This is a genomic window from Erwinia phyllosphaerae (genome assembly GCF_019132875.1).
GTDB lineage: Bacteria > Pseudomonadota > Gammaproteobacteria > Enterobacterales > Enterobacteriaceae > Erwinia > Erwinia phyllosphaerae.
In genome coordinates this window covers 1-115,343 of record NZ_JAHSPF010000011.1, presented here as the reverse complement: position 1 = coordinate 115,343, position 115,343 = coordinate 1, and the positions used below count along the sequence as shown (strand labels likewise).

100 protein-coding genes and 1 pseudogene are annotated in these 115,343 nt (G+C 52.6%); 44 read left to right on the top strand and 57 right to left on the bottom strand.

Going from position 1 to position 115,343, the window contains the following annotated elements; genetic code table 11:
• Positions 1 to 229: 229 nt before the first annotated feature.
• Positions 230 to 1,588: an MFS transporter gene (locus KUE00_RS17995; RefSeq protein ID WP_246761403.1), complete on the top strand. Its 1,359-nt coding sequence runs from the start codon at positions 230 to 232 to the stop codon at positions 1,586 to 1,588.
• A 137-nt stretch (positions 1,589 to 1,725) separates the two neighbouring features.
• On the opposite strand, the gene KUE00_RS17990 is transcribed toward KUE00_RS17995, so the two are convergent.
• On the bottom strand, positions 1,726 to 1,947 hold the full coding sequence (locus KUE00_RS17990) for a helix-turn-helix domain-containing protein (protein WP_414149002.1): 222 nt from the start codon (positions 1,945 to 1,947) through the stop codon (positions 1,726 to 1,728).
• Between the two features lie 109 nt (positions 1,948 to 2,056).
• Between KUE00_RS17990 and KUE00_RS17985 the strand changes: the two genes are divergently transcribed.
• From KUE00_RS17985 to queF, 4 genes are all read left to right on the top strand, one after another.
• On the top strand, positions 2,057 to 2,317 hold the full coding sequence (locus tag KUE00_RS17985) for a helix-turn-helix domain-containing protein (protein WP_246761368.1): 261 nt from the start codon (positions 2,057 to 2,059) through the stop codon (positions 2,315 to 2,317).
• A gap of 450 nt (positions 2,318 to 2,767) precedes the next feature.
• On the top strand, positions 2,768 to 3,379 hold the full coding sequence (locus tag KUE00_RS17980; RefSeq protein ID WP_246761367.1) for a helix-turn-helix domain-containing protein: 612 nt from the start codon (positions 2,768 to 2,770) through the stop codon (positions 3,377 to 3,379).
• Between the two features lie 24 nt (positions 3,380 to 3,403).
• Positions 3,404 to 4,291 carry a queuosine precursor transporter gene (locus tag KUE00_RS17975; RefSeq protein ID WP_246761366.1) on the top strand — a complete coding sequence of 296 codons (888 nt, stop codon included), beginning with the start codon at positions 3,404 to 3,406 and terminating at the stop codon, positions 4,289 to 4,291.
• The gene (gene queF / locus KUE00_RS17970; RefSeq protein WP_246761365.1) at positions 4,288 to 5,115 is read left to right on the top strand and encodes an NADPH-dependent 7-cyano-7-deazaguanine reductase QueF; all 828 of its coding nucleotides are present in this window, start codon (positions 4,288 to 4,290) and stop codon (positions 5,113 to 5,115) included. Before KUE00_RS17975 ends, queF begins: the two co-directional genes overlap by 4 nt.
• A gap of 35 nt (positions 5,116 to 5,150) precedes the next feature.
• On the opposite strand, the gene KUE00_RS17965 is transcribed toward queF, so the two are convergent.
• The 3 genes from KUE00_RS17965 to puuD all read right to left on the bottom strand — a co-directional run bounded on the left by KUE00_RS17965 (position 5,151) and on the right by puuD (position 7,843).
• Positions 5,151 to 6,431 (bottom strand): NAD(P)/FAD-dependent oxidoreductase, encoded by a 1,281-nt coding sequence (locus KUE00_RS17965; RefSeq protein WP_246761364.1) that lies wholly within the window; start codon positions 6,429 to 6,431, stop codon positions 5,151 to 5,153.
• Positions 6,432 to 6,497: 66 nt separating this feature from the next.
• The gene (gene puuR, locus KUE00_RS17960; RefSeq protein WP_246761363.1) at positions 6,498 to 7,055 is read right to left on the bottom strand and encodes an HTH-type transcriptional regulator PuuR; all 558 of its coding nucleotides are present in this window, start codon (positions 7,053 to 7,055) and stop codon (positions 6,498 to 6,500) included.
• Between the two features lie 23 nt (positions 7,056 to 7,078).
• Positions 7,079 to 7,843 (bottom strand): gamma-glutamyl-gamma-aminobutyrate hydrolase, encoded by a 765-nt coding sequence (gene puuD / locus KUE00_RS17955; RefSeq protein ID WP_246761362.1) that lies wholly within the window; start codon positions 7,841 to 7,843, stop codon positions 7,079 to 7,081.
• A gap of 218 nt (positions 7,844 to 8,061) precedes the next feature.
• On the opposite strand from puuD, the gene KUE00_RS17950 reads away from it, so the two are divergent.
• Both KUE00_RS17950 and KUE00_RS17945 read left to right on the top strand, forming a co-directional pair.
• Positions 8,062 to 9,480 (top strand): glutamine synthetase family protein, encoded by a 1,419-nt coding sequence (locus KUE00_RS17950; RefSeq protein WP_246761361.1) that lies wholly within the window; start codon positions 8,062 to 8,064, stop codon positions 9,478 to 9,480.
• 174 nt (positions 9,481 to 9,654) lie between these two features.
• A complete protein-coding gene (locus tag KUE00_RS17945; RefSeq protein ID WP_246761360.1) occupies positions 9,655 to 11,022 on the top strand; it encodes an APC family permease in 1,368 nt (455 codons plus the stop codon).
• Positions 11,023 to 11,078: 56 nt separating this feature from the next.
• On the opposite strand, the gene KUE00_RS17940 is transcribed toward KUE00_RS17945, so the two are convergent.
• Positions 11,079 to 12,338 (bottom strand): 4-aminobutyrate--2-oxoglutarate transaminase, encoded by a 1,260-nt coding sequence (locus KUE00_RS17940; protein ID WP_246761359.1) that lies wholly within the window; start codon positions 12,336 to 12,338, stop codon positions 11,079 to 11,081.
• Between the two features lie 103 nt (positions 12,339 to 12,441).
• Here KUE00_RS17940 and pdxR point away from each other — a divergent pair, with 103 nt between their 5' ends.
• The 11 genes from pdxR (at position 12,442) to KUE00_RS17885 (ending at position 25,094) form a co-directional block, all read left to right on the top strand.
• Positions 12,442 to 13,917 (top strand): MocR-like pyridoxine biosynthesis transcription factor PdxR, encoded by a 1,476-nt coding sequence (gene pdxR / locus KUE00_RS17935; protein ID WP_246761358.1) that lies wholly within the window; start codon positions 12,442 to 12,444, stop codon positions 13,915 to 13,917.
• Positions 13,918 to 14,252: 335 nt separating this feature from the next.
• The gene (gene umuD / locus KUE00_RS17930) at positions 14,253 to 14,672 is read left to right on the top strand and encodes a translesion error-prone DNA polymerase V autoproteolytic subunit (protein ID WP_246761357.1); all 420 of its coding nucleotides are present in this window, start codon (positions 14,253 to 14,255) and stop codon (positions 14,670 to 14,672) included.
• A gap of 4 nt (positions 14,673 to 14,676) precedes the next feature.
• The gene (locus tag KUE00_RS17925) at positions 14,677 to 15,051 is read left to right on the top strand and encodes a hypothetical protein (RefSeq protein ID WP_246761356.1); all 375 of its coding nucleotides are present in this window, start codon (positions 14,677 to 14,679) and stop codon (positions 15,049 to 15,051) included.
• 302 nt (positions 15,052 to 15,353) lie between these two features.
• Complete coding sequence (locus KUE00_RS17920; RefSeq protein WP_246761355.1) at positions 15,354 to 16,040, top strand: winged helix-turn-helix domain-containing protein; 687 nt, start codon at positions 15,354 to 15,356, stop codon at positions 16,038 to 16,040.
• A gap of 171 nt (positions 16,041 to 16,211) precedes the next feature.
• Positions 16,212 to 16,751 (top strand): fimbrial protein, encoded by a 540-nt coding sequence (locus KUE00_RS17915; RefSeq protein WP_246761354.1) that lies wholly within the window; start codon positions 16,212 to 16,214, stop codon positions 16,749 to 16,751.
• Between the two features lie 61 nt (positions 16,752 to 16,812).
• Positions 16,813 to 17,496 carry a fimbrial biogenesis chaperone gene (locus KUE00_RS17910; RefSeq protein WP_246761353.1) on the top strand — a complete coding sequence of 228 codons (684 nt, stop codon included), beginning with the start codon at positions 16,813 to 16,815 and terminating at the stop codon, positions 17,494 to 17,496.
• Positions 17,497 to 17,574: 78 nt separating this feature from the next.
• The gene (locus tag KUE00_RS17905; RefSeq protein ID WP_246761352.1) at positions 17,575 to 20,109 is read left to right on the top strand and encodes a fimbria/pilus outer membrane usher protein; all 2,535 of its coding nucleotides are present in this window, start codon (positions 17,575 to 17,577) and stop codon (positions 20,107 to 20,109) included.
• A 123-nt stretch (positions 20,110 to 20,232) separates the two neighbouring features.
• Positions 20,233 to 21,090, top strand: a complete 858-nt coding sequence (locus KUE00_RS17900) for a fimbrial protein (RefSeq protein WP_246761351.1) — start codon at positions 20,233 to 20,235, stop codon at positions 21,088 to 21,090.
• A 218-nt stretch (positions 21,091 to 21,308) separates the two neighbouring features.
• Positions 21,309 to 21,665, top strand: a complete 357-nt coding sequence (locus tag KUE00_RS17895) for a hypothetical protein (RefSeq protein WP_246761350.1) — start codon at positions 21,309 to 21,311, stop codon at positions 21,663 to 21,665.
• Between the two features lie 50 nt (positions 21,666 to 21,715).
• Complete coding sequence (locus KUE00_RS17890; protein WP_246761349.1) at positions 21,716 to 23,005, top strand: HlyD family secretion protein; 1,290 nt, start codon at positions 21,716 to 21,718, stop codon at positions 23,003 to 23,005.
• Entirely contained in the window at positions 22,995 to 25,094 is a 2,100-nt protein-coding gene (locus KUE00_RS17885; protein WP_246761348.1) for a peptidase domain-containing ABC transporter, read from the top strand. Before KUE00_RS17890 ends, KUE00_RS17885 begins: the two co-directional genes overlap by 11 nt.
• 84 nt (positions 25,095 to 25,178) lie before the next feature.
• Here the strand turns inward: KUE00_RS17885 and KUE00_RS17880 are convergent, their stop codons facing one another.
• A complete protein-coding gene (locus tag KUE00_RS17880) occupies positions 25,179 to 25,763 on the bottom strand; it encodes a YceI family protein (protein WP_246761347.1) in 585 nt (194 codons plus the stop codon).
• 246 nt (positions 25,764 to 26,009) lie between these two features.
• Here KUE00_RS17880 and KUE00_RS17875 point away from each other — a divergent pair, with 246 nt between their 5' ends.
• On the top strand, positions 26,010 to 27,155 hold the full coding sequence (locus KUE00_RS17875; RefSeq protein ID WP_246761346.1) for an MFS transporter: 1,146 nt from the start codon (positions 26,010 to 26,012) through the stop codon (positions 27,153 to 27,155).
• A gap of 54 nt (positions 27,156 to 27,209) precedes the next feature.
• On the opposite strand, the gene KUE00_RS17870 is transcribed toward KUE00_RS17875, so the two are convergent.
• Complete coding sequence (locus KUE00_RS17870) at positions 27,210 to 28,067, bottom strand: SDR family oxidoreductase (protein ID WP_246761345.1); 858 nt, start codon at positions 28,065 to 28,067, stop codon at positions 27,210 to 27,212.
• Between the two features lie 105 nt (positions 28,068 to 28,172).
• Between KUE00_RS17870 and KUE00_RS17865 the strand changes: the two genes are divergently transcribed.
• Positions 28,173 to 28,571 (top strand): winged helix-turn-helix transcriptional regulator, encoded by a 399-nt coding sequence (locus KUE00_RS17865; RefSeq protein ID WP_246761344.1) that lies wholly within the window; start codon positions 28,173 to 28,175, stop codon positions 28,569 to 28,571.
• On the opposite strand, the gene KUE00_RS17860 is transcribed toward KUE00_RS17865, so the two are convergent.
• The 3 genes from KUE00_RS17860 to KUE00_RS17850 form a co-directional block, all read right to left on the bottom strand.
• Positions 28,568 to 29,593 carry a Gfo/Idh/MocA family protein gene (locus tag KUE00_RS17860; protein WP_246761343.1) on the bottom strand — a complete coding sequence of 342 codons (1,026 nt, stop codon included), beginning with the start codon at positions 29,591 to 29,593 and terminating at the stop codon, positions 28,568 to 28,570. The genes KUE00_RS17865 and KUE00_RS17860 overlap by 4 nt on opposite strands.
• Positions 29,594 to 29,737: 144 nt before the next feature.
• On the bottom strand, positions 29,738 to 31,381 hold the full coding sequence (gene treF / locus KUE00_RS17855) for an alpha,alpha-trehalase TreF (protein ID WP_246761402.1): 1,644 nt from the start codon (positions 31,379 to 31,381) through the stop codon (positions 29,738 to 29,740).
• Between the two features lie 188 nt (positions 31,382 to 31,569).
• On the bottom strand, positions 31,570 to 31,833 hold the full coding sequence (locus tag KUE00_RS17850) for a hypothetical protein (RefSeq protein WP_246761342.1): 264 nt from the start codon (positions 31,831 to 31,833) through the stop codon (positions 31,570 to 31,572).
• Positions 31,834 to 31,896: 63 nt separating this feature from the next.
• On the opposite strand from KUE00_RS17850, the gene KUE00_RS17845 reads away from it, so the two are divergent.
• The 3 genes from KUE00_RS17845 to KUE00_RS17835 all read left to right on the top strand — a co-directional run bounded on the left by KUE00_RS17845 (position 31,897) and on the right by KUE00_RS17835 (position 34,845).
• Positions 31,897 to 33,192 carry an MFS transporter gene (locus KUE00_RS17845; protein WP_246761341.1) on the top strand — a complete coding sequence of 432 codons (1,296 nt, stop codon included), beginning with the start codon at positions 31,897 to 31,899 and terminating at the stop codon, positions 33,190 to 33,192.
• A 131-nt stretch (positions 33,193 to 33,323) separates the two neighbouring features.
• On the top strand, positions 33,324 to 33,953 hold the full coding sequence (locus KUE00_RS17840; protein ID WP_246761340.1) for a LysE family transporter: 630 nt from the start codon (positions 33,324 to 33,326) through the stop codon (positions 33,951 to 33,953).
• A 1-nt stretch (position 33,954) separates the two neighbouring features.
• On the top strand, positions 33,955 to 34,845 hold the full coding sequence (locus tag KUE00_RS17835) for a LysR family transcriptional regulator (protein ID WP_246761339.1): 891 nt from the start codon (positions 33,955 to 33,957) through the stop codon (positions 34,843 to 34,845).
• A gap of 31 nt (positions 34,846 to 34,876) precedes the next feature.
• Here the strand turns inward: KUE00_RS17835 and KUE00_RS17830 are convergent, their stop codons facing one another.
• Positions 34,877 to 35,656 carry an L-threonylcarbamoyladenylate synthase gene (locus KUE00_RS17830; protein ID WP_246761338.1) on the bottom strand — a complete coding sequence of 260 codons (780 nt, stop codon included), beginning with the start codon at positions 35,654 to 35,656 and terminating at the stop codon, positions 34,877 to 34,879.
• Between the two features lie 362 nt (positions 35,657 to 36,018).
• On the opposite strand from KUE00_RS17830, the gene KUE00_RS17825 reads away from it, so the two are divergent.
• Complete coding sequence (locus KUE00_RS17825; RefSeq protein WP_246761337.1) at positions 36,019 to 36,561, top strand: GNAT family N-acetyltransferase; 543 nt, start codon at positions 36,019 to 36,021, stop codon at positions 36,559 to 36,561.
• A gap of 82 nt (positions 36,562 to 36,643) precedes the next feature.
• Here KUE00_RS17825 and KUE00_RS17820 read toward each other — a convergent pair whose 3' ends face one another.
• Positions 36,644 to 37,711: an SDR family oxidoreductase gene (locus KUE00_RS17820; protein ID WP_246761336.1), complete on the bottom strand. Its 1,068-nt coding sequence runs from the start codon at positions 37,709 to 37,711 to the stop codon at positions 36,644 to 36,646.
• 98 nt (positions 37,712 to 37,809) lie between these two features.
• On the opposite strand from KUE00_RS17820, the gene KUE00_RS17815 reads away from it, so the two are divergent.
• The gene (locus KUE00_RS17815) at positions 37,810 to 38,718 is read left to right on the top strand and encodes a LysR family transcriptional regulator (protein WP_281434665.1); all 909 of its coding nucleotides are present in this window, start codon (positions 37,810 to 37,812) and stop codon (positions 38,716 to 38,718) included.
• Here KUE00_RS17815 and yjdN read toward each other — a convergent pair.
• The 8 genes from yjdN to KUE00_RS17775 form a co-directional block, all read right to left on the bottom strand.
• Positions 38,708 to 39,148 (bottom strand): VOC family metalloprotein YjdN, encoded by a 441-nt coding sequence (gene yjdN / locus KUE00_RS17810; protein WP_246761335.1) that lies wholly within the window; start codon positions 39,146 to 39,148, stop codon positions 38,708 to 38,710. The two genes, KUE00_RS17815 and yjdN, sit on opposite strands and share 11 nt — an antisense overlap.
• A gap of 211 nt (positions 39,149 to 39,359) precedes the next feature.
• Positions 39,360 to 40,652, bottom strand: coding sequence for a cytosine permease (locus KUE00_RS17805; protein ID WP_246761334.1), 1,293 nt, complete (start codon positions 40,650 to 40,652; stop codon positions 39,360 to 39,362).
• 16 nt (positions 40,653 to 40,668) lie between these two features.
• A complete protein-coding gene (locus tag KUE00_RS17800) occupies positions 40,669 to 41,355 on the bottom strand; it encodes a helix-turn-helix transcriptional regulator (RefSeq protein ID WP_246761333.1) in 687 nt (228 codons plus the stop codon).
• Between the two features lie 12 nt (positions 41,356 to 41,367).
• Complete coding sequence (locus KUE00_RS17795; protein ID WP_246761332.1) at positions 41,368 to 41,781, bottom strand: GNAT family N-acetyltransferase; 414 nt, start codon at positions 41,779 to 41,781, stop codon at positions 41,368 to 41,370.
• 360 nt (positions 41,782 to 42,141) lie between these two features.
• Positions 42,142 to 43,458, bottom strand: coding sequence for a c-type cytochrome (locus KUE00_RS17790; protein ID WP_425523591.1), 1,317 nt, complete (start codon positions 43,456 to 43,458; stop codon positions 42,142 to 42,144).
• 11 nt (positions 43,459 to 43,469) lie between these two features.
• Positions 43,470 to 45,251 (bottom strand): GMC family oxidoreductase, encoded by a 1,782-nt coding sequence (locus tag KUE00_RS17785; protein WP_246761330.1) that lies wholly within the window; start codon positions 45,249 to 45,251, stop codon positions 43,470 to 43,472.
• Positions 45,251 to 45,985: a gluconate 2-dehydrogenase subunit 3 family protein gene (locus KUE00_RS17780; protein WP_246761329.1), complete on the bottom strand. Its 735-nt coding sequence runs from the start codon at positions 45,983 to 45,985 to the stop codon at positions 45,251 to 45,253. The genes KUE00_RS17785 and KUE00_RS17780 overlap by 1 nt, the downstream gene beginning before the upstream one ends.
• A 504-nt stretch (positions 45,986 to 46,489) precedes the next feature.
• On the bottom strand, positions 46,490 to 49,384 hold the full coding sequence (locus KUE00_RS17775; protein WP_246761328.1) for a bifunctional diguanylate cyclase/phosphodiesterase: 2,895 nt from the start codon (positions 49,382 to 49,384) through the stop codon (positions 46,490 to 46,492).
• 380 nt (positions 49,385 to 49,764) lie between these two features.
• Here KUE00_RS17775 and sbmA point away from each other — a divergent pair, with 380 nt between their 5' ends.
• A complete protein-coding gene (sbmA, locus tag KUE00_RS17770; RefSeq protein ID WP_246761327.1) occupies positions 49,765 to 50,982 on the top strand; it encodes a peptide antibiotic transporter SbmA in 1,218 nt (405 codons plus the stop codon).
• A gap of 270 nt (positions 50,983 to 51,252) precedes the next feature.
• On the opposite strand, the gene KUE00_RS17765 is transcribed toward sbmA, so the two are convergent.
• Positions 51,253 to 52,899, bottom strand: a complete 1,647-nt coding sequence (locus KUE00_RS17765) for a dihydroxyacetone kinase subunit DhaK (RefSeq protein ID WP_246761326.1) — start codon at positions 52,897 to 52,899, stop codon at positions 51,253 to 51,255.
• 623 nt (positions 52,900 to 53,522) lie between these two features.
• On the opposite strand from KUE00_RS17765, the gene leuA reads away from it, so the two are divergent.
• On the top strand, positions 53,523 to 55,196 hold the full coding sequence (gene leuA / locus KUE00_RS17760) for a 2-isopropylmalate synthase (protein WP_246761325.1): 1,674 nt from the start codon (positions 53,523 to 53,525) through the stop codon (positions 55,194 to 55,196).
• On the opposite strand, the gene KUE00_RS17755 is transcribed toward leuA, so the two are convergent.
• The 6 genes from KUE00_RS17755 to gltP form a co-directional block, all read right to left on the bottom strand.
• Positions 55,169 to 55,942 carry an AraC family transcriptional regulator gene (locus tag KUE00_RS17755; protein ID WP_246761324.1) on the bottom strand — a complete coding sequence of 258 codons (774 nt, stop codon included), beginning with the start codon at positions 55,940 to 55,942 and terminating at the stop codon, positions 55,169 to 55,171. The genes leuA and KUE00_RS17755 overlap by 28 nt on opposite strands.
• 57 nt (positions 55,943 to 55,999) lie before the next feature.
• Complete coding sequence (locus KUE00_RS17750) at positions 56,000 to 56,338, bottom strand: helix-turn-helix domain-containing protein (protein ID WP_246761323.1); 339 nt, start codon at positions 56,336 to 56,338, stop codon at positions 56,000 to 56,002.
• Positions 56,319 to 56,699: a type II toxin-antitoxin system RelE/ParE family toxin gene (locus KUE00_RS17745; RefSeq protein WP_246761322.1), complete on the bottom strand. Its 381-nt coding sequence runs from the start codon at positions 56,697 to 56,699 to the stop codon at positions 56,319 to 56,321. The genes KUE00_RS17750 and KUE00_RS17745 overlap by 20 nt, the downstream gene beginning before the upstream one ends.
• 190 nt (positions 56,700 to 56,889) lie before the next feature.
• The gene (locus KUE00_RS17740) at positions 56,890 to 58,434 is read right to left on the bottom strand and encodes a methyl-accepting chemotaxis protein (RefSeq protein ID WP_246761321.1); all 1,545 of its coding nucleotides are present in this window, start codon (positions 58,432 to 58,434) and stop codon (positions 56,890 to 56,892) included.
• A 288-nt stretch (positions 58,435 to 58,722) separates the two neighbouring features.
• Positions 58,723 to 64,692 carry an autotransporter outer membrane beta-barrel domain-containing protein gene (locus KUE00_RS17735; RefSeq protein ID WP_246761320.1) on the bottom strand — a complete coding sequence of 1,990 codons (5,970 nt, stop codon included), beginning with the start codon at positions 64,690 to 64,692 and terminating at the stop codon, positions 58,723 to 58,725.
• Between the two features lie 512 nt (positions 64,693 to 65,204).
• On the bottom strand, positions 65,205 to 66,509 hold the full coding sequence (gltP, locus tag KUE00_RS17730) for a glutamate/aspartate:proton symporter GltP (protein WP_246761319.1): 1,305 nt from the start codon (positions 66,507 to 66,509) through the stop codon (positions 65,205 to 65,207).
• Between the two features lie 522 nt (positions 66,510 to 67,031).
• On the opposite strand from gltP, the gene acs reads away from it, so the two are divergent.
• The 3 genes from acs (at position 67,032) to KUE00_RS17715 (ending at position 71,101) form a co-directional block, all read left to right on the top strand.
• Positions 67,032 to 68,984 (top strand): acetate--CoA ligase, encoded by a 1,953-nt coding sequence (gene acs, locus KUE00_RS17725; RefSeq protein ID WP_246761318.1) that lies wholly within the window; start codon positions 67,032 to 67,034, stop codon positions 68,982 to 68,984.
• Between the two features lie 165 nt (positions 68,985 to 69,149).
• Positions 69,150 to 69,458, top strand: coding sequence for a DUF485 domain-containing protein (locus KUE00_RS17720; protein ID WP_246761317.1), 309 nt, complete (start codon positions 69,150 to 69,152; stop codon positions 69,456 to 69,458).
• Positions 69,455 to 71,101 (top strand): cation acetate symporter, encoded by a 1,647-nt coding sequence (locus tag KUE00_RS17715; RefSeq protein WP_246761316.1) that lies wholly within the window; start codon positions 69,455 to 69,457, stop codon positions 71,099 to 71,101. The genes KUE00_RS17720 and KUE00_RS17715 overlap by 4 nt, the downstream gene beginning before the upstream one ends.
• An 82-nt stretch (positions 71,102 to 71,183) precedes the next feature.
• Here the strand turns inward: KUE00_RS17715 and KUE00_RS17710 are convergent, their stop codons facing one another.
• The 3 genes from KUE00_RS17710 to KUE00_RS17700 all read right to left on the bottom strand — a co-directional run bounded on the left by KUE00_RS17710 (position 71,184) and on the right by KUE00_RS17700 (position 72,993).
• A complete protein-coding gene (locus KUE00_RS17710; protein ID WP_246761315.1) occupies positions 71,184 to 71,729 on the bottom strand; it encodes a YfaZ family outer membrane protein in 546 nt (181 codons plus the stop codon).
• A gap of 144 nt (positions 71,730 to 71,873) precedes the next feature.
• On the bottom strand, positions 71,874 to 72,572 hold the full coding sequence (locus KUE00_RS17705) for an LrgB family protein (protein ID WP_246761314.1): 699 nt from the start codon (positions 72,570 to 72,572) through the stop codon (positions 71,874 to 71,876).
• Complete coding sequence (locus KUE00_RS17700; protein ID WP_246761313.1) at positions 72,565 to 72,993, bottom strand: CidA/LrgA family protein; 429 nt, start codon at positions 72,991 to 72,993, stop codon at positions 72,565 to 72,567. Before KUE00_RS17700 ends, KUE00_RS17705 begins: the two co-directional genes overlap by 8 nt.
• A 102-nt stretch (positions 72,994 to 73,095) precedes the next feature.
• On the opposite strand from KUE00_RS17700, the gene KUE00_RS17695 reads away from it, so the two are divergent.
• Entirely contained in the window at positions 73,096 to 73,998 is a 903-nt protein-coding gene (locus KUE00_RS17695; RefSeq protein WP_246761312.1) for a LysR family transcriptional regulator, read from the top strand.
• Between the two features lie 39 nt (positions 73,999 to 74,037).
• On the opposite strand, the gene KUE00_RS17690 is transcribed toward KUE00_RS17695, so the two are convergent.
• On the bottom strand, positions 74,038 to 74,898 hold the full coding sequence (locus tag KUE00_RS17690) for a LysR family transcriptional regulator (RefSeq protein ID WP_343215894.1): 861 nt from the start codon (positions 74,896 to 74,898) through the stop codon (positions 74,038 to 74,040).
• A gap of 409 nt (positions 74,899 to 75,307) precedes the next feature.
• On the opposite strand from KUE00_RS17690, the pseudogene KUE00_RS17685 reads away from it, so the two are divergent.
• Positions 75,308 to 75,628, top strand: a pseudogene (locus KUE00_RS17685) (MFS transporter); the annotation flags it as partial.
• 223 nt (positions 75,629 to 75,851) lie between these two features.
• Here KUE00_RS17685 and KUE00_RS17680 read toward each other — a convergent pair.
• Positions 75,852 to 76,850 carry an aldo/keto reductase gene (locus tag KUE00_RS17680; RefSeq protein ID WP_246761310.1) on the bottom strand — a complete coding sequence of 333 codons (999 nt, stop codon included), beginning with the start codon at positions 76,848 to 76,850 and terminating at the stop codon, positions 75,852 to 75,854.
• Positions 76,851 to 77,052: 202 nt separating this feature from the next.
• On the opposite strand from KUE00_RS17680, the gene KUE00_RS17675 reads away from it, so the two are divergent.
• The gene (locus KUE00_RS17675) at positions 77,053 to 77,244 is read left to right on the top strand and encodes a DUF943 family protein (RefSeq protein WP_246761309.1); all 192 of its coding nucleotides are present in this window, start codon (positions 77,053 to 77,055) and stop codon (positions 77,242 to 77,244) included.
• Between the two features lie 59 nt (positions 77,245 to 77,303).
• Here KUE00_RS17675 and KUE00_RS17670 read toward each other — a convergent pair whose 3' ends face one another.
• The 4 genes from KUE00_RS17670 to soxR form a co-directional block, all read right to left on the bottom strand.
• Positions 77,304 to 78,953 (bottom strand): Na+/H+ antiporter, encoded by a 1,650-nt coding sequence (locus KUE00_RS17670; RefSeq protein WP_246761308.1) that lies wholly within the window; start codon positions 78,951 to 78,953, stop codon positions 77,304 to 77,306.
• A gap of 171 nt (positions 78,954 to 79,124) precedes the next feature.
• The gene (locus tag KUE00_RS17665) at positions 79,125 to 80,474 is read right to left on the bottom strand and encodes an NCS2 family permease (RefSeq protein WP_246761307.1); all 1,350 of its coding nucleotides are present in this window, start codon (positions 80,472 to 80,474) and stop codon (positions 79,125 to 79,127) included.
• 394 nt (positions 80,475 to 80,868) lie between these two features.
• Positions 80,869 to 81,531, bottom strand: a complete 663-nt coding sequence (locus KUE00_RS17660; RefSeq protein WP_246761306.1) for a glutathione S-transferase family protein — start codon at positions 81,529 to 81,531, stop codon at positions 80,869 to 80,871.
• A 42-nt stretch (positions 81,532 to 81,573) separates the two neighbouring features.
• Positions 81,574 to 82,041, bottom strand: coding sequence for a redox-sensitive transcriptional activator SoxR (gene soxR, locus KUE00_RS17655; RefSeq protein WP_246761305.1), 468 nt, complete (start codon positions 82,039 to 82,041; stop codon positions 81,574 to 81,576).
• Between the two features lie 113 nt (positions 82,042 to 82,154).
• Between soxR and soxS the strand changes: the two genes are divergently transcribed.
• Positions 82,155 to 82,565, top strand: coding sequence for a superoxide response transcriptional regulator SoxS (soxS, locus tag KUE00_RS17650; protein WP_246761304.1), 411 nt, complete (start codon positions 82,155 to 82,157; stop codon positions 82,563 to 82,565).
• On the opposite strand, the gene dgcN is transcribed toward soxS, so the two are convergent.
• On the bottom strand, positions 82,562 to 83,866 hold the full coding sequence (gene dgcN, locus KUE00_RS17645; RefSeq protein ID WP_246761303.1) for a diguanylate cyclase DgcN/YfiN: 1,305 nt from the start codon (positions 83,864 to 83,866) through the stop codon (positions 82,562 to 82,564). The two genes, soxS and dgcN, sit on opposite strands and share 4 nt — an antisense overlap.
• Before the next feature lie 713 nt (positions 83,867 to 84,579).
• Here dgcN and KUE00_RS17640 point away from each other — a divergent pair.
• Positions 84,580 to 84,861 (top strand): YjcB family protein, encoded by a 282-nt coding sequence (locus tag KUE00_RS17640; RefSeq protein ID WP_246761302.1) that lies wholly within the window; start codon positions 84,580 to 84,582, stop codon positions 84,859 to 84,861.
• A gap of 41 nt (positions 84,862 to 84,902) precedes the next feature.
• On the opposite strand, the gene KUE00_RS17635 is transcribed toward KUE00_RS17640, so the two are convergent.
• The 3 genes from KUE00_RS17635 to KUE00_RS17625 form a co-directional block, all read right to left on the bottom strand.
• On the bottom strand, positions 84,903 to 85,856 hold the full coding sequence (locus tag KUE00_RS17635) for an ATP-grasp fold amidoligase family protein (protein WP_246761301.1): 954 nt from the start codon (positions 85,854 to 85,856) through the stop codon (positions 84,903 to 84,905).
• A 375-nt stretch (positions 85,857 to 86,231) separates the two neighbouring features.
• Positions 86,232 to 87,179, bottom strand: coding sequence for an ATP-grasp fold amidoligase family protein (locus KUE00_RS17630; RefSeq protein ID WP_246761300.1), 948 nt, complete (start codon positions 87,177 to 87,179; stop codon positions 86,232 to 86,234).
• An 8-nt stretch (positions 87,180 to 87,187) separates the two neighbouring features.
• The gene (locus tag KUE00_RS17625; protein WP_246761299.1) at positions 87,188 to 88,444 is read right to left on the bottom strand and encodes an MATE family efflux transporter; all 1,257 of its coding nucleotides are present in this window, start codon (positions 88,442 to 88,444) and stop codon (positions 87,188 to 87,190) included.
• Between the two features lie 540 nt (positions 88,445 to 88,984).
• On the opposite strand from KUE00_RS17625, the gene KUE00_RS17620 reads away from it, so the two are divergent.
• Positions 88,985 to 89,380, top strand: a complete 396-nt coding sequence (locus KUE00_RS17620; protein ID WP_246761298.1) for a transposase — start codon at positions 88,985 to 88,987, stop codon at positions 89,378 to 89,380.
• An 849-nt stretch (positions 89,381 to 90,229) separates the two neighbouring features.
• On the opposite strand, the gene KUE00_RS17615 is transcribed toward KUE00_RS17620, so the two are convergent.
• Positions 90,230 to 91,189 carry a DMT family transporter gene (locus tag KUE00_RS17615; RefSeq protein WP_246761297.1) on the bottom strand — a complete coding sequence of 320 codons (960 nt, stop codon included), beginning with the start codon at positions 91,187 to 91,189 and terminating at the stop codon, positions 90,230 to 90,232.
• Positions 91,190 to 91,451: 262 nt separating this feature from the next.
• Between KUE00_RS17615 and KUE00_RS17610 the strand changes: the two genes are divergently transcribed.
• Positions 91,452 to 92,387: a VirK/YbjX family protein gene (locus KUE00_RS17610; protein ID WP_246761296.1), complete on the top strand. Its 936-nt coding sequence runs from the start codon at positions 91,452 to 91,454 to the stop codon at positions 92,385 to 92,387.
• Positions 92,388 to 92,422: 35 nt separating this feature from the next.
• Here the strand turns inward: KUE00_RS17610 and KUE00_RS17605 are convergent, their stop codons facing one another.
• Both KUE00_RS17605 and KUE00_RS17600 read right to left on the bottom strand, forming a co-directional pair.
• A complete protein-coding gene (locus tag KUE00_RS17605; RefSeq protein WP_246761295.1) occupies positions 92,423 to 92,854 on the bottom strand; it encodes a DUF3828 domain-containing protein in 432 nt (143 codons plus the stop codon).
• Between the two features lie 634 nt (positions 92,855 to 93,488).
• Positions 93,489 to 94,727 (bottom strand): phospholipase D-like domain-containing protein, encoded by a 1,239-nt coding sequence (locus tag KUE00_RS17600; protein ID WP_246761294.1) that lies wholly within the window; start codon positions 94,725 to 94,727, stop codon positions 93,489 to 93,491.
• Positions 94,728 to 94,816: 89 nt separating this feature from the next.
• Between KUE00_RS17600 and KUE00_RS17595 the strand changes: the two genes are divergently transcribed.
• The gene (locus tag KUE00_RS17595) at positions 94,817 to 95,734 is read left to right on the top strand and encodes a pyridoxal-phosphate dependent enzyme (protein WP_246761293.1); all 918 of its coding nucleotides are present in this window, start codon (positions 94,817 to 94,819) and stop codon (positions 95,732 to 95,734) included.
• An 80-nt stretch (positions 95,735 to 95,814) separates the two neighbouring features.
• Entirely contained in the window at positions 95,815 to 96,282 is a 468-nt protein-coding gene (locus KUE00_RS17590) for an OsmC family protein (protein ID WP_246761292.1), read from the top strand.
• 28 nt (positions 96,283 to 96,310) lie between these two features.
• On the opposite strand, the gene KUE00_RS17585 is transcribed toward KUE00_RS17590, so the two are convergent.
• Entirely contained in the window at positions 96,311 to 97,108 is a 798-nt protein-coding gene (locus KUE00_RS17585; RefSeq protein WP_246761291.1) for a helix-turn-helix transcriptional regulator, read from the bottom strand.
• A gap of 96 nt (positions 97,109 to 97,204) precedes the next feature.
• Here KUE00_RS17585 and KUE00_RS17580 point away from each other — a divergent pair, with 96 nt between their 5' ends.
• Positions 97,205 to 97,963, top strand: coding sequence for a class I SAM-dependent methyltransferase (locus tag KUE00_RS17580; RefSeq protein WP_246761290.1), 759 nt, complete (start codon positions 97,205 to 97,207; stop codon positions 97,961 to 97,963).
• A gap of 141 nt (positions 97,964 to 98,104) precedes the next feature.
• Positions 98,105 to 98,638, top strand: a complete 534-nt coding sequence (locus KUE00_RS17575; protein WP_246761289.1) for a hypothetical protein — start codon at positions 98,105 to 98,107, stop codon at positions 98,636 to 98,638.
• Between the two features lie 136 nt (positions 98,639 to 98,774).
• Here KUE00_RS17575 and cspE read toward each other — a convergent pair whose 3' ends face one another.
• The 4 genes from cspE to ssb1 all read right to left on the bottom strand — a co-directional run bounded on the left by cspE (position 98,775) and on the right by ssb1 (position 102,414).
• The gene (gene cspE / locus KUE00_RS17570; RefSeq protein ID WP_125290184.1) at positions 98,775 to 98,987 is read right to left on the bottom strand and encodes a transcription antiterminator/RNA stability regulator CspE; all 213 of its coding nucleotides are present in this window, start codon (positions 98,985 to 98,987) and stop codon (positions 98,775 to 98,777) included.
• Positions 98,988 to 99,575: 588 nt separating this feature from the next.
• On the bottom strand, positions 99,576 to 100,490 hold the full coding sequence (locus tag KUE00_RS17565; RefSeq protein WP_246761288.1) for an alpha/beta fold hydrolase: 915 nt from the start codon (positions 100,488 to 100,490) through the stop codon (positions 99,576 to 99,578).
• Between the two features lie 341 nt (positions 100,491 to 100,831).
• Positions 100,832 to 101,422 (bottom strand): hypothetical protein, encoded by a 591-nt coding sequence (locus tag KUE00_RS17560; RefSeq protein WP_246761287.1) that lies wholly within the window; start codon positions 101,420 to 101,422, stop codon positions 100,832 to 100,834.
• Positions 101,423 to 101,871: 449 nt separating this feature from the next.
• The gene (gene ssb1 / locus KUE00_RS17555; protein ID WP_246761286.1) at positions 101,872 to 102,414 is read right to left on the bottom strand and encodes a single-stranded DNA-binding protein SSB1; all 543 of its coding nucleotides are present in this window, start codon (positions 102,412 to 102,414) and stop codon (positions 101,872 to 101,874) included.
• A 309-nt stretch (positions 102,415 to 102,723) separates the two neighbouring features.
• On the opposite strand from ssb1, the gene uvrA reads away from it, so the two are divergent.
• Positions 102,724 to 105,552 (top strand): excinuclease ABC subunit UvrA, encoded by a 2,829-nt coding sequence (gene uvrA, locus KUE00_RS17550; RefSeq protein ID WP_246761285.1) that lies wholly within the window; start codon positions 102,724 to 102,726, stop codon positions 105,550 to 105,552.
• A gap of 437 nt (positions 105,553 to 105,989) precedes the next feature.
• On the top strand, positions 105,990 to 107,042 hold the full coding sequence (locus KUE00_RS17545; RefSeq protein WP_246761284.1) for an NAD(P)-dependent alcohol dehydrogenase: 1,053 nt from the start codon (positions 105,990 to 105,992) through the stop codon (positions 107,040 to 107,042).
• Between the two features lie 203 nt (positions 107,043 to 107,245).
• Here KUE00_RS17545 and KUE00_RS17540 read toward each other — a convergent pair whose 3' ends face one another.
• From KUE00_RS17540 to dnaB, 8 genes are all read right to left on the bottom strand, one after another.
• Positions 107,246 to 107,575 (bottom strand): MmcQ/YjbR family DNA-binding protein, encoded by a 330-nt coding sequence (locus KUE00_RS17540; RefSeq protein WP_246761283.1) that lies wholly within the window; start codon positions 107,573 to 107,575, stop codon positions 107,246 to 107,248.
• A gap of 1 nt (position 107,576) precedes the next feature.
• Positions 107,577 to 107,993 carry a secondary thiamine-phosphate synthase enzyme YjbQ gene (locus tag KUE00_RS17535; protein WP_246761282.1) on the bottom strand — a complete coding sequence of 139 codons (417 nt, stop codon included), beginning with the start codon at positions 107,991 to 107,993 and terminating at the stop codon, positions 107,577 to 107,579.
• 99 nt (positions 107,994 to 108,092) lie between these two features.
• On the bottom strand, positions 108,093 to 108,383 hold the full coding sequence (locus tag KUE00_RS17530) for an AzlD family protein (protein WP_246761281.1): 291 nt from the start codon (positions 108,381 to 108,383) through the stop codon (positions 108,093 to 108,095).
• Complete coding sequence (locus KUE00_RS17525) at positions 108,380 to 109,117, bottom strand: AzlC family ABC transporter permease (protein WP_246761280.1); 738 nt, start codon at positions 109,115 to 109,117, stop codon at positions 108,380 to 108,382. The genes KUE00_RS17530 and KUE00_RS17525 overlap by 4 nt, the downstream gene beginning before the upstream one ends.
• A 139-nt stretch (positions 109,118 to 109,256) precedes the next feature.
• Positions 109,257 to 110,450, bottom strand: coding sequence for an amino acid aminotransferase (locus KUE00_RS17520; RefSeq protein ID WP_246761279.1), 1,194 nt, complete (start codon positions 110,448 to 110,450; stop codon positions 109,257 to 109,259).
• Positions 110,451 to 110,518: 68 nt separating this feature from the next.
• Positions 110,519 to 111,133: a YitT family protein gene (locus tag KUE00_RS17515; protein ID WP_246761278.1), complete on the bottom strand. Its 615-nt coding sequence runs from the start codon at positions 111,131 to 111,133 to the stop codon at positions 110,519 to 110,521.
• Between the two features lie 245 nt (positions 111,134 to 111,378).
• Complete coding sequence (locus KUE00_RS17510) at positions 111,379 to 111,849, bottom strand: Lrp/AsnC family transcriptional regulator (RefSeq protein ID WP_246761277.1); 471 nt, start codon at positions 111,847 to 111,849, stop codon at positions 111,379 to 111,381.
• Between the two features lie 72 nt (positions 111,850 to 111,921).
• Positions 111,922 to 113,337 (bottom strand): replicative DNA helicase, encoded by a 1,416-nt coding sequence (dnaB, locus tag KUE00_RS17505; protein WP_246761276.1) that lies wholly within the window; start codon positions 113,335 to 113,337, stop codon positions 111,922 to 111,924.
• 92 nt (positions 113,338 to 113,429) lie between these two features.
• Between dnaB and KUE00_RS17500 the strand changes: the two genes are divergently transcribed.
• Positions 113,430 to 114,410: a quinone oxidoreductase gene (locus KUE00_RS17500; protein WP_246761275.1), complete on the top strand. Its 981-nt coding sequence runs from the start codon at positions 113,430 to 113,432 to the stop codon at positions 114,408 to 114,410.
• A gap of 242 nt (positions 114,411 to 114,652) precedes the next feature.
• On the opposite strand, the gene pspG is transcribed toward KUE00_RS17500, so the two are convergent.
• Positions 114,653 to 114,883, bottom strand: a complete 231-nt coding sequence (pspG, locus tag KUE00_RS17495; RefSeq protein WP_246761274.1) for an envelope stress response protein PspG — start codon at positions 114,881 to 114,883, stop codon at positions 114,653 to 114,655.
• Positions 114,884 to 115,343: the final 460 nt, after the last annotated feature.

Here is a 115,343-nt window from a genome sequence, read left to right as displayed (position 1 = left end):
CGTTTCCCGTCCTCTTAAGTATTAAAACGACTTCAAATAACGGTTGTATGCGCAAACCACTATTTGCTTGCACTCAGGGTTTGGCGGCGGCAGAAACAACGAGAACCTGATGGAATGCAGGAAGCTCGCCGTCCTCAAAAGACATAAAATCGCGGCGTTAAGCAACATAAAAAGAGTGCGGCATCCCTTTTTATGTTCTGACAAATCAGAGGTTAGAACGATGACAACAATGAAGCCTACGCGCTCAAGACTCTTAATTCTGGCAATGCTCTTTATCGTTACGGCGATTAACTATATGGACCGCGCTAACTTATCCGTTGCCGGTTCTCATATTCAGGGGCAGTTTGCCCTCTCCCCTACGCAACTGGGGCTGCTGTTTTCTATGTTTACCTGGGCATACGCTTTGAGCCAGATCCCTGTCGGCTACATCCTGGACCGGGTAGGTTCGAGGGTGCTTTACGGCAGTGCGATCGTGCTCTGGAGCCTGTTCACCTTTATTATGGGACTGGCCTCTCACCAGCTTTTCACCACCGTCACTGCTTCATTTGCGATGCTGCTGGTTTGCCGCGCGCTGATTGGTATAGCGGAAGCTCCCTCTTTCCCGTCAAACACTAAAATCATTGCTACCTGGTTCCCGGATCACGAACGTGCCCGCGCGACGGCATTCTACGCCAGCGCCCAGTATATCGGGCTGGCGTTATTGACCCCTGCCCTCTCATTTATTGTCGCCACCTGGGGCTGGGAAATGTCATTTTATATTTCCGGGACGGCGGGTATTTTATTTGGGATTTACTGGCTCCTTGTTTACCGCGATCCTCAACATAGCCGTAGAACGAACGAAGCCGAACTGCGCTATATACGGGAAGGCGGCGGCTATGGCTCAACAGCTCAGCAGGGAAACAGCACGACGGTCAACTGGGCCGATATACGCTACATCCTTAAACAACGTACCGTCTGGGGCTTGTTTATTGCTCAATTTGCGGCGTCTTCTACCCTCTATTTTTTCCTGACATGGTTCATTGTTTACCTGGAAAAAGGGCTGGGTCTGTCGATTGCCAAAGCCGGTATCGGGGCAATGTTTCCGTATCTGATGGCGATGGCGGGCGTTATCTGCGGCGGTACTTTGAGCGATATGTTGCTGAAGAAAGGACGCTCAAAAACCTTCGCCCGTAAGCTACCGGTAATGTCGGGTTTACTGGTTACGGCGTCGATTGCGCTGGTGAATTTTTTCCAGAATAGCCCGACTATTGCCATTACTATTCTTTCTGTCGCTTTCTTTGCCAACGCCTTTTCTAATCTGGGCTGGGTGGTGTGCAGCGATATTATCCCTCGCCACCTGATCGGCACCGTTGGCGGCATGCTCAATATCTTTGGCAACCTTTCGGGCATTATTAGCCCCATCGTCATCGGCATCATTTTGCAGAAAACCGATAATTTTCAGTACGCAATGTGGTATATCGCCGCCGTCGCGCTGGTTGGTTTTCTGGCCTATCTGCTGCTGGTGGACAAAATAGAGGTTATCGCCCTTCCTCATTCCACATCAAATCAGCAACAGGGGCAAAAAGAGGTTTCCAGGTCTTTTCGTTAACAGCCTTTTACGCAATCGTGGGGTACGGCAGAACGTTCAGGCCCCACGCATGCGGGCCCTTTCGATACATCAAAAAGACGAGACGAAAAAAGCCGTGGCTTTTCCGGCTCTCTGTTAAGTGAAGGCAACCGCTAAGGCTATTCCTCGGGCCGATATCGCGAAGGCCAGATTTGTTCTGGCTGCACGCCTAACGCTTCGGCAATTAATCTTTCGCCTTTCGGCCAGCGGCGATTTAACGCGTTCGCCAACGTAGACGACGCCAGCCCTGCCTCGCGAGAGACAGCGGAAAGTGAAGTTCCCTTCTTTCTTAGCCCCGCAATGATGTCCGCCGGGTGCCAGTCCTTGTCAATGTTCTCCATCATCCTCTTATGCTTCAGCTGAAAAATTCATGTTAAGGATCTCTAAACAACTACCATGTTAAGTAATGCTAAACAGTAAGTCAATGTACGATCGTTGATGGTGTTACTGATGATTCCAGCTCGTCTTAAAGCGGCCCGAACACGTGCTGGTCTGACTCAGGAAAAACTGGGGGTTCTGGCTGGTATTGAGGAAGAAACGGCGCGCTCGCGCGTTTCTCAATATGAAGGTGGTGTACATCGCCCCACGTTTGAAATGATGTGCGCCTTTGCCAGAATACTGAACGTTCCGGAAGGCTATTTTTATACCGTCGATGAGCGTTTCGCAGAGGCTATTCTGGCGCTTTATTTAAAGCAGCAAAACCAGCCCTGATGTCTGTTTTGCAAAACGATCCGCTTTTGTGCTCCCTCTTTTTTATCTTTTCACTATCGCCCGGATGCTCAGGCCAGGCAGCGCGAATACAAGCTTTTCTTATTGTGTAACGCATAGCTATTACCCGCTATTGTAGCGGGTTTAGCTTCTGGTTAATTCCCCGATGCCAGCCATCAAAAATAGTCCTGCAATATTCTCTTTTTGTGCAATTAACTTAATATTATCTTGCTTATCAGGTCAACAAAAAAAGAGACAAAATGATGATAAAAATGGATACTGACTTCTGAGCATCTTATCAAGCTACTGATTTTAATCATAATTAAAGGAAAACCCCCTGTGCAGAAAACAAGGGATATTCTTAAATCTATCTGTTTATATAAATAATACCGTTGAGTTACATTAAGAATTCTTATACCATGCCACCCAAAACGGCGTCCGGGCTATTTTGCTATGAAGATTTCGGCATCAAGAAGAAAAGACAATATAATCAACAACATTGATTATATTATAAAAAGCCGGGGCGAGACGAAAGTCTCTTTTTCTCATCGTACTGGCGTTACCCGCGCAACGCTGTATAAAATTCTGGAAGGCAAAGTAAATAACGTGCAGCGCTCCACCATAACCCGCATTGCGGATTTTTTTGGCGTTAGCTGCGAAGTTATTGAAAATTATGATTTAGCGCATATCGAAACCGTTGAAAGAACCTTATCCCCTGACGGCGATAAAAATCCTGCCGCTATCCCGGTTATTCCACAATCCGCATTTTTAGCCAGCTCGGAAAGCAGGATTGGACAACTTGTCACACAATACCCCGTCACCTGGTATTTTGGTGACACGTCCAATACCGTGGCTTTGCAGGTTGAGAACAATATTAATAATATGTTCTTTCCAGAAGATATCTTAATTATTAAACGCAACGCGCTCCCTTCAAAAAAACAGCTTGCTCTGGTTTACTCACCGCAAAAAGAGATTTTTTTAACATCACATGGCGATCCAGCCACTTTTGACGCTGAACAGGATAGTATATTACTGGGCGCCGTTATAGAAGAAAGAATAAGATAAATAAAGCTTAAGGGCATAATTAAAATGGGACAAAACAAAAAGTATAAGCTGCTGGGATTTAATCGTTCCGATGTTATCACGGCGAATGTCATGGTGCTGGCAACCGGAAAACATATCAGCATAGGATTACAGGAACTTGAGAGCAGTGAAATAACCGATGACTTTAACAGGCATGAGTTAAAATCTCTTTATCGTCGGCTTTATGGCAGTAGTGATACAAAAACCTCTTACGACCTTGGCGACAGGCACGAGCGCTCCTGGTACGCGTATCTGATTATTACCGTTGCGCTTACCGTCATCTACATCGTCAGTACCGTGAGCGGCGTCAAGCCGGTGCACATTCCGGTCGTTAACTTTGTAGTACCGCCAGCCATCTTTTTCTATCCGCTGTCGTTTATCCTGGTGGATATCGTCAATGAGTTTTACGGCCTGAAAATGGCGAGACGCACTATTTTTATCTCTTTTTTCTCTAATATGCTTTTTGTCATGGGACTGTGGCTGACCAGCCTGTTACCTGGACTGGCGGAGTGGGAGCTGAATATCTCCTATACCACTTTCGTTAATAATATTATCGCCGTGCTGTTCGCTTCTTCTGTTGCCTATCTCATTTCTGAGAATGTCAATTCGCTGATCCTCTGTAAAATAAAGAAGCTGACCAACTCTCGCTACCTTTTTATCCGCGTACTGACCAGCAATATTATTGCTTCAGCTATCGATAGCGCGATATTTTGTACGCTGGCGTTTTATAAAGTTCTTGACATGAATACGATCAAAACAATGATTATCTCGCAGTTTATTATCAAGCTGGGCTATGCGCTGGTTGGCGTCGGTCCTATTTATGCCACGCGCGAGCTGTTCAGAAGATATATCAATAAAGAAACCCAGGTTAATCGCACAGAGGAACTGGCATGAAAACAGAAGAAATTACGCTGCTGGGCAAAAACACGGGTTACGTCCAGCATTATGCTCCGGAGCTACTGGAAGGCCTGCCGCGCTCGCGCGGCCGTGACGAAATCAATCTTCGTGCAGCAACGCTGCCGTTTGCCGGATTTGATTTGTGGACGGGATTTGAGCTTTCCTGGCTGAACGCAAAGGGCAAGCCAGTCGTGGCCGTCGCCGAGTTTTTTATTCCGGCCACCAGCCACAATTTAATTGAGTCGAAATCTTTTAAGCTCTATCTCAACAGCTTTAATCAGACGAAGTTTGCCTCACCGGGTTTAGTAGCACAAACGCTGCAAAAAGATCTGTCGCTCGCCGCTGTGGGTGAAGTGAAGGTAAAAATCTATCCCGACCTGGATGACTATCCGGCTTTTGCATCTACGTTGCCTGGCGAATGTATCGATCATATCGATATCGAAGTGGCTGATTACGATTTTAATCCAGCACATCTGCAAGGGGCCGCCGTTGGTGAAACCGTGACGGAAACGCTGTCATCCAACCTGTTAAAATCAAACTGTCTGGTAACCAATCAGCCGGACTGGGGAAGCGTTATTATTACCTATGAAGGGAAAAAAATTAGCCGGGAAAAACTGCTGCGCTATCTGATCTCTTTCAGAATGCACAATGAGTTTCATGAGCAGTGTATTGAACGTATCTTCAGCGATATTAAGCAGTACTGCCAGCCGGAGAAGCTTAGCGTCTTTGGCCGCTATACGCGCAGGGGCGGCCTGGATATCAACCCGTTCCGTAGCGATTTTGAAGATGCGCCGGTAACTGGACGTTTGGTGCGCCAGTAAAGTAACAGCGTCCCGCAAGGGACGCTTGTTCCCGCCTAAACGCCCAACCGATCGCGAATGCTGTAATACGCCGCGCCCATTGCCGTAAGCGGAATACGCATATTACGTCCGCCAGGGAAGGGATAGTGCGGCAGTTTAGCAAAGGCATCAAAACGCTCGGCATCGCCGCGCAGCACTTCGGAAATTAATCTTCCCGCCAGATGGGTACAGGTCACGCCGTGACCGCTGTCGCCCTGCATGTAATAGATGTTATTTTCCAGACGACCAAACTGCGGCATCCGCGACAGCGTCAGCAGGAAATTGCCCGTCCAGCGGTAGTCGATTTTTATCCCGGCCAGCTGCGGGAAGGTTTTCAGCAGCTTCGGCATAATCAGCCGGTCGATATCATCCGGATCGCGCGCGCCGTAAACCACGCCACCACCGTACAGCAAACGATGGTCTGCGGTCAGCCGGAAATAGTCCAACAGATAGTTACAGTCTTCTACGCAATAGTCGGAAGGAATAAGAGAAGCCGCCAGCTCCGCACTAAGCGGTTCCGTGGTCAAAATCTGCGTGCCGCACGGCATGCTGCGCTTTGATAACGCCGGTTCCAGCTTGTTGCCGAGGTAGGCATTGCCCGCCACTATCACATAGCGTGCCGTTACCTCCCCCTTCTCTGTTTTGACGATAGCCGGACTGCCGTGCTGAATGTGCACTACCGCAGATTGCTCGAAGATTTGACCGCCGTTCAGCTCTATTGCTTTTGCTTCGCCAATTGCCAGATTCAGCGGATGAAGATGGCCGCCGCGTTTATCCAGCAGCGCGCCAACGTAGCGTTCGCTGTCTACCTGCTGGCGAATTTGCTCCGCATCCAGCAGCTCCAGCTGGTCATTACCATAACGCTCCCAGTTTTGCTTTTGCTCTTCCAGTGTCGCAAGCTGCCTGGTATTCAGCGCCACAAACAGCCCGCCGGGACGATAATCGCACTCAATGCCATAGCGCTTAATACGCTCGCGAATAATGTCGCCGCCCTCAAACATCATGCTGCCCAGCATGCGTGCCGCATCTCTGCCATAGCTTTTTTCAATAACGTCTACGTCACGGCTATAGGAGTTAACGACCTGGCCGCCGTTGCGTCCGCTGGCACCGAAGCCAACCCGCGCCGCTTCCAGCACCACTACCTTATAGCCGTTTTCCGCCAGATGCAGCGCCGAAGAAAGGCCGGTGTAGCCAGCACCGATAATACAGACGTCACAAGAGAGTGCCCCTTCCAGCGCCGGATAGGGTTGATAGTGGTTGGCACTGGCGGCATAGTAACTTTGCGTATGTTCAGTCATGGTTACGACTCCAGGTAAATCCCGATAGTTGTCAGTTTAATGACGTTTTCCAAAGCCTGAAAAACGTCAGAACGTCGTTGGCGTATGGGCGCTGATAATGCGGCAAACCGAGGCTGACGTGTTGCTGAAGCTGTGTGGGATGCCGGTATTTATGGCGTAGCTCTGTCTGGCGACCAGATGATAGTTCTGGCCGTTAAACTTCAGCACCACTTCGCCTTCCAGTAACGTGCCTATCTCTTCCCCATGATGCTTAATTCGCTCTCCCGTCGTCGCACCTGGCTGATAGGTTTCGATCATCATAGCCAGGGTACGATCGGGCGCGCCGTTGTGGATCAGCTTCATGGAGACGCCCTGGCTGTCGATTTCAATCAGATCTTCCGGATTGATCACGACTTTCGGCTCGGCCGGGTTAGCCGGCTCGGCAAAAAATTCCGACAGCGACAGACCATAAACCTTAAGAAGCTTTTGCAACGTACTGATGGCAGGGCTGACTTTATCCTGCTCAATAGTGCTGATAGCGCTGTGGGTTAATCCAGACAATTCAGCTACCCGGCGCTGTGACAGACCCCGCTGCTGGCGGATTGCAGCCAAACGCTTGCCGGGGGCCAGGCCGTCGTTGTTCATAGGCGAGTTTCCTTTCATGAAGGTCAGATCTGTTGCTTAGCCGCATGATGACTCTCACATGCCGCAATAAAACTTTCGAGCAGGATGCGCGATAAAGCATATTCACTGCTTTTCCATTCGGGATGCCACTGTACGCCCAGCGCATAGGGATGACCCGGCACGCTGACCGCCTCTACCAGTCCATCCTGCGAACAGGCTTCCACGCGCAGCGTCGGCCCCAGAGTTTTTGCGCCTTGTCCGTGCAGCGAGTTAACCCAGAACGTTTTACTTTCGGGGATTAACTGCGCAATCAAACCGCCCGGCTGAATTTTAATTTCGTGCGACGGCGCGTACTGCTGCTCAATCGGCAGATCGGGATCTTCACGGTGTTCCAGAAACTGCGGATGGTCATACAGGCGACGATAGAGCGAGCCGCCCGTCGCCACCACCAGCTCCTGCAAACCGCGGCAAATGGCAAAAAGGGGGATGCGCCTTTCGAGCGCCTGCGTAATCAACGCAATGCTCAGAAGATCTCGCCCGGGATCGGCATCAGGCTCATCGCCGTTTTCACCATAGTGGTGCGGCTGCATATTGCTGGGGCTGCCCGGCAGCAGTATGCCGTCTAACAAGGGCAGCACGCTTGCCAGTAATTCCGGCTGCGAAAGCGCGTGCGGCAAGGCTATTGGCACACCACCCGCCTCCAGCACGGCATTCAGGTACTTATTTTGCAAGGTATGACTTTGTTGGCCTTTTACCGGGTTACTACACATCACCACACCGACTACTGGCCTGTAAAATATATCGACCATGATTACCCCTTCATTCCGGACTAAATTTTTTACAAAGGCGCCCAAAAGCGCCTGAATCGTACAATATTTTTATCCTTGGCTATTTTGATAACCCTTTTTTAATTGTAATGCAACATTTGAAAAACAAATTATTCCGGTATAGATTCTTTTAATGTGCATTATATTTAACATCTCAGGGGCAATCCCGTTACCCAACCAAAGGCCAGCAGTGGTGAATCATGGAAACTAATATCGTAACAGTTGAAAATTTTGTGCAGCAGGTTGAAGAGAGACGAAGTAGCGCGTTCGCCCGGGAGGTAGAAGAGTACCTTCAGCACTACCCGGAAACCCAGTACGTTGACGTTATGCTTACTGACCTCAACGGGTGTTTCCGCGGCAAACGGGTCCCAATTAACGCGCTACGTAAGCTGGAAAGGGGCTGCTACTTTCCGGCTTCCGTCTTTGCCATGGATATCCTTGGCAACGTGGTGGAAGAAGCCGGGCTGGGTCAGCAATTAGGCGAGCCGGATCGTACCTGTATCCCTGTTCCCGGCACGCTGACGCCTTCCGCCAGCGATCCCCAGGCGATTGGCCAGCTTCTGCTGACAATGCAGGATGAAAACGGCGCGCCCTTTGATGTCGAACCCCGCAACGTGCTCAATCGCTTGTGGCAACAGCTGCGCCAGCGCGGCCTGCATCCGGTCGTCGCCGTCGAGCTGGAATTCTATTTACTGGACCGCCAGCGCGACGCCGAAGGCTATCTACAGCCGCCTTGCGCGCCCGGTACGTCAGACAGAAATATGCAGAGCCAGGTCTACTCGGTAGATAACCTGAATCACTTTGCCGACGTGCTGAGCGATATCGATGAGCTGGCGCGTTTGCAAAAAATCCCGGCCGACGGCGCGGTAGCAGAAGCCTCGCCGGGCCAGTTTGAAGTCAATCTGCATCATACCAGCGATGTTTTACAGGCTTGCGACCACGCTCTGGCGCTCAAACGCCTGGTACGTCTGGTGGCAGAGAAACATGATATGCATGCGACTTTCATGGCCAAACCCTATGAAGAATATGCCGGAAGCGGCATGCACATCCATATCAGCATGCTCAACGAGCAAGGCGAAAACGTGCTGGTTAACCATGCAGGCGACAACTCCACTATTCTGCAGCGCTCGCTCGCCGGGATGATCGATTTAATGCCGGCTTCCGTTGCGCTGCTCGCGCCCAATATCAACTCTTACCGCCGCTTTCAGCCGGGTATGTATGTGCCGACGCAGGCCTCCTGGGGACACAATAACCGCACCGTTGCGCTGCGCATCCCCTGTGGCGATCGCGATAACCATCGCGTGGAATATCGCGTTGCTGGCGCAGATGCCAACCCGTATCTGGTGATGGCCACTATCCTTGCCGGCATTTTGCACGGCCTGGATAACGAACTGCCTCTGCCACCCAAAGTCGAAGGCAACGGGCTGGAGCAGGACGGTTTGCCGTTCCCGATCCGCCAGAGCGACGCGCTGTGGGAATTCGCCCAGCACGAAAAGCTCTGCCAGCTGCTGGGCGAACGGTTTAGCCACGTCTGGCACGCCTGCAAAAACAATGAGCTGATTCAATTTGAACGGCTGATTACCGATACGGAGATTGACTGGATGTTAAAAAACGCCTGACCAGCAATGCGGCAGCGGACGCCTTACAACAACATCATAAAGAGGTCCGGAAATGTGCATGTTACCTGCCCTGTATAAAAAAGGCGGCCTGAACCCGCCTGCTCTTCTGTCTCCGGTTGCCGTTTCTGCGGTGCAAGGGTTGCCGAACGTCGTGCATCGGCAAGGAGGTTATCAATGACGCCCACCACTCTGGAAAAACCCGGGCTGAAAAAATCCCTTAAGCTTTGGCAAGTCGTGATGATGGGGCTGGCGTACCTGACGCCAATGACGGTTTTCGATACTTTCGGTATCGTTTCCGGTATCAGCCAGGGCCACGTCCCGGCCTCTTATCTGCTGGCGCTGGCTGGCGTGCTGTTTACCGCTATCAGCTACGGCAAGCTGGTACGCCAGTTTCCGCAGGCGGGTTCCGCCTACACCTATGCGCAGAAAGCCATTAATCCGCACGTTGGTTTTATGGTCGGCTGGTCATCGCTGCTGGATTACCTTTTCCTGCCGATGATTAACGTTCTGCTGGCGAAGATTTACCTCTCCGTTCTGTTTCCGTCCGTTCCCCCCTGGGTTTGGGTAGTGGGATTTGTGGCGATAATGACCGCCGCCAATCTGAAAAGCGTTAACCTGGTCGCAAATTTCAACACGCTGTTTGTGCTGGTACAGGTCGCGATCATCACGGTATTTATTTTCCTGGTGGTTCACGGCTTATATAAAGGAGAGGGGCTGGGAACGGTCTGGTCCGTGCAGCCTTTTGTCAGTCAAAATGCTCACCTGCTGCCGATTATTACCGGCGCAACCATCGTCTGCTTTTCGTTTCTTGGTTTTGATGCGGTGACCACGCTTTCGGAAGAGACGTTTAACGCGGCAAAAACCATTCCGCGCGCCATTTTCCTGACGGCGCTCTATGGCGGGCTAATATTTATTGCGGCTTCCTTCTTTATGCAGTTGTTTTTTCCGGACGTCAGCCGGTTTAAGCATCCTGACGCCGCGCTGCCTGAAATCGCGCTTTACGTAGGCGGTAAGCTGTTCCAGTCGGTATTTCTCTGCACCACTTTTATCAACACGCTGGCTTCCGGACTGGCTTCACACGCCAGCGTTTCCCGCCTGCTGTATGTGATGGGCCGGGATAACGTATTTCCGGAAAAGATTTTTGGCTACGTGCATCCCAGATGGCGAACGCCAGCGCTAAACGTCATTATGGTCGGGGTTGTAGCGCTTTCCGCCCTCTACTTTGATCTGGTTACGGCCACCGCGCTGATTAATTTTGGCGCTCTGGTTGCCTTTACCTTTGTTAATCTCTCCGTGTTTAACCACTTCTATCGGCGCGAAGGCCGTAATAAAAGCTGGAAAGAGAAGCTGCATTATCTGGTCTTGCCGATGGTAGGTGCCGCAACGGTCGCTATCCTATGGGTAAATCTGGAGGCCTCTTCCCTGACGATGGGGTTAACCTGGGCCATTCTGGGCGTGATCTACTTAACGTATTTAACTCGCCGTTTCCGTCAGCCGCCGCCGCAGTTTGATAAATTACATGCCGAGCTGCCCGGAAAATAAAAAAATCCCCGAAGGCAGGTTTCCTTCGGGGATCGTTTGTTCCTTTGCCGATCTTTTTATGCTTTAAAGATCGTCGTCAGAATGGTTAATGATTCTTTGAACTGCGCATCCGGGATCGTCAGCGGATACAGAAAACGGATCACGTTGCCATGCACGCCACAGGTCAGCAGAATCAGACCTTTTTCCATCGCGCGTTTTTGTATGGCGCGAGCAATCTCACCGCTCGGTGCGCCGCTGGCCGGGTCGTTAAACTCAACGGCGATCATTGAGCCACGTCCGCGAATCTGCGCGACAGCCGGATTGCCGGTGCTTTCCAGCGCTTCACACAGCTGTGCGCCCAGCCTGTTGGCTCTTGCGCACAGCTGCTCTTCAGCAATGACGTCAAGCACGGCATGCGCCGCCGCAATCGCCACGGGATTGCCCGCATAGGTGCCGCCCAGCCCGCCTGGCGCTGGCGCATCCATCAGATCGGCACGACCCGCCACGCCGGAAATTGGAAAACCGCCGCCAAGGCTTTTTGCCATAGTAATCAGGTCGGGTTTCGCATCCGGATAGTATTCGCTGGCGAACATTTTGCCGGTACGCGCAAAGCCGGACTGAATTTCATCGGCGACCAGCACAATGCCGTGTTGGTCACACAGGCGGCGCAGCGCGCTAACAAATTCCGGCGGTGCAACGTTAAATCCGCCTTCGCCCTGGATGGGTTCGAAGATGATGGCGGCAACTTCCTGCGGCGCAATATCACAGTGGAAGAGATCGTCCAGGCTTTTCAGTGCATCTTCCACGCTGATGCCATGCAGCGCATTAGGATAGCGGGCATGAAACACCGAGCCGGGAAACGGCCCAAACCCTGTTTTATAAGGCGCTACCTTGCCGGTCAGCGCCATGGTCATCATGGTGCGGCCATGAAACGCGCCGGTAAAAGTAATGACGCCCGCACGGCCCGTCGCGGCACGCGCTATTTTCACGGCGTTCTCTACGGCTTCTGCCCCCGTAGTAAAAAAGGTGGTTTTCACTTTACCTTCGACAGGCACCAGCGCGTTCAGCCGCTCGGCCAGCGAAATGTAGTTTTCATAAGGAATCACCTGGAATGCAGTATGGGTAAAGCATTCCAGCTGCTGCCTGACGGCATCAATCACGGCAGGGTGACGATGCCCGGTGTTCAACACGGCAATACCGGCAGCAAAGTCGATATACTCGCGCCCTTCGCTATCGGTAAGCGTCGCGTTTTCGGCCTGTTTGACCAGAAAATCACACATTACCCCGACGCCGCGCGGCGTGGCATCAAGACGGCGCTGCTGGACACTGTTGCTCATGTTTGGCTCCTCGTTACGGATAGAAGATAGTGATTACCCTGATTTTTAGCGCCTTTAGGGTGCTATTATCCAGAGCCAGTTTTGACTATTTTAAGGAGCCACTTTGCGCACACTCGTCGGCGATCTGGTTGCATACCGCATTGAGCAGGCCATGCCCGGCACGTTGGGCAAGCGTCTGTACGATGCGCTACAGCAAGCCATTCAGGAAGGAATGATCTCACCGGGAACCCGCCTGCCTGCGTCCAGGGACCTGGCTGCGGAGCTGGCCGTGTCGCGTAATACGGTGCTGGCCGCTTACGAACAGCTTCAGTCCGAAGGTTATCTGAAAACCCGGGCGGGCAGCGGCACCTTTGTTAATAACGTACTGCCAGAACGCGATATGTCTGGCGCCAGTGAGACCTGCAATGACCACCCCTGCCCGGCGCAGATAACGCTATCGCAAAGAGGCGAACAGCTGCTGAGCCGTGCCGGAGCCAGCCAGCGCCAGTGGGGCGCTTTTATGCCTGGCGTGCCGGACGTGCGTCATTTTCCCCATCATACGTGGAGCAAAATTGCGCGACGTATTAACGTGCGGCTTCCGGTGGAAATACTGAGCTATTCGCAGCACGGAGGTTATGCGCCGCTACAAACTGCGCTGGCAGAATATTTGCGCGTCTCGCGTTCCGTCAAATGCCGTGCGGAGCAGATCCTCATCACTTCCGGCACGCATCAGTCGCTGGATCTGCTGGCTAAAATGCTGTGCGATCATGGCGATCGGGTCTGGGTAGAAGAGCCCGGTTACTGGGGGCATCGCAGCGTGCTGGAAGTCAACGGCCTGCGGATTGTCCCGGTTCCGGTGGATGACGAAGGGCTGACGCTACCGCCAGAGGCCACGCCGCCGCGCCTGATTTGTATTACGCCTTCTCACCAGTATCCGACAGGAGCCGTGATGAGCCTCAACCGGCGTAAGGCATTACTCGATTGGGCGAAAAAATGGGGTAGCCTGGTCATTGAAGATGACTACGACAGCGAGTTTCGCTATGGCGAAAACCCGATTCCGGCTTTACAGGGGTTGTCGCCGGATGAAAGCGTTATCTATCTGGGGACATTCAGCAAAACCCTTTATCCGGGGCTGCGCATCAGCTATATGGTTCTGCCGCCTTCGCTGACGGAGCGGCTTAAAATTGCCCACTCTGAACTTTATCGCGGCGGCTACGGCCTTACCCAGTTAACGTTGGCCGAGTTTATCCGTGAAGGCCATTATGCGGCGCATATCCGCCGCATGCGTCAGCTCTATAGCCAGCGGCGCGCGGCTCTGGTCAACGTTATCTGCCATGAGCTGGGCGCTGAATTTATTGGTCAGGACAGCCATGCCGGCCTGCACCTGATTTTAGCGCTGCCGCAGGCGGTCGATGATATTGCCCTCAGCGCCGAGCTTGAGCAGCAAGGCGTATGGACTCGCCCGCTTTCAGTCTATTACGCAGGCGAAGCAAAAAGGCACGGTCTGATTCTGGGCTACGCCTGCGTCAGCGCCGAGGCGATGGCAGAGACGTTTATGCCTGTTGCCCGCTGCGTTAAAAGTCGCCTTGCAGGCCACTAAGCCCGTTGCTCGCTGCGTTAAAAGTCGCCTCGCAGGCCACTAAGCCCATTGCTCGCTGCGTTAAAAGTCGCCTTGCAGGCCACCAGGCCCCTTACCCGCTGCGTTAAAAGTCGCCTTCCAGCCCGCGAGCCGCAAAACGCTACGCTGATTTTGCGGTCCGTCGTTTTTCAGAATACTCCCTTTTTTCATCCCGCTTTCCCGTGCTGGCAGGCCCGGCCGCCCGTTTTCTCCCCTTCCTCCCTTTTAGCGATCCTGAAAAAAAGCGTCGGCAAGCTTGATTGATTATCGGAAAAGGTAATACTGTATTTATATACAGCACTTTTCAGGATAACCCTATGAATCTCCTTCGCCCTGCTGAGGTACGCGCGCTGGTGCAGCGACCGCTATTTCTGTACCGAGTGCCCTGCGGATCGCCCGGCGGCGCACACGATCATGTCGAACAGCGTCTGGATTTAAACGATCTGCTGGTGCAGCGGCCAGAGCACACTTATTACATTCGGGTCAGCGGTGACTCTATGAAAGACGCCGGTATTGATGACGGCGATTTGCTGGTCGTCGATAACGGCCTCACTGCCGATCATGGTGATATCGTGGTGGCAGCCGTTAACGGCGAGTTTACGGTAAAAAAATTACAGCTGCGCCCGGATGTGCGGCTGCTGGCAATGAATCAGGCATGGCCGCCGATTATTCTGGCCGAAGAAGAGCAGCTGGAAATATTTGGCGTTGTTACCTTTACCATCAAGGCAATGGAGTAATGACATGAGCGGATTAAAAAATCGGGTGTATCGCTCGTGCGTTGCTGCCAGCGCCGCAGAACAGAAACTGGCTTCTACCCACCAGATAAAGTTTTTGTTTAGCAAACTTCAGGATCTTATTCCTACCAACGATGATTGCTACCTTAGCGCCTGCAACGGCAGTTTCTGTATTATTGACCGCTATCGCCCTGCCGTCGCCGGTAGCCGGGTATTGATTGAGGTGGCGGGCGACTGCAACTGGGCGTACGTCAGACGCCATCCGGAGCAGATCATAACGGATGAGGGGGTAATCATTGAGGGTAAAGCCTTAAGCGAGGTCACCATTATCGGCGTGGCCATCCGTGAAATCATCCCAACCAGCCAGCGTTCTTCGCTATGAAATAGCCTTAATTAACCGGCGAGAGCATTTTACCGTCAGCTTTATTGCACCAGTAACAGGGTAATCTTTGCCGCATTTTTATTGGTAATGATTCAGAAAACCGATAAGAAATTAGCCTTTGAAAAATTTAGCTTCATACAGATAGACTTTATAACACAAATCATATAAATATATCTTCAGGACTGAACTTTTAGGAAGAAGCTGAATAATAAACTCTCCTTTCATAATTTTTCCTGAAAAGAAGGATAAAAACCACCTTTCTGACTGCCAGGATGGCATCAGAGTTCATCATGGAAAGAACAATGTATAACAGAGATAAATGCGACGCCTGTTTTTATATGATCGACAATAAGGTGTTATTTACACCTTATAAAAAGAAGCTGATGGTCGTGAAGGATAACAGCGTCAGTAAAACCATTTTTATTAATGCTCCCGCAAGCCGCTGCTTACTCCTTTTGCTACAAAACCCGCAAAAAATCATCTCCAGAAAAGATTTTATCGAAGAGGTCTGGAGCCGACAGGGTATCGTCGTCGCCCAGAACACCTATTACCAGAATATATCCTTACTGAGAAAAGCGCTCAGACAAGCAGGCCTCTCTGAAGATTTTATTGTTACCGTACCGCATAAGGGGCTAACGATAACCAGAAAAATCGAGGTAAAAGAAGTTGAGAAAGAGGATGAGCTGATCAGGAATATCGATGCTTTAGAGCTGACCGATCCCGATCGGAATTTAGCCCACTTTCCTCCTGAAAAAATCCTGTTAACCAAACAAAGCAGCGACAGAGCCAGCAAAGTCAAAAATACTCATCCCTGTTTGCTTATATTTATTGCCGTTCTCGTTTCATTTATCATCACCCTTACCACCCATTATCTATTTTCCGCAAACGCCTCCTGCTCCATCTTTGGGATAGAAAAAAATCACATCATCCCACCCTCTGCATTGACAGAATATAAAAATCACAGACCCTATGATCTTCATGAAGCGTAAAAATTTATACTTTCATATCTGGATTAATAAAACAGGTAAGGTTTAGATTACCGACGCTGTAATTATCCAGATTGCAGAAAGATGGGCACCCGCCTGTAAAGGAAAGCCACAAATTTTAGCCTGCATGCCCGATAGACAGCATCCAGGATAAAATTAAAAAGGAATAACTTCATGAAAAAACTTTGCACCGCACTGACTACCGTAGCCTTAATGACTATGGGTTTATCTGCCGCCGCCGCCGATGGCGTCATCAATTTTAAAGGCAGTATTATAGATGCAGCCTGTACCGTCGATCTGGACGGCTCCGGGGCATCAACAATGAATGTAACGCTGGGAAACGTCAATAAAACGGCTTTTAGCGGCGTGGGCTCTACCGCAGGCGGTACTGCCAGCACCACGCAGTTTAACGTTTTGCTGAAAAACTGCCCGGAATCGGTCACTACGGCTAAGGTGAAATTCGATGGTATCGCTTATGCAGGTGACAATACCGTGCTGGCGCTGACCCAGGAGAAAGGCGTCGCGACCGGCATTGGTATCCAGCTCTCCGACAGTAATGGCATAAGACCTCTCTTCACCGAGTCTACTCCCTATGTCCTGACCTCCGGCTCAACGACCAATAAGCTGGACTTCTACGCACGCTACATCCAGAAAGCGGCCACCGTCACCGCAGGCCCTGCCAATGCTGTTGCCACCTTCACCGTGAATTATTAAAAGATAGATTGCAACACCATCCCTTAGCGGATGGTGTTGTTGATATTTATTGAGAAACATCATGCAAAAACTCTGTATTGCTCTTATCTCATTGCTCTTTTTATTGGCAAATAACGTTAATGCCGGAATAATTATTGGCAGCAGCCGCCTGATTTACCACGGCGATAAAAAAGAAAGCGCCATTAATATAGAAAATCCCGACCCGGTGCCTTTTCTGATTCAGTCATGGACGGAAGACAGTGACGGCAAGCCGATAAAAGCCGATAACGCTTTTATTGTGACCCCGCCACTGTTTCGTCTTGACGGCAATCAAAAAAACTTATTAAGGATAATCAGGACGGCCAGCGCACTGCCACAGGACAGAGAAAGCCTGTTCTGGCTGAATATAAAGTCGATTCCGTCCTCTTCCAGAGAAGACAGCAACACGCTACAGATAGCGGTACGCTCCCGTTTAAAGCTTATTTATCGCCCCTCGCCGCTTAAAAATGACATGCCGGAAAGCGTTACTCATCGTCTGAGCTGGAAAAAAGTCGGCGACCGCCTTGAGGTTACCAATCCCACCGGTTATTACATGAACTTTTTATATATAAAAGCGGGCAATAGCAAACTAGCGGATGGCGGCCTGGTAGCGCCTTACTCCTCTGCCTCGTTCGCAGGTGCAGAAAAAATTCATAGCGGAGAAATCAGCTGGAAAATTATTAACGACTATGGCGGATTCGGTGAAGTTCATCGTGCAACGCTATAAAACCTACAGAGGCCCCCTCAAGGATAAACGCGCTTAAAAACGATCTTTATCATTTCACCCACGCAAAGGAATGCGAAAATGAGTTCAATTCCTGAAAGAAACAACCCCAGAAAGCTATGGCCTATCGCCATCCCTCTGTTCTCTGCGTTTTTTCTGAACTGTGAAGCGCTCGCGCATGAGATGTTTAATCCGCAGTTTTTGCACTCCAGCGGGGATAACGCTGATAAAACCGATCTCTCTGTCTTTGCAAATAGCCAGTCACAGGCACCTGGTGATTACGTTGTTGACGTATGGCTAAATAATCGTTTTATAGAAACCCGCACGATAAATTTCAGGCTCGACGGCGGCAGTAGCAAAATACTTCCCTGCCTGACTCTGCCGTTACTGACATCATGGAACGTTCGCACCGGCGCTTTTCCCGATTTGCAGGAGGATAGCCAGGGATGCGTTAATATCAGTGCTATCCCCCAGGCAACAACCTCGTTCATTTTTAACACCCAGCGGCTGATGATAAGCATTCCACAGGCTGCCCTGCATGCCAGCGCGCGCGGGTATATTTCGCCTGATCGCTATGACGAAGGCATCACTGCATTCTTACTAAACTACCGTTTTTCTGGCGCTAACAGTTCTACGACCAGTCGTCGTCTGGTCAGTCAGGATAGCCAGTATCTGAGCTTACAGCCGGGCTTAAACGTTGGCGCATGGCGACTGCGTAATTATACGACCTGGAATCGTAGCAGCAGCGCTGCCGAACAGGGAAGGTGGGCATCGATATATACGCTTCTGCAACGTAATATTGTTCCCCTTAAGGCCCAGCTGACCCTGGGCGAAAGCCATTCGCTGGCCGATATTTTTGAAAGCGTACCTTTTTTGGGGGGGCAACTGGTATCGGATGATGAGATGCAGCCGGAAAGCTTACGCGGTTATGCGCCAGTAGTACGCGGCATAGCCAAAACTAACGCCCAGGTTATCATCAGGCAGAACGGTTATATTATTTATCAAAGCTACGTTGCGCCGGGCGCTTTCGCCATAACCGATCTGTATGCAACAGGTGGCAGCGGCGATCTCTACGTGACGATAAAGGAAACGGACGGAAGTGAACAAAATCTGACCGTGCCGTTTGCTTTCCTGCCGGTTCTGGTAAGAGAAGGATATTTTAAATACAGCGTTACTACCGGACGATACCGCCCCTATAATAGCGCGGTTGATAAAAAGCATTTCGCCCAGGCTACGGCTATTTATGGCCTGCCGTGGAATATGACGCTGTTTGGCGGAATGCAGACGGCGGCCAACTACCGCTCTTTTGCGCTTGGCATGGGTAAAAACTTTGGTCGTGCCGGGGCTATTTCCGCCGATATCATCCATGCACAATCAAGCCTTGCCGATAAAAGTAAGGCCAGCGGCCAGTCTCTGCGCGTTCGCTACAGCAAAAACTTTTATCAGACCGGTACCAACTTCGCTATCGCCGGTTATCGTTACTCAACGCGTGACTATTACTCTTTGCCTGAGCTAATGGCCAGCTGGCGCGCAGATTACCGTCGCTACCCGCGCGAGCAGGCGAGAAACAGAACCGAGCTGACGCTTAACCAGAATCTGGGCGATCGGGCCGGTTCACTTAGCCTCAGTTTGCTCAGAGAAGACTACTGGCGCACCGAGCGCCGAACGGAGTCTTTTTCAACCAGCTACAACAATAGCTACAACGGTATTACCTGTAGTTTTGCCTGGGGCTTTAACCGCAATTCGTTAAATCGCGCCAGCCCTCGCCGCTATGAAAAAAACCAGACCTTCTCTTTTACCGTTTCCGTTCCCCTGGATCGCTGGCTGTCCGGCAGCTGGGCAAACTATATGATAGCCAGCGGCAAGCCGGGTAACACCAGCCATAGCCTGGGTATCAGCGGCGTGGCGCTGGAAGACAGTAATCTGAACTGGAGCGTCCGGGAAGGTTATACCAGCCAGGAAGCGGGAAACAGCGGCAACCTTGACGCTGTTTATCGTGGAACCTATGGCGAACTGGCCGGCGGCTATGGCTATAACAAGCAAACGAGGAGAATCAATTACGGTATAGAAGGCGGCGTGCTCTTACATAAAAATGGCCTCACGCTGAGCCAGCCGTTCCGTAATACGGCAGCGTTAGTCATTGCACCAGATGTCACCGGCGTCAGAGTAAATAATCAAACAGGCGTGAAAACAGATTTTCGTGGTTATACGCTGGTGCCGGATTTACCCCCGTATCGTCTTTCCGATGTGGTGCTTGATAGCACCACGCTACCTGACAATGTCGATCTGGATCTCACAAGCCAAAGCGTGGTGCCAACCAGAGGCGCTATTGTCGCCGCGCATTTTTCAGCCCAGACCGGTGCCAGAGTAATCATGACTCTTACCTACCATCATCAGCCGGTTCCCTTTGGCGCGACCGTAGTCGACCTGGCGGCAAGCAAGCAGGCAAGTATCGTTGGTGATGAAGGCCAGGTTTATCTGAACGGCCTTAAATCTTCCGGCACGCTGCTGGTGCAGTGGGGCAAGGCTGCGGATAAACAGTGCCGGGTGAGCTATGTACTGCCAGAAGAAAAGAATAAAACCGGTATTCACATGCTGAACGGCCTCTGTCAGTAAATATTGCGATAATGCTAAAGCCGCTGGAGCTATAAAATGGATTTATTAAAGATCGGCCTCAAAATAAAACTACTGTTGCTATTGTTATCTTTTTCCACGCTGACTCACGCCGGCTCATGTCTTATGGGGGCTTACATTAAAGGCACTACCGGCATCATAAAACTCTCTATAGATCCTCGTGTAGCCGTAGGTGAAGTACTGGCCTATCGCTACAGTAAAAGTTTTGCCGGTAAGACGCTGGCTATAGCCTGTACCGGTTCTTCGCCCTACCGTTCGTCTTCGGTTTTAACGGCCAGTACTACGGTTGCTGACGCATACGAAACAGGAATTCCGGGCGTGGGCGTCATTATTGGCGACCTCTATAAAAACGGAATGGGCCTCCCCTACAGTACTTCACTGTCGGCCAGCTTCTTAACGCCGTGGACAAATCAGAATGAAGTCAGGCTAACCTTTGTAAAAACAGGGGCTATTACACCCGGCACCGTAGGCAGCAAGCTGTACGCTAATTTTTATCTTAACTCGAAGGTCTTTGCTAACCTGACGGTAAATAGCCTCACCGTCGTACAAAAAAGCTGTCTTGCTGATGTGAATTCACAACTGCAAACGATAAATTTAGGCAGCCCAAACCGTAATGAATTTACCGGGATTGGCAGTACGAGCGCGTCATCAGAGCGTAACTTTTCTGTCATTCTGCAATGTGAAGCTAACGACACTCCCGTACAGGTAACTTTCGATGCCGTTGGTAGCACAGCCGGTACCGGCATGCTGGCAATTAATAATGATACCGGTGCCGCAACCGGCATTGCGGTAGAAGTGCTGGATGAAAACAGAACGCCCATACGCTTTGGTACGGCCACAACCAAACACGCTCACGCCGAACAGCGCATCGAAATACCCTTAACTGCACGTTATAAGCAAACCGGTACGATTAAACCCGGTACGGCAGACGCGGCAATGACGTTTACCATTACGCAAAATTAATGCTAACCCTTTTGCCGAAAGTCCTCTCCGGACTGACAGATTACTTTAATATCCGCAAAATAAGATTAAGAGGAAAATAATTCTTTCACCATTGTGAAGTAGTAATACTTCACTTGAAAAAAAGGGCAATAAAAATCAGAATCCTCCCGCCTGATTAATCAGAGCAGCTAAAGGAATACCCTTAATAATGAGGGGATAAAATAAAAAGGAGTAGTAACATGAAAGAAATTTCCGTAATGGAAATGGCTGAAGTTTCTGGGGCGTACAGCTGGGATTTTACAGATGTACAATCATTTATGAGCAGCCTGGCCAGTAATACTTTAGAGCTATTTGGTGCTGCCACCGTTGGCGCGACGATGGGTGGCGCAACCGGCGCACTGATTGGTGGCAAGCACGGTGGTGACGGCGGTGGTATTTTCGGTTTAGGCATAGTGGGCCAGGGCATAGGTATGATTGGTGCCGGTATCATTGGTTCTATCTGTTTTGGTCTTTATGGTGCCGTGGTTGGCTGGGAGACCATCAATAAGGCAGCAAACACGGCTATAGAAGGCATGATTAACGGCACTATCGGATAATAAACGCTTGAAAAGAGCCACTTCGGTGGCTCTTTTTTTATGGATACGTTATGGAAAACAATAAAAAGAGTATTTTCCGCACGGATGCAATAGATTATCAGCGTCAGAAATGGGTTGGCAAAGCACTCTTATTGTCAAAAATTCCGGCGGTGGTGATTACCGGCCTCTGTTTTCTTTTTGTCATAACCCTTGCTCTGGCGATGATTTTCTTTGACTACAGCAGAAGGATCGACGTTGAGGGGGAAATTATTACGCTTCCCCACTCTGTTAATATTTACTCGCCGCAACAGGGTTATATTATTAACCGTTTCGTGCAGGTTGGCGACAAAGTTAAAAAAGGCGAAGCGTTATATGAACTGGATGTCTCCAGAACCACCTCTTCAGGCAACGTAAGCAATGCCGCTATTGGCGCCGTGCAGGCGCAGATAGAAAATCTACAGCAGGTCATCACCCGCTTAAAAGCCAATAAAGCCTCCACCTTGCAGAACCTTCAGGCGCAAATCGATGAGTATGCCGCTGCCCATAAAGAAACGCAGAAACTGGTCACCAGCGTGCGTGAAGGCGTGCGGAAAATGAATCAAAGCCTGAACGACTATGAACAGCATCTTAAGAAAGGCTTAATCACCCAGGATCAGCTTAACTATCAGCGCGCGCAGGCGCTTTCTCAACAAAGCGCCTGGCAGGGACTGAATAATCAAAGCATTCAGGAAAGCGTTCAGCTTTCGCAGCTGCGCAGCGATAAGCTTACGCGCGCCGCCGACTTTGATAATCAAATCACGCAAAGTGAATCACAGGTAAACGATCTGGAGCGCCAGCTTGCCGAATATAAAGCCAGCAGCAGCATCATTATCAGCTCAAGGACGGACGGCATTGTTGAGTCGCTTAGCGTCACGCCGGGCCAGATGGTGGAAGCCAGCGCCAGCCTGGCGCAGATAAAACCTACGGAGAACGTACGCTATTATTTGCAGCTCTGGCTGCCTGACAATAGCGTGCCCTACGTCAAAAAAGGCGACGGTATCAATATCCGCTATAACGCTTTCCCCTCAGATAAATTTGGGCAATTTCCCGGAAAGATTGATTCCATTTCACTGATTCCCGCGACGCCACAAGAGATAACCAGCTACAGCAGCGGAACACAGCTCGCCAAAGGCTCCTACTACAAAGCGCTGGTTTCTATCAGCGCCACCGAATTTAGTGATAAAGGGAAGAAGCTGCAAATCTCCAGTGGACTTCAGGCGAAAGCAATCGTCTTCCTGGAGAAAAAGCCGCTGTATCAATGGGCCGTAGCACCCATAAATAAAATCAAAAATAGCGTAAGTGGGTACGTCGATGAAAACTAAAGAGCTGTTTGATAAAATAAACAATAAAATTAATTTTTCATTATATCGCAAGGTGCCAAAGATATTACAATCTGAATCCTCAGAATGCGGGCTGGCCTGCCTGGCCATGGTTTCAGCTTATTATGGTTTAAACGTTGACTTATTTAATCTTCGCAACAAGTTTGGCGTATCAACTAAAGGGGCAACCTTAAATCTGGTAGTCAATATCGCCAGTCAGATGCAGTTAAAGACCCGTGCGCTTTCGCTGGACATGAATGAAATAAAGCAGCTTAAAACGCCCTGCATTCTCCACTGGGATATGAACCATTTTGTGGTGCTGGTGAAAGTCCGCCATAACTCATTTGTTATACACGATCCCGCATTCGGGCGGCGCGTGGTGGGCATGAAGGATATGTCTAACCACTTTACCGGCGTCGCGCTGGAACTGTGGCCGGATAAAGAGTTCCATAAGGAAACGGTTAAAACCCGCCTGCGCCTGCTCGACCTGATGAAAAATATTGATGGCCTGCCGGGCGCGCTGCTGAAAATATTCGCCCTTTCGGTGGTCATTGAATCCATCAATTTATTATTACCGGTGGGTACTCAGCTGGTTACTGACCATGTGATTCAGGCACACGATCACGATCTGCTGACGGTCATCTGTCTCGGACTCATTATCTTTACCCTGTTTAAAGCTTTTGTCAGCGTCGTCAGGGCCTGGACCTCCATTGCGCTGGCTACGCTAACGGATATCCAGTGGAAAACCACGCTGTTTGATCACCTGATAAAATTGCCTTTATCCTTTTTTGAAAAAAGGCATCTGGGCGATATTCAGTCCCGCTTCTCTTCTCTGGATGCGATACGCACAACCTTTACCAACAGCATCGTCTCCGGGATCATTGATACCATTATGACTCTCGGCCTTTTTGCCATGATGATGGTGTACGGCGGCTGGCTGGTATGGGTCGTGATGGGCTTTACGCTGTGCTATGCGCTGATGCGCCTGTTTACCTACCGCATTTATCGTCAGCTCTCTGAAGAGCAGATAGTGAAAGGCGCTAAATCCAGCTCACATTTTATGGAAACGCTGTATGGCATCTCTACCGTTAAAGCGCTGGGCATTAACAATGTACGGTCAAATTTCTGGCTGAACCTGAATATTGATGCCACCAATACGGGCATTAAAATTACGCGTTTTAATATGATGTTTGGCGGTATCAATACGCTTATCGCTACGCTGGATCAGGTGGCTATTCTCTGGCTGGGCGCCATGATGGTTATTGATAATAATATGACGCTTGGGATGTTTATGGCGTTTAACTCCTATCGCGGCCAGTTTTCGCAGCGCGCTTCCAGCCTGATAGATTTGCTGCTAAGCCTGCGGATGCTCTCCCTGCATAACGAAAGGATCTCCGACATTATCTTCACCGAAGCGGAAGAAGAAACCTCTGCGCAAACCGTTTTTCAGCCCGGCGTCGGCATCGCGCTGGAAGTAAAAAATCTTACTTACCAGTATGATGCTTTGTCTAAACCGATCTTTGTCGATCTTGATATCGCCGTCCAGCCAGGCGAAAGCGTGGCTATCGTTGGCCCATCCGGGGCGGGTAAAACTACGCTGCTTAAGGTTATGAGCGGTCTGCTGACGCCGACCAGGGGACAGGTGCTGGCGGGAAGCCTGGATATTCACAAAATCGGGCTGAACAATTACCGGCAGGGTATTGCCTGCGTACTGCAGGACGATCGCCTGTTTTCAGGCTCGATTGCCGATAATATCAGTGGTTTTGCAGCGGATGCCAACAGGGAAATGGTGATGGCCTGTGCCGTTTACAGCAACATTCATCATGAGATTATGGCCATGCCGATGGGCTATGAAACGCTGATCGGCGAGTTGGGCAGCGGTATTTCCGGCGGCCAGAAACAGCGCCTGTTTATCGCCCGCGCGCTTTACCGTCGCCCCAGCATTCTGTTTATGGACGAAGCGACCAGCCATCTGGATATCGATAACGAAACGGCAATTAATAACGCGATTTCGTCGTTAAAAATTACCCGCATTATCGTTGCCCACCGCCCTTCTACTATTGCTTCAGCCGACAGGGTCATTACGCTTTAAATCCGTGCGGTCGCGCCTGCCGGTTTCACCTACGCCTTAAACGCGTAAAGCCTGCCCACATCGGGCAGGCTTTGGGCGCAAAGATTACTTCGCGTAAGCTTCGGTGGTGATCGTCAGCTTCACATCGTCGCTGACAGCCGGTACATATTTATCCAGCTTAAAGTCAGAACGCTTAAAGGTAGTGGTGGCATCAAAGCCCACTGCCTCTTTTTTCACCATTGGGTGCATACCTTGCTTATTCAGCACCGCGTGCAGAACCACAGGTTTGGTAATGCCTTTAATGGTCAAGTCGCCGTGCACGTCCATTTTGTTTTTACCGGTGCTGACCACTTTGGTACTTTTGAAGGTCGCATTCGGGTATTTGGTCACGTCAAAATAGTCCGCGCCTTTAAACTCTTCGGTCAGCTTGTCTACGTGCGTATCGATGCTGTTAACCGGGATCGTTACGTCAACTTTAGAGTCGCTAACTTTGCTGGCATCAAAATCAATGTTACCGGTGATACCGGAAAGATCGGCCGTTGGATGAGAGAAACCAAAATGGGTCCAGGAAACCACGACGGAAGTGTGGCCCGTGTCCATGGCATAGTTTACAGGAGCCGCAGCAGAGAACTGTGACCATAATGCCGTGCCGATTAATAACGGTAGGGTAACTTTTTTGATTAATGACATGCCGATTATCCTTATTTCCACAAAGAGTGTTTAAGGATAGTGCAAGATTATGCGCTCGCCCGATAGTGAAGATATTTGACCGCCTTTGTCAAAAAGATTAAGCAATTAGCACAAGGGGATCCTGGCGATCGCGCCAATCCGTCAAAGATCGCCGATTGACAATGCCTTCTACTCGCCTGACACTTCAACCACTATGTGGACAATCAAACCACTATACGGATATCTGTTGAAGAGGTGAAGAAACCAATGAAAAAGCTTTCTGCTGTGGGATCCTTTACGCTGCTGGCCATTGCCTGCCTGACGATTATGGTCGGCTGCGTGATCGTTCCGGGCCTGCCTTCCATTGCCGCACGGCTGGGCGTACCTGATGCCGCCAGCTGGCTGGTCACGCTTCCTTCGCTTGGCGTTGTGCTGCTGGGGCCGCTGGCAGCACGGCTTATCGCGCGGGCCGGACTTTATCGGGCGCTGCTAGTGGGCTTATTCAGCTATGGCCTGCTTGGCCTGGCCGGCTCCTTTCTGCACGGGCCAGGGCTGGTCTTTACCGATCGCTTCTTGCTTGGCGGCGCGACGGCGCTGGTCATGGCTGCCGGAACCGGCCTGCTTTCCAGCTTTTTCAGCGGCGGGCAACGGCTGAAAATGATCGCGCTGCAAGGCATGTCGATCGAGCTGGGTGGCGTCCTGTTTCTGTTTGTTGGTGGACTACTGGCAACGCTGGGCTGGCGCTGGCCGTTTGCACTGTATCTTTTTGCCTGGCTGTTTATCGCGATGCTGCTGCTGTTTGTTCCCCAGCCGCCGCAGGAAGAGACGATAAACGAAGCTGGCAAAAATAGCGTGCCGGCCCGTTCGCTCCGCCCCGTTTTTGTAGCCGCGCTCTCTTCTATGGTCTGCTTTTTTACTGCGGTGATCGTGCTGCCGCTGCATCTGCACGCGCAGGGGTTCAGCGAGGCCGAAACCGGTTATTTTCTCTCTTTTGTTTCGCTGGTTGCCGTGGGTGCCGCCTGGATAATGCCGCGCGGCGTGAAGAGGCTGGGAGAGTACGGCACGCTCTATAGCGCTTTTGCTGCTTATGCTATTGCGCATCTGCTGTTTGCCACGGCAAACAGCACGCTACAGCTGATTGCTGGCGCAATCCTGATGGGCTGCGGCTTTGGCCTGTCGGTGCCGTTGGTTAACCATATGGTCGTAGAGCACAGCCCGGTTAACGTACGAGGGAAAAACCTGGCCGGTTTATCCATGGCCATTTTTTCCGGACAGTTTCTTTCCTCATTTCTGGCCCTGATCCCGGGCAGCTTTTCGCGCATCTTTACAGGCGCGGCTCTTATCGCCGTTACGGCTATTTTTTTGCTGTGGGTATGGCAGAAACGGCAAAAGAAAATCCGCGTGTTTTCTTAAGCCGTTCTGTGTCGTTTTATAGCCCTGGCGGCCTTACGCCAGGCTTGCAGCCATTCAAATCTTAGCAACAAAATTCCGGACTACATCCTGCCAGCGCGTGGTCGGACGGCCAATCAGCTTGCTCAGCGTATGGCTCTCGTCATACAGCGCGCCTTTGGCCGCACCGGCATCTGAATCGGCCAGCATCTCGGCCAGCGCCTCCGGCAATCCCGCTGTTTTTAAGGCGGCGGCAAAATCCGCCTGCGGCAGATTCACATAGCTCACCTCTTTGCCGCTCGCGCTGGCGATTTCAGCAGTAAACTGCGCCAGCGTATAGGCGCTGTCGCCTGCCAGCTCATAAATTTTTCCTGCGCTGTCATCAGCCGTCAGCACCGCTGCTGCCGCTTCGGCATAATCTTCACGACTGGCCGAAGCGATTTTCCCCTCTCCCGCCGCGCCAATAAAAGCGCCGTGCGTCAGCGCGGGAGCAATACTGGCCGCATAATTTTCGCTGTACCAGCCGTTACGTAAAATGGCATAGGGCACGCCGGAGGTTATTAACGCCTGCTCGGTGCCGCGATGCTCTCCGCCCAGCCCCATTACCGAACTGTCAGCGTGCAGCAGGCTGGTATAAGCCAACAACTTAACGCCCGCTTTTTTGGCCGCATCAATTGCTGCCTTGTGCTGCGCTTCGCGCTGGCCTATTTCGTTAGAAGAGATCAGCAGCACTTTATCTACGCCGCTGAAAGCGCTAAGCAGCGTCTGGGGCTGCGTATAGTCGGCCTGGCGAACCTGCACGCCCAGCGCGGCCAAATCGGCGGCTTTTTCTGGCGAACGCACGGCGGCAACGATTTCACTGGCGGACACTTTTTTTAATAAGGCGTGAATAACCAGGCGGCCAAGCTGGCCGGTAGCACCGGTGACTGCAATCATGATTTTTTCCTCTTGAAAGTTAACTACGGCGACATGCCGTAGAATTGCGTCAGATCAGCCTATGCTATACACTTACCGAAAGTAAGTACTTACAGGTTTGTTAGTATGGAAAAAGATCTTTTACCTGGCGCCAGATTTCGCCGGGGCGAATTGTTAAACCGTGATTGCCCTTCCCGTGAGGTGCTGAAGCGCCTGACCAGCCGCTGGAGCCTGCTGATATTGATTGCGCTGGATGGCAACACGCTGCGCTTTGGTGAACTGCGGCGCAAAATCGGCGGTGTTAGCGAAAGAATGCTGGCGCAGACGCTGCGCCTGATGGAAGAGGATGGCTTCGTAAAGCGCATCCCATATGAAGTCATCCCGCCGCACGTCGAGTACCAGCTTTCACCGTTGGGCCAGGAAGCGCGCGAGAGGATTATTGGCCTTGCCGACTGGCTCGAAGAGAATCTACATCAGATTATCGATAACCGAGGCGACGTTTCTGCCGACGCTGAGCAAAGCTAAGCCAGCGTTACCAGCCGCCCCTCTCTGGCGCTCAGTAAGGCGGCATCCAGCACTTCCAGCGTAAGGATCCCCTGCTCCGCCGTGACCGGTGGCTCGCTACCGTTTTTAACGGCTTCGGCAAAGGCTTCGTAGTAAGCGTGATAACAGCCCTGCTCGGAAGGAATTTTTTCTTCGCCCTCGGCAGTATACAGCGTGCCCCAGTGCGAAGGTTGTTCAAACCCCCAGCCAGCCGCATCCTCTGCCGGACGCTTACCGGCAAAAAGCGCCTGCGCCTGCACGTCCGTACTGTTGGCTTGATAGCTGCCTTTATCGCCATAAATACGTAATTCGCGTCCGGCAAGGTAATTGATCTTGCTGGAAGAGATATGTGAATGCACGCCGCTGGTGTGCACAAGGGTAATCACAAAGCTGGCATCAGTCTCGCCTTCCGGACGCTCCACGCGGTCCAGCTGAGCAAAAACCGACTTTACCGGTCCCAGCAGCCAGATATTTTGATCTATCAGGTGACTACCCAGATCGCGCAATAGTCCGCCCGTTTCGCCGCCTTCCAGCGTATGCGGTTCGTTCATATCCATACGGTTATGCAAACGCCACAGCTGACCTACGCGCTGCTGCTCCAGCAGGGTACGCAGCGTGCGGATATCGGCATCGAAGCGGCGATTGTGATAAACCCCCAGCACCACCCCTTTGGCTTTCGCTGCCGCCGCCAGTTCTCGCCCGGTTTTGGCATCCGGCGCAAAAGGTTTATCGGCGATAACCGCCACGCCTGCGGCTATGGCTTCCAGCACCAGCTCACGGCGGGTTTGCGGCGGCGTAGTGATAGTGACGATATCCACCCCGGCGGCCAGCAGGTCAGTCAGGCTCTTATAAATGGGCACGTCCGGGAAATCGGCTCTTACGCGCTCAATGGTGGCCGGTGCGCGGGCTACAATGCCGGCCAGCTCAACACCTTTGGCCGCTTCGATAAACGGCGCGTGAAAATGGCGTCCGCCCGTTCCGTAACCTACTAATCCAATTCGCATTGTTTTCTCCTTGTTATTAATGGTCAATAAAGTTCAATATTTATAGTTATGGCATATTTTTTCCATTTAATCAGTGTGGCGCACAGAAAAAAAGCCTTCGTTATGAAGGCTTTCAGGTAGCAAGAAATAACATTACAGGCAGGACTAGCGTTGTGGCGCGGCATCCGGATACATAGCTAACAGACGACGAGTAACGCCGTTAGTCCAGCCAAAACCATCCTGTAACGGATATTCACCGCCGCCCGCCAGCACCGGTGCCCGTCCGGCGACGTTATATTTCTCTACCATTTTGTGATGACGATGATAGGTCGCCCCCGTCACCTGTAGCCAACGTGCAGCAATTTCTTTCGCCAGTAACTCTTCGCCATAATTATTAAGCCCTTTAATCGCCATCCACTGAATCGGCGCCCAGCCGTTAGGCTTGTCCCACTGTTCACCCGTCTCTTCTACCGTGGTCAGCACGCCGCCGGGCGCTAACAGGTGTGAACGAATAGCCGCAGCCGTAGAGACTGCCTGCTCCAGGCTGGCCATGCCCACGTAAAGGGGCGTTACCGCCGCTGCCGAAAACGCACCTTTCTCACGCTGACGCCAGTTATAGTCGCGGTAAAGCGCCGCCTGCGCGTCCCATAGCCAGCTATCTACCGCTTTGCGACGGCGTATCGCTTTCTGCTGGAACAGCTCGGCGGTGGCGTTATCGTTCTTGCTGGCCGACAGCCGGGCAATCGTTGTTTCCAGTTTATAAAGAAACGCGTTCAGATCGATTGGAACAATGCTGGTGGTCTGAATGCTTTCCAGTCGTCCGGCTTCGCTTAGCCAGCGCGATGAGAAGTCCCAGCCGGAAGCCGCGCCAGCGCGCAGGTCACGATAAACCTCGCTGGAAGGCCGCGCCGAATTTTTTGCAGTTTCGACGTCTTCAATCCAGGATTCGTCACGCGGCGTATCACGATCGTCCCAGTAACGGTTCAGGACAGACCCATCGGGCAGCATCACTACATGGCGACAGGCTTCATTTGGCATTAGCGAATCCATGCCGTCCATCCAGAAAGCGTATTCGCGTTTCAGCTGCTTGAGATAGCGGTGCGCGGGCTTAACGCCATCTTTTTCAAACAGTTCAACCATCAGGGCGAAGACTGGCGGCTGCGATCGGCTCAAATAATAAGTTCGGTTGCCGTTAGGGATGTGCCCATAGGTATCAATCATCCAGGCAAAATTGTCCGCCATCTGTCGCAGCAGTTCGCTTTGACCACCAGCGGCAAAACCCAGCATGCTGAAGTAAGAGTCCCAATAATAGGTCTCGCCAAACCTTCCACCAGGCACCACATAAGGTTCCGGTAACGGCAGCAGCGAAGAGAATTCAGAATGTTTTTCTGGCTTACGCGTCAGTACCGGCCACAGCGAGTCGATATGTTCGCCCATACTTTTCTGCGGATCGGCCACATAACGGCTGTCGTTAATTTTTGGCAGATCGAAGTTTTCCAGCACGAAGGCAAGCAGGTTAAAGTCTTCCCGCTCGCGCTGGATAAAGTAGCGATAAAGGATCCGTTCTGGCTCAATTTTGGGCGCGCAGTCCGCAAAGGTTTTACTGTCGGTAAATATCCTGGCGCTCTGCACCGCTTCGAAAAGCTCCTGATAGCGATCGGCAGGCGTCAGGATATCTGGCGCGGGCAGCCCGTGGATCGGTTCGGGCTGAGGCTCAATCGTCGTATCCGGCGTTTCGTAGTCGTAATAATAAGCTTCATAATCCGCCAGGTTATTGTCAACTGTCAGGTCGTTCTGATTAAAAGCGATAAAAACCTCCTGATGCCGATGATTGACAACGCTATGTTCGGTTTATTTTGCGTAAAGGATAAGTGTAGTACTCCGGTCTCATAATGCAAATTTGAAATAATATGACAGGCTATAAAATGATATTTCAAAAGATAAACAGAAAAGGCTATAAAGATATTCCCTCACCTTATAAAAAATATTCCCGGCGCTTAAAACCAAATTTGCATTTCAGATAAAAATGAAACAAGCCAGCTGATTTGTGTGATTATTAACCATAATAAAAAAAGTAAAAAAACCTGAATCACCGCCGATAAACTGCGGCCAGGCCTGGCTTTTGCCATTACAGCGCCTGGCGATACCTGCCTGCCAGCATGCCCGATTTTTTCTACCGCCCGTTTGTAAAAATAATTCACTTTCTCATTTACATTATATTTAAACAGCAGAATACTATTGCGCGTCAGCGCGCTGAACATTGCCGCTCGTAATAACTTTATCTAATAGCCAGCCAATCTTTTAAATACAACTAAGGAATTCTCGTGGCACCGGTAGTAAATAAGTCCGTGGCGTTGCACCCGGAAAGTCTCACAGATGATGACAGTCTCGTCTCTCCCGTCGATAGTTCTGATATAAATAAAACCTATATTATGCGAGGCACCCGCAGATTTATGCATGCCACGCTGGCGCTTTTTTGCGCCGGGCTGTCCACCTTTGCCGTTCTCTACTGTGTGCAACCGATTTTGCCCGTATTTTCACAAAGCTTTCATCTGACGCCAGCGCAAAGCAGCCTGTCGCTGTCGGTGACTACCGCGATGATGGCGCTGGGGTTGCTGGTAACCGGCCCGCTGTCGGACGCGATTGGCCGGAAGTCGGTTATGTCGGTTTCTCTGCTGCTGGCCGCCTTCTTTACGCTAATCTGCGCCACGATGAGCAGCTGGGAAGGCGTGCTGACCATGCGCGCGTTGACTGGCCTGGCGCTGAGCGGCGTCGCGGCCGTCGCCATGACCTGGCTTAGCGAAGAGCTGCATCCGGGATTTCTCTCTTTTTCAATGGGGCTCTATATCAGCGGTAACTCAATCGGTGGGCTGGTTGGCCGACTGTCGACCGGGATGCTGGCAGACCATTTCTCCTGGAACGTTTCACTGTTTGTGGTGGGGCTGTTTGCGCTGACCGCCGCCATCCTCTTTTTCCGCCTGCTGCCGCCTTCGCAACATTTCCGCGCCAGCTCGCTGCATCCGCGTAAGCTTTTAATCAATTTTATGTTTCAGTGGCGAGATATGGGATTACCGATGCTGTTTATAGTCGGCTTTATCCTGATGGGCAGTTTTGTCACGCTGTTTAACTATGTCAGCTATCGCTTTCTTTCCGCGCCTTTCTCGCTGAGCCAGACGGTAGTAGGGTTGCTTTCCGTGGTTTACCTGACCGGCACTTACAGTTCGCCAAAGGCAGGCGTGATGACGGCTCGCTACGGACGCGGCGTAGTGCTGATGGCATCATTACTGCTGATGCTAACCGGCCTGATCGCCACGCAGTTCACTACGCTGTGGCTGGTGCTGCCGGGCCTGATGCTGTTTGCCGCAGGCTTCTTTGCCGCGCATTCGGTTGCCAGCAGCTGGGTTGGCCATCGCGCCCGCCGCGCACGCGGTCAGGCTTCGTCGCTCTACCTTTTCTTCTACTATCTGGGGTCGAGCGTTGCCGGGACGCTGGGCGGCGTTTTCTGGCACGGTTATGGCTGGGCCGGCGTCTCCGCTTTTATTGCGGTCATGCTGCTGGGTGGTCTGGTGTTAGCCAATAAACTGCGCCAGATCCCCGTGCTGGTCAAAAAAGTACGCTAATTTTACGGGGCGGCTCGCATTCTCCGCCCCTGTCCGCTTTTGCTCAATTTACTTCCCTCTGTTCAACCATTAAGCTACGGCCACTCGTAAGGATCCTGCCACGTCAGGATGACCGTTCAAGGAATATTGTCATGTCGCTTCATCTCTGGCTGGCCTACGCCGGCATTATCACGGTGCTGATCGCCGTGCCCGGCCCTTCTGCCCTTATCAGCATGACGCACGGCCTGCGCTATGGACGCCGACGCGCGCTGGCGACGGTAACCGGCGGCGTGATGGCGGCGATGACGTTAATGACGGCTTCCGCGCTGGGATTAGGAGCCATTCTGGCCGCCTCCACGACCGCGTTTATCGTGCTGAAAGTGGTTGGCGCCGCCTATTTGATCTGGCTGGGGATCTGCGCCTGGCGCAACAAGACGCCCACGGAAGCGGTGGTGCTTTCCGGCCAGCCGCAGGAAATGCCCGGCATGCTGAAGCTGTTCCGTAAAGGCTATATGGTTGGCATCAGCAATCCCAAAGACCTGCTGTTCTTTGCCGCGCTGTTTCCTAATTTTGTTGATGCCAGCCAGCCTCATGCGGTGCAGTTCGCCACGCTGGCCGTGACCTGGGCGGTCACCGACTGCGGACTGATGTTCGCCTATGCCTGCGCCGGTCGACGCCTTTCCGCCGTTTTCGCCAGCCCGTCGCGCCTGCGTTTATTGAATCGCGCCGTGGGTAGCCTGTTTGTTTTTGCGGGCAGCGCGCTGGCCCTCTCTGCCCGCTAGCATGAGCGACGTCGAAAATCTGCACGCCATGATTATCTTTGCCCGCGTGGTAGAGACGCTGAGCTATACCGAAGCGGCAAAACGGCTGGGGATTTCCAAGTCGGCGGTAAGCAAAGAGATTTCCGCGCTGGAAGTTCGTCTTGGCACAAAGCTATTGCAGCGCACCACGCGCAAAATTGCCGTCACCGAAGTCGGCATGACCTGGTACCACTACTGCGCCCGCATCCTTAGCGAAGTGAAAAGCGCGGATCTGTTTATTCGCCAGTTCCATGAAGAGCCAACGGGAAGCCTGCGCGTCGTCGCGCCAGTGACTTTTGGCTGCCAGTGTATCGTGCCGGTGCTGAACCAGTTTGTGGCAAATAACCTGCACGTCAGCGTCGATCTCGATCTGACCGACAGGCCAGTCAATCTGGTGGATGATAATATCGATCTGGCGGTAGTGATCCGACGCGACAGGCCGGAACACCCACACTGCCTGCCGCTGATGGATATCAGCTGGGGACTGTACGCCGCGCCGGAGTACCTGGCGCGTTTTAACCCCATCGGCAAGCCGGAAGATCTCTCGCGACACGATTTTATTCTGTTTCGCGGCCCCGCCCACACCATCTCGCTGCCTTTCCGTAAGGAGAAGCAAAAGCGGGATATCGAAGTTCGCAGCCGCTTTCGGGCCAATAACAGTACCGCACTGGTCAATTCCGCCGTAGCGCAAACGGGTATCGCCTATTTGCCGGACTATATTGCTTTGCAGGCGGTAGAAGAGGGAAAGCTAAGTAGGGTACTGCCGGAATGGGAAATGGATCTTTATAAATCCTGGATTTTGACAAAGGATAACGGATTAATTTCGCCGCGCGTCAGGCTGTTTATCGCCGCGCTACAGAAGGCGCTACGGTAAAAAGGCGGAACCAGAGTTCCGCCCTGTCAATTTAGTAGTAGTTACCGTGACGGTAATCCCACGTAGTAAAGATATCTGACAGCATGGACATAATCTTATCCACGTCCAGACCTTTGCGAATCAGCACCGGGCAAGGGGTAATATTGCGCTCGCCTTTCTGCTCCGGTACCAGCTTGCCGTTCTCATCTACCATCGCCACCATAACGCCCTGCTCGTAGCGCGTTTTTTCGGACTCGTTCGGCTGGATAGATTTTACATAATCGTTGGCCGCGATAATCAGATCCGCCTGGGATTCGATACGCTCGCCGATACCTTCAACCAGGCCACGGTTGCCTTTACCCGACGGGTTAGCGGAGCTGGCAAAAGAGAACTTACCGTGGTTTTCCCACAGCTCTTTCGCCAGGTTTTCGCCGGGTACGCCAAATTTAATTACGAAGCAGCTGGTCTGACGGCGATCCATCATCAACTCTTTCGATCCGTCTTCCGGAATACGCGCCACGGCTTCTTCTTTCCACGGCAGGATACAGCCCAGCAGGACATCTTTGTCCCAGTGCTGCTGATACAGCGCTTCAATTTCCGGATTCAGCTGCGCCAGCTCTTTCAGCTGCTCCAGTGAGCCGCACAGCACTACGCCTGGCTTGTTGCGGTTACGCTGTTTGGCATCGAACTTGCGTTCTAAGCCTTTGGCGTCAGAAGTCATAATGATATAGCCCACTTTAGTCGGGCAAACGATCATGCCGCCTTCGGCAGACAGGATTTTAACCGCTTCTGGCTGTAAGCCACCGTTCCACTGAATCGTCTTGTTGCTCATGGTTGCACCTGCGTATCAAAAAGTGAATTTGTGGGTCAGCTCACTAAGGGTAGCCCGTAAATAACAGCGCCCGCTGACCGGATAAATTCATCCTAACGCCGCAGGTATTTTTCGCAACAGTAAAGGGGTGATTGCGCTCATTGTTTCCATCAGGAAACAATTGTTGCCGACGCCGAAAATTGTGGTCATCAAGCACATTGCTCTTTGTAAACTAAGCCGCCTGCGGTAATCGACAGTTCAAACAGAAAAAACCATGCCCGATGCGGAATAACAATGCTTCGCCAGCAACGGTGCCAGCCGCTGACGAATGAACTAATCTCATTTCTCTGCCACCCACTTTTTTACCGCAAGCGGAGAGTTTTATGCAGATCGCCTTTTTCACCGCCGAAGACCGCTTTACCTTAAGCGGCTGGTTTTCCTCACAGGCAGACGTTACGCAGTGGGCCGGTCCTGGCGTTGCCTGGCCGCTGGACGACACTTTTCTTGCCACGCTGCTGGATTCCGGTCAGCAGCAGCCCGCTCGCCTGCTGACTTTCTCCGGTCGGATTAACGAAGAGTTGGCGGTTGTGGCACAGCTGGGGTTTGACTGGGATAACCATCTGGCATGCGTGTGCCGCGTGGTGGTGAATCCGGCGATGCGAGGAAAAGGACTGGCAGAAAAAATGCTGCAACAGCTTATCGCTACCGCCTTCAGACAGGAAGCCATTGAGCGTATTGAACTGCGCGTTTACACCTTCAACGCTGCGGCGATAAGAACTTATGAGAAGCTGGGTTTTATGCGGGAAGGCGTGCAAAGACGATGCGTGGCGGTTGGCGACGAACGCTGGGACTGCGCGATTTATGGCATGTTGCGGGAAGAAAGCCCGGCAATCAAACAAGGCGTAAAGCAGCCTTTGACGGCCTGATAAGGTAAATTATGCCGCGCGTTTTGCGCGGCATCTTCTGCAAACAGCCGTGACCGCCTGGTCAGCAGTTCGAGCCGCTTAATCAGGCCGGAATCAGGCGTTCCGCCTTCAGCTTATCAAACAGCGCGATAAAAGCATCGCGGGTGCATTGATAGCCGGTAAAGCCCCCCTTGCGGCTTTTGCTGATGTCGGTGATAACCTCCATCGGGCGGCCAAGGTCGGCGTCGGTATGCCACCAGGACGCCAGCTTGCTGACATCGGCTTCTTTAAGGTTGAACTGCTGCGCTATAGCCTGCCACTGCTCCGCCGCCGCATCCATTCGCCCTTCCAGCGGCTGCATTTCGCCAGGGAAAGGTGCCGCTTCGATACCGAAGTAGTTGGCGATTTCGCCCCACATCCACTTCCAGCGGAACACATCGCCGTTCACGACGTTATAGTCTTCGTTTTGCGCCGCGGGCGTAGTGGCTGCCCACTCCAGCTGCTGCGCCAGCACGCTTGCGCTGGTCATATCCGTAACGCCTTCCCACTGGGTTTTGGAACCAGGGAAGATAAACGGCTGGCCGGTCTGTTTGCACAGGCTGGCGTAAACGGCCAGCGTCTGGCCCATATTCATCGCGTTGCCGGTCGCAAAGCCGATAATGGTATGCGGACGGTGTACGCTCCAACTGAAACCATATTTTTCGGCCCCGGCGAAGACTTCGTCTTCCTGGGCATAGTAGAAATTATCGACCGGCTGACGGCCCTGCTCTTCACGGAACGGCGTCATCGGCACCGCGCCTTTACCATAGGCGTCAAACGGGCCAAGGTAGTGCTTCAGACCGGTGACCAGCGCTACATGGCCGCCTTTTAGCGTATCGCCCAGCGCTTCAATCACGTTACGCACCATCGCACCGTTGACGCGAATATTCTCTTTCTCATTTGCCTGGCGCGCCCAGACGCTGAAAAAAACTTTATCGACCTTAATATCCGCCAGCGCTTTTTTAGCAGATTCGCTGTCGGTCAAATCGGCCGTCAGCGACGTGCAGCCTGCCGGTACGGCAGTCCGTCCACGAGAAAGACCATAAACTTCCCAGCCATCGCCAAGCAGCTTTTCTGCCAGCGCGCTACCAATGACGCCGCTGACGCCAACAATCAATGCACGTTGTTGCATAATTCTCTCCTGATAAGACCTGACACTAAGCTTAATAGAGAATTAAAATCTCATCTCAGGTATAAATTCATACTATTTAAGAAAATGAGTCATCAATCATGGCTAACCGCGATCGCCTGAAAGACATTGCCCCTTTTGTTGCCAGCGTGGAGCACGGGAGCTTTACCGCCGCTGCCGAGTATCTTCATCTAACCAGTTCAGCCATCAGTAAGAGCGTGGCGAGGCTTGAAGAACGATTGGGGTCACGGCTGTTCGAGCGTACTACGCGCCGCCTGGCGCTGACCGATGCCGGACAGGCGTTTTATGAAACCTGCACCCGCGTGCTTGGCGAGCTGGCGGAAGCGGAATCGGTACTGGCCGCACAGCGCTCGATCCCCGTTGGCCGGCTGCGTATTGCCGTACCCAATACGTTTGGCCGCCTGCAGGTGATGCCTTTAATCAACCAGTTTTGCCTGCAAAATCCGGAGATGCAAATCAGCCTGGCGTTTTCCGATCGCTTTGTCGATCTGTTCGAGGAAGGGGTTGATATCGCTATACGCATTGGCGGATCTACAAACTTTCCGCCCTCGCTGGGCTTTCGCTTTTTGGGCAATGAGCGGCTAATCTTCTGCGCGTCGCCTGACTACCTACGGCAGCACGGGACGCCAGCCTCCTTACAGGAGCTGACCGAAAGACGCGCTATTGTTTATGATCGCGTGGACGGCAGTACCGGTCCGTGGCATATCGTTTCGCCGGACGGGCGCACCGTAACCAGAACAATGTCCTACCGTATGGCGCTGGGGGAAGGTGAAGCCCAGGTTTCCGCCGTGGTGGCCGGGCTGGGCGTGGCGCAGATGGCAACCTGGCTGTTAGACAAAGCGCTGGCCAGCGGCGCGCTGGTACCGATTCTGCCAGAACTGGCGGTAGATGGCCTGCCGCTGTATGTGGTCTGGCCGCGCAGAAAGCAGCTGATGCCAAAAGTTGACGCGCTGCTGACTGCGCTGGCAGAACTAAAAATCAGTCCGTAGACGGTTTATTGACGTTGATGCGCCACGGCACGCCAAATTTATCGATTAACGTACCAAAACCGGCTGCCCAGAAGGTTTCTTCCCACGCCAGCGTCACCTTGCCACCGGCGGCCAGGTTATCGAACCAGCGCTTGCCTTCAGCAGGATCGTCACTGGAAAGGCTGACGGCAAAGCCGCTGTAGTTAACCGCTTCGACGCTGTCGCTCATCTGCAGTTCGCCATCGCCGATATGCAACAGCGCGTGCATAATCTTATCGTCGGCAGGCTGTTCTGCGCTCGGGCTGTTCTGCTTCTGCGGCTGCTGTTTTTTCTCAGCAGACACGTCGCCCCAGGTCATTTTAACGCTCAGCCGTCCACCCGTTGCCTGCAGGTAAAAAGCGATAGCCTCTTCACAGTTTCCTGAAAAGTACAAATAAGGCGAAAGTTGCATAACATCTCCCTGATTTGAGGTTGAAGTTGAAAAACAAACATCGAGGAAAGTGTAGCAGGCGAATGATACTTGTTGATTTTTTTGGAAAGATTAAGGCAGATAGTGCAATAAAATACGCCCTGAGGATGCAGTAACATCGTCAGGGCGTTTAAGCTTTCTGCTGGCGAGATGACGTTATAACCAGGTCAGATTTTGCAGCCTGCGCGCCGCCTCAGGCCTTTTTTGGCCGACGAAAAATAACCTTTTCCGCCAGCGTTTCCAGCACCACATAACCGACGCAGGCCACGATAAAAGAGTTGATAGTAGAAACGCCCCACAACACATTCAGCCCGACATAGCCGCCCAGTAGCGTGGCGATAATAGCTGGCCAGCCGGTAAAAATAGTTTCTTCCGGCAGGCGGCCATCGTGTCGGTCAAGCCGTAACGGCAGGCTGTACTTCTTCAGCCAAAAGTACTCCGTCAGCATCACGCCCAGCGCTGGCGGCACGATTACCCCCAGCAGGTTCAGGAAATCCACAAAGTGATCCAGAATGCCCAGCACCGACAGCGTGGTGCCGAGCACGCCGAGCAGCAGCGTTACGTGACGATACTTTAGCTTTATGCCGCTCAGGCTTTCCACCGCGTTGATAATGCCCAGCGCCGACGAGTAGAGGTTAAGATCGTTAACCCTGAGCGTAGAGAAAATCACCGCAAACAGGCCTGCCGTGCCGGAGGCCAGCGTGATAATCGACATCACATCGCCGGTATTCAGTTTACGGGCGATAAAAATGGCCAGCCCGTTGATAATAAATTCGCCCAGGATAATCGTTGCCAGCGTCACGCCAAAAACATGGCTACCCTTTCTGGAATAGCGCGTGAGATCCGGCGTCATCAGGCTGGCAAGGATAGCGCCGCCCACCACCAGGGTAATACCTGCATTGACCGACAGCATTTCTTTACCCGGCGTGACAACCGCCAGCGCGTGTACGTGATCGGTGGCGAGCGTCTGCCAGGATATCCAGGCGATCAGCGCAACAAATACCGGCACCGCTATCCGTGCCGTAAAGCGCAGCGCTTTAAAACCAAAAGCCACCAGCGTCGTCAGAAACAAGCCGGAAATCGTTGCTGCCGTTTGAAAGCTCAGAACGCTGGAAAACGCCGTACTTAAAGATTTGGCAAAGATGGCGTTCTGAATGCCGAACCAGCCCAGCAGGCTAATTGCCACCACGACGCCAATCAGCGCTGACCCCGTACGGCCAAACCCGCACCAGCGTGCCAGCAGGCTGCCTGACAGCCCCTCTTTCATGCCGATATAGCCAAACCCAAAGGTAATCAGGCCAAACAATAAGCTGCCCACCAGAATAGCGGTTAGCGCCGCCGACAAGGTCATGCTGTCGCCCAGTACGGCACCCAGCATAAACTGGTCGAGCGCGGTCAGCATGCCCATATGCACAATAGCGACGCTAAAAAAAGAGACTCGACTGCTTTCCGGCACGCGCTCAAGCGGAAAATCGTTGATTTGCATGGTTGGCTATTCCGTATTAAATAAAGTGAATCCCTTTCTTAATAAGACGGACAGGGATATAGTTTTCCAGGTTATGAGCGATACAATATTCTTCAAACTGCTTCAGGGAATGCACATCGGCTTTTTGATATATCGTATAAACCCGGTTTTCAATGGTTTTGACGCTGGCGTTATAAATATTAGCGATCTCTTTCGCCGTATAGCGTTGCAGCATCAGAAAGATAATATCCAGCTCGGATTTAGTAAATGATTTATTATCCGTAACGGTTGTCAGCACCCCAGGCTTTTTCTGATTAATAAACTTTAATGGCGTCAGCGTGTCCAGCGGTTTGGCGCTCCAGACCGTGCCAATACAGTTTCCTCGTTCGTCAAATACCGGCAGTTTTTCACTGATAAAAGGCGAAAGGGTTTCTCTGCCGTACCAGTAATGCGTTTCAATGACCGCTACCCTTTGCTGGCTCTCTTCCGTCCGGCGATCGTGTTCCTGTAGATCTTCCGCGCACTCTGCCCAGCTGGCCGGAAACTCATGGTCGAACGCGCCTTCAACAGCAAAAGAAGAAGGCGTATTGGTATATAAAAAGGCGGCCTTGTTCATATAAATATGTCTTGAATCAAGGTCTTTGATGCCCCACGGCTCATTCAGATGCTCCATCGTGGCGATGAAGCTATTAAAATGTCTGTATTTCTCGCTGGCCTGCGGCATACCTTTTCCCTTTTATGAGAACGACTTGTGCAAATAAAACCGCGTGTGCTTGCCCAGATATCCCCCAAGGCTGCCGTAGACGCTGTAGCCCAGCTTCTCGTAAAAGCCTCTGGCCTGGAAATCGAACGTATCTACATAGGCCATCTGACAGCCGCGCTCTTTTGCTACTTCTTCTGCTTTGAGCATGAGTTCCCGCCCTTTCCCCAGGCCGCGCGCGGCTTCACCCACCCACAGATACTGTACTTCTAAACCTTGCCACCAGGTTCTGGCGACCAGGCCGCCGAGAATATGGTTTTGCTCATCGCGCAGCGTAAGAAAAAGCGGCTTAATATCGACTTCATCGAACTGGCTGTTGTGTTTCCATAAACCAGCAATAACAAACTCTTCATCCTGAACCGATGGCTTATCCGTGACAACAATTTTCATTCTTACTCCAGATATTAATTAATAGTCAGCCGTGTCAGATAACACTTTGCAAAGAATAATTCAAGAGGGGTTTATACGGTATTATAAATAGCGAGTTATTGCTTACTATAATGTCATAACTACTACGATACTGCCTTTGCTTTACTTTTAGCTTAATGCCAACACCCGGGAACTATTCCCTTGCGTAATTAAAAATTGATACTGTAAAAATAACCGATGTTTATAGGCTATACACAAACAAACTTTCACTGCGTCACTTTCTCATAAGGAAAGCATTTTAAAAATTAGTTTTAATCACATAAAAAAACGGCCGGGAAACCGGCCGTTTAACATTTTAGCGTGCTTAGCTGCCTGTAAAGGTTATTTCACCTCGGTCAGCTTCTCAATATCCACGCTACCCTGCTGCTCAGCATCGTTTTTACGCACTTTCGCCACGTCGCTGGCGCTGACCTGGTTTTTCGCCGTATTGCCCCAGCTGGTACGAATAAAGTTCACCACATCGGCAACCTGCTGGTCGTTCAACCGCCAGCCGAAAGCGGGCATGGTAATAGCAGAAGGTGCGCCCTTCACGCCTGGCAGCGTTGCTCCACTCAGAACAATGTGGATAAGCGAGGTCGGATCCTCAGCCAGCACGACGGCATTACCGCTGAGCTGTGGGAAGGCGCGCTTATAGCCCTTGCCGTCCGTTCGGTGGCAGGCTCCGCAGCTGTCGACATAGAGCGCCGCGCCAGCCTTGCTGTCATCGCCTTTCCACAGCGCTTTCGCCACCGTATCGTCCGGCGTGAAGCCAATCTGGTTTGGATCTTTTGCCCCCAGCGATTTCAGATAGTGCGCAATAGCAGTGATATCTTCATCGCTTAAATGTTGCAGGCTATGCTGCACCACTTCAGTCATGCCGCCAAACACAGCGGTATGGTCATTGCGGCCGTAGCGCAGAAACTGCGTCAGCTCATCTTCGCTCCAGCGACCCAGCCCATCCCGGTTATCGCCGCGCAGATTGTTAGCGGTAAAGCCGTCAATGGGAGTAGCGCTGCCGGAAAGATAGCTGCTGCCTTCACTGTCGTTAAGCGCTTTTTCCTGCATGGTAAAGCTGCGTGGCGTGTGGCATGCGCCGCAGTGCCCCAGTCCTTCCACCAGATACTGACCCCGAGCCAGCACCGCATCCTGGCCTTTCATCGGCTGGAAAGCTTTTACATCCGGTGCAAACAGGCCGCGCCAGATCGATAACGGCCAGCGCATCGACAGCGGCCACGGAATATCGCTTTTATGGTTAGCGGCCTCAACCGGTTTTACGCCGTGCATAAAGTAGGCGTACAGCGCGTGCATATCTTCATCGCTGACGACGGCGTAAGAAGGATAAGGCATCGCCGGATAGAGCGTATCGCCATTCTTCGCTATGCCGTGACGTACCGCTTTCTGAAAGTCGTCATAGGTGTAGTCGCCGATGCCGGTTTTCTTGTCCGGCGTAATATTGGTCGAATAGATATTGCCAATCGGCGTCGCCATCGACAGGCCGCCAGCAAAAGTTTCTCCGCCCATTTTCGTGTGGCAGGCTACGCAGTCACCGGCGCGCGCCAGATATTCGCCGCGCTTAATCAGATCGGCACTATTGTCTTCTGCCGCCGCAGCGGCAAAAGTTGTCATACCCAGCAGCAAAGCCGGGATCAGCATTTTCATCATGGTTATCCTTAAGCCTGCACCAACGGACCCGGGTTCTTCAGGTACTGTTCACGAATCGCTTTGGCTGACCAATAGGTCAGCGCCGCCACCATGCCGGTTGGGTTGTAGCCCAGCCCCTGCGGGAAGGCGGAAGCGCCCGGAACAAACACGTTAGGCACATCCCAGCTTTGCAGATAGCGGTTAATCGCGCTGGTTTTCGGATCTTCGCCCATGATCGCGCCGCCGTTCATATGCGTCGTCTGATAAACGGTGGTGTCGAAATGCGTGCCCGGCATTTTCGGCGCGCCGCTGATCAGCTTCGGATTCATTGCCTCAGCGATTTTGTGCATCTGTCCATGCATAAACTGCGACATCTTGATGTCGTTTTCCTGCCAGTCAAAAGTCATACGCAGCAGCGGCTGGCCGAAAGCATCCTTGTAGTTCGGATCCAGATCCAGATAGTTATTGCGATAGGACTGGTGCGCGCCGTGCGCATCCATAGAGACGTGATGCGTATAGTGATCAGCCACCGATGCTTTCCATTGGCTGCCCCAGGTCGGCGTGCCCGGAGGCGTGGGCAGGCCTGAAATCGGCTTAACGCCCGCCTGGTTTACCCACATTGGTGAGCCACCGACAAAACCGTATTTCCCGTGGTCAAAGTTGTCGGCGTTAAAGTCATCGACGCCCACGCCCGCGCCGCCCGCGCCGATAAAGTTATTGGTAAACACGTCTTTATCAAAGAAGGCTTTGATCGTAGAGATGTTCTGGTAGGCGAAGTTACGGCCTACGGTACCTTCGTTAGTCACCGGGTCGTAAGGCTTACCGATACCGGAAAGCAGCATCAGGTGCACGTTATGGAACTGGAAGGCGGACAGGATCACCAGGTCGGCTGGCTGCTCAATCTGACGGCCCAGCGCATCAACATAGGTCACGCCGGTCGCGCGCTTCTTGTCATCGGTCAGATTAACGCGCAGCACGTTAGCGTTTTCGCGCAGTTCAAACTTAGCTTCCTGACGCAGCGACGGCAGCACGTTGACGTTCGGTGACGCTTTGGAATACATGTAGCAGGCGTAGCCGCTGCAATAGCCGCAGAAATTACACGGCCCCATTTGCGCACCATAGGTGTTGGTGTATGGGCCGGAGGTGTTAGCAGACGGCAGATCGTAAGGATGCAAACCGATAGATTGCGCCGCCTGTGCAAACAGCTGCGCAGAGAAAGTCCGCTTCTGTGCTGGTAGCGGGAACTTATCGGAACGATCGGGCGCAAAAGGGTTGCCTTTGCCCTGACCGATAACTTTGCCTTTGACGCTCCATTCGGAACCGGAGGTGCCGAACACTTTTTCCGCCTTATCAAAGAACGGTTCCAGCTCGTCATAGGTGACGCCGAAATCCTGGATGGTCATACCTTCCGGAATAAACTTTTTACCGTAGCGCTCTTCATAATGGCTGCGCATGCGTAGCTCAATCGGGTCGACGCGGAAATGCACGCCAGACCAGTGCAGACCTGCGCCACCGGTACCGGTGCCGGGTAAAAACGCGGCAAGCTGGCGGTAAGGCTGCGCGGTTTGCGCCGAATTATGGCGAATGGTTACGGTGCTTTTGGACAGATCCTGGAACAGCTTTTTACGGATGTTATAGGTAAGCTCGTCAATTACCTGCGGATAGGCACCGTCAGGATAGGTATCACGATGCGGGCCGCGCTCCAGCGCTACCACGTTTAAACCCGCTTCGGTCAGCTCTTTCGCCATAATCGATCCCGCCCAGCCGAAGCCGACGATCACCGCATCTACTTTTTTCATCTGGTTTGCCATTACGCTCTTTCCCCACGAATTGATACCGGAGGAAACGGATAGCGCTCGCCACGTTCAACCCAGTCCATAAAATCGGCGCGTGCGCCAGGGAAGCCAATCAGCTTCCAGCCGACCATGCCCTGATTGCCGCCGTGAATCGGATCGCTGAAGAAACCTTCGCGAGTATTTTGTAACAGGAAAGAGAAGAAAACCTTCGCCGGCACCTGTTTAAACTCCGCTTTCCCGGCTTCAAACGCCTGTAGCAGCGCATCCTGCTGGTCGTGGTTTAGCTCAGCAAACACTTTGCCATGCTGCGCTTTCGCAAAGGCATCCGCGTCGGCCAGGCCCAGGCGATAGATATCGCGCGGGATTAGCGGATACTGGTACCCCAGCTCTTTATCCGCATCCGGGTGAAAAGGACCCTGCATATACCAGTTTGCGCCCGTGGCGTACGGCGTATTCATCTGGCGATCGATATATTCCGGCACGCCAGCTTCCAGTGCGCCAGGGCCGCGATCGTCAGCGGGGATCAGGCGCGCCACGGCCGCTTTTACCAAAGCGTATTCTTCCGGCGTGAACCAGGTGGGCTGATAGTCCCGTGCCTTTTGCGGGCCTGCGGGTTCAGGCGCGGCGGCGGCGGGTGTAGGTGCAGTTAAAGCGCCAAGGCCGGTACTGCCGATGGCGACAGCGGGCGCGAGCGTAATAGTTTTTAGCAGAAAATCCCGGCGGGAGTTTCTGATGGTTTCTTCCGACATGTCATTGCCTTTATCAAAAATTGCCTGGTACAACAGCTAATAAGAATTTGCGATTTATGCCCCGTTAACCTGTTTTTTTATAAAAATCGAGGGCTGGCGTGATTTGTATCAATGTTACCGGTAACAAAACGTGCATTTTAACAGGTATAGCTGCAAAAATTTAGATCAAATAAACAAAATCGCACAATTTTATTAACATTCAGGACGCACTGAGAATCGCTTATCCATAGCTGAAAAACAATTTATGCAGCCCGCAGGCGGCGCAAGGCCTGGCTTCTGGCGTGGCGTGCTTCTGGCTTTGCTTGCCTCTGACCTGACGTGCTTCTGACCTGATCTGACCTGATCTGATCTGACCTGGCGTGACATGGCGTGGCGTGGCGTGGCGTGGCGTGGCGATTTTAATCATGTACGGAAAGGAAGGGTGTATACGGCTGAATGGGGTAAACACCAGCAGGCGGCAGTCTTTCCCCGCCCGTTGGTGTTGATAATTTGCTTAATTATCGTTTACTTACGTGGGGAAGATGAGTGGTTTTCTCCTGCCAGCTTCTCCGTTGAGTTGAACAGCTTCAGGCGCGTTTCCGACGGCTGTGGGCGGCCAAAATAGTAGCCCTGGAACAGCGTACAGCCCTCTATTTTCAGCTGTTCAAACTGCTCACTGTTTTCTACGCCTTCCGCCGTAATTTGAATATCCAGGCTGCGGCTCATGCCGGTAATGGCGCGAATTATTGCCAGCGCCTCGCGGCTATCTTTCATATCGTTAATAAACGACTTATCGATTTTGATTTTATCAAACGGAAAAGAGCGTAAATAGCTGAGTGAAGAGTAGCCGGTGCCGAAATCATCCAGCGCGATACGCACACCCAGCTTCTTCAGCTTTTGCAGAATGCGTATATTGACCAGCGTGTTATCCAGCAAGACCGATTCGGTTATTTCCACTTCCAGCCGGTAAGGTGCCAGCCCGGAATCTGTTAACGCCGCTTCGACCACCGACACCAGCGAGCTGTTTTTAAACTGGAGCGGCGACAGGTTGACCGCCACGCTCTGATCTTCCGGCCATTTCACCGCTTCGCGACAGGCTTCGTGCAGTGCAAACGCGCCGAGTGAATGGATCAGCCCGGTCTCTTCCGCCACGGGAATAAAGTCCAGCGGCATAATCAAACCCTGGCGGGGGTGATGCCAGCGCATCAGCGCCTCATAGCTGATAATTTTCTGGCCTTCGCCATCGGTAATCGGCTGATAATAAAGCTTAAGATGCCGATGGGTCATCGCTTCACGCAGGTCGTTTTCAATCATGCGCCGTTTGCTGGCGGCCTCGCCCATTTCGCTGGAGAAGTGTTCAAAACGATTGCGCCCGTTGCGCTTGGCTTCATACAGCGCCATATCGGCGCAGCGCAGCAGCTCGTCTGGCGTGGTCAGGCCAGCCGACGCCAGAGAGATACCAATGCTCAGCCCTACGGTCAGATTATGTCCGTCCACGTTGAAAATGGGACGGATCGCGTCAATCAGCCGGCTCGCTACCGCCTCGGCCTCTTCCACCTGCGTCAGGCCCGGCAGCACGATGGAAAACTCATCGCCGCCGTTACGCGCCAGCGTATCCTGCTCGCGCAGTACGCTACGCAGACGGCTGGCAACGGCGCGCAGCAGATCGTCGCCAACCTGATGGCCCAGCGCGTCATTCACATTTTTAAAATTATCCAGATCCAGGCAGAGCGCCGCCGTCTGTTTGCCGGCGTCAAAATCCTTACGCAGCGCTTCATTTAGCCGCTGGCTAAACAGCACGCGGTTTGGCAGGCTGGTGAGATTGTCGTGATGCGCCATATGATGAATACGCGCATCCGCCGCACGCTGATCGGTCACGTCGTCAGCAATCAGCAGCACGTAGCTGTTACGCGCGTCGTTACCGTTAATGATGGAGGCCGAAGCGTTAATAATTCGCTCGCCGCCACGGGTTCGCAGCAGCTGCTCGTTTTTATGCAGGCCTTCGTTACGCTGCGCGGCGGTTGCCAGCTGAGAAAAATAGCTGCTCAGTTCCGAAGGCATAAAGCTGTCCAGCTTTTTGCCGGTAATCTCTTTGGTCTTGACGCCCAGCAGCTGTTCCGCTTTGCTGTTCAGCAGCAGGACTTCACGCGACACCACGTCTTCTACTATCACGCACGAAGGAATATTAGCGATGATGGTGTCCAGAAATTTCGACAGCGAAGCCATGCGCGCGCTGTTCTGCTCGGCCAGATCTTTCGCCCGCAAAATTTGCTGCTCATATTCGCGCAGTTCGGTGCAGTCACGGGTAATTTTGGCGAAGCCCAGCAGATTGCCTTCGTCATTATAAATTGCCTCAATCACCACATGTCCCCAAAAAGCGCTGCCGTCTTTACGATAGCGCCAGCCCTGGTCTTCGAAGCGCCCAACGGTTTTGGCAATAGAGAGGTTGTTATCCGGTAAGCAGGCCAGCCGATCCTGGGCGCTATAGAAACAGGAGAAGTGTTTGCCGACGATTTCATCAGCGGTATAGCCTTTGGCGCGATGCGCTCCGGCGTTCCAGTTAACAACATGCCCTTTAGGATCGAGCATGTAGATAGCGTAATCGGTTACGCCTTCTACCAGTAGCCGGAAAACCTGTTCTCTTTCACGCTGTTCGCGCAGCGTGCGCTGTTGTTCGGTACAGTCGCGGGTAATTTTGGCATAGCCAATCAGCTTGCCGTCATCGTCATAAACAGCATCAATCACCACGTGCGCCCAGAAGGAAGTGCCGTCTTTGCGATAGCGCCAGCCCTGCTCTTCAAAGCGACCGGTGCGATAGGCGGTTTTCAGATTGGTTTCCGGCAGTTTCGCCAGCCTGTCCTGCGTGCTGTAGAAACAGGAGAAGTGTTTGCCGACAATTTCCTCGGCCGTGTAGCCTTTGGAGCGCCGCGCGCCTTCGTTCCAGTTCACTACGTAGCCATCCTGGTCGAGCATGTAGATGGCGTAATCGGTCACGCCTTCGACCAGCAGCCGGAATTTCTGTTCCTGCGCGCGCTGTTCGGCAAGCTGGGCCTGCTGTTCGGTACAGTCGCGGGTAATTTTAGCGAAGCCAATCAGTTCGCCGTTATCGACAATAGCGTCGATAACCACGTGTGCCCAAAACGCGCTGCCGTCTTTACGATAGCGCCAGCCTTCCGTTTCATAACGGCCGATTTTGCGGGCACTGGCAAGGTTGCGCTGTGGCACACCTTTGTCTTGCTCTTCCTCGCTGTAAAAGCAGCTAAAATTTCTGCCGACAATCTCTTGCGCCACGTAGCCTTTTGCCCGTTCGGCACCGGTATTCCAGTTAGCCACGGTTCCGTCAGGTGTCAGCATATAAATGGCGTAACCCGCTACGCTTTGCACCAGCAGCCGGTACATTACATCATCATTGTTATTCATTATTTTTCCGCCTGGGGAACAGTGTCCCAAAGAAGGCTCCGGCCTGTCGATAAGCCTGTACAGACAGCCCTGCCGGTAGAAGCGCGCCTTCTTATCCCGTGCCGCTGTTGCCTGTCACCGGATCGGGAAAACCAAAGCTCCTGAAGGCGCTTATCCGATTATCGGCCTCGTTTAAATAATATTCAGAGTTTATTTTGCCGAACCGATAAACAGAACTTAAGTGGGTATTGTGCCGGGACGGCTGGCGGATGTCATACATAACCAACCTTAGCCGCTGTTTTATTACTAAATCAGACAAACCGACACCTGCGGATACAATCTCAGCAAGACCATTAACATCCAGTCGGGCTATAAGAGGACGTAACCGTTCTGGAGTCGCTATGTTTAAATCCTTTTTTCCCCGGCCCGCACTGTTTTTTAGCAGCGCCGCCATCTGGTGTCTTTTTGCTGTTTTGCTGTGGTTTGAAGGCGGCAAAAGCTGGTTTTCTCATTTTTCGTTCTTTGCGCACGCCGCACCTTTACCCAATAACGCGCTGCGTTTTATCGCCCCCTCGGAAATCGCTTTTTATCTTTATTATCTGGCGGCCTTTGCGCTGTTTGCCGGATTCTGGCGCTGGTTCAGTCCACATCCGTGGCAGCGCTGGTCGGTAGCCGGAACCGCGCTGATTATCTTTGTGACCTGGTTTTCCGTGCAGATGAACGTGGCTATCAACGCCTGGTATGAACCATTTTACGATCTGATTCAGCGTGCATTAACCCATCCCAATACGGTGCAAATCGCCACGCTTTACCAGCAGCTTGGCGGTTTCCTCAGTATTGCGCTGATTGCCGTACTGCTCGATGTGCTGAATATGTTTTTTATCAGCCACTACGTTTTCCGCTGGCGCACGGCCATGAACCAGTACTATATGGCGCACTGGTCGCGGCTACGAGGGATTGAAGGAGCCGCGCAGCGCGTGCAGGAAGACACTATGCGCTTTGCCTCTACGCTGGAAGACATGGGGGTTAGCCTGATTAATGCCGTAATGACGCTTATCGCCTTTTTGCCGGTGCTGGTTGGGCTATCCGTTCACGTAAAGGATGTTCCGCTATTGGGCAACCTGCCTTATGCGCTGGTTATTGCGGTGGTGGTCTGGTCGCTGCTCGGCACCGGCTTGCTGGCTGTGGTGGGCATTAAATTGCCGGGCCTGTCGTTTCGCAATCAGCGCGTGGAAGCAGCCTATCGTAAGGAGCTGGTCTATGGCGAGGACGACGCCGCGCGCGCTACGCCGCCGACGGTGCAGAATCTGTTTGGTCTGATCCGCAAAAATTATTTTCGGCTCTATTTCCACTATCTCTATTTTAATATTGCCCGTTCCCTCTATTTGCAGCTTGATGTGGTGTTTGGCCTGGTGATCCTGTTCCCCTCTATCGTTAGCGCGGCGATTACCTTTGGCCTGCTTCAGCAGATCAATAACGTTTTTGAGCAGGTACGTGGCGCTTTCCAGTATCTGGTTTACTCCTGGACGACGCTGGTAGATTTGCTTTCCATTTATAAACGCCTGCGGTTGTTTGAACAGGTGCTGGACAGCGAGTCGACAACGGAAGAGGCGGTCTGAATCGACGGATAATGCGGCTGGCGTTTTGAAAAGCCAGCCGTAAACGGCTGGACATAGCATTTTGAATAGCCTGCCGTTAGCGGCTGGAAATAGCGTTCTGAAAAGCCTGCCGTTAACGGCTGGAAATAGCGTTCTGAATAGCCTGCCGTTAACGGCTGGAAATAGCGTTCCGAATAGCCAGCCGTTAGCGGCTGGAAATAGCGTTTTGAATAGCCAGCCGTTAGCGGCTGGCAGAATGCCTTCTCTGCCAGCTTTCACAACAACAGGCTTTTAACGCTGTGCGGCCAGCCGGGCAAAAACCTGTTCAACCGCGTAAGCGCCCGGATCTTTCACGCCGTTCAGGCTCTCCTGATTCAGATAGGAAGAGCGCCCCGCATTTGCTTTACCCATCTGCGCCGTTTTTTCCGCGCCCTCTTTGGCCGCTGCGGCTGCGTCATTGAGGCTTTTTCCGGCCGCCAGCTCGCTGAAAGCGGGGTCGAGCGCATCAATCATAGTGCGATCGCCAGGCCGCGCGCCGCCGTAATGCTGCATGCGCTCCAGGCCATAGCTCAGCGCTGCGGCCAACTTCTCGCCCTCTTCCAGCTTCTGCCCGGCAGAGGTGAACATAATCGACATCAGCACGCCGCTGGAGCCGCCCATCACTATTGCCAGCTCTTCGCCGATTAGCGTTAACAGGCTTTCCGTTTCGTTTAGCGGCAGCTTTTTCGCCTCCAGCTCCTGCAGAATTTTTTTCGCCCCGGCGGCAAAAGTTGACCCGGTATCGCCGTCGCCGACTTTGGCATCCAGCTGGTTAAGCTCGTTTTCCAGCTCAATCAGCGTGCCGCAGATGCAGGCCACCACGGCGGCCGCCTGGGCATTTTCCGACGGTTTAAATGTTTGTTGGCGCTCGGCCCTCTTGCCCTTAACTGATTTGCTCGCCTGTACCTTCAGCGCTGGCTGCCAGCCGCTCGCCTCTACCGGCGACAAGAGGGCCTGTGTCAGCTCGTCGGTCAGCCGCAGCGTGGAAAGCGAAAAGCCCTTCATATCCAGCGCGCTTACCAGCGTGGCTGGCCCAATCAGCAACTCAACGTTTTCCTTCAGCGAAGAGTGTAAAACCTCACGCGTCAGCACGGCCATCTCCAGCGCGGAGAAGCCGCCAAGGTTGTTGATTAACAGCGCAACCTTTTGCTTTTGCGGGTTATGCTCAGCCAGTTTTTCCACCATCAGAGAAACGATTTCACGACTGTCCTGCGTTTTTAGCGTGGTGACGCCAGGCTCGCCGTGAATGCCCATGCCCAGCTCGCTTTGCCCTTCTTTAACGCGCTCGTCCCGTTTTTCTCCCGGTACGTGGCAGCTGCTGAAGGCCAGACCGATGCTGGCCGTGGCGGCTATCGCTTCACTGGCGATGGCGGCGACCTCTTCCAGCGATTTACCGCTGGCGGCGGCGTGTCCGGCAACTTTATGCACCAGCGCCGTTCCCGCTATGCCACGCGGCTGAGGGTTGTCCGGCAGCGCGATATCGTCCGTGACCATTACCAGCTCGACCTTAAAGCCAAGCTTTTTGGCTTTTTCTGCCGCCAGGCCGAAGTTTAATCGGTCGCCGGTATAGTTTTTAACGATCAGCAGGCAGCCTTTTTCACCCGTAACGTTAATAATGGCGCTGAGCACCGCCTCCACGCTCGGCGAAGCAAAAATATCGCCGCAGACGGCGGCGGTAAGCATTCCTTTGCCGACGAAGCCCACGTGCGCCGGTTCATGGCCGGAGCCGCCGCCGGAAATCAGCGCGACTTCCTTTTTATCCCAGTCGTTACGTACCACCACCCGAATATCCGGCCCGGCATCAAGCAGGCTGAGGGTGTGATAAGGGTTAGCGATCAGCGTACCTTCAATGGCTTCGCTGACCACATCGCTTTTCTGATGCATAAAAAACTGTCTCATAAAACTTCGCTCTCCCGGATGAAAAAGACGTGCCTGAGCCACTAACTGTAGCCGAATTATTCAGCTGGCCGCGCAGGAAAAAGATTTGATAGTGGGCAGAAATTTAAATGAAACAGGCGCTTTGGCTCTGTCATATTTTTTTACTTTTCCAGACGCAAAAACAACAGGATTTTTTATCTTTTGGCCAAAAGAAACCCACCCATGTATTTACCTCTTACTGATCTGACCAGTAGCAATAAACCATCGGATAAATCTGAATAGGGCAAATTAGTACCGTGATATATAAGGGGTTATAATTGTCACGGCCCGGCATTAATCCTAATTAGCCCGTCATTTTGTTTTTGAGATTGCAGTACAACTGCAAATTAATATACAGTTTTGGTTATCGTTCTGCGGCAATGTGTAATAAAGCGTTTGCTGTTATCCTTGCCCGACAGACGATGTTTGACCCTCTGAGCAGAATAAGCTTCATCTCGCCACCACCAGGGCGTTACACGGGGCAGGTCGCAAGACCTGCTCTTTTTTTTTCAGGCGTCACTTTTACGCTACAGGCTGTCAGTTTTGCGCCAGCCAGCGGCAACCCGGCCTGACAAAATGGCAATTCCCCCTTCAGGAGAACTGCCATGTTATTGCAACCTAATGAAAAATATATTGCCTTTCCCCCTCAGCCATTAACGAACCGCCAGTGGCCGGATAACGTGCTGCACCGGGCACCGCGCTGGCTTTCAACCGATCTGCGCGATGGCAATCAGGCACTGGCCGAGCCGATGGATATTGGCCGTAAAAAAGCGTTCTGGCAGCTTTTGTTACAGTGCGGCTTTAAGGAAATTGAGGTGGCATTTCCTGCCGCTTCACAAACCGATTTTAATTTTGTCCGCGAACTAATCGAAAAGAATCTGATCCCTGACGATGTCACCATTCAGGTGCTGACGCAGGCCAGAACAGAGCTCATTGAAAGAACCTTCAGCGCATTGCAAGGTGCAAAGCGTGCCACGCTGCATTTATATAACGCCACCGCGCCGCTGTTTCGCAAGCTGGTATTTTGCCAGAGTCGCGAAGAGATTGTTGCGCTGGCGGTCAAGGCAGCGCGGCAAATCAGAACGCTTTGTGAAGCGCATCCCGAAACGGAATGGACGTTCGAATATTCTCCGGAAACCTTCTGTTTTACCGAAATGGAGTTTGCACTGGAAATTTGCGAAGCCGTTGCCGCTGTCTGGCAACCTGACGCCTCCAGGCCAATGATTATCAATTTGCCCGCGACCGTGGAAGTTAATACGCCAAACGTGTATGCCGACCAGATTGAGTATTTCTGCCGTCATTTTTCCGTGCGCGATAAGGTCTGTATTAGCGTGCATCCGCATAACGATCGCGGAACCGGCATCGCCTGTGCCGAACTGGCGATGCTGGCCGGAGCGGATCGTATTGAAGGCTGCCTGTTTGGCAACGGCGAACGTACCGGCAACGCCGACCTGGTGACGCTGGCGCTGAATCTTTATAGCCAGGGCATTGCGCCTGGCCTGGATTTCAGCCAGATAAAACAGGTGGTCGACGTGGTGGAACAGTGCAATCAACTGCCGGTACATCCGCGCCATCCCTATGCTGGTGAACTGGTCTTTACCGCCTTTTCCGGCTCGCATCAGGACGCGATTAAAAAAGGCTTCGCCGCACGCCAGCAAAATGCCACGGCGCTGTGGGAAATGCCCTATCTGACCATCGATCCGGCCGATATCGGCTGTAGCTACGAAGCGGTTATCCGCGTTAACAGCCAGTCAGGGAAAAGCGGCGCGGCGTGGATGATTGAGCAAAATCATGGTCTGCAACTGCCGCGAACGCTGCAACAACATTTTAGCCTGCACGTGCAGGAGCAGGCTGACAGCGAAGGTGGCGAAATGACCCAGGCGGCTATCTGGCAGCTGTTCCGCCAGCTGTACGGCCTGGCTTCACCCGCTTTACAGTTGAGCGACTACGCTACGCGCAGCGAAGGCGGCGAGCTACTGTTTCAGGGCGACATTGTGCATCATGGCAAACGGCAAAAGCTTGAGGGGAAAGGCAACGGTCTGTTATCCGCAGCGACTACGGCGCTAAGCCGACATTTTCACCTGTCGCTGTCGATTCAGGACTATCACGAGCACAGCCTGGGCCAGCGCAGCGACAGCCGTAGCGCCACCTGCCTGCGCTGCATATTGCCTGACGGCAGCAGCAGCTGGGGCGTTGGCATCGACAGCGACGTCGCGCGAGCTTCACTACAGGCTTTGCTCAACGCGGTTGCTTACTGGCTGCCTCTTTCCGGAAAATAGTCGCTGGGCGACACGCCTAAAATGCGGCGGAACATAGCGCTAAAGGCGCTGTGGCTTTCGTAGCCCATATCCAGCGCTACGCGCAGGACCGAATCTCCGGCTGCCAGCCGCGTCAGCGCCGCCATCAGCCGGGCGCGCCTGACCCAGTCACTGAACTGCAGCCCGGTTTCCTGATAAAAACGCCGCGCCAGCGTCCGACTACTGATATTCAGCTGCGCGGCGCTGTTTTCCAGCAGCCAGCGCCCGGCGGGTTCCGCCTGAATGCGCTGGCACAAAGCCAGCAAAGGGGCGCTATTGGGCTCGGGCAGGTTAAACGGCAGCACGTTCATCACCCGGATTTCGTCCAGAATCAGTTCATAAATCCGCTCGGTGCGCGTGGCGGGCCGATAGCTTTCCGGCAGCGCCAGCGAAGCCACAATCAGCTCACGCAGCAGCGGCGAGACCTGTACCACCTGACAACTGGCGGGAAGATCGGCACGGGCCAGCGGATCGATGAATAGCGTTCGCGCCGCCACTTTTCCTGTTATCTGCAACGCATGCCGGACACCGGCGGGCAGCCAGACGCCACGGCCCGGCGGCACTATCCAGCTACCCGCATCGGTGGTCACCTTAATAACACCGCTCAGGCTATGCAGCAGCTGAGCACAGTCGTGATGGTGCAGCGGTTCGCTTTCGCCATGCTGGTAGTCGTGCGCCAGCGGCACCAGCGGACGAGTAGTGAAACAGGGAACAAAAGTGGTCGACATACGCTTTTCCGATTAACAGAGGCCGGAAAAAGTTAGCATATTTTACGGGAACTTACGTTATTCAGCGGCGGCCAGTTTTAGCTGTCCCGTTTCAGAACCGGAAGGCTTAATGACTATCTCAATATCGCACCCCAGGCGATTAAGGCAATCCATCAGCTTACGTTCTGACAGATTGGTAAAATCTCCCCGAAGTAAATTAGACACTTTTGCCTGGCTTATTCCCATCCGTTTTCCAGCCGCTACCTGAGACAAATCAAGCAAACGCATGGTCTTAATAATTTCAATCGCCAGGCCGGATTTAATTTTAAGTTTGTCCGCATCTCGCAGGCCAAGATCGGCAAATACATTGCCAGAACTGTGCTCAACGGCAATACCGTTAATGGTTTTGTTTTTCATTTTTTATCTCCTGTGCGACTACAGCAGCTACTTTGAGACGGTTTCGGATAATTTCCATATCTTCCTTTGGCGTAGCGATGCCCTGCTTACTTTTCTTCTGAAAAGCATGTAGCACAAAGACAGCCTCAGCAAACTTAACGGTATAGACCGCACGATAAGTTCCTCCTGTATCATCTTCAACCACTTCCAATACGCCAGCGCCGCCAAACCCCTTCAAAACTTTAGCACCAGGATGTTTTTCACCGCGTTGGGCAAAATCCAGCGCAAAACCAAAAAAGTGCTGCACATTCTTTGGCAGTGATAGCAGATCCTTCTTACTACTGCCGATCCAAATCAGCGGTTTCTCTCCCTGAATAATCATTTCCTGTACCTTTCCTGGTATTCACACACGCCCCATACCTGAAAAGGTATAGCACAGAAGTAAGGGCAAAGGAACGATCTTTAACGACTATATGCTAATGACAGGACAGAAAATTTTTATCTGAAAGGGCGATCAAAAGCGCGGGCTATGGTGGAAGACACAGAGTGGCCAACCATAACCCGCCGTACTGTTAGCGAAACACGCTAATCGCTTCGACCAGACGCGTCGCCTGCCAGGTCATACGATCGGACGCCTGCGCGCCTTCTTCTACCTTTTCGGCATTCTGGTGTGTGATGTTATCCAGATCCTCTACCGCCAGGCTGACTTCGCTTAGCGCCGTCGCCTGTTCGGAAGTGGCCGCGCTAATCTGCGCAATCAGCGAGGTGACGTTCTGCACCTGAGAAACAATGTTCTCCATCGTTTTACCCGCGTCATTCACATGTTCGCTGCCCGACTCTACCTTCAGCGCGCTGTTTTCAACCAGCGTTTTGATTTCGCTGGCGGCTTTTGCGCTGCGCTGCGCCAGGCTACGTACTTCGCCCGCTACCACGGCAAAGCCTTTGCCCTGCTCTCCGGCACGTGCAGCTTCTACGGCGGCGTTTAACGCCAGAATATTGGTCTGGAAAGCGATCCCGTCGATCACGCTGGTAATGTTAGCGATCTTCTTCGAGCTGTCGGCGATCTCCGCCATCATGCTGACCATATCCTTCATGACGATGCCGCCTTTAGTCGCCGCATCGCGCGTGCTGGCAGACAGCGTGTTCACCTGCTGCGCCGTCTCGGTATTACTTTTTACCGTGGCGGTCATTTCGTTCATGGTGGCTGCGGTTTGCTGCACGTTAGCCGCAGCCTGCTCGGTGCGGCGGCTAAGCTCGTTGTTACCCTGCGCGATAGAATCGCTGGCGCTCAGCACGTTAATCGCCTGGCCGCTGACGTCATCCACCAGCCAGCGGAACATCAGGCCCAGCTGGCCGACGGCCCGCAGCGTGGTGCCAATTTCATCTACGCGATCCATTTGATCAACCTGATGGCAGGCCCCTGTCGCCACGCTCAGCGCCTGTTTGCACAACCGCTCCAGGGGACGGGAAATCTGCTGTTCCAGCCAGCCAGACGCCAGCAGCAGCAGTACGGCCAGCAGCGCGCTGAATATCGCCAGCGACGAATCAGGCAGCCCCAGCGCCCAGACGCCACCAACGGCCAAAGGCCACAGCGCCATCAGCGTGGAACGGATACGCCAGCGCAGCGGCATGGTTTTAAATATCGACGCCCAGCGCAGCACGCCGGTACGCACCAGCAGCCCTTTGTGAAAACGCCAGCCTGTACGTTTACCTTCATTGAATTCTTTATAAAGCTTTTCGGTTTGTTTAACTTCCTGCGCCGCAGGTTTAGTACGCACGGACATATAGCCCTGCACCTGACCCTGCCGCACGACGGGAATGGCGTTAGCGCGCACCCAGTAGTGATCGCCGTTTTTACGCCGGTTTTTTACCAGCGCGCTCCACGGTTCGCCCTGCCTGAGCGTTGTCCACATATCGGCAAAGGCTTCTGGCGGCATATCCGGATGGCGCACCAGGTTATGAGGCTGCCCATTAATCTCTTCCGGCGTAAAGCCGCTGACTTTAATAAAAGCATCGTTTGCGTAGGTGATATGGCTGCTGGTGTCGGTGGTCGACATGAGCGTGGCATGATCGTCAAACACAAATTCCTGCTGTGTTACGGGTTGGTTCGTGCGCATTGGGTAAATCCTTGAAGCGATGACCAGGATTGGGCTTTGAGTAAATGAATTATCTTTTTTATATTTTCGGCGCGGCAGGCATGAACTTTAGCTTTTTAAGCCAATTTTTGTCCAAACGGTAAAAAGTGAGAGGTGCGTCAACGCATTGACTATAAAGAAAAGTCTTGATTTTCCAGGCCAGGAAGACCTTAGAAAGGGTAAGCTATTATTATGCAGGAAAATTTTAGTTTCCCCGCCATGCCGACGGATAAAAAAGCGGGCCAGCAAATGCTGGCCCGCCGTGTTAACTCAGAACGTCCACCTTACGCCCGCGTTGTAGCCCCAGCCTTTAGCGCCGTTGCCGTTAATCTCTTTGCGGTAGTCAGCTTCTGCATAGAACGAAACATTGTTACGGAAGGTCGTGGTGCCGCCAACGCCCACTTCCCACATCTGGCCGAACTCCCCGCTGTTGAAGGTACTTTCAAGCCCATCAACGTTTTTCGCGCCAACGGTGGTTTTGGCTTTGCCGCCCCAGCCTTTGTAGTAGTTGGTGCGCAGGTAAGGCGTGTACTGACGTCCGCTGTCATCGCTCCAGCGGCGATCCAGCTTCGCGCCGACGCGGCCAATGGTCTGGTTGTAGTCGTCGTAGCTCACCGCCAGGTTATCTTTATCGCTGAAGTTATCCATCCCCAAATGCAGGTAAGTTAGCTGGGCCTGCGGCTCCAGACGAACGCCGCTACCCAGTTCAAACGGATAGCCGCTCTCCAATGAGGCGCTCCAGCCCTTGCCTTTGATCTTCGCCACTTTTTGCTGACGAGCGATATCCGTTTCGCCGCGATGCCAGCTATAAGAAAGCGTGCCGTCCAGGTAGAAGCCGCTCTCCTGAAGCCAGGTGGAATAGAGCGCCAGCGTGTCGCTGTCAAAGGTCGTGCTGCTGTAACCATCTGCCGCATCCGGACGGATCCGGCTATTGCCGCGCGTATAGGCTACGCCGCCGCGCAGGCTGCTGCTTTCGCCATCCAGACGCAGGACGTTGCCGCCAACCTGTAGCGCGCTGTAATCCATATCAAAGTTATAGCCAAAGTCCTTAAAGCTCTGGCTGGTGCTGTAGCGCATGTTAGAACCGGTATAGCGCAGGAACATCTCGCCGCCGATATCGCCCTGCTGCTGGCCCTGACGCAGTTCGCCAAGACGATTATGCAGATCGTTAAGCGTTGCCGCCGAGTAATAAGCCAGACCAACCGGGGCGGACACGTAGGAAGGAACCTGCGGCACAACGGCCGCGCGTGCAGAATCGCCGTGGCTGACAAAGCCGTTAGCCAGACGATAGTCCCAGAACTGATTGCCGCTGCCGTCGACCAGCCGCTGGCTGGCGTCGCTGCTGCCCGGCGCAAAACTGTAAAGGTCATAGCGCCACGGGCCGGCCGCCAGATAGCCACCTTTTAGCGCAAAGCTGCTGGCGCTGGCGCTGCCCGCTACCTGCGCCAGCGAGGTACCTTCGTTCGCTTCGGTCATGCCGTTCTGGTTAACGTCGCTTATTGCCCCGGTGCTGCCCACCGCTGGCGTAACGTCTATCAGCGTAACGCCGTTAGCGTCGCCCGTTACGCGTAAGGTGTCGCTGCTCTGGCTGCTTAACGCTCCGCCGCCGTTCAGCGCGCTGGCCAGCTTCAGCGTGCCGTACAGCGAGTTCAGCGTGCCGTCGATGGTGAGCGTATTGCCCGGCGATCCTGACCCGTTGGTCAGGTCCAGCGTACCGGCGTTGTTAACCACCAGCGAATCGTCCGTCCTGCCCGCCAGCACCGGGTTAACGTTGTTACCGGCATACAGCGTTGAGCTGGCGTCGATATTGATGGTGCTGTGCGCCAGCTTCAGGTTATTGGTCAGCGTCCAGTCGGTGTCATAGAAGTTGATGGTGCTCCAGCCCGCGCCCAGGTTGACGCCGCGGCTTGCATCATCGCTGGCCAGCGAGGCACCGCTGGCCGAGATGTTACTGAAGTTCAGCGTACTGCCTTCGCCACCATCCGTGGTGATGTGGCTGACGTTGGCCAGGCTGACGTTTTCCACATAGGCCTTATTGTCCACGCCGCTGCCCATGGTCACGCTGCCGTCAATGGTGCCGCCGGTTAACGCCACCACGTCGCTACCATCGCCGGTGGTGACGTTACCCACTACCGAGCCATCCAGCAGCAGGATCCTGTTGCCGGAGGTGCCGCCAGCAACCAGTACCGTATCCGGATACTGCGCGTTGAGCGTGCCTTCGTTGATAAATAGCGTGGTGCCGCCGCGCAGATCGATGACCGGCGCTTCGGTACTCCAGGAGAAGATATCTCCCCGGTTAATGACTTCGCTGGCGGTGCTGGTCACTATCGCCGAGCCGCCGGTTTCGGTGGTCACATAGATATTGCCGTTGGAAGTGACTGTACCGGTCGTATTCGCCCGGATCCCCGTACCGCCGCTGCCGACCAGAATGGTGCCGCCCGAGACCAGATCGTTGCTGGTGGTAGAGCCATCGGCATTAGCGAAGGTGTAGCCCGTCGCGCCGTCTGAAGGTTCAATTACCGGAGAACTTTGTGGATTGAGCGAGGTGGCGGAGCGGATACCGCTGCTGCCTGCGCCCCTGGCGTAGATATAGATGTTAGCCAGAGTAATATTGCTGATTTCACCCAGGTTATTAACCGCGCTGCCACCGCCTTCCGCCGTCAGGGTCGTGCCATCGACATAGAGTCCTGCGGCCCCTTTATCGACCCGAATAGCATCCGCGCCGTTTTGCCCGGTAATCTGGTTTTGGAAGACGCCATCGCCAGAGACTAAAACGTTGCCGTTATCGCCTACGCGAATGGCTGCGGTGCCGCCCGCGACAAGCGTTGCGCTCGTCGGGAAGTACTGCACGGTGCCGTCAGTCACGTCCATGCCGATACCGGAGGCCACGTTGACATTGCCAGCGTTGAAGATAGTGCCGCCGTTAGCCACGCGAAAAGCGGTATCGTCGCTGCCGGTCAGATTGACGGCGGAACCAAAGGCCAGCGATGCGCTTGCGCCATTGCTGAGGTCGTAAGCAACAGACTGGGTGCCTCCGCCCGAGATCGTAGAAATGTTATAGACCGACGTGTATTCACCATCGGCAGAAACCGCCGTGGAATTGACAGTATTGCTGCCGTCGCTGGCATATCCCACCGTAATGGGGTTGGTAATGGTTGCCGATGACCCGCTACGCAACTTAATAGCCGTTGCACCGTAACCGCCGACACGGAAGACATCCGTTTCGCCAATATAAGAGTTATCAGAAGCATCAAGACCGACGCTGTGAGGAGCGGACAAGGTAATATCCGCTGGCGTCATAGACTCAAACCAGGCACCGTTGGTCAGGCGGTATAACGTTGACGCACTCATATCAATAGTGGTCTGCCCGCCGTTGCTGGTGATGTTAGAAAAAGCGCCGTCTGCCCAGTACCCCGTCATCCCGTCATTTTTATAACTAAAATTAATGCTGCTGCTGTCGCCAACAAAGATCTTGCCGCCATTTATCGCTTTACCGCCTACGGCCCCCTTGTCCTCCAGATAAATGTGGCCGTTCTGATAAACCTGGGCCAGCGGCCCGTCGGCTACCACGCCGTAGGAAGGCTTATTAATAATGGAAAGATCTATCGCTCCCGTATTGGTGATAACGGTTGGCGTCGCGCCATCGCCTTCAGAATAGTCGCCTCTGGCGTAGAGCCCGGTGCTGCCGTCCCAGATAGAAATCTGGCCGCTGTTGTTTACCGTTGCCCCGCTCTCGGCGCGAATGCCTGTGGCCTGACCGTACAGATTAATTCTTCCCGTATTGGTCAGGCTTGCCTTGTTTATCGCCCTCAGCCCGGTTTCGCCAGTCAGGCCGACGCTGGTGAATTCATCGGTGATGTTGGCGCTGCTGGTTAGCGTTGATCCCTCACCATCCACTACCGCGCCTGTGGCATTACTCCCGCTTAGATGAAGAGTAGTTGCCTTAGGCTGCCCGCTCGACGTGCCGTTATTTAAAGAGGCATGAGCCCCATTGGTCATGCTAAGGCCGGTGGCGTTCTCACCGATATCAAACGTTGTACCGTTGGTATTGACCACCGTACCGCTACCGCTGGCGGCAATGCCGGTAGAGAATGCGGTCTGCGGTTCAATATAAAGATCACTGCCGCCCTCAAAATCAGCGCCGTTTTCAAAGCGAAAAATCGTCGCGTAGCTGGCTTTATCGTATGTTCTGTAGGTACCGTAATTCAGATCGTTAATTTTCGCGTTGGCCCCGCTAACCAGATAGCCAATCTGGTAGCCAGCGTTATGCAGCTCTATCTGCTTGTCGAGATCGACAGTTGCATTCCCTTCGGCGCGAACGCCTACCGCACCAGTGCCGTTAAGATTAATTGTCCCGCTAACATGCGCGTAAGCGTTTCCACCGTCTTCGCCTTGTACCCAAACCGCCGTATTCCAGTTGTCGCTTTCCGGGCTGGCATTGCCGTTGACGTTAATAGTGCCGTCCGACCAGGCGCTGGCGCTGTTGCCGCTGGAGGCCACCACTTTCAGGCCGGTGCCGTTGTCACCGTTCAGATTGATGGTTCCCGAATTACCGACCTGCCCACCGCTGCCGGAATCGGTTACCAGCATGGCGATATTTTCGTCCGCGCTGGTGCCCGTATAGCCGTTAATATCAATAACGCCTTTGTTTTGCACGCGCGCGTTCGGGCCGTTGATCACTTCCATCGCGGTGCTGCCCTGGGTCAGCGAACCGAGTACGATATGACCATTATTGATGGCGGTGCCGTCCCCAATAATATAAATCCCTTTGGAACCGTTCAGGTGGGTATCGCTTGTTTTACCCTTTACGCTGTTTTGCGGCGTGTGCCCAAGATAGAGCGTGCCGTCAGCGGCATTGGTGAAGCTGGCGCCTTCGCCGTTAACAAAAACGCCCTGCGTTGAACTGTAATCCGCCACGCCAACGTTAATGTTGCCGTGGTTGGTGACACGGCCCTCAAATATCCCCAGCGCGCTGCCGTTGCCTGCGGCATTGAGCACGCCCATATTATAAAAAATGCTGTCACGCCCCGTTAACCTGACCGCGTTGCTGAAACTGTTGTAGCCGATGGTTGAGGTATCCACGCCGGTGCCGTTGGCATTATTGAAAAAACCGCCGTTAATCACGCCGTTGTTATAGCCTGTACTGCCGCTCAGCAGATCGAGCGCGTCACCGTCTGTCGTGCTTTGGCTGGTGCTGGAGAGTTTGCCATTAACGATAGCCCTGGCGCCGTTTTCGGCCAGCATCGCGCTGCTGGCGTTCGCCACTTCCAGCTTGCCGTTAATCCGCGCGGTAGCGTTTTTGCCGTCGGCGCTAATCACCACCAGTTCCCCGATCGGCTGGGCGGCCTCGTCATCCAAATCCTGCGCAACAATGCCATAAACAAGCTGCCCGCTGGTAATGGTCACCGCTTTATCCAGTTCAGTGGTATAGCTGTCCGGATCGAGCCTGCTCAGGCTTAGCTGTTTGATGAGCCAGTTATTGTAACTTTTAAAGCCTTCGAAGCTGGTGATATTGAAATTGGTGGTGACGTTATCGGTAGTAGTAACGCTGAACTTCCCTTTGTAGTAGGCGACATTATCAACCGGCAAGGTTAGATAAGGCCCGCCGTAAGGCGGAAGCTGCGCGGTAAAGCTGATGCGGTTGCTGGCGTTCCAGTTCATCGTGCCGCTGCCGGTGGCAGTGAAAAGCCGGCTCTGTTTGGCCGCCATGCTCCAGGCGTTGGTCTCTGCCGTGCTTGCCGCGCCCGCCTTGCCGATATCAACGTTGATAGTGCCTTTGCTGACCTGCGCTACGCGGGTATTGATATATTGCCCGCCTTTGACGTCAACATAGTTTGGCACTTCAGTATCCAGCCCAATCGGCGGGGTTTCCACCATACCGGCAGAATTGTAAGCGTAGAACTCCTTATAGCCGCCGTTCTCCCAGTCCGGAATTTCAACGACGTAATCCGGCATGCCGGGATCAAGTCCTGGCCTGGTTGCCAGCGACAGGTCCGGATTGCTGACCATGCTTTGCAGCTCTCGCAGCGTAAAGCTCTGCGCGCTGCTCAGGCCAGGGGCAAACTGCTGGATACCGCTAAGCGTTTGCGTCGATCCGTTGCATACGCAAAAGACGCCGACTTTATTATCGTTAACGTAAGGCGAAAACGGTTTAAGCGTCGCCGCCAGGGTGTCAGAAACAGGGATAACCACTCCCTGCGCCGCAATAAGGCTTATGACAAGGGGATGTAATTTGAACAAGGATATTTCCTCCAGAGAAGAAGAAAAAAAACCGTAAAATATCTCGCCGTAATTAATGTCCTGATGTAAGAACATTACGCAGCGTGGCGAAAGATTAAGAAATGTTAATGCCAATAACATCACCGCGGACAGGAAAGATCCATACAAAGTTGCGGCTATTATCCGCAAACGCAGTAATTTAAGAATAATACCGTTAGCCTTTATATTTATGGCTGGCCCGTTAAATACTGGCTATTCTCTTTATTAACAGGATAATTACCTCCTGATTCAGTCGCGATAAAAGGCAGAGAAAAAAAGGGGAAAAATAGCGTGAGAGAAAAGGATTACCGACTACAAAAAATTTATAGCAATTTTAAAAATAATACGCCAGCCGGTTTATTAACAATTTAAAACAGGTAATTGTGTATGCATAAAAAAGAACAGCGCCATGTTAAATAATCCAGAAGCACGGCGGGTATTTGCTGAGCCAAAAAAAAATGGCCCGCAGGCCATTTCTTAAAGCGGGTCATTAATCAGGAAGCCGCGCCCAGGCGCTTAAACTTCGCTTCATAGGCCACCGCCTGCTCGGCATCAAACTGGTTTTCCCACTTGGCAATCACCAGCACCGCCAGCGCGTTACCTACCACGTTGAGCGCGGTACGAGCCATATCCATAATGCGGTCAACGCCAGCGATAAACGCCAGGCCTTCCAGCGGAATACCCACGCTACCCAGCGTCGCCAGCAGCACCACGAAAGAAACGCCCGGTACGCCGGCAATCCCTTTAGAGGTTACCATCAGCGTCAGTACCAGTACGATTTCCTGACCGATAGAGAGGTCGATACCGTACAGCTGCGCGATAAAGATCGCGGCGATACTCTGATAAAGCGTGGAACCATCCAGGTTAAACGAGTAGCCGGTCGGCACTACAAAGCTGGTAATCGACTTCGGCGCGCCGTAAGCCTCCATCTTTTCCATGATCTTCGGCAGCACCGTTTCAGAGCTGGAAGTGGAGTAAGAAAGAATCAGCTCATCTTTCAGAATGCGCATCAGCGTGGTGATGCGCAGCTTGCAGATACGCGCCACCGAACCCAGCACCACAAAGGCAAAGAACAGAATGGCGACGTAAACCAGGATCACCAGCTTGGCCAGCGGCCACAGCGAAGCAAAACCAAAGTTAGCAATGGTCACCGAGATCAAAGCAAACACGCCAATCGGCGCATAGCGCATGATCATGTTGGTGACTTTAAACATGGTTTCCGAAGTGGAACGGAACACGTTCAACAGCGGCTCACGCTGCTCTTTAGGCAGTGATGACAGCCCCAGACCAAACAGAACCGAGAAGAAGATAATCGGCAGCATGTCGCCTTTGGCTATCGCCGCAAAAATATTCTGCGGGATCAGCGAAAGGAGCGTGGTGACCAGGCTATGCGCGCCGCCCTGCACCTGCGCCGTGGTGGCTTCATACTTAGAGATGTCCACCGTTGCCAGCGTCGACATATCAATGCCGTAGCCAGGTTGAAACACATTCGCCAGGGTAATCCCTACCACAATGGCAATGGTGGTTATCACTTCAAAATAGAGGATGGTTTTGACGCCAATCCGCCCCAGTTTTTTCGCATCGCCCACGCCGGCGATCCCGACAATAAGCGTGGAAATCACGATAGGCACAACAATCATCTTGATCAGGTGAATAAAGATATCGCCAGCAGGACTAAGAATATTAGCGATTAACCATTCACGATCTGACGGTTGATTATGCAGTATCGCGCCAACGATGATCCCCAGTACCAACGCCGTCAATATTTGCCAGGCAAGGCTGAATTTTGCAGCTTTCATAATAGTTTTTTCCTTAACAAAACCCGCTCTCCGCGTCTTTAATGCGGAGTACTCACTCTCAAGGGAAGCAGGCCGATGTCGGCGAATTCGCGGATAATGGATAGTTGATACCTGATTTGCAGGCGCGTAATCAGTACCATTTTCACGGGTATAAATGCAACCCTAAGTGATATATGGCTAAACTATCATCACTGTGCAGGATAAAGCTCTGGAATTTCAGCGTATTATTAAGCCGTTGTTATAATTAGTAATATTTGGCTGATATCGCGCATAGCTATGCAGACGTCAGAAAAGTTATCGCCAGTCCTTCCCGGTTCGGTTGTACTTTTTTTAGCCATAAAATTTAGCTTAAGTGCAAGCCAGCCCGGCCAGAACGGCGGAAAATTTCATCATAACGCGCTAACTTTTTCACCGTTTCCGCCCTCCCTTGTGATCCGTGGCGCAAAAAGCGAACAAAGCCCGGCGGCTCGCTCCATCCAACCTTTGATTGACATATTATTAACAACTTCAAGGAGAGTAGCCATGAGCCAACAACACCGACATCCCGTTCCCGCAAATATTGCGGAAAATACGCTGATTACTGCCCAACAGTACCAGTCGATGTACCAGCAATCCGTGCAGGACCCTGATGCATTCTGGGGCGAACAGGGCAAAATCCTCGACTGGATTAAGCCCTATACCCGCGTAAAAAATACCTCGTTCGCACCGGGCAACGTTAACGTTCGCTGGTATGAGGACGGCACCCTGAACCTGGCGGCCAACTGTCTGGATCGCCATTTGCACAACCGTGGCGACCATCCGGCCATTATCTGGGAAGGCGATGACGCCAGCGAAAGCAAAACTCTGACCTTTCGGGAACTGCACCGCGAAGTCTGCCGCTTTGCCAATGCGCTAAAAGAGCTGGGCATCAACAAAGGCGACGTGGTGGCTATTTATATGCCGATGGTGCCGGAAGCCGCGGTCGCCATGCTGGCCTGCGCACGCATCGGCGCGGTGCACTCGGTAATTTTTGGCGGCTTTTCGCCAGAGGCCGTGGCGGGCCGCATTATCGACTCCGCCGCTAAGCTGGTGGTGACCGCCGACGAGGGCGTGCGCGCCGGACGTACTATTCCACTAAAGAAAAACGTCGACGAGGCGCTGGCTAATCCAGGCGTTACCACCATTACCAACGTAGTGGTGTTCCGCCGTACCAGCGCGGATATCAGCTGGAACAGCCGCGATCTCTGGTGGCACGAGCTGGTTAACAAAGCCAGCGCCCACCACCAGCCGGAAGAGATTGGTGCGGAAGATCCGCTGTTTATCCTCTATACCTCTGGTTCCACCGGCAAGCCGAAAGGCGTGCTGCATACCACCGGCGGCTACCTGGTTTATGCCGCGACAACCTTTAAATACGTTTTTGACTATCACAACGACGACGTTTACTGGTGCACCGCCGATGTCGGCTGGATTACCGGCCACAGCTATCTGCTGTACGGCCCGCTGGCGCTGGGCGCGACCACGCTGATGTTTGAAGGCGTGCCCAACTGGCCAAAACCAAGCCGTATGGCGGAAGTGGTTGATAAGCACAAGGTGACGCTGCTCTATACCGCGCCAACCGCCATTCGTGCGCTGATGGCCGAAGGCGACAAGGCAATTAGCGGCACCGACCGCTCGACGCTGCGTATTCTGGGTTCGGTCGGTGAGCCAATCAATCCGGAAGCGTGGGAGTGGTATCACCAGAAAATCGGCAACGGCCGCTGCCCGATTGTGGATACCTGGTGGCAGACGGAAACGGGCGGTTTTATGATTACGCCGCTGCCTGGCGCCACCGAGCTGAAAGCCGGTTCGGCCACGAAACCTTTTTTTGGCGTCCAGCCCGCGCTGGTCGATAACGAAGGTAACGCGCTGGAAGGCGCATGCGAAGGCAACCTGGTGATTGTCGATTCCTGGCCAGGCCAGGCGCGCACGCTGTTTGGCGATCACGACCGCTTTGAGCAGACCTACTTTTCTACCTTCCGCAATATGTATTTCAGCGGTGACGGCGCGCGGCGCGATGAGGATGGCTATTACTGGATCACCGGCCGCGTAGATGATGTGCTGAACGTTTCAGGGCACCGTCTGGGAACGGCGGAAATCGAATCCGCGCTGGTTTCACATCCCAAAATTGCCGAAGCGGCGGTGGTTGGCATTCCACACAATATTAAAGGCCAGGCTATTTATGCCTATATCACGCTGAACAGCGGCGAAGAACCGTCGCCGGAGCTTTATAGCGAGGTACGCGCTTGGGTACGTAAAGAGATTGGCCCGATTGCCACACCGGATATTTTGCACTGGACGGATTCGTTGCCAAAAACCCGCTCCGGCAAAATCATGCGCCGTATTCTGCGCAAAATTGCCGCCGGAGATACCAGCAATTTAGGCGATACCTCTACCCTCGCCGATCCGGGCGTGGTGGAAAAACTTCTGGAGGAGAAGCAGGGAATTGCTATGCCCTGACGGCAGCAGGAAATAACAGCAGCAAACGGGCAGCGGATTAAAAAAATAACGCTGCCCTTTATTTATCCCTTTCAACTCGTTTTCCGATGATGAGGCATTACTGGCGCGCGCGGCTGATAAATGGCGAGCAAGGCCAGTTCCTATAATTTCTCTGGAGATTTGGTGATGAACGATATTTATCAGCGAATTGAAAACAGCGCGCGCTTTAAAGAGCTGGTTAAAAAACGCCAGGCTTTTGCCCTGCTGCTTTCAATCATTATGCTTGTTCTCTACGTCGGCTTTATTCTGTTAATTGCCTTCGCCCCTGGCTGGCTCGGTACGCCGCTCGATGCCCATACCAGAGTGACGCGAGGTATTCCCATTGGTATTGGCTTAATTATTATCTCCTTCGTACTTACCGGCGTTTATGTCTGGCGGGCAAATGGGGAATTCGACCGCTTAACGCGCGAGCTGCTGAACGAGGTGAAGGGATGAAACTTTTATATTTACTCCCGCTACTGCCTTTTTCTGCGGCGGCAGCCGATACCCTTAGCGGCGCGGTGCAAAAACAGCCGGTGAATAGCGAAGCCATCGTGATGTTTTTAATTTTTGTCGCGGCTACGTTGGGTATTACTTACTGGGCATCCAGGCGTACCCGTTCGCGCAGCGACTATTACACCGCCGGTGGCAATATTACCGGTTTGCAGAATGGCCTGGCGATGGCGGGCGACTTTATGTCGGCGGCTTCGTTTCTGGGGATTTCCGCGCTGGTTTATACCTCTGGCTATGACGGGCTGATTTACTCGCTGGGCTTTCTGGTCGGCTGGCCAATCATTCTGTTTTTAATCGCCGAGCGCTTGCGCAATCTGGGCCGCTATACCTTTGCTGACGTTGCCTCTTACCGCCTGAGGCAACTGCCGATCCGCACGCTTTCCGCCTGCGGTTCGCTGGTCGTAGTAGCGCTTTATCTGATTGCGCAGATGGTTGGCGCGGGCAAGCTGATCCAGCTGCTGTTTGGCCTGGACTACCACGTCGCCGTGGTGCTGGTAGGCATTCTGATGGTGCTTTACGTACTGTTCGGTGGCATGCTGGCCACGACTTGGGTGCAGATTATCAAGGCGGTGCTGCTGCTGTTTGGCGCCAGCTTTATGGCCATTATGGTGATGAAAACCGTCGGCTTCAGCTTTAATAATCTTTTTACCCAGGCGATGGCGGTGCATCCCAAAGGCGTGGCGATTATGCGGCCTGGCGGACTGGTGCAGGATCCGGTTTCCGCACTGTCGCTCGGTCTTGGACTGATGTTTGGTACGGCGGGCCTGCCGCATATTTTGATGCGCTTTTTTACGGTTAACGATGCCCGCGAGGCGCGTAAAAGCGTTTTCTACGCCACCGGTTTTATGGGCTACTTCTACTTCCTGACCTTTATTATCGGCTTTGGCGCAATCCTGCTGGTGGGTGCTAATCCAGCCTTTAAGGATGCGGCGGGCGTGTTGATTGGCGGCAACAATATGGCTGCGGTGCATCTGGCTGACGCCGTGGGCGGCAGTCTTTTCCTCGGCTTTATCTCCGCTGTTGCTTTCGCCACCATTCTGGCGGTGGTCGCCGGACTAACCCTGGCGGGAGCATCGGCCGTGTCGCATGACCTGTATGCCAGCGTGGTCAAAAAAGGTCAGGCGACGGAAAAACAGGAGCTGCGCGTCTCAAAAATCACCGTGCTGGTGCTGGGCGTGGTCGCCATTGCGCTGGGGATTTTATTTGAGAAACAAAACATTGCGTTTATGGTCGGGCTGGCTTTCTCTATTGCGGCAAGCTGTAATTTCCCGATTATTCTGCTGTCGATGTACTGGTCAAAGCTGACCACGCGGGGCGCGATGGTGGGCGGCTGGCTGGGGCTGCTGACCGCGGTCCTGTTAATGATCCTTGGCCCGACGGTGTGGGTACAGGTGCTGGGTCATGCCAAAGCCGTCTTCCCTTATGAATATCCGGCGCTGTTTTCCATGCTGGTTGCGTTTATTGGTACCTGGCTTTTTTCCGTGACGGATTCTTCAAAAGAAGGCGAGCTGGAACGCCAGCGTTTTCAGGCGCAGTTTATTCGTTCGCAAACAGGCGTGGGGATTGAAAGCGGCAAAGGCCATTGAGGATTAAGCAAAACGAGCCTGGCTAACACCAGACTCGTTTTCAGGGGGATTTGCGCTCAACCGGGCAAATCCCTTATCCGTATCAGAAGTGTACGGATGCGCCAACGTATGGACCATCGGCAACAACGTTGTCTTTACGACCGTCTTTACCATCCATCGTCATGTACTGATAGCCAACGCGTACGTCAACCAGCGAGATTGGCTGGAAGCTGATGCCGCCAGAAGCTTCCTGGTAGTCGTTGATATGGCTGGAGAACGAGTCCGGCGAGTAGTAGTACTGGCCGAATACGTTAAACATATTGGTCACAGGCAGATGAACGCCAACGCCTACTGCAATCGCATAACCATCTTTGTTATCTTTCGGATTGGTAGAAATGGCCTTCACGCCTGGCGTGATAAACGCGTCGCCCAGGCCAACATTGTAGCCAAGACCCAGGCTACCCATGCTGCCGTCGTGATCGCTGCGCAGCCAGTTGCCTGAAACCGCAAAACCGGTCGATGTAGTGCCCAGGCCAGCGTGCAGGTTGGTATAGTCACGACCTACGTCAATTCCGCCTTCAATCGCCTGCGCTGAACCTGCCAGCACCAGTAGCGCCAGAGCGCCTGCGGTAGTTGCCACTGCTTTCATTTTCTTCTCCTGATGAATTTTTTTTCGCCGTTTCCCGACGGCACCGGAGAGTAAACCATCATCAGCCAGAAGAAAATGAGAAAGCGACGAATCCGGGCGCTCATTTAGTTAACGTTGCGCTCTGGCCGTAACCGAATATGTCAACTACACGACCGCCCACATGATACGTCCAATAAGCGGCGCAACCACAACGGTGACTATCCCCGACAGCATCATCACCAGGCTGGCCACCACCCCCTCCTCCTGACCGATTTCATAGGCGCGAGCCGTACCGGCCCCGTGGGAAGCCGCGCCGAAACCGGCCCCTTTCGCCAGTCCTTGCTTAACGGCCAGGCGAATAAACAGCAGATCGCCGACGGCCATGCCAAATACCCCGGTGATCACCACAAACAGCGCGACCAGATCGGGCTGGCCGCCCAGCTGTTTCGCTGCCGCCAGCGCAAAAGGTGTGGTAATAGAACGAACGGCCAGGCTACGCTGGATCGCTTCCGGCAGCGTCAGCAGCCTTGCCAGCCAGACCGAGCTGCACACGGCTACCAGCGTCGCGGTAATCACGCCAGCGCTTAACGACAGCCAGTGACGGCGGATAATCGCCATGTTTTCGTAAACCGGCACGGCAAAAGCCAGCGTGGCCGGGCCAAGCAGCCACAGCAGCCAGTGGCTTTCGCCAATATAGTTTTGCCAGGAAATGCGCGTCAGCAGCAGCAGCGCCACCAGTACCATCGGCGTCATCACCAGCGGCATCAGCAGCAGTTTATGCCAGCGCCGGTAAAGACGTTTATTGAGAAAGTAGATCAGTAACGTTGCCGCCAGGCAGAGCAGGCTGATGATAAAATTATTCACCACGACGCTCCTTTTTGCGTTCTGCCAGCCAGATTTCAAAGCGGTAGACGCGATCGACCACCAGTGCGGTAGCGGTCAGCACCAGTAGCGTGCTGATCGTAATCACGATCATGATGCGCCAGCCGTCCACGCGCAGCAGCTGTGAATAATTGACCACCGCTACCACCGCCGGAATAAAAAACAGCAGCATTTCCGCCAGCAGCCAGCGCGACCCCGCCTTTACCCAGTTTAGCGGCAATATCCTTAACATAATCAACGCCAATAGCAGCAGCATGCCAACGATATTGGCGGGCAACGGCAGATGTAGCCAGTCAACTAACTGCTGCGCGACGATAAAAAAACCAATGTACAAAACAACCTGTAACGGAACCTGAATACGTTGCAGCCAGCCCGCTCTGTGCGGACGTATTGCCAGCGTCATGATGGTCTCTCTCTGAATAATGCGTAAAGAGAGTATAAAGCGATAACAAAGGGTGAAATAAATGACTTAATATTATCTGAACTATGCCTTACAGGAATGTTTATGGACGTCCGAGCCCTGCGTTATTTTGTGGAAGTGGTGCGCCAGCAAAGCTTTACCCGCGCGGCGGAACAGCTGTTTGTCACCCAACCCACCATCAGTAAAATGCTGCGCCAGCTGGAAGAGGAACTGGGCTGCACGCTGCTTATCCGCGAAGGACGCAAGCTGCATCTGACCGATACCGGCCAGGCGGTTTATCAGCGCGGGCTGACGATTTTACAGGAGTTCAAGCAGCTGGAAGCGGAAATCAACGATATTAACGATCTGAAAACCGGCGAGCTGCGGCTGGGTATTCCGCCCATGGTCGGCATGCAGATAGCGGGATCGATCTCCGCTTTTCGGCAGCGTTATCCGGGCGTCGAGCTGAAAATTTCTGAATTTGGCGGCCTGACCGTGCAGCAGGCGGTGCTTTCCGGCACGCTGGATATCGCCATGACCGCGCTGCCGGTAGCGGACGATCTGCCGCTGAACGCGCTGCCGCTGATGAGCCATCCGCTGTGCGTGCTGGTGCCCAAAACCCAGGAATGGCTACGCCGCAGCCATATCCCGCTGGCCGAACTGGCCGGGCACCCTATCCTGATTTATAACGAGGAGTTTTCGCTGAATCGCCAGCTAATGCGCGCCTTCCAGGCCAGCGGCTTTGCGCCGCAGATTGCGGTTCGCAGCGGGCAGTGGGACTTTCTGGCCGCCATGGTGCAGGCGGGCATGGGCGTCGCTATCCTGCCAGAGCCGGTTTGCCAGCGGCTGGATAAAAGCCAGCTGCTGTGGCTACCGCTGGAGTCGGAGCTGGTGTGGCAGCTGGGACTGATCTGGCGCGAGGGGAGCTACCTGTCAAAAAGCGCCCAGGCCTGGATCGCCTGCTGTCGCCAGTTTTGGCCAGGCCATACGCAAACGTTGTCGGTGTAGGCAACGGTTTTCCGGCAGCGCTTTAGCCTCTGTCGGGAACTATGCCATCAGGCTCTCAACACCTTGTTTAACCCGATCCCGCTCTTCGTTTTTACGGCTGACCAGGTAGACGTCAATATTCAGGGCGTCTGCCGCTTCACTCGTCAACGCACGGTAACAAAGTCCCTGTTGGTTAAAAGTACACATTGAGCGAGGCATCAACGCAAAACCTTTGCTTTTAACGATGCTGGAAAGCAAAACTAAAGAGTCATCCGGCTCTTTTACCTTGCGGATAGCAAACGGCAGCTGCTGGAAATATTTTTCGCACTTGTCATAGAAAGCCGGGTTGGCATTGCGTGGAAACCAGAACAGCGGAAGATCGGCCAGATCGGTAAAAGAGACTTTTTCCTGCAGGCTGGCTGGATGAGCCGAAGGCATGGCAACGAATAAAGGTTCTTTATAGAGCCAGTCAAATTTAAAATCCTGTTCGCCATGCAGGCTTTTTTCACCGGTAATCACCAGATCCATCTGCCCTTTAGAGAGCGATTGCAGGAGCTGACTGGAGGTTTGATTTTGTATTTCCAGCTCCTGATTATTTATCAGAATTTGTATTTTATTGGCAATCTGCGGAATATTATCAAAGTTGAGCGTGCGGGTAAGCCCGATACGTAAATGGGTATTTTCTTTATTTACATCGACAACAAACTGTTCTAGTTCACCAAGTAAATGAGTCGCTTTTTCTACCAGCTGAATACCAACCGGCGTCAGGCGAACCTCATGGGTATTGCGAATAAACAGCGCGCAGCCCAGCGTTTCTTCCAGCGATTGTATCTGCCGCGTTAAAGGCGGTTGCGTCATCCGTAAACGCTCAGCGGCCTTCCTGAAATTTAGCTCCTGGGCAACAATCAGAAAGCATTGCAACTGCTTTATGCTGGGTAACTTGCTGTTGGTAATAGACAAAATTTCTCCGTAGCTGCCTTTCGAGGCAGGGATAACCAGCTAATTAAACTTACCTTATCCTGAAGAAGCCCGAACTGTAAATGGATGTCTGCGGGTGACAGAAATGGCTGTTGATACCAAAAAGGAATCACAAAAGTAACAATTCTCCCGAGAAACTGAGGTGATAAATTGGCTTTAGTGATCCACCGCATAAGGAAACTCACCATGCCTGAATATTTATAAAGTCAGCAAGCTGTTTTAAACAAAGCTCACTCCTGAAAACGCCAGCTTATCGCCGGATAAAATTATTTTAATCCAGCAGATAATACTGGCGACATAATGTAAAAAATAAAAGGTGATTATTATGTCAACCGTTATTAAAGAGACGGCTATGTCGATACGAGCATGGCTGGCGCTATTTATTCTGGCTCTTGCAACATTCACTATTGTTACCACCGAACTGGCCCCGGTTGGCCTGTTAACGCCTGTCGCCAATGGCCTGCATGCTTCTGAAGCTGAAATCGGCATGACCGTCTCGCTTTATGCCTGGGTGGGTGCTTTGAGTGCGCTTTTCGCTTGCGTATTTTTAGGTAACTTACCGAAAAAAGCTCTGTTGCTTTCGCTAACGGTCATTCTTTTTATCTCTAATGTCGGGTCTGCCGCCGTCAGTTCTTACGAGATGCTGTTAGCGGCTCGTGTCGTCGGAGCACTGGACCGGCATTGTTTATCACGGCAGGGGCTGCTATCGCCCTTTCCTTCCTGCTGGTCGCGTTCATTCCTGCCAAAACCGTTGTTGAAAAATATGTGGACGTGAAAGTATAAAAATTTAATAAGCAGTAAATGGTTGCAGCAGAGTGAAAAAAATCGGAGCCATAACAGGCTCCGGCTTTCTGATAGTTGGCAAACCAAAAGTCATCTTGATCGGCAAAGAACGATTAAGCGTTAACGCCTTTCATACCTTCTTCACTGTAGCGGCTTCCCTTAATTTCAATAGTACGTTGCAGGGTGTTTAGCGCCTCGATATCAGATATATCAAGAACGAGGTTAGCCGCAGCGGCATTTTCTGCCAGATACTTTTCGCTTTTGGTGCCGGGGATGGGGACGGTTTTCTCATACTGCGCCAGCAGCCACGCAAGCGCGATCTGTCCGGAGCTACAGCCATACTTCTCGGTCAACGGTTTGATGACGTCAAGCAGCTTACGGTTGTGATTTAAGTTTTCCTGCTGGAATCGCTCGTTACCTTTGCGGAAATCGCCTTCGGCAAAATCGCTGGTGCTCAGATATTTGCCGGTCAGGAAACCTCGACCCAGCGGAGAATAAGGGACCAGGCCAATACCCAACGCTTTGATGGCGGGTAAAACGCTTTCTTCAATATCACGCGTCCACAATGAATATTCTGTCTGCACGGCCGTTACCGGAAATACCGCATGGGCTTTCTTTAACGTCGCGGCAGAGACTTCACACAACCCTATATGACCAATTTTTCCTTCTTTTACCAGATCGGCCAGCGTTTGCATGCTTTCTTCAATATTTGCACCTGTATCAACGCGATGAAGATAGAAAAGATCGATTTTCTCTACGCCCAGCCGCTGTAGTGACTCGTGGCAGCAGCGCACAATATAGCCCGGCGTATTGTTTATCTTTCTGGCGTAAGCGGCATCAGGGCCACGCTCAATACCGCATTTGGTGGCAACTTTGAACGCCTGCCGGCGCTGGTTGTTCAACTTCGCCAAAAAATGCCCGATTAATCGTTCGTTATGACCACGACCATACAAATCGGCGGTATCAATAAAATTGACTTTAAGATCCAGCAGCTTATTCAGTAAGCTGAGCGATTTTTTGTCGTCAGTCTCACCGTAAAATTCGCTCAGCCCCATAGCACCGTAGCCTATCGCGCCGACGTTCAGATCCCGAGCAAGATGTCTGTTTTCCATAGCCCCTCCGTAAGTGAATCGTCATTGTTCCACAACGGTCTATGGGGCTGAATTTCAATTCAGGAGATACCTTTCAGGTATCAACCCTTTTAAAAAAGCCGCCTGGCTGTTTAAATACGCAATGTCGTTCAAAAAACAAACAGTTAAAATAGTCAGCCACGAAGGGCAGTGACGCCCCAATCACCCTTACAGGAAGTAAAAAGTGAAGCCGATTAAGTTGGTTTTCCCTGCCTTTGTCCTCGCGATTTGGCTCTATGTGATTACCACCATGCTGCAACCTACGGAGATTGTGGCAGTTCATCAGAGTGATATTCTGGTTAAAAACTTTCCTCTTACTGAACCGGGAAGGATTCGCTGGTGGCAAAAGAACCGGGCAACGATCAAAGAAAAATAGGGTCTGCCTGGGGAGTACGACGATAAAAGCCGCGAGCCATACGGCTCGCGGCCCTGGGGTTACTCTTCTTTCTCTATCAGCAGCGTTTCCAGCAGATCGAGATCGTGCAGCATCTTCTGCATGGTTTCGTTGCTGATCTTCTGCGTGGCGCGCAGATGATACAGCTCGCCGCGCTCGGCGCGCAGTGCAGTCAGGCGGAAGCGGCGCTCAAGGTTTTCCGCGTAGAGTGCACGCTCCAGATCGGCTTTGCCATCAACGCGACGGCGCATGTTGCCAATCACCCGCGAACTCACCTCTTTCACCAGCTCCGGATCGATATTCTCTTCGGTGTCCGCAACCAGCCGCTCTTCCATTTTATACAGGCTGTCGATAGCGGTTTCGGCCATGACCGCGCGCGCCATCTGCATTTCATGGCGATGCGCCGTTTTATCATGCCCGGCTACGCCGCGCAGCAGCAGCGGCAGGATCACCACGCCAACCAGCAGCGAGAAGAGGATCACGCCCGTCGCCAGAAACACCAGTTCATAGCGCGCCGGGAAAGCGTGGCCTGTCGGCAGAAACAGCGGAATCGACAGGACACCGGCCAGCGTAATCGCGCCGCGTACGCCAGCAAAAGAGGCGATAAGCAGCTCACGCAGGCTGTAGCTGGTAAACTCCATCGGCCTTTTTTTCAGCAGGCGCTGGCTAATCAGTCGCATGGTCCACAGCCAGGCGAAACGTACGACCATCAGCGCGGCATAAATCAGCACCACGGAAAGCACCAGCATCCACAAGTCAACGTTAGGATCGGCTTCGGCCTGGCTAACGGAGATTTGCAGGATGTCCGGCAGCTGCAGACCCAGCATCAGGAACACCATGCCGTTAAAGACAAATTCCAGCATTTGCCAGACGCTGTTAGCGCGCAGGCGCATGGCCAGCGGTGCCTGGCGGATAATGCCGGAACGCGTAATGGTCATGCCTGCCGCCACGGCGGCCAGAATGCCGGAAACGCCAATGTGTTCGGCAATCAGATAGGAAGCGAACGGCAGCAGCAGCAGCAAGACCGTCTGCGTTGCCGGATCGTCCCCGCTCCAGCGGCTGAGCAGGCGCAGCGATTTCCCATACAGCCAGCAGACGGCAATCCCCGCCAGCAGGCCACCCACGGCCACTTTGACAAACTCCAGCGACGCGCCGGAAACGGTAAAGACCATCGTGCCCATCGCTACCGCAACGGCAAATTTTAGCGATACCAGGCCAGACGCATCGTTCATCAGCGCCTCGCCCTGCAAAATGGACATGATTTTCTTCGGGATCCGTCCTTCGCCGACGATACCGGAAAGCGCCACGGCATCGGTTGGCGACAGCACGGCCGCCAGCGCAAACGCAGGCAGCAGCGGAATGCCGGGCACCAGCCAGTAAATCAGGTAGCCAATACCAACGACCGTAATCAGCACCAGCACCAGTGCAAGGCCGATGATTTCCCGTCCGTGATGCAGAAACTCGCTGGTCGGGGTCTTCCAGCCGTCGGCAAACAGCAGCGGCGGAATAAACAGAACCAGAAACAGTTCCGGATCAAAATCGACATGCAGACCGAACGTCGGCCACGCCAGCAGCGCGCCCATGGCAATCTGCACCAGCGGCAAGGGAATTTGAAAAGGAATGATGCGAGCGGCAACGCCCGAAAGCGACACCACCAGCGTGAGGATTAGAATAGTAAAAAAGATTTCCATGTTGTCCTTACATAGCTTCCAGATAACGATAAAGAAACAGCTCAGGACAAAAAATGCCCCGCCTGATAGTAAAGCAAAAATGGATTAGCTTGAAAAACCGGAAATGCGTTATCGGGCAGGAAAAGGCACAAATCTGGAACAGAGGCCGGAAAACCGGCCTCGCAGGAGGGATCAGATAGCCCAGCCGCCCGCGTAGAACGCGACCAGCGCAACGGCAATCACCACGGTGCCAACGTTCAGCTTGCGCCATTCGCCCGCAAAGATGCGGCCAATGACCAGCGAGCCGAAGCCCAGCATAATGCCGGTCACGATATTACAGGTCAGCACGATAAACACCGCCGCCAGCAGACCGGACATTGCATCGACAAAATCGCTAAAGTCGATTTTTGATACGTTGCTCAGCATCAGCAGGCCAACGTACATTAGCGCAGGCGCGGTAGCGTAGCCCGGCACTAAGTAAGCCAGTGGCGAAAGGAACAGAATCAGTAGAAACAGCACGCCGACTACGATAGCGGTAAGACCGGTTTTACCCCCCGCCGCCGTTCCCGCCGCTGATTCGATATACACGGCCGCAGGCGATGCACCGACCAGACCAGAGAAAATGCTGCTGACGGAATCGGTCGTCAGCGCTTTGCCGCCGTTAATAATCTGATTGTCTTTATCCAGCAGATTCGCCTGTCCCGCCACGGCACGGATAGTACCGGTCGCATCAAACACGGCGGTCATCACCAGCGCCAGCACGCTTGGCAACACCGCAGGTTTTAGCGCGCCCAGAATATCCAGGCTAAAGACCAGCGAATGGCCCTGCGCGTCAGACAGCGAAGGCATAGCGAACAGCCCCTGATACTTCACGGCAGGATCAAAAATCAGCCCCAGCACGGAAATAGCGATGATGGTCAGCAGAATGCCGCCCGGCACGCGCAGCTTTTCCAGACCGAAAATCACCGCCAGGCCAGCCAGCGACATCATCACCGGGAAAGATGCGAAATCGCCCAGCTCAACCGGCAGCGCGCCAGGGATAGGATTTTTCACCACCAGCCCGACGCCGTTGGCGGCAATCAGCAGCAGGAACAGGCCGATACCCACACCCGTCCCGTGCGCCACGCCCATCGGCAGGTTACGCAAAATCCAGCTGCGGATACCGGTTGCGGAGATCAGCGTAAACAACACGCCCATCAGGAACACAGCGCCCAGCGCGACCGGCACGCTGATATGCTGGCCCAGCACCAGGCTAAAGGCCGTAAAGGCGGTCAGCGAGATAGCGCAGCCGATAGCCATCGGCAGATTGGCCCACAGGCCCATGATCAGCGAGCCAAAGCCAGCGACCAGGCAGGTAGAAACGAAAACGGCAGTGGGCGGAAAACCCGCTTTGCCCAGCATGGATGGCACAACAATCACCGAATAGACCATGGCAAGGAACGTCGTGAGGCCGGCCAAAATCTCCTGACGAACGGAACTGCCGCGCGCAGAGATTTTAAACCAGGCGTCTAACGAGCCGCCGGTCTGATGATGAGTCGACATAATGAAGATCCCCTGAAATTTCTTATGAGTTATCGATACGTGGCGACAGGTTTTTTCCACGTTCACATCCCTGAGTAGCCATCGCAGATCGACAACCCCTCGAAACGAGGCGGCGATCGTAAAAAAGCAAACGTTTAACCTGGCACATATATCGCGCCTTTTCTGAAGGCAAACGATTATCCTGCCTTTAAGGGCATATTTTCAACTGCTGTTGCCGCTAAGTTTGCATATTTTCGTCTCTTTTACGCGCCTGCTGTGCAGAGACGACTCTACCCATCTCGCCTGCATGACCGAAATAGCACTTTCTTATGGCTGCAAAGCGGCTGAAACGCGAACGGCGTTACGTGAACAATCATTTCAGCCAACAGAGAAGTCTGGGATTTGACGGGATACGCTAGTCGAGCTTCACCGCACCGCCTTTTTGCAGCGCGCGCTGCCAGGCCGCACGGTTTTGTACTTTCTCCAGCCATGCCTGAATAGCAGGTGAACGGCCCGCGCCGCCGCGCGCGCTAAGTGCCTGTAGCGGAAAGCTCATCTGCACGTCAGCGATACTGAACTGTTTTCCGGCAAACCATTCATTGGCGGCAAGATGTTGCTCAATAAAGTCCCTATGGGTAGCCAGCTGCTTATCCAGATAAGCTTTTTGCACGCCCTTGCCAAAAGCCCCGCCGATGGGCCGCAGTAACCAAGGCACCGGGGCCTGTCCCATACGGCTGAAGATCAGCTTCATCACCAGCAGCGGCATCAACGAACCTTCGGCATAGTGCAGCCAGTAGCGAGACTGAAGCCGCTCCTCTTCGTCAGAAAGTTTCAGTCGATTTTCTGCGTCGTAGCGTTCTGCCAGGTATTCAAGGATTGCGCCAGATTCGGCAATGACCCGGTTACCGTCGGTAATGACCGGAGACTTTCCTAGCGGATGGACTTTTTTTAACGAATCGGGCGCCAGCATGGTCGCTTCGCGCTGGTACTGTTTGATTTGATAGGGCGTTTCAAGCTCTTCCAGCATCCAGAGAACGCGCTGCGAACGCGAGTTGTTCAGGTGGTGAACCGTGATCATGACCTTTCCTTGTAGAAACGTGAGTGCTATCAGTATAGAGCGCTACTTAGGTTCAGGTTCCAGCAGGATAGCGCCAGTCCCGCGCGCGCCCAGGCGATCGTCCGGGTTGCGCAGCGGACAGTCTTCCATAGATAAGCAGCCGCAGCCGATGCAGCCGTCAAGATCGTCCCGCAAGCGAGTCAGCGTTTCGATGCGCCCATCCAGTTCCTCGCGCCATTTTTGCGTCAGCTGCGTCCACTCTTTCGGCGACATGCGCTTGCCTGACGGAAACTGCACAAGGTGTTCACCGATAGTGGCAAGCGGAATACCAATGCGCTGGGCAATTTTGATCACCGCCACTCGCCGGAGTACATCACGATGATAGCGGCGCTGGTTGCCGCCGTTGCGGAAACTGGTAATTAAACCTTTGCTTTCATAAAAATGCAGCGTCGAAACGGCAACGCCGCAGCGTGCCGACACGTCGCCAGGGGTGAGCTCGCGTTTATTCAAACCGGCGGGACTTTTTTTCATTTTGCGCTTTACCTCAAGTTAACTTGAGGAATTATACTCCAGCCCTTGATAAGGCAATGTCCTTTTTTCCGCCTTTGTTTAACTCACCACCGGCCGCCAGGGAGAAGAAAAGTATGCATGACGATATCATTCACACGCTTACCGACTGGATTGAAAGCAATCTTGATAAAACGCTTTCTATAGATGAGGTCGCCGCCCGATCCGGCTATTCGAAATGGCACTTACAGCGTATGTTTCGCGCCGTGACCAAACAGACGCTGGGTAACTATATTCGTGAACGTCGCCTGACGCTGGCGGCAGAAGAGCTGCGCCAGACACAGCGCCCGGTATTCGATATAGCGATGCAGTACGGCTACGATTCGCAGCAAACTTTTTCGCGCGTTTTTCGTCGCCAGTTTTCTCAGACGCCTACGGCCTATCGCCATACGATGCGCCGTCCGCAGAAGCGTCACCTCTATTTTGACTGCAGCGAGTTCCCCTCCGCCGCTTATGCGCTGCCCGCTAATGGTGCCGCCTGTCGCTAACTGTCTTCATAGGCAAGCGTTGCCGTCGCCTGTCGCTGTTCCCATAGCGCTGGCGAGAAATACCAGCCGCCGCCCAGCGCTTTAATGTGATACATCGCAGCATCAGCCTGGGCAATGGTCGCCTCGCCCGTATGGTGATTTTTTGCCAGCGCTATTCCTACGCTGAGCGACTGGGTAACGTGGGTAGCGTCGTCCAGCCAGATAGGTTCGCGCATTGCTTCAATCAGATTTTGCGCTACGCAGCCCGCCTGTTCGCCGCTGTCAATCGCCACCAGCAGTATGGCAAACTCATCGCCACCAAGCCGGGCGACCAGATCGCCTTTACGCACGCGAGCGCGCAGGCGCTGGGCGGTTGCCGTCAGCACATGATCGCCAGCCGCGTGCCCATAGCGGTCATTCACTTCCTTAAAGCGATCGCCATCAATAAAGAGTACGGCTACCCGCTCGGCAGTAAGCGGATCGCTGAGCTGCTTATGCAGTTCCTGTTCAAAGGCAGTACGGTTAGGTAAGCCGGTGAGCGCATCGTGCCGCACCTGATGGGACAGCGTATCGTTTTCACTCTGCAAATGACGCTGCCAGTCCGCCAGCTCGTCCAGCAGACTGTTAAAATCGCCGCTGAGCTTATTTAGCTCCGCAATAGAAGAAGAAGGTACGCGCAGTGAAAAAGCGCGTCTCTTACGAACTTCATGCGTAACGCAGGCGATATTCTGTAAGGCGCTAACGATGCCCGAATGCATACGGCGCGACAGATAAAAAGCCAGCGTCGCCGAAATCAGCATACTGCAACTTAGCCACGTCAGTGCCTGAAACAGATAATGCATAACGCGGCGGCCGTCGCCGGTCAGCCAGACCTGCCCCACTTCTTTCCCGTCATAATGCACCGGAATATGGACGGGTTTTGGAAATAGCCAGCGGGCAACGACCTTCGTGAACGACTGCGCGGAGCGCTCGTCGGATGCAGACCAGCTTGCCAGCACCTGATGCTGTGCATCCACTATTCTGGCCTGGCCAACCTGTGTTTCCGTACCGATATCCCCCAGGATAGCCTGTGCCGCAGTGGCATCGTGCGTAGCCACCGCATAGCCAGCACTGTAGCTGATAGTCTTTGCGACCAGCTCTGAATTGTTCTCCGCATAGTTGCGTAGCGCCACCACGGATAACAGGGAAAGCGAGATACCGCTGAAGGTTAGCGAAACCAGGATAATGATTAAATGGATCCGCCGTAGCGATTTACGTAGCGTCGGTAGTGGTTTTTCTGTGGGTTGCGCCCTGAAGCGCTTTCCGAAATGGACATGATTCATGCATCCTCCCTTGCCAGGCAGACACAAGGAGCAATACTGAATCGGCCAGATAAGTTCTCTGCAGGCAGAGACGGCTTTTCAATCCTGAAAGCCACTGGCAAACATACAGGCCCCTGTTATCGTGCTTAAAAGTAGTCCTGCTGTCGGCCAGCGCCGAATAATGTTGGGTTACAGTCCTGTGATACGCAAAATAAAATCAGCAGAAAATAGTTATCAAAAATCCTACAACTCATCTGCATTTGGTACAACTTCCCGTTCGTGAGATTCCTCTTAAAGGATCCAGTTATTACCAAAAAGATTTATAAAATGCTTATCCGCAGGGCATTGTCAAAAATGTCAGCAGAGCAAAAATAATAAACGACTCATTCTCGGTGGCTTATTAATGACAATTATTATCATTAATTGTCTCAAAAAAAATAGCCTGCCCTTTTCCGTTAAAATATCATTAACGATTACATTACTTTGTGAAAAGGTTAATTAACACAGAGGCGTAAAGCCAGCGCCTGCCAGGATTGTTTTATCACCGCTGAACAAAAAACGTCTAAAACCGGCTTTAAAACTGTTCAATTCTCACTTTACCCGGTGCTATAATGTGACCGTCATCACACTTACCTTTGCTAACCGTTCAGATGAAAAGCATTCCTGGCCTTTTCGTCCGGTCAGATGACGTCCAATTTTCACTGCCAGGCCTGTTTTGTCGGAGTTTTAAAGATATGGGTACCTTAACCGCTAGCCTGGTGCTGATGAGATGGGAACTGGTTAGTGCAGTCATGATGTTTATTGCCAGTACGTTTAACGTAAAGTGCCGCCAGAGTAGCCGTAACGGCATGGCGTTCATTTTTACCGGTGTAGGAATAGGCATGTCATGCTGGTTTGTTACCGGCCTGCTGGGTATCACCCTGAGCGTGGATAATCTGCTTAACTTTTGGCATATCACCAAAGACGTATTTGTTGATGTGATGAGCCATACGCCAGCCGATTATCCGCTGCCTTAACAAACCGGCAAGCCGCATTCTGAAGATGCGGCTTGTTGTTTTTAGATTTTCTTTAACGCTGCTGGCAGTGCCGCCGTTTCACCACCGACGGATTTCAGCGTCTTTGGTTTACGTTCCTGCAACCACATGTCGCCCATGATCTTATCCAGTCCCTGATCCAGTCCGGTCACCATGCCTGCACCCGGCGTAAACGTCAGCTCGCCAAAGTAAATCTGCCCTTCGCTGATGTACCAGTCCACGCGAACATAATCGAAATCACTGGCCAGCTTTTTACTGAGCGCCAGCGCTTTTTCCAGCGTTTCCATATCGCCACTGATGTCGAAACCGGTATCGCGGATCTTGTAAAAGCACGATTTCAGCGTGTTGACGTAGAAGTTCATCGACAGCGGCGAGTTACCGCTACGGTTATAAATTAGCTGCAAAACGTATTCAAACGTGCCGTCTTTTTTGTTGAACATATGGAACTTGTAGTCAACGGCAGCAAACTTGCCGTCGCCAACATACTGTTCAACCAGGATGCGCGGCTTAATATAGCGGTAGTGAATTTCACGCGCTTCATGGGAGAAATCGCGACTCAGCCACTCTTCACAGCGGCTGATTAACAGCTGCTTCTGAATGCAGTCGGGTTCTTCCAGAAAAATTTCCACCATTCCCGAACCGTGATTCGGTTTTACCACGGTGTTTTTCAACGAGCCCAGTCCCAGCAGCGTGACGGGATCGGCCGTTTCATGCAGCAGCGGGATCAGATATTCGTCGCCGATCATCTGCGAGATATAGTCCCGCACCAGCAGCTTGTCTGACAGCAGGCCGTAACGCATATAGTCGCCGGTGACAAATTTGCGGTACAGGACTTTCTCATTAAACAGTTTTGGCTGGTGTATGTTTGGTAACTTTTTAAATTTATGCAGATAATAAATTCTGTCCTGGTAAGACCAGGGCATTTTTTTGAAAAGGTAAAAGATTCCTTTTCTTATTTCTGCCTTGAGTTTTAACATTTTTTACCTCATATGCAGGCTTTATAATTGTGTGTGAAAAGCTGTGTTCGGGAGCCGTACCATCATCGTGTCTTGCGTTCCGGAACAGCGACACTCTCGTCTCATTTTTACCAGTAAGCATAAAAAACCGTCAGTTGCTTTACTCCGCGGGTAAAAAAACTTACCTGCGACCTCTGTCCTGTATTACGGCTCCGGGTTCATGTCCCTGGTGCCAGGAGAAAGATGAAAACAGCTGACGAAAAATGCTCTTCGACCTTGCCGTATCAAGCCTGAAAGCTTGCTGTTTACGGGTCAGACGCTGCGAGCTTACCTGTACTCTTTAACGAATTGCCTTATCCGGCGGGCCAGATAAGGCCTGTTAGCTTTAGCTTCTTATTAAACGCTTCTTAACGGGACAACCGATGCGGTTTGCGTACGTTCTGGCAGAGTGGCAGAGCGTCCATCCTGTATCCACATGTTGCCCATCATCTCATCCAGCCCGTGCTTCAGTACCGGCATCAGGCCAGCGCCAGGCGTGAAGGTCAGCTCACCGAAGTAAACTTTGTCCTGGCTGATATACCAGTCAATGCGCACATAGTCGAAATCGCTGGCCAGTTTTTTGCTTAGCGCCAGCGCCTCTTCCAGCGAGGCTCTGTTAGCGCGAATATCCAGCCCGGTATCGAAACGCCGGTAAAAACAGGTATCAAGGTTGTTTACATAAAACAGCATTGACAGCGGCTGGTTATCACTGCGATTGAAAATAACCTGCAGAACATATTCGAAATGGCCATCCTGCTTGTTAAACATATGAAATTTATAATCAATCGCGGTGGATTTTTCATCACCGATGCGCTGTTCAACCATGATCTGCGGCTTGATATAGCGATAGTGAATTTCGCGTGATTCGTGCGAGTAATCGCATTTCAGCCACGCTTCACAGCCTTCAATAAGCTTATATTTTTCAATAAAGTCTGGTTCTTCGGTAAAAACTTTTACCATGCCTGAACCGTGATTAGGTTTAACCACCGTATCTTTCAACGTTTCCAGTTCGAATAAGGTTTCCGGGTTATCTGTCGTATGCAACAGCGGTATCAGGTATTCCTCACCAATGGTGTGGGAAATATAATCTCGTACCTGGATCTTATCTGATAACGCTGCGTAACAGTTATAATCGCCTTTAATAAACTTGCGGAACAATACTCTTTCATTAAAAGATTGAGGATGCCGAATGTCGGGCAGCCGCTTAAAGCGATGAAAATAATATAATCTGTCCTGACAAGACCACGGCATAATTCGGATAACGCTTAGCGCAGCCTTCTTGATTCCCGTTTTTGCATTTAACATTTTTTTGCTCACTTATAGGTTTTGTAATTGAGTGAGGAAAGCTGCATTTTAAGAATGACACCATTCTTAAAGAAATAATTCATCAGCGTCAGAGACAAAACTTCCGTCGCCAGCACGCTCCATGCTGCGCCTGAAAGTCCCCAGGTTCGAATGAAAAACCAATTGGTTACCACGCTGAGCGCTACCAGTAAGACAATTTTTACCAGCAGATAGTTAAAGCCGCCTTCTTTCACCATATAGCGGTAGGCTACGGTACCCATCGCGGAAAAACAGGTTGCCAGTGACAGCAGCGTGACCAGGTTACCGGCCGCAATATAGTCATGGCCATACAGCATGCTGACTAACTTTTCGCCAAACACGGCGATGACGGCCAGTATCAGTAGTGACACTGCGGCAACATAGCCGTTGAGTCTGCCAGCCAGCTTTAGCGCCACATCCGCACGCTCTCTGAAGATCTCGGAGAAGCAGGAGGTGATGATGGCCACCGGGATAAATATCCAGGAAGCGGCCAGCGTATTCGCGGCGGTAAACAGTCCCAGCTCATGGGCCGAGCCTACGCCCACCAGGAAAAACTGCGCCAGCTTGACCTGGATTGAAATAAAGACGCTGGATATCGCCAGCGGTAGCCCTGCATGAAACAGGTAGCGCAGATAGCTACGATGTTTACGTTTTGAAGGCGGGCTGAGGCTATTTTCCTGATAAAACGTTGCGCGCTTAATCAGATAAGGCACCAGCGTCACCGCGACGATAGAAAGCGACAACAGCAGCGGACTAAGTTTGAACCAGGCAATCGCAAAACTGATAGCGAAACTGATAATCATTCCCGTTGCGTTGGCGACGGTATTCATTCGTGATTCAAGTCGGGCATTGTTGTAAACGCTGAAAATATCCTGCGTGACAAAAATCGCCGACAAAAATGAAGCAACGGCAAAAACCAGAAAATTTTCCCGCATCATCAGCCATACCCAGGCCAAAACGGGTAATGACATCAACAGCAACAACGCCATACGTAACTGCTTTGCTACTGCCATCAGGCGGATGCCTTTCGCCGTGTTCTTACTGATACTTTTGAACAGAATGGTTTCCGTACCAAAAATAGCAATGGTCTGCACAATTGAAAAAATTGACGCTGAAAAGGCGATTTGGCCAAAAACAGAGGGCCCAAAAGATTTCGCAACATAGGATGTAACAAATATCACGCCAAATACTGAGACGACCTTCTCTGACATCATCCAGGCAGCGTTAGAGACGACACTGTGTTTCATTGAAGCTTCCTTTGTAGGACTAATAACTTATAGCGACAGTCAATACATCCTTGTCTACAACAGAGAAAGTGAACCTGGACTAAACCTGGCAAAATAAAAATCCGGGATATTATTTTACGGACAAAGGGAGGCCGCTCTTATTTAAAAGATTTATCTTTATCAGATCGTTTTTTAACGAATCGTCTGATTTTCCCTGGACTTGATTACAAACAACGCACACATGGCAGCACGGAGGCTGCTGGAGAATATCCTGGCACACATTTTTTGGTTCGCCTGCTGGATCATTCTGAATTACACACTGGCCTTGCTGCTGGCATGAATCGAATTTATAACAAAAACCCGCATATCGAAAGCTAAGCAGTAGCTTTGCAAATAAAATAGGAGAAATCCCATGATGATATTTATTCATAATCCCTTAACTTAAAGCCTGCAATTCAAATCGCGCACTTAACGTCGCTGTCCCGATTAATGGATAAATTAGTTCCATTTTTTAGTTCAGCCATTCTCATCACTTTATAGTTAAGAAAGGTAATAGCATTTATGAGAAAGTCACGATATACCGAAGAGCAAATCACCAGTGCCATTAAAGCATCTGAATGCGGCGTAAAGGTTAAGGAGATTTGTGAAGAACTGGGGATTTCCGAGGCCACCTTCTATAGCTGGAAAAAGAAATATGCCGGATTGTTTTCTGAAGAAGGCAGGAGAATCAAAATGTTAGAGGAACAGGTTCACAGCATGGAACGTGAGCTTCAGATGCTCTCCTCCGACAAAGAGATGCTACAGAGCGTGTTGAAAAACTTCTTTACTACCAACGATAAACGTCAGGCTGTTAATTTTCTGCAGGATACGTTTGATATCGGGACGCGTCGCAGCTGCCGTTTGCTGGATATTAGCCGTAGCGTTTACCATTATCCCTACAACTGTGAAAATCAGTAATTGCAGGACAGTACGTTTTTTATTACCCAGGACCAAATTAAAATATTCTGATCCTTTATTAATAAACGCCGTTCTTTTTTGTGGAGTCCTGAATCAGTGATGAGTTTATTCTCATAGTCATCCCTGCCCAGACTATTGAAATTGATTGCCACCAGAAAAAAAATCATTTTTTCAGATAGTTATGAGCGCATTTGTCTTTGTCGCGAAAGATAAATGCGCCACTTCTGACATAAACCTTACTTACAGATAGCCCCAAAAATCGGCCGCCAGCTCCAGTTATGGTAATCATTCTCTGTTTATGAATGGTTTATGATTCTCATTATTCTTCTCAGTTACAGGCCATCTCTCCATGGCCCCAACCCTTTACTGAAGCGGTTCAGCGTCAATGACGTACATTATCAATACCATAAATTATGCAAAAAACCTTAAGTGTACTGATGAATAGGTATGAAAAGGGTAATGCTGGCTAAACATTTATCCTGTATTTTTAATGTATTCAGGTTTACCTGAGGTCGTCTTAACGACTTCAGGCGGCCAAAAATTTGAGTTTAAGGTGGTTTGTTATCTGAAAAACCGTCTCAAAAAAACAGGTTCAGGAAATGTACAGCCTGAATGGACTGTGCAAAAAATAGGAGAAACAGGATTAGCGATTATTCTTATAGCGGAACAATCTGGTGTTGTGTCATAGACGATTTGCCGTGCCCTGACTTTTTCCTGTATTAAAAACAGCCATAAAATTTGAGCAATATCACAAAAACGGGCAGAAGCGTCAGATTATTACGACCAGCGGCAACAAAAAAAAAGCACATAAAGTGCTTTTTTTTACAATTTTAACCACTGATATTATTTTTAGCCCGGCAGGGTATTTTTTAACGCTTCCGGTTTTATACGTGTGGCGAGCACAACGCCGACAATTAAAGCAGTAATGCCGCAGCTGGTCATTAGCGGAGGCCAGCTTTGACGAAGAATAAAGGTATATGAAAGCGCGGCCAGCGTTTCAAAAACAATCAACGGCCCCACCAGCACGGTGGGCAGGCGCTGGCTGGCTTCGTTCCAGCACAGCGCGCCAAGCCAGGAACAGAGCAGCCCAATCGTAATCATTAACGCGATAAAAATGATGGGCGTTGGGCCAAACGGTAAAGGGAAATCAGGCCGGGTAAGATGCAACTGCAAACTGACCAGCAGATAGCCCACCAGCGATAGCGGCAAGGTTGCCATACCCTGCGCTGTTGCCCAGGTGGTAGCTTTATGATGGGGGTGCTGACGCAGCCATCGAGCATTACGCAGTGGATACCATGTCCAGCAGATCATCGCCATAACGGCCATGCCAATGCCGCTAAAATAGCGTAATAGGTCGTTATGCTGAAAGCTGCCCTGCCATTCTGCAACATTAACGCAGCCCAGTCCCAGCGCGACCAACAGTAAGACCGGCGCAAGCTTACGCCACGGCAGCCGCCCTTCATGATGGCCATAAAGCAGATTTGCACTAACGGAAATTACCACCGGCAGCGTACCGATAATCATACTGGAAACGGGCGCGCCGGTACGCTGAATCGCGCTTGCCAGAAAAGTGTAATAAAGAAGGTTACCCGTTAACGCCAGCTTTAATGCCTCTGTCCAGTCGCCGCGCGATAGCTGCCGCAAACGGTGGCGATCCTGCCAGGCCAGGGGTAAAGCAATCAGCCCAAAGGCAACGTACCGGCCGACTGACTGTAGCGCCCCCGGGTAATCGGGTATCAGCAACGGCCCAATAAAGATCAGTCCCCACATTAATCCTGCGCACAGGGCAAACAGCACTCCAGCCAACATAAAGATTCCAAAACTTTCGGTACGGGAAGTTTCAGATTACGACGTTTGCGCAACGCTATCTATATTTTCACCAAACATCGCCGTTACGTCATCGCCGTATTTTTACTTAATCTACTTATTTTCCTCAAAAAATTTGCGTTAAAAGCCGAAAAAATTAAACATTTTATCAACCACTAAACGAAAGCATTAACTTGCAAAATCCCATTGAGCTTACGTTGAGGTTGCCGGTGTTCAACTACCGCTTTTACACTGGAGCACCAGCATGTCCGATACCATTCTTACGCCTGATCAGGAAAGTAGCCTGACTCTTTTTTTGTCGCTGGTAACGGGCAAGCTAAAACCGGGAAAGCTCTGGTATGACCGCGAGTATCGCCTGAAATACCTTGTGCGCTCTCTGTCCTGCCCCCTGCAAACGATGAAGATCGTTGGCGCGATTACCCGCGAGCCGGTAATGCGCGAAATGTTGGCGGTCCAGCATACGCTGCCAAGCAAAATTCATCGCCCTTACCTGTATGGCGGCATGCCGGTCGCCTCACGTGCGCAGGCAATTATCGATCACTACCAGTTCGCGAAGACGCTGCGCTTTGCGCATCTGCGCCAGGCGCTACTGAGCCAGCAGGGTGCGGAGTTGCTGAATTTTGCGGGCAAAAATGGCGAGCGCTTCTCTATTACTATGGCCTGTACCGGGCGCTGTGAGAGAGAAGGCGAGGTGAATCTTTATTTCAGCCAGGACGATATTAAGCTGGCGATAGTGACCTTTGCCGTAATGGAACAGCAAGGAAAACAAGTGATGGTGATTGGCGGCATCCAGGGTGCCCATCGCGATACGCCACATGAGATGATCCGTACAGCAACCAAAGCCTGCTACGGCCTGTTTCCTAAACGTCTGCTGATGGAAACACTAACATTGTTCTGCCACGCTACGGGTATTACGCAGATTCAGGCCGTCAGCGACAGCGGCCATATCTTCCGCAGCTGGCGCTATCGCCTGAAAAAGAAAAGCCTGTTTCACGCCAGCTATAACGAGTTCTGGGAAACGCTGAACGCCAGCCCGCTCTCATCAAAACTGTATGCTGTCCCGCTGGCGTTTTCCCGTCGGCCGCTGGAGGAGATCGCCAGCAAGAAACGCTCAGAATACCGCAAACGTTATGAACTACTGGACACGATCGCGCTGCAGTTCAGTTCGCATCTCCAGTAAGCAGCACCCTGCCAGCACTTTGCTGGCTGGCAGGATTATTTTTCCTCTTTGACTACGTCATCGATCTTCCAGCCTTCACGATCTTTTCGCATCGTGACCAGCAGCAGTTGTCGATCGTCAGGATCTTTGCCCAGCACAACATCGCCCGATGCCGTTTCTCCGTTAATGGTAAAGCGGCTAACGCTGACGTTACCTACCCAGGCATCACTGTAATCCTGATCCTGCAGGAAAAAGTCATCATCCATGCCTTCCGGACTTTTGATCAGGACGTTAATTTTTTGCAGCAGCTGCGGCGTAACGTACTGGTTTAATACCGGGTCGTGCTCATCAATTGGGCTTTCATCTTTGCTTAGCGCGTCCAGATACCAGCTATAAAAATTTTTGCTGGACGTCTGCGGATCCAGCTCCGCCGCGCTGGCCTGTGTTGCCAGTAGCGCTATACCCAGCGCCAGTATCCATTTCTTCATTAATGCTATCTCTGCCCGTTACTCTGTCGCGTGGTGGCTCCGCGCTGCCCGGTTAATTTACCCTGCCGTTTTCATTAATGAATAAATTTCTGCATTATTTTTAGTAAATGTTTATACGATGTAACCAACCACCAGTGGTTTCTTCCAGCAGGCGGCTGTGCCTATCCTACTATGATCCATACATTACGTCAGGAGCGAAAAGCCTCCGTGCAACACATCAGGAGAAATGCGAGCCGCCTTCTGTTTGCTGATATTGTTTTTCTCTGGTGCCTAAAAAAAGTACCGTCTCCTTTAGCAAAATTGTAAGACCGCCACCTTCAAGGGATGCGGAGAACGCCATTAGAAATGTAGTGAAGCCTGACTCGAAAGTGACAAAGCTGGAAACCGATGTCAGATATGTTCAGGGCGATATTTCAGAAATGAAAAGCGACATGCGCGACATTAAAAAGGAGATGCTCGCCGGGATTTCCGTCTGCTGTTTGGGGTAAACCTTACCACCACGCCAGGGCTGGCTGCGCTGATGGCAAAAGTCTTTCACAGGATTTGATAAACGGGCGCCAGGCAGAAAAGACAGACCCATAACTCTTTGCCACGCAATAGTCCTTTCCGCCGCAGGGAAAAGTCAGGGATTGCGTTACCGATTGTCAGCATCGGACCCGGAAGGATCCCGCTTCAGGCCACCCGGATCAGGCTCGGAATAGTCAGCATCAATGCGTAACGGTTTCGCGTAACAGCTTTGCCACAGTTGCAAATAGAGCGCGTTCAGTCGTTTTGCCATAGCAGCATCGTTTTGCACCAGCTCCAGATTACGCGAATGATCAAAATAACCGCCGCGCCAGTTGCTGGTGCCTACCCACGCCAGCTCATCATCTATCGTCATGATTTTACTGTGCACGACGCGGGCCCAGGGAATAAAACCGCTGCTCGCCTCGGGTATGGTCACCACTTTTATCGTCACGTCAGGCACCAGCGCCAGGCTTTTTAGCCAGTCAATTTCAGGCTGTCCGGTATTCCAGCTGGCCACCATCAGCTCAACCTGCACGCCACGAGCCGCCGCAGCTCGCAGCGCATTGTCGATAACGGCGTAAAAAGGACGGCTACGCTTTTCGCCACAGGAGAGCGGTGCATACTCCATCACCTGTACCCGAATACGCTGCCTGGCAGACGCCAGCAGCTGCGGTAAGACCGTTTGCGAATCTGCAATGCCTGCCGGATTCCAGGCTCGTGGGCTGGCGATAAGGTAACTTCCACGACGAAGATCTTCCGGTAACCAGTCCGTACCGCTTTCCGGCACCTTTTCTCCTGCGGCCAGCAGCGGTTGCGCATGCCAGTCATGGTCAAAGATAGCGGCAATTTGCGTGACAACCCGACCGCTATTAATCAATAAACCGGTTTCCTGAATATGTTCCAGCGCCCGCCAGTCAAAGTTCTGGCTACCGACAAAGCTCTGTTTGCCGTCCACCAGAATATATTTAGCGTGGATGATGCCGCCGGCCAGCTTGCTGAAGGGAATGACGCGCAGCGTCAGGCCTGGGATGGTTTGCAGCTGTGCTATTGTCTCTGCCGTACTCATCTTCACGCCTTTCTGGTCCAGCAGAAAACGGATTTTAACGCCGCGTTCGCCAGCCTGCCGCAGCGTATGGATAACCTTATCCAGCCGTGAACCGGCTTCGTTAGCCACGTAAAACTGCGCTATATCGATTTTCGTCTGCGCATTAGCAAACATCTCCTGCCAGACGGCAGCGCTGCTGCGTAAATCAGGTGCGGCCAGCGTTGTTTCCGCTGGCGCGTCGTATACCAGCTCAAAGTCTGCTGTTTTAGCCTGGCTGACAGCCGGTATACTCGCTGCCAGCGCTTTAAAAGTATCAATCATTCTCATCCTCGTTTTAAACAAATATAGAGAGGGTTATGATTGATTCATATTTTAATCTTCTTCTTACCCACCTTTATCGCAGGAAAAGTATGCCGTTACATCTCACTACGCCGCTTGTCCAGTCAACTCCTCTTAGCCTGATTACCGGAAGTGATGTCTGGTTAAAAATGGATGCGCTCCAGCCGCCCGGCTCTTTTAAAATTCGCGGCATCGGGCTGGCCTGTCAGCATTACCAAAGCAAAGGCGCTAAGCGCTTTGTATCTTCATCCGGCGGCAACGCGGGCCTGGCGGTAGCCTGGGCTGGCCGTCAGCTGGGCGTTCCCGTTATCGTGGTAGTGCCTGAAACGACTTCTGCTCGGGCTGTCGAACTGTTGCGCCAGGAAGAGGCAGAAGTGGTGATACAGGGCGCCTCATGGCAGGAAGCCAATCAGCATGCGCTTTCACTGATGGGCGACAATGATGCTTTTCTGCATCCGTTTGACGATCCGCTACTCTGGCAGGGCCATGCCAGCCTGATTGACGAGGTGGCCGCCACGGAGGTTAAACCCGACGCGGTAATCCTTTCCGTCGGCGGCGGCGGCCTGATGAGCGGCATAGTAGAAGGTCTACAGCGCAACGGCTGGCATGATGTGCCGGTGATAGCGGTAGAGACAGAAGGCGCGGCATCTTTTCATGCTGCTCTTCAGGCAGGCTCCACGGTAGAGCTGGCCGCCATCACCAGCATCGCGGGTTCGCTGGGCGCGAAACGGGTTTGCGAACAGGCGTTACGCTGCGCCGCTACGCATCCCATACATAGCGTGCTGGTTTCCGATCGCCAGGCCATCACCGCCTGTAGCCGTTTTCTGAATGACCACCGGGTGCTGACGGAATTAGCCTGCGGCGCAAGCCTCGCCTGCGTTTACGATAATCATCCCCTGCTGGCTTCCTTTAAAAAACCGCTGGTGGTCGTCTGCGGTGGCGCGACGATGACGGCAGAACAGCTACGGCATCTTTCTGAAAATAGCTGAAGCGCTGGATTCCGTCTGGGTAAAGCGGACGAAAAACGCTAACCTTTTTGTTCATTTAACAACAAGAAGAAACAAGTGCTATGGCAGATCGCGAGCATCACTATCACGTCACCGTTGAGTGGACCGGTAATAAAGGACAAGGCACCGAAACCTACAGGACGTATGACCGCCAGTTTAAGGTAACCGCCAGTGCTAAAGCGGATATTGCAGGTTCATCCGATCCCGCTTTTCTGGGCGATGCCAGCCGCTGGAATCCGGAAGAGATGCTGCTGGCTTCAACGTCAGCCTGCCACAAGCTCTGGTATCTGCATTTGTGTGCCGAAGCGGGGATCTGTGTGGAGAGCTACTGCGATAAAGCCGAAGGCACGATGACCGAAGGCAAGCAGGGCCGCTTCACGCAGATAGTCCTGAAACCGCAGATTACCCTGCGTGCCGGTGATGATATTGAACAGGCGAAAGCGTTACACCACCAGGCTCACGAACAGTGCTTTATTGCCAACTCGCTGAACTTCCCGGTGCTTTGCGAGCCGGAAATTAAGCACGTTTAACCTGAACGGCTGACCTCATCTGGCCAGGCTACCGCGGAGCCTCGCTTCTTCGTTCCGGGATTAGCATAATCATTTTGAGCGAGCGGTTACTGGTCAGCTGCCAGCTGAGATGGCGATAGTGCAGTTCGCCAAGGTTCTGGTGGCGAAAGGATCGCTCGCCGCCTTCGCGCGCAATGACCTGCTGTAGCGACCAGAATGCGCGAAACGTGGCGTTTTCCTGCATCCGGCTGACAAAAGCCGTTAACTGCTGGTCATGCGGGAAATGCATAGTATCCGCACGCAGCTCGGCCACAATGCGTTTTGCGCGCCCTTCCCAGTCGATTACCAGCCTTTTTGCCAGCGGATGCTGAAACATGAACGCCATCATATTCGGCTGGCTATCGCTATCCAGCCAGCCCTGAAACAGGGTAGCTGTCGGCGCGTTCCAGGCCAGCATATTGCAGGTTAAATCAAGCAGGTAGCAGGGATCGCTAACCTGATGTACCGCCGCCAGCACCGCTTGCTCAATGGCCGGCACCTGTTCTTGTTGCGGATCGCTCTGCTGCGCCAGTCGAAACAGATAGTCTCGCTCGACCGACTTCATTTGCAGCGTGCTGGCAATGTTAGCCAGCGTCTGTGCCGAGACGACAATTTCCCTGCCCTGTTCAATCCAGGTATACCAGGTCGTACTGATACCGCTTAGTAGCGCCACTTCCTCACGCCGTAGCCCTTTGGTTCTTCTTCTGGCCGCTATCGGCAAGCCCAGCTTTTCCGGCGAGGTATTTTCACGCTGGCTGCGTAAAAAATTGCCCAGCGCTTTTGGGCCAAAAAGCGGTGTCTGACTCATGGTGGTCACTCCTGATACCAGTATAAACACCCATATTGTACCCCCTTAAGGCAGATCGTATAGTCATTATCTACTTCTGGAAAAAGGCGTTTTACCATGAAAAACAGTCACGAAGTTTTAGTTGAAAGTCAGTTTGGCGACCAGGCTCAGGCTTATCTGGACAGCACCGTTCATGCTCAGGGTGCCGATCTGCAAAGGCTGGTGCAGTGGTTAAGCGATGATGCGCAGGCCACGCTGCTGGACATCGGCTGCGGCGCAGGACATGCCAGCTTTGCCGCCGCCAGCCGGGTAGCTCAGGTAACCGCTTACGATTTGTCAGAAAAAATGCTGAAGGTAGTGAGTGAAGCCGCTGCCGAACGCGGTTTGCACAACCTGACCACCGCGCATGGGCCAGCGGAAGCCCTGCCTTTTGCTGCTGCCAGCTTTGATATTGTCATTAGCCGCTATTCGGCGCATCACTGGCACGATGTGGGTATGGCGCTGCGTGAGGTCAAACGCGTTTTAAAACCCGACGGAAAATTTATCCTGATGGATATCGCTTCGCCCGGTCTGCCCATATTAGACGTCTGGCTGCAAACGGTTGAGATGCTGCGCGATCCTTCCCACGTCAGGGATTATTCACAGGGCGAATGGCTGTCGATGGTGAATGAAAGCGGCATGGCCGTTAACCGCCTGGCCGTCGATCGTCTGGATCTGGAGTTCAGCAGCTGGATCGAAAGAATGCAGACGCCGGATGAACTGACGCAGGCAATCCGCCTGTTGCAGGCTAAAGCTTCGGACAGCGTAAAACACCACTATGCCATCCAGCCGGACGGATCGTTCAGCACCGATACCATTATGTTTCAGGCAGGCTAGCCAGCGGCCTGGTTTTAATCGCTGCGGCGCGGTGGGTTTTTACGCACCTTTCATCTTCGCTTCTGGCATAGTGGCGGGTACGTCAAGACCAGGCCATAGTAGGTAAGCGCCGCTAACCTTTTATTAATCAGGAAGAACAGAATGAGAATTGCCTGCCTTGGCTGGGGATCGCTAATCTGGAAGCCCGGCGTGCTGCCGGTTGCCGGTGAGTGGAAACAGGATGGCCCCCGCCTGCCAATTGAATTTTCCCGTATCAGCGACGGCGGTGAGCTGGCGACGGCCATCTGCCTGAATGCCGACCCCGTTCCCGTGCTTTGGGCATGGCTTGACGTTGATAATTTGTTTACTGCCATTCAGTTATTAAAACAGCGCGAAGCTGTTCCGGCGGAACGCAATGACGGCATTGGTTCGCTGAAGGTAACGGATACGTCAGCTGGCCTGCTGGCAGAGTGGGCAAAAGCCAGAAACATTGATGCGCTAATCTGGACCGCGCTGCCGCCGCGTAACGATCATGTAGAAAATTGCATTCCGCCGATCGAACAGGCGGTAGCCTATCTTACTGCTTTGCAGGGTGAAACGCGTGAGCATGCCAGGGATTATATTCAGCGTGTCCCGGCACAGATTGATACCGCCTATCGCCGGATTATCGTGGAAAGCTTAGGCTGGCAGAGCTGAGATTTCAGGCATAAAAAAACCCGCTCGGAGGCGGGTTTTTTGCTGTCTGTCATTTTTCGCTTAGCTGCTCAGGCTGTTGCCTTCATCGCTATCGTAAGCGCAGGGATCACATTACAGCAGAATTATGGTCGTAATATTACAGCGCAACAACGTTAGCGGCTGAAGGACCTTTAGCACCATTCTCGATGGTGAATTCAACCTTCTGACCTTCGTCCAGCGTTTTGTAGTCATTACCCTGGATTGCAGAGAAATGTACAAATACGTCTTTGCTGCCGTCTTGCGGAGAAATGAAGCCGAAACCTTTATCCGCGTTAAACCATTTTACTAAACCAGTCATTTTACCAGACATCGATATTTCCTTAATTTTTGAGCCACTTGAAATGGCATGAAGGCCTGTTTCCAGAGCATAACTTATGGGCACTTAGAAGAAGATCAGGAGAAAGGATATCTTTGGATAACGCTTGCGCTGAGGACTGCTTTACTAAAACTGCTTTCATAAGGTCTGTATTCCAAACCGATGTCGCTATTAAGTCATGCCTGACTCAGTTAAGCAATGTTTATTTTTACTGCCCCTTCCTTCCATCGCGGTTAAAGGGCGCTACGACGGGCCTGAGCCGCAAAAGAGGCATGAAAATAAACTTTACGTCACGGCCGCTCGGCCGTCGTTTAAAATTTAAAAGCGATAATCAGGCGACGATTCGTACGCAAAACTGCTTTCGCCTGCCAGACGGTTCAGGCTGTTTGATTACGAAACTTTACCAAAAGAGGCCGACCATCTAATCAACGGCCGCTGGATATTACCTTTCAGTGCCGCGATGTCGCCGCCATGGCGTTGTTTATTGCTGCAGACGATGCACGCGGCCGTACCACGCGCAGTTTATTGTTGGTGCCGGTATTCTGCTTAGCTAAGCCCGTTTAACATTAGGTTCTCACTGGCTCAGGTTAAAAAAGGCAGTAACGCCGTCAGCGTTTTTTCCGGTATTTCTTCCTGCGGTACATGACCACAGGGCAAAGCGTGGCCGCTGACGTCGTGTGCTTTTTCCCGCCACGTGGCAATAACGTCATAGAGCTGGCCAACCGTGCCTTTTTCTCCCCATAGCAGCAGTAAAGGGCACGCAATGCGCTTATTACTGTCCGCCCTGTCATCTTCCAGATCGATAGTGGCCGCCGCGCGATAATCTTCACAGGTTGCGTGGATCATTGCCGGATTCTGATAACAGCGCAGATAGTCGGCAAAGATTTCCGGCTCCGTCGCACCGGGCGTTTTCAACTGGTCCTCGATATGTTTTTGCAAAAAGAAAGCCGGATCGTTACCGATCATTCTCTCCGGCAGCGGCGCGGGTTGGATCAGGAAAAACCACCAGAAATAACGTGTGGCAAAAGCTTTATCCGTTAATGCATACATGGTTGCCGTCGGCGCAATATCTATAAAGACGCAGCGATCGACACGATCGGGATAATCAAGGGCCAGCCGATGCCCTACCCGTCCGCCGCGATCGTGGCCAACAAAAGAGAACTGTTGATAACCCAGCGCGGCCATCAGCTGGATAATGTCTTCGGCCATCACCTTTTTTGAATAGCAGCGGTGTTCAGCGTCGCCTTCAGGTTTGTCGCTGTCGCCATAGCCGCGCAGATCCGGCATCACTACCGTAAACCGTCTGCTTAGTTCAGGCGCAATTTTGCGCCATGTCAGATAGTTCTGCGGATGTCCATGCAGCAACACTAAAGGCCTGCCGGTGCCCATCACTGCGGCGCGCAGCCTGATGCCGTTTGGCAGAGTGACATCTTTGAGGGCGCAATCGGAAATAAAGGGGGAATCGCCAGCGTTAACTACGTTATTTTTCAGGTTCATGCTTTCTCCTTTTCAGTAAGGATAGACGGCGCGGCCTGTTTTACTCGCTGTTCCGCTAAGGCTCTTTTCTTTGCTCTCTGATTAATATTCATCCTCGTCACATTATGACAATTATCGCTCATAAATATGGACAAATGCAGGAAGGGCACCCGTCGCGTTACTGGATAATAGTCGTCGCTGGTCGACTATATCCAGAGCGGAATGAAATCCAGCGCGGAATGAAGTCCAGAGCGGAATGAATAAAAGCGACAGGCACTAATGAGCATAACGTAGCGAGACGTTAAAACGCAGGAAAAACCTCCCACATAATAAATATGAAGGGATATCGCGCTTGACCGGTTCTAAATGGTAAATTTAACTATATAGCCAGAAATAAAAGTTACTCTACCGTATGTTAATCTAAGCATTGTGGCGACTTTACCAAAACCGTCGTGTTCCCCCAGTAAATAAACCGCCCTGTTTGGATCATACCAATATATTTTATTATTTATTTTTAACAGGGCTACTGCATGAAGATCAAGATTGTCTCCATAGTCAATACTGAATATCATGCCCTGCGTTTTACCGTTTTTTTCCCTGAAAAAATTCTCCAGATAGCTTCTTTGCTCGTTAAAAAAACCAATCATTTCAAGCTGTAGCGCAGGTAATCCTGAGTTTTTTGCTATGGCGTTATGTGCTTCAATTTTTTGCATGAAAATCGAAAAAGTTCCACCACGACTAGCGTAACGTTGGGCTGAAAAGGCTTTTTCATAAAATTCAGTACTGCTATTCAAGAGAGCATCTTGCGTGTATCTGTTAATATTTCGAGTTCTCATATTTGATGCCAGCCAGGTATAGCATGCGCCAGAACAAACGCCTCCCCGCTTGTATATAGCCGGAGAGCTTTTTAAAAACTCGCGATATTTTTTAGTAACGGACACAATCACTATCATTTAAAATTCCCTTTTATTAACGATCCTTTAATTTTTCCTGAAATTAAGCGAGCCTGACTGGCACAACAGGATTTTTTCGATTGAAAATATATAAATTATGGTTTGAAAGTCAAGACAGGAACCAAAACTCAAGAGTTGTAGTCAGTTATTATTATTGACCACTACGATATGACCCTGAATAACCGTGAGGCTTAGATAGCCCGAAACCTACTATGAATGAGGAGTTAACCCATCAGGCCTAACCATTTGGGTTTGCAGCGGCTGGCGCAAAGGAGGTAATTCCCCTCGCGACCAGCCTTTTCCTGACGTGCTATGCTTCCCTCCCTCTTTCGAGGTTTAAACCCATTACCGGGTAAGGACAAGCCAGGCCTGCATCAGGCTTACCAGCAGCCTGCGGCTAGCTCAATAAATCAAGTTAACCCTTTGATTTAGCTATTTATATCAGACAATCAGAACGGAATGTCGTCGTCAAAATCCATTGGTGGCTCATTGCCCGCTGGCGCGCTGTTCTGCTGCGGCTGCTGTGGGCGAGACTGCTGCTGACCACCGCTGAACTGGTTGCCGCCCTGTGGCTGCTGAGGCTGGCCCCAGCCGTTGTTGTTGCCCTGGCTCTGACCGCCACCGGCCGGTGCGCCGCCGCCCTGACGTCCACCCAGCATCTGCATGGTGCCGCCAACGTTGACCACAACCTCGGTAGTGTACTTCTCTACGCCCGCCTGGTCGGTCCATTTACGCGTTTGCAGTGCACCTTCGATATAAACCTGGGAACCTTTGCGCAGGTATTCGCCTGCCACTTCTGCCAGCTTGCCGAACAGCACCACACGGTGCCATTCCGTTTTCTCTTTGGTTTCGCCGGTCTGCTTGTCACGCCAGCTTTCGGACGTGGCCAGAGTAATGTTGGCAACGGCGCCGCCATTCGGCATGTAGCGGACTTCCGGATCCTGACCCAGATTTCCCACCAGGATTACTTTATTTACGCCTCTGCTGGCCATGTTCGTCTCTCCGATAAATGTTCTTAGCTTAAGGATGAAATTCTAACACGCCCCACCGGGAGTTAATACCCAGAGATCCCGCTTTACGAGGCGGATCGCAAAGGCTCGCTCCCGGAGAGAGCTTAAACGCCAGGCGTCTAAGCGGGCTGGCAAATTTCCTGCCGCAGCCTGGCCGCGCCAGCATCCTGTGACGCATTATACATCAAACCACTGTATATCCATTCAGGTTTTTTTGTGCCATACTAACAGGCTTAATTCTGGCCGTGCCGGACCGGCATGGTGACGTCCGTGTTAATCCGGGAATTGTGAATGGATAAGATCGAAGTACGGGGTGCTCGCACCCATAATTTGAAGAATATCAACCTGATCATCCCTCGCGACAAACTGATCGTTGTTACCGGCCTGTCAGGTTCGGGCAAATCCTCGCTGGCGTTCGATACGCTATATGCTGAGGGACAGCGTCGCTATGTGGAGTCGCTTTCCGCCTATGCGCGTCAGTTTCTTTCGCTGATGGAAAAACCGGATGTCGATCATATAGAGGGGCTGTCGCCCGCGATTTCTATCGAACAGAAGTCAACGTCGCATAACCCGCGCTCTACCGTCGGCACCATCACGGAAATCCATGACTACCTGCGCCTGCTGTTTGCTCGCGTGGGCGAACCTCGCTGCCCGGACCACGACGTTACGCTGGCGGCGCAGACGGTCAGCCAGATGGTGGACAACGTGCTGTCAGAGCCGGAAGGCCGCCGCCTGATGCTGCTTGCGCCTATCGTCAAAGAGCGTAAGGGCGAGCACACCAAAACGCTGGAAAACCTGGCTTCTCAGGGATATATCCGTGCGCGTATCGACGGCGAGGTTTGCGATCTCTCCGATCCGCCCAAGCTGGAGCTACAGAAAAAGCACACCATTGAAGTCGTTATCGACCGCTTTAAGGTACGCGAAGACCTGAAACAGCGCCTGGCGGAATCGTTTGAAACGGCGCTGGAACTTTCGGGCGGTACGGCGGTGGTAGCCGATATGGACGATCCACAAGCGGAAGAGATGATCTTCTCCGCTAACTTCGCCTGCCCGATTTGCGGCTACAGCATGAGCGAGCTGGAGCCACGCCTGTTCTCGTTTAACAACCCGGCGGGCGCGTGCCCAACCTGTGACGGGCTGGGCGTGCAGCAATATTTCGATCCGGATCGCGTAGTGCAAAACCCGGAGCTGTCGCTGGCGGGCGGCGCAATCCGCGGCTGGGATCGCCGTAACTTTTACTATTTCCAGATGCTGCGCTCGCTGGCCGAACATCTGAACTTTGACGTTGAGGCGCCGTTTGACTCGCTGAGCGATAAAGCACGCAAGATCATTCTGTACGGCTCCGGCAAAGAGAGCATTGAATTTAAGTACATTAACGATCGCGGCGATACGTCCGTTCGGCGTCATCCGTTTGAAGGCGTGCTGCATAATATGGAACGCCGCTATAAAGAGACGGAATCTAACGCCGTGCGTGAAGATTTGGCGAAGTTTATCAGCAACCGCGCCTGCGCTACCTGTGAAGGTACGCGCCTGCGTCGCGAAGCGCGCCACGTTTACGTTGAGAACACCACGCTGCCGACCATCTCTGATATGAGCATCGGCCATGCGATGGAATTTTTCCAGAACATGAAGCTCAGCGGGCAGCGCGCAAAAATTGCTGAAAAAGTGCTGAAAGAGATTGGCGACCGCCTGAAATTTCTGGTTAACGTAGGGCTGAACTATCTGTCGATGTCCCGCTCTGCCGAAACGCTGTCGGGTGGCGAAGCGCAGCGTATCCGCCTGGCCAGCCAGATCGGTGCCGGACTGGTCGGCGTGATGTACGTACTGGACGAGCCGTCAATAGGCCTGCACCAGCGCGATAACGAGCGCCTGCTGGAAACGCTGGTTCATCTGCGCGATCTTGGCAACACGGTTATCGTGGTTGAGCATGATGAAGATGCGATCCGCGCCGCAGACCACGTGATAGATATCGGGCCAGGCGCTGGCGTGCACGGTGGCCAGGTGGTGGCAGAAGGCACGGTTGACGACATCATGGCGGTAAAAGAGTCGCTGACCGGCCAGTATCTGAGCGGCGAGCGCGGCATTCGGGTGCCTGAAGAGCGCGTCAAGGCGGATGCCAACAAGGTACTTAAGCTGAGCGGCGCCAAAGGTAATAACCTGAAAGACGTTACGCTGACGCTGCCGGTTGGCCTGTTCAGCTGCATTACCGGCGTATCGGGTTCCGGCAAGTCGACGTTGATTAACGATACGCTGTTCCCGATTGCTCAGCGTCAGCTAAACGGCGCTACCATCGCCGAGCCTGCACCCTATCGTGAAGTCAGCGGCATGGAGCATTTCGATAAGGTTATCGATATTGACCAAAGCCCCATCGGCCGTACGCCGCGTTCTAACCCGGCCACCTACACCGGCATCTTTACGCCAGTGCGTGAACTGTTCGCGGGCGTGCCGGAGTCGCGTACGCGCGGCTATACGCCAGGCCGCTTCAGCTTTAACGTGCGCGGCGGGCGCTGCGAGGCCTGCCAGGGCGACGGCGTGATTAAGGTAGAGATGCACTTCCTGCCGGATATCTACGTACCGTGTGACCAGTGTAAGGGCAAGCGCTATAACCGCGAAACGCTGGAAATTAAGTACAAAGGCAAGAGCATCCATCAGGTGCTGGAAATGACTATCGAAGAAGCACGCGAATTCTTCGATGCCGTACCTGCGCTGGCGCGTAAGCTGCAAACGCTGATGGACGTGGGGCTTTCCTATATCCGCCTCGGTCAGTCTGCTACTACGCTGTCGGGCGGTGAGGCGCAGCGCGTGAAGCTGGCTCGCGAGCTGTCGAAGCGCGGCACCGGTCAAACGCTCTATATTCTTGATGAGCCGACCACGGGCCTGCACTTCGCCGATATCCAACAGCTGTTGGCCGTTCTGCATCAGCTGCGCGATCAGGGCAACACCATTGTGGTAATTGAACACAACCTTGACGTGATCAAAACCGCCGACTGGATTGTTGACCTGGGACCGGAGGGCGGCAGCGGTGGCGGCCAGATTCTGGTTTCCGGCACGCCGGAAACGGTGGCGGAGTGCAAAGAGTCGCATACCGCACGCTTCCTGAAGCCTTTACTGGCAAAATAAGCGCTACAGCGTGGGCAGATTGCTGCTCACGCTGGTTTTCCCTGAGCGCCCGCTGGCGGGTTTAGATTCTGGCACTGGCTTAGATTCAGGCTTTGACCTGGGCGTTGGCTTCATCTGGACTTTCGCTTTGGCTTTATCTGCCCTTTAGCTTCCGTTGTGATTTTGTCTTTAGTTCGGGTTCCCGACTCTGCCGCACCGTTTTATAACCGCGCTTTTTCTACTGCAATTTCTTCCTTCTCTACGATAAACCTCTGCGATTTTTCCCAAAATTATGCTCTTTCAACCAAAGGTTTGCAGGATTGGGCAAGATTTAAAGAGGTTCCGGCATACCTCTGTACGGCGATGACCATTATGCTTAACGGGCTGCTGTTGACGGTTTTCTTACGCGGCATCAGCATTTTTCCGTACGCTTTGCCATTCCCTTTACAGGAGAGATCATGAACATTACCCATGCTTATGCCGCGAAAAGCGCCGATTCCAGACTCGCGCCGTTTGAGTTCCAGCCGCGCGAACTGCGTGAGCACGATGTACAGATCGAAATTCTTTACTGCGGCGTCTGCCATTCCGACCTGCATCAGGCCCGTAACGAGTGGAAAAACACGATTTTTCCGGTCGTTCCTGGCCATGAAATTGTTGGCCGCGTTACCGCCGTCGGCAGCCATTCGCACAAATACAAAGCAGGCGATCTGGTGGGTGTAGGTTGTCTGGTTGATTCCTGTCGTACCTGCGATAACTGTAAAGAAGACCTGGAGCAGTATTGCGAAAATGGCTTTACCGGCACCTATAACGGTGAAGATCGTGAAACGGGTGATATCACCTACGGCGGCTACTCAACCCAGATCGTTGTGAACGAAGATTTTGTGCTGCGCGTTCCGGAAAATCTGGATCCTGCCGGTGCCGCCCCGCTGCTTTGCGCCGGTATCACGACTTTTTCACCTTTAAATCACTGGGGCGTAGGCCCGGGTAAAAAAGTGGGTATTGTGGGCCTGGGCGGCTTAGGCCATATGGGCGTGAAGATTGCGCATGCGATGGGCGCGCACGTCGTGCTGTTCACCACTTCTCCTTCTAAAGTGGAAGACGGTAAGCGTCTGGGCGCGGATGAAGTCGTTATCTCCAAAGACCCGGAGCAGATGGCGCAGCATACCAACAGCTTCGACTTTATTCTGAATACCGTTGCGGCCCCGCACGATCTGAACCCGTTTATCAGTCTGTTGCGCCGGGACGGCACGCTGACGCTGGTTGGCGCGCCGGAACATGACCATCCATCACCGCAGGTGTTTAACCTGATCTTTAAGCGTCGCAGCGTGGCTGGCTCACTGATTGGCGGCATTAAAGAAACGCAGGAGATGCTGGATTTCTGCGGCAAGCACAATATCACCTCCGATATTGAGATGATCAAAATGGATGAAATCAACGAAGCCTACGAGCGCATGCTGAAAAGCGACGTGAAATACCGCTTTGTGATTGATATTGCTTCGCTGCGCGGCTAGTTTCCCGCCAGATTTTTAACGAAGTAACGTTGTTATAGCCTGTTGGCCCGGTAAATGCTGTAAGCAGCGTCCGGGCCATAGCGGGCGGGACTGGTGTCGGTACAGCCAGTCTCTGCGTCATGCCGGCTGCAAAAGTGATAAAGCAACGCCGGGCGGATGCCATCTTGCACAGGCAATAACGCAGCGCCAGTTCGCATGCTTTCCTATGCCGTCTTCGTTTCCAGCGCCTGCTGAAGCGAGGCATCCACCAGATAGTAAATCTGTGAGTCCTTCAGCGACCCGTCGAGCAGCACGGTGCTCCAGTGCGATTTGTTAAGGTGTTCGCTGGGTACAACATCATCATGCTTTTCACGCAGTAAATCCGCCAGCGCAGGCGTTGCTTTTAGCGCCACGGCAGGCCGTCCGTTGACCTCATGCACCATCGCAAACAGCACGTCATCCACTTTAATTTGCGTTGCCTTCCAGTTGCTATTAACAGTTTGCTCCGCTCCCGGCTTATCCATGCAGTAAGACAGAAGATCCGATACGTTCATGTTATTCCCCTTGTAGCGTAGCGATAATGCGGCGACTGCCGCCTTGATTACGATGCTCGCCCAGCCAGATGCCTTGCCAAGTGCCCAGCAGCAATTTCCCACGGCTTACCGGCAGCGTTAGCGAAACGCCCAGCGATGAGGACTTGATATGCGCTGGCATATCGTCTGCGCCTTCGTAATCGTGTTCATAACGTGCATTTTCCGGCACCTGACGCAGAAAATGGTTTTCCATATCGCTTCTGACCGTAGGATCGCAATTTTCATTCAGCGTCAGCGAGGCGGAGGTATGCTGCAACAGCAGATGCAACAGCCCTACCTGTACATCGCCAAGTCGTCGCAGCTCCTGCGTTATTTCATCCGTAATCAGATGAAAACCTCGGGTTTTAGGGTTCAGGGTAAGCGTTTGCTGATACCACATTGTGATGCTCCTTAGCTGAGTGAGTCCCGTTAAGTGTGCAGCAAGCGGCCAAAAGGTAAACCCGAAACGGCAAAAAGAGTGCTGCTCTGACTCAATGGTTTAAAGCAGATGACGTAACAAAGCCGTCGCTACTACGCTAATCACTACAACAGGTAACAGGGAAAAGCGCATCGCAGCCAGCAGAGAAATAGCTAACGCCAGCAGATCTGCCGGACTGGTCGTCACAAAGTGAGGCGCAACGATCGTAATCAGGACACAGCCGGGCGCGGCTTCCATGATTGCTTTGGTACGGGCGCTAAGCACTCTGTCACGCAACAACAGGTAGCCCGCGATACGCGTCAGATAAGTAGTTGCGGCCATTAATACAATAGTCAGTAACGTCAGGCTCATGAAACTTTCCTGTTCAGCAGCAGGATGGCAATAATGCCGCTGGCCGCGCCAACCGGCACGTAGGCGGCACCGGGAAAATAGTGATAGGTTGCGCCTGCGCAAATCAGGCTTACCAGCCACGGCAAACCGGAGCGAAAGCCTTTCCACATACCTTTCAGCAGAACCAGAAAAACGGCCGGAAACGCCATATCAAACCCCCAGCGCGTGATATCCCCTAACACTGGCCCAACAATTACGCCCAGCCCGGTGGCAAATATCCATGTAAACCAAAGCGACCCCGCCACACCGGCATAAAAACCCGTATTGAACGAAGGATAAAGGCCTGCCGCTCTGCGTCTGGCGACATCCGTTATGCTCATAGCCCAGCTTTCATCACACATCAGGAAAAGCGCGAAAAGCGCTTTACGCGGCGGCAGATGTGCCAGAGAAGGAGCCAGCGCCGCGCCCATCAACAGATGGCGGCTATTGACCAGCAGAGTGACCAGCACAATAGTCAGCAGAGGCGGTGGCGAAGCCCACAGCGCTACAGCCGCAAACTCCGAACCGCCAGCGAAGTTTAGCCCTGTCATTAACGTCAGGTTAAACAGCGAGAACCCCTGCTGCTGCGCCTGCGCACCAAGCAAGAGACCAAATGGCAGTATGCCAATAAGAATGGGAAGAGTGGCAAGCATGCCACGCCATACTTCTTCAGAAAAAGAGCGTTCGGACAACGCCTGAGAGTTGCTGCTGGACATAAACGGTCTCCGTATGAGCCGTTTAGTATATAAAAATTGTATGAGGTTGGGTTGTTATCGTTCGGTTAATATTTATCGCCGTAGGCCGGTGGGGACGAGAAAAGATGGCCACAGTCAGAACGACGGTGGCCAGAAAAAATTACATCACCGCAGCAAAAGCCTCGGCAACCTGATGCACGTTATCACTGTTCAGGCCAGCCACACACATACGTCCGCTGGCGATCAGGTAGATACCGAACTCGTCGCGCAGGCGATCGACCTGCGCCGCGCTCAGGCCGGTATAGCTGAACATGCCGCGCTGCTTTAACAGATAGTCAAAGTTTTTGCCCGGCACCGCCGTAGTCAGCACGTCCACCAGCGCCTGACGCATCGTGGAAATACGCACGCGCATCGCCTCAACTTCCGCCAGCCAGTCCGCTTTCAGCTGTGCATCATTCAGCACGCAGGCAACGACCTGTGCGCCAAAGTTTGGCGGGCTTGAATAGTTGCGGCGCACGGTAGCTTTTAACTGACCAAGCACGCGGGAGGCTTCTTCTGCATCCTCACAGACCACGGACAGGCCACCGACGCGCTCGCCATATAGCGAGAAAATTTTAGAAAAAGAGTTGCTGACCAGCGCAGGCAAACCGGCGGCGGCAATAGCGCGGATCGCATAGGCATCCTCTTCCATTCCGCTACCAAAACCCTGATAGGCGATATCCAGGAACGGGATAAGGTCGCGCTCTTTTAGCACTTCCGTCACGTTGTCCCACTGCTCGTTAGTCAGATCGGCACCGGTCGGGTTATGACAGCACGGATGCAGCAGTACGATACTCTGCGGCGGCAGCGTTTTCAGCGCGGCAACAAGCTCTTCGAACTTCACGCCGTTAGTGGCATCGTCATACCACGGATAGGTATTTACCTGGAAACCTGCGCCGGAAAAGATGGCGATATGGTTTTCCCAGGTTGGGTTACTGACCCAAACCTGAGATCCCGGAAAATAGGCCTTCAGGAAATCAGCGCCAACCTTCAGCGCGCCGGAGCCGCCAACGGTCTGGATGGTGGCGATACGTCCCGCTTTCAGTGCCGGATGATCCTGACCAAACAGCAAAGGCGCTACCGCACTGCGATATGCCGGCAAACCTTCCATCGGTAAATAGAGAGAGGCGTCGTGCGCCTGGGCATTCAGACGTGCTTCTGCGGCGGCAACCGCCTTCAGCTGTGGGATAACGCCCTGTCCGTCATAGTAAAGCCCGATACTCAGGTTAACTTTATGCGGGCGCGTATCCTGCTTATAGGTTTCCATCAGGGAAAGAATTGGATCGCCAGCGTAGGCGTCGACGTTTTGAAACACGGTGAAAATCTCCATTGATAAGTTAGGTCAGGCTGCCACGGCAACGGACGCCTTGCCTTTGTCATTCTTCAGACAGAATAGCGGCCAGGACGGTGGTTCATCGCAATAATCAGATTGAGGATCGCTGCGCCCGCGATGGAGGCCGCCAGCATCGGCAGCGACACCACAAACAGCGAGGCCAGCACCACGCAGGTATCAACCGCCATTTGCAGCTTTCCGGCACGGATACCGTAACGATCCTGCAGCCACAGCGCCAGAATATTTATGCCGCCCAGGCTAGCCTTGTGCCGAAACAATACTATAAACCCGACGCCCATGACGACGTTACCGAACAGTGTCGCATAAAAGGGATCCAGCGCGGAAAAATGGATAAAAAGCGGATGCAGGTGGCTGAACAGCGACACCAGCCCAACCGCGCAAAAGGTTTTGACCGTGAAAGCCCAGCCCATTCTGCGTGCAGCCAGCCAGTAAAACGGCAGATTAATCAGAAAGAAAGCCACGCCAAAAGAAGTATGGGTCAGATAGCTGATAAGAAAGGCGACACCGGCGGTGCTGCCGGTTAACGCTCCGGCGCTTTTCAAAAGCATCACGCCAAAAGAAACCATTAACGTGCCAAACAGTAGTGCAAGCGCATCTTCGACAAAGGTATGCGGGATGCTGGCGGGCTGAACGACATTATCCATGATGCTGATCCTCCGGGAAATAACCTTATTTCCAGCAAAAAGCGCACCACTTTACCCATGAAAAATCTATATTTTCAAAGGATTGATTAACTTACTGATAAACCAGCAATTAAATTTTCTGCTTTGTGCATGGAAACACTGAAAAACAGAAATGACGTGCATGAAATTTGCTTTTACTGCACAGATTACGCATTAGGCCAGGTTTACGTGCACCAGATTGATCCACAGCGCCCCGAAACAGCTCTTTAAGCACAGCCTGGCGTCATCATGCCGTTTTCTTTCAGACGGCTAAGCACCACGGACGTTTTCACATGCGACACGCTTTTGTGCCCCGCCACCAGCTGGCTGATTAAAGCGCTTAAACCTGCCAGATCGGCCACGGCGACCTTTAACAGATAGTCAGCGTCGCCCGTGGTTTTATAGGCGTCCACAATAGCTGACTGCCCGGCGACCATATGGTGGAAGCTGTCGACGTACTCTTCGGTGTGGTTGATAAGGCGAACTTCGATCAGGCCAATCATGCCCAGGCCAACCGCATCGGGCGATAGCCGGGCATGGTAGCCGAGGATCAGCCCGGCCTGTTCAAGATTGATACGACGACGGGAGCATTGGGAAGCAGAAAGCCCGACTAAATCGCTCAACTCCTGATTGGTCAGGCGGCCGTTGCTTTCCAGTAAGGTCAATATCTTGAGATCATAATCATCAATCTGGGTCATTATTCGTCCGGCGGCTAAGCATTTCCTGCCGGACAGATAACCCCAGTTGCCGCTCTGTTGTCCAACACTATTTTATTCGTCGTCGTACTGCGGCCCGGCGTAGTTGTCAAAGCGCGACCACTGGCCGTTAAAGGTCAGGCGGACCGTCCCGATAGGACCGTTACGCTGCTTGCCCAGAATGATTTCCGCAATGCCTTTCAGATCGCTGTTCTCGTGATAAACCTCGTCACGATAGATAAACATAATCAGGTCGGCATCCTGCTCGATAGAGCCGGACTCACGCAGATCCGAGTTGACCGGGCGTTTATCCGCACGCTGCTCAAGAGAACGGTTAAGCTGCGACAGCGCCACCACCGGCACCTGCAACTCTTTAGCCAACGCCTTTAGCGAGCGGGAGATTTCTGCAATTTCCAGCGTACGATTATCGGAAAGCGCCGGCACGCGCATCAGCTGCAGGTAGTCGATCATAATCATGCTCAGCCCGCCGTGCTCGCGGAAAATACGGCGCGCGCGCGAACGTACTTCCGTTGGCGTCAGGCCGGACGAATCATCGATAAACATGTTCTTTTTCTCCAGCAGAATACCCATCGTGCTGGAGATACGCGCCCAGTCCTCGTCGTCGAGCTGGCCGGTACGAATACGTGTCTGATCGACGCGCGAAAGGGAAGCCAACATACGCATCATCAGCTGTTCGCCGGGCATCTCCAGGCTGAAGATCAGCACCGGTTTATCCTGCAGCATCGCCGCATTTTCGCAGAGGTTCATGGCAAATGTGGTTTTACCCATCGACGGACGAGCCGCGACAATAATCAGATCCGAACGCTGCAGGCCAGCGGTTTTCTTATTCAGATCCTGATAACCGGTATCCACGCCGGTTACCCCATCGTGCGGCGTCTGATAGAGCGATTCGATCCTGGAGATCGTCGCTTCCAGAATTTGATCGACGCTTTTTGGCCCTTCATCCTTGTTGGCGCGATTTTCTGCGATCTGGAAAACGCGTGATTCGGCCAGATCCAACAAGTCTTCACTGGAACGACCCTGCGGATCGTAACCGGCATCAGCGATCTCATTTGCCACCGCGATCATTTCGCGGACAACTGCACGTTCACGCACGATATCGGCATAGGCACCAATATTCGCCGCACTTGGCGTATTTTTAGATAGCTCGGCCAGATAAGCAAAGCCGCCAACCATGTTCAGCTCGCCCTTGGTTTCCAGGGATTCTGAAAGCGTGATCAGATCGATAGGCTTGCTCATTTCCAGCAGGCGCTGCATTTCGCTGAAGATCATGCGGTGCGGACGACTGAAAAAGTCCTGCGCCACCACGCGCTCGGACACGTTATCCCAGCGTTCGTTATCCAGCATCAGTCCGCCCAACACGGATTGCTCCGCTTCCAGAGAATGGGGCGGCAGCTTCAGCCCTTCCATTTGCCGGTCGCGCGGCTCACGGTTTTCATTGGATTTGTTGGTGGGTTTATTTCCTGCCATAGTGATGTAATACCTTGTGTGGGGACGCGCCAGTATACCCGTTTGGCGACCTTTCGTCCTCCCCGAATGACGCCGAATCAACAGGAGTGACCATGCCAAAACGTATACAAATCAGCCAGCACGGCGGGCCGGAAGTGATGCAGGTGATTGACGTTGCCATGCCTGAACCAGCGGCGGGCGAAGTGGTAGTTGAGAACAAGGCCATCGGCATCAATTACATTGATACCTATGTACGCAGCGGGCTTTATCCGGCCTCTTTGCCCTGTGGACTGGGCACGGAAGCGGCAGGCATAGTAAAAAGCGTGGGTGAAGGCGTGACGATGGTAAAAGCGGGCGATCGCGTGGTCTATGCACAATCTGCTCTCGGCGCTTACAGCGAGTATCATGCCGTTGCAGCCGATAAGCTGGCTATCTTGCCTGACAGTATCTCTTTTGAACAGGCGGCGGCTTCGTTTCTGAAAGGCCTGACCGTACATTATCTGCTGCGCCAGACTTATGTCGTGCAGCCGGATGAAACTTTCCTTTTCCAGGCGGCGGCCGGCGGCGTGGGACTGATAGCCTGCCAGTGGGCGAAAGCGCTGGGCGCGCATCTGATAGGCACCGTAGGCTCGGCGGAAAAAGCGGCCAGAGCGCAAGAGGCTGGGGCCTGGGCCACCATTAACTACCGTGAAGAAGACGTAGCGAAACGCGTGCTGGAACTGACCAACGGCAAGAAAGTGCGCGTTGTTTACGATTCGGTAGGTAAAGATACCTGGGAAGCTTCTCTGGACTGCTTACAGCGGCGGGGTTTGATGGTCAGCTTTGGCAATTCGTCAGGCCCGGTTAGCGGCGTAAATCTGGCCATTCTTAACCAGAAAGGTTCGCTGTATGTTACCCGTCCCTCTTTGAACGGCTATATCACTACAGCGGACGCGTTGACTCAGGCCAGCAACGAGCTGTTTTCGCTGATTGCCAGCGGCGCGATTAAGGTAGATGTGCCGGAGCAGCAGAAGTTCGCGCTGACGGATGCTCAGCAGGCGCATAAAACGCTGGAAAGCCGCGTCACGCAGGGTTCCAGCCTGCTTATCCCCTGATTCGCTTCTCGCGTTTCAGATGCCGGAAATAAGCTGGGCTTCCCGAAGGAAGCCCATTTTTCTTTTTTATAGTTCGCGCTGTTTGTAGGGTCAGCGGCGATGAATTTTGGAAATTCAGTGGAGCCATCCTGGCAGAATTGATAAGTAAAAAATATGCTTAATTGCAAAATCATCTATGAAAACTGTCAGGTTGTGATCGATACCGCATTACAGTCTGCAACTTTGTCGACAACGCATTGATATTAGCGAGATATCCAACGCTTTGTTGTTGCCGACGGCTTTTTATAGGCGCGATAAATCCATACAACGGCCACGGCAAGCGCCAGCCATGGCAGCATTTTAACCACCATCATTAGCAATCCCGCAAACATCATCACCACGCTGGCAACGATTACCGCCAGGATAATACCCAGTAGAGAAACGCCGGTGAGTTGCAGCATGACAAAGAAGCCGAGAACAAAGAAAATTTCCATTAGCGTACTCCTGATTAAAGATATTCTTCTTTATTACAAGATGCGTGCCAGGTTTCTGTTTATCTAAGATATTGAAAATAATGCGGATAATGAAAAGGACTACCGGCGACGTAGTCAATATCGTCACTACCTGGCGCGATATTGACCAGGTTTTGAGAAAACAGATTGTCTGGCACCGAGCCCGAGGTCTTGCTTAACGGACTTAGTCGCCTGACCAGCAACAATAGCCGTAGCACCCATAACGATTCACAGGCTAACAGCGATGCCACATTAATACTTATAGCGACTCAGCCGCTTAACCAGTAACAAGAGCTACAGCACACGTAACGATTTACAGGCTAATAACGATGCCGCATTAATACTTACAGCGACTCAGCCGCTTGACCAGTAACAAGAGCTACAGCACACGTAACGATTTACAGGCTAATAACGATGCCGCATTAATACTTACAGCGACTCA

Excerpts from the sequence above, each read along its gene's own strand:
- KUE00_RS17995 (WP_246761403.1), top strand. The coding sequence starts at position 230 with ATGAAGCCTACGCGCTCAAGACTCTTAATTCTGGCAATGCTCTTTATC.
- KUE00_RS17990 (WP_414149002.1), bottom strand. The coding sequence starts at position 1,947 with ATGGAGAACATTGACAAGGACTGGCACCCGGCGGACATCATTGCGGGG.
- KUE00_RS17985 (WP_246761368.1), top strand. The coding sequence starts at position 2,057 with ATGATTCCAGCTCGTCTTAAAGCGGCCCGAACACGTGCTGGTCTGACT.
- KUE00_RS17980 (WP_246761367.1), top strand. The coding sequence starts at position 2,768 with ATGAAGATTTCGGCATCAAGAAGAAAAGACAATATAATCAACAACATT.
- KUE00_RS17975 (WP_246761366.1), top strand. The coding sequence starts at position 3,404 with ATGGGACAAAACAAAAAGTATAAGCTGCTGGGATTTAATCGTTCCGAT.
- queF (WP_246761365.1), top strand. The coding sequence starts at position 4,288 with ATGAAAACAGAAGAAATTACGCTGCTGGGCAAAAACACGGGTTACGTC.
- KUE00_RS17965 (WP_246761364.1), bottom strand. The coding sequence starts at position 6,431 with ATGACTGAACATACGCAAAGTTACTATGCCGCCAGTGCCAACCACTAT.
- puuR (WP_246761363.1), bottom strand. The coding sequence starts at position 7,055 with ATGAACAACGACGGCCTGGCCCCCGGCAAGCGTTTGGCTGCAATCCGC.
- puuD (WP_246761362.1), bottom strand. The coding sequence starts at position 7,843 with ATGGTCGATATATTTTACAGGCCAGTAGTCGGTGTGGTGATGTGTAGT.
- KUE00_RS17950 (WP_246761361.1), top strand. The coding sequence starts at position 8,062 with ATGGAAACTAATATCGTAACAGTTGAAAATTTTGTGCAGCAGGTTGAA.
- KUE00_RS17945 (WP_246761360.1), top strand. The coding sequence starts at position 9,655 with ATGACGCCCACCACTCTGGAAAAACCCGGGCTGAAAAAATCCCTTAAG.
- KUE00_RS17940 (WP_246761359.1), bottom strand. The coding sequence starts at position 12,338 with ATGAGCAACAGTGTCCAGCAGCGCCGTCTTGATGCCACGCCGCGCGGC.
- umuD (WP_246761357.1), top strand. The coding sequence starts at position 14,253 with ATGAATCTCCTTCGCCCTGCTGAGGTACGCGCGCTGGTGCAGCGACCG.
- KUE00_RS17925 (WP_246761356.1), top strand. The coding sequence starts at position 14,677 with ATGAGCGGATTAAAAAATCGGGTGTATCGCTCGTGCGTTGCTGCCAGC.
- KUE00_RS17920 (WP_246761355.1), top strand. The coding sequence starts at position 15,354 with ATGTATAACAGAGATAAATGCGACGCCTGTTTTTATATGATCGACAAT.
- KUE00_RS17915 (WP_246761354.1), top strand. The coding sequence starts at position 16,212 with ATGAAAAAACTTTGCACCGCACTGACTACCGTAGCCTTAATGACTATG.
- KUE00_RS17910 (WP_246761353.1), top strand. The coding sequence starts at position 16,813 with ATGCAAAAACTCTGTATTGCTCTTATCTCATTGCTCTTTTTATTGGCA.
- KUE00_RS17905 (WP_246761352.1), top strand. The coding sequence starts at position 17,575 with ATGAGTTCAATTCCTGAAAGAAACAACCCCAGAAAGCTATGGCCTATC.
- KUE00_RS17900 (WP_246761351.1), top strand. The coding sequence starts at position 20,233 with ATGGGGGCTTACATTAAAGGCACTACCGGCATCATAAAACTCTCTATA.
- KUE00_RS17895 (WP_246761350.1), top strand. The coding sequence starts at position 21,309 with ATGAAAGAAATTTCCGTAATGGAAATGGCTGAAGTTTCTGGGGCGTAC.
- KUE00_RS17890 (WP_246761349.1), top strand. The coding sequence starts at position 21,716 with ATGGAAAACAATAAAAAGAGTATTTTCCGCACGGATGCAATAGATTAT.
- KUE00_RS17885 (WP_246761348.1), top strand. The coding sequence starts at position 22,995 with ATGAAAACTAAAGAGCTGTTTGATAAAATAAACAATAAAATTAATTTT.
- KUE00_RS17880 (WP_246761347.1), bottom strand. The coding sequence starts at position 25,763 with ATGTCATTAATCAAAAAAGTTACCCTACCGTTATTAATCGGCACGGCA.
- KUE00_RS17875 (WP_246761346.1), top strand. The coding sequence starts at position 26,010 with ATGAAAAAGCTTTCTGCTGTGGGATCCTTTACGCTGCTGGCCATTGCC.
- KUE00_RS17870 (WP_246761345.1), bottom strand. The coding sequence starts at position 28,067 with ATGATTGCAGTCACCGGTGCTACCGGCCAGCTTGGCCGCCTGGTTATT.
- KUE00_RS17865 (WP_246761344.1), top strand. The coding sequence starts at position 28,173 with ATGGAAAAAGATCTTTTACCTGGCGCCAGATTTCGCCGGGGCGAATTG.
- KUE00_RS17860 (WP_246761343.1), bottom strand. The coding sequence starts at position 29,593 with ATGCGAATTGGATTAGTAGGTTACGGAACGGGCGGACGCCATTTTCAC.
- KUE00_RS17850 (WP_246761342.1), bottom strand. The coding sequence starts at position 31,833 with ATGTTCAGCGCGCTGACGCGCAATAGTATTCTGCTGTTTAAATATAAT.
- KUE00_RS17840 (WP_246761340.1), top strand. The coding sequence starts at position 33,324 with ATGTCGCTTCATCTCTGGCTGGCCTACGCCGGCATTATCACGGTGCTG.
- KUE00_RS17835 (WP_246761339.1), top strand. The coding sequence starts at position 33,955 with ATGAGCGACGTCGAAAATCTGCACGCCATGATTATCTTTGCCCGCGTG.
- KUE00_RS17830 (WP_246761338.1), bottom strand. The coding sequence starts at position 35,656 with ATGAGCAACAAGACGATTCAGTGGAACGGTGGCTTACAGCCAGAAGCG.
- KUE00_RS17825 (WP_246761337.1), top strand. The coding sequence starts at position 36,019 with ATGCAGATCGCCTTTTTCACCGCCGAAGACCGCTTTACCTTAAGCGGC.
- KUE00_RS17820 (WP_246761336.1), bottom strand. The coding sequence starts at position 37,711 with ATGCAACAACGTGCATTGATTGTTGGCGTCAGCGGCGTCATTGGTAGC.
- KUE00_RS17815 (WP_281434665.1), top strand. The coding sequence starts at position 37,810 with ATGGCTAACCGCGATCGCCTGAAAGACATTGCCCCTTTTGTTGCCAGC.
- yjdN (WP_246761335.1), bottom strand. The coding sequence starts at position 39,148 with ATGCAACTTTCGCCTTATTTGTACTTTTCAGGAAACTGTGAAGAGGCT.
- KUE00_RS17805 (WP_246761334.1), bottom strand. The coding sequence starts at position 40,652 with ATGCAAATCAACGATTTTCCGCTTGAGCGCGTGCCGGAAAGCAGTCGA.
- KUE00_RS17800 (WP_246761333.1), bottom strand. The coding sequence starts at position 41,355 with ATGCCGCAGGCCAGCGAGAAATACAGACATTTTAATAGCTTCATCGCC.
- KUE00_RS17795 (WP_246761332.1), bottom strand. The coding sequence starts at position 41,781 with ATGAAAATTGTTGTCACGGATAAGCCATCGGTTCAGGATGAAGAGTTT.
- KUE00_RS17790 (WP_425523591.1), bottom strand. The coding sequence starts at position 43,458 with ATGAAAATGCTGATCCCGGCTTTGCTGCTGGGTATGACAACTTTTGCC.
- KUE00_RS17785 (WP_246761330.1), bottom strand. The coding sequence starts at position 45,251 with ATGGCAAACCAGATGAAAAAAGTAGATGCGGTGATCGTCGGCTTCGGC.
- KUE00_RS17780 (WP_246761329.1), bottom strand. The coding sequence starts at position 45,985 with ATGTCGGAAGAAACCATCAGAAACTCCCGCCGGGATTTTCTGCTAAAA.
- KUE00_RS17775 (WP_246761328.1), bottom strand. The coding sequence starts at position 49,384 with ATGAATAACAATGATGATGTAATGTACCGGCTGCTGGTGCAAAGCGTA.
- sbmA (WP_246761327.1), top strand. The coding sequence starts at position 49,765 with ATGTTTAAATCCTTTTTTCCCCGGCCCGCACTGTTTTTTAGCAGCGCC.
- KUE00_RS17765 (WP_246761326.1), bottom strand. The coding sequence starts at position 52,899 with ATGAGACAGTTTTTTATGCATCAGAAAAGCGATGTGGTCAGCGAAGCC.
- leuA (WP_246761325.1), top strand. The coding sequence starts at position 53,523 with ATGTTATTGCAACCTAATGAAAAATATATTGCCTTTCCCCCTCAGCCA.
- KUE00_RS17755 (WP_246761324.1), bottom strand. The coding sequence starts at position 55,942 with ATGTCGACCACTTTTGTTCCCTGTTTCACTACTCGTCCGCTGGTGCCG.
- KUE00_RS17750 (WP_246761323.1), bottom strand. The coding sequence starts at position 56,338 with ATGAAAAACAAAACCATTAACGGTATTGCCGTTGAGCACAGTTCTGGC.
- KUE00_RS17745 (WP_246761322.1), bottom strand. The coding sequence starts at position 56,699 with ATGATTATTCAGGGAGAGAAACCGCTGATTTGGATCGGCAGTAGTAAG.
- KUE00_RS17740 (WP_246761321.1), bottom strand. The coding sequence starts at position 58,434 with ATGCGCACGAACCAACCCGTAACACAGCAGGAATTTGTGTTTGACGAT.
- gltP (WP_246761319.1), bottom strand. The coding sequence starts at position 66,509 with ATGAAAGCTGCAAAATTCAGCCTTGCCTGGCAAATATTGACGGCGTTG.
- acs (WP_246761318.1), top strand. The coding sequence starts at position 67,032 with ATGAGCCAACAACACCGACATCCCGTTCCCGCAAATATTGCGGAAAAT.
- KUE00_RS17720 (WP_246761317.1), top strand. The coding sequence starts at position 69,150 with ATGAACGATATTTATCAGCGAATTGAAAACAGCGCGCGCTTTAAAGAG.
- KUE00_RS17715 (WP_246761316.1), top strand. The coding sequence starts at position 69,455 with ATGAAACTTTTATATTTACTCCCGCTACTGCCTTTTTCTGCGGCGGCA.
- KUE00_RS17710 (WP_246761315.1), bottom strand. The coding sequence starts at position 71,729 with ATGAAAGCAGTGGCAACTACCGCAGGCGCTCTGGCGCTACTGGTGCTG.
- KUE00_RS17700 (WP_246761313.1), bottom strand. The coding sequence starts at position 72,993 with ATGACGCTGGCAATACGTCCGCACAGAGCGGGCTGGCTGCAACGTATT.
- KUE00_RS17695 (WP_246761312.1), top strand. The coding sequence starts at position 73,096 with ATGGACGTCCGAGCCCTGCGTTATTTTGTGGAAGTGGTGCGCCAGCAA.
- KUE00_RS17680 (WP_246761310.1), bottom strand. The coding sequence starts at position 76,850 with ATGGAAAACAGACATCTTGCTCGGGATCTGAACGTCGGCGCGATAGGC.
- KUE00_RS17670 (WP_246761308.1), bottom strand. The coding sequence starts at position 78,953 with ATGGAAATCTTTTTTACTATTCTAATCCTCACGCTGGTGGTGTCGCTT.
- KUE00_RS17665 (WP_246761307.1), bottom strand. The coding sequence starts at position 80,474 with ATGTCGACTCATCATCAGACCGGCGGCTCGTTAGACGCCTGGTTTAAA.
- KUE00_RS17660 (WP_246761306.1), bottom strand. The coding sequence starts at position 81,531 with ATGATCACGGTTCACCACCTGAACAACTCGCGTTCGCAGCGCGTTCTC.
- soxR (WP_246761305.1), bottom strand. The coding sequence starts at position 82,041 with ATGAAAAAAAGTCCCGCCGGTTTGAATAAACGCGAGCTCACCCCTGGC.
- soxS (WP_246761304.1), top strand. The coding sequence starts at position 82,155 with ATGCATGACGATATCATTCACACGCTTACCGACTGGATTGAAAGCAAT.
- dgcN (WP_246761303.1), bottom strand. The coding sequence starts at position 83,866 with ATGAATCATGTCCATTTCGGAAAGCGCTTCAGGGCGCAACCCACAGAA.
- KUE00_RS17640 (WP_246761302.1), top strand. The coding sequence starts at position 84,580 with ATGGGTACCTTAACCGCTAGCCTGGTGCTGATGAGATGGGAACTGGTT.
- KUE00_RS17635 (WP_246761301.1), bottom strand. The coding sequence starts at position 85,856 with ATGTTAAAACTCAAGGCAGAAATAAGAAAAGGAATCTTTTACCTTTTC.
- KUE00_RS17630 (WP_246761300.1), bottom strand. The coding sequence starts at position 87,179 with ATGTTAAATGCAAAAACGGGAATCAAGAAGGCTGCGCTAAGCGTTATC.
- KUE00_RS17625 (WP_246761299.1), bottom strand. The coding sequence starts at position 88,444 with ATGAAACACAGTGTCGTCTCTAACGCTGCCTGGATGATGTCAGAGAAG.
- KUE00_RS17620 (WP_246761298.1), top strand. The coding sequence starts at position 88,985 with ATGAGAAAGTCACGATATACCGAAGAGCAAATCACCAGTGCCATTAAA.
- KUE00_RS17615 (WP_246761297.1), bottom strand. The coding sequence starts at position 91,189 with ATGTTGGCTGGAGTGCTGTTTGCCCTGTGCGCAGGATTAATGTGGGGA.
- KUE00_RS17610 (WP_246761296.1), top strand. The coding sequence starts at position 91,452 with ATGTCCGATACCATTCTTACGCCTGATCAGGAAAGTAGCCTGACTCTT.
- KUE00_RS17605 (WP_246761295.1), bottom strand. The coding sequence starts at position 92,854 with ATGAAGAAATGGATACTGGCGCTGGGTATAGCGCTACTGGCAACACAG.
- KUE00_RS17600 (WP_246761294.1), bottom strand. The coding sequence starts at position 94,727 with ATGATTGATACTTTTAAAGCGCTGGCAGCGAGTATACCGGCTGTCAGC.
- KUE00_RS17595 (WP_246761293.1), top strand. The coding sequence starts at position 94,817 with ATGCCGTTACATCTCACTACGCCGCTTGTCCAGTCAACTCCTCTTAGC.
- KUE00_RS17590 (WP_246761292.1), top strand. The coding sequence starts at position 95,815 with ATGGCAGATCGCGAGCATCACTATCACGTCACCGTTGAGTGGACCGGT.
- KUE00_RS17585 (WP_246761291.1), bottom strand. The coding sequence starts at position 97,108 with ATGAGTCAGACACCGCTTTTTGGCCCAAAAGCGCTGGGCAATTTTTTA.
- KUE00_RS17580 (WP_246761290.1), top strand. The coding sequence starts at position 97,205 with ATGAAAAACAGTCACGAAGTTTTAGTTGAAAGTCAGTTTGGCGACCAG.
- KUE00_RS17575 (WP_246761289.1), top strand. The coding sequence starts at position 98,105 with ATGAGAATTGCCTGCCTTGGCTGGGGATCGCTAATCTGGAAGCCCGGC.
- cspE (WP_125290184.1), bottom strand. The coding sequence starts at position 98,987 with ATGTCTGGTAAAATGACTGGTTTAGTAAAATGGTTTAACGCGGATAAA.
- KUE00_RS17565 (WP_246761288.1), bottom strand. The coding sequence starts at position 100,490 with ATGAACCTGAAAAATAACGTAGTTAACGCTGGCGATTCCCCCTTTATT.
- KUE00_RS17560 (WP_246761287.1), bottom strand. The coding sequence starts at position 101,422 with ATGATAGTGATTGTGTCCGTTACTAAAAAATATCGCGAGTTTTTAAAA.
- ssb1 (WP_246761286.1), bottom strand. The coding sequence starts at position 102,414 with ATGGCCAGCAGAGGCGTAAATAAAGTAATCCTGGTGGGAAATCTGGGT.
- uvrA (WP_246761285.1), top strand. The coding sequence starts at position 102,724 with ATGGATAAGATCGAAGTACGGGGTGCTCGCACCCATAATTTGAAGAAT.
- KUE00_RS17545 (WP_246761284.1), top strand. The coding sequence starts at position 105,990 with ATGAACATTACCCATGCTTATGCCGCGAAAAGCGCCGATTCCAGACTC.
- KUE00_RS17540 (WP_246761283.1), bottom strand. The coding sequence starts at position 107,575 with ATGAACGTATCGGATCTTCTGTCTTACTGCATGGATAAGCCGGGAGCG.
- KUE00_RS17535 (WP_246761282.1), bottom strand. The coding sequence starts at position 107,993 with ATGTGGTATCAGCAAACGCTTACCCTGAACCCTAAAACCCGAGGTTTT.
- KUE00_RS17530 (WP_246761281.1), bottom strand. The coding sequence starts at position 108,383 with ATGAGCCTGACGTTACTGACTATTGTATTAATGGCCGCAACTACTTAT.
- KUE00_RS17525 (WP_246761280.1), bottom strand. The coding sequence starts at position 109,117 with ATGTCCAGCAGCAACTCTCAGGCGTTGTCCGAACGCTCTTTTTCTGAA.
- KUE00_RS17515 (WP_246761278.1), bottom strand. The coding sequence starts at position 111,133 with ATGGATAATGTCGTTCAGCCCGCCAGCATCCCGCATACCTTTGTCGAA.
- KUE00_RS17510 (WP_246761277.1), bottom strand. The coding sequence starts at position 111,849 with ATGACCCAGATTGATGATTATGATCTCAAGATATTGACCTTACTGGAA.
- dnaB (WP_246761276.1), bottom strand. The coding sequence starts at position 113,337 with ATGGCAGGAAATAAACCCACCAACAAATCCAATGAAAACCGTGAGCCG.
- KUE00_RS17500 (WP_246761275.1), top strand. The coding sequence starts at position 113,430 with ATGCCAAAACGTATACAAATCAGCCAGCACGGCGGGCCGGAAGTGATG.
- pspG (WP_246761274.1), bottom strand. The coding sequence starts at position 114,883 with ATGGAAATTTTCTTTGTTCTCGGCTTCTTTGTCATGCTGCAACTCACC.